Source organism: Stutzerimonas nosocomialis, from assembly GCF_005876855.1.
GTDB lineage: Bacteria > Pseudomonadota > Gammaproteobacteria > Pseudomonadales > Pseudomonadaceae > Stutzerimonas > Stutzerimonas nosocomialis.
The window spans coordinates 1-87,099 of sequence record NZ_QLAE01000021.1; the positions used below are offsets into that span (position 1 = coordinate 1).

The 87,099-nt window shown below is 66.1% G+C and carries 72 protein-coding genes and 2 pseudogenes; 43 read left to right on the forward strand and 31 right to left on the reverse strand.

Features of this window, described 5'->3' with window-relative positions; translation table 11 throughout:
- Window positions 1-76: 76 nt before the first annotated feature.
- The 7 genes and pseudogenes from DN824_RS13810 to DN824_RS13840 all read right to left on the reverse strand — a co-directional run bounded on the left by DN824_RS13810 (window position 77) and on the right by DN824_RS13840 (window position 4,893).
- Window positions 77-1,175, reverse strand: a pseudogene (locus tag DN824_RS13810) (DNA topoisomerase IB).
- Between the two features lie 52 nt (window positions 1,176-1,227).
- A complete protein-coding gene (locus DN824_RS13815; RefSeq protein ID WP_138408984.1) occupies window positions 1,228-1,419 on the reverse strand; it encodes a hypothetical protein in 192 nt (63 codons plus the stop codon).
- Window positions 1,420-1,534: 115 nt separating this feature from the next.
- Window positions 1,535-1,828, reverse strand: a complete 294-nt coding sequence (locus DN824_RS13820) for a hypothetical protein (protein WP_138408985.1) — start codon at window positions 1,826-1,828, stop codon at window positions 1,535-1,537.
- Window positions 1,829-1,842: 14 nt separating this feature from the next.
- A complete protein-coding gene (locus tag DN824_RS13825; RefSeq protein WP_138408986.1) occupies window positions 1,843-2,124 on the reverse strand; it encodes a hypothetical protein in 282 nt (93 codons plus the stop codon).
- 162 nt (window positions 2,125-2,286) lie between these two features.
- Entirely contained in the window at window positions 2,287-2,562 is a 276-nt protein-coding gene (locus DN824_RS13830) for an NUDIX hydrolase (protein WP_138408987.1), read from the reverse strand.
- 260 nt (window positions 2,563-2,822) lie between these two features.
- On the reverse strand, window positions 2,823-3,080 hold the full coding sequence (locus DN824_RS13835) for a DUF1652 domain-containing protein (RefSeq protein WP_414718334.1): 258 nt from the start codon (window positions 3,078-3,080) through the stop codon (window positions 2,823-2,825).
- A gap of 178 nt (window positions 3,081-3,258) precedes the next feature.
- Entirely contained in the window at window positions 3,259-4,893 is a 1,635-nt protein-coding gene (locus DN824_RS13840) for a methyl-accepting chemotaxis protein (RefSeq protein ID WP_138408989.1), read from the reverse strand.
- Between the two features lie 222 nt (window positions 4,894-5,115).
- On the opposite strand from DN824_RS13840, the gene DN824_RS13845 reads away from it, so the two are divergent.
- Together DN824_RS13845 and DN824_RS13850 are read left to right on the forward strand one after the other, a co-directional pair.
- Window positions 5,116-5,946 (forward strand): undecaprenyl-diphosphate phosphatase, encoded by an 831-nt coding sequence (locus DN824_RS13845; RefSeq protein WP_138408990.1) that lies wholly within the window; start codon window positions 5,116-5,118, stop codon window positions 5,944-5,946.
- 33 nt (window positions 5,947-5,979) lie between these two features.
- On the forward strand, window positions 5,980-6,486 hold the full coding sequence (locus tag DN824_RS13850; RefSeq protein WP_138408991.1) for a DUF1993 domain-containing protein: 507 nt from the start codon (window positions 5,980-5,982) through the stop codon (window positions 6,484-6,486).
- 53 nt (window positions 6,487-6,539) lie between these two features.
- On the opposite strand, the gene DN824_RS13855 is transcribed toward DN824_RS13850, so the two are convergent.
- On the reverse strand, window positions 6,540-8,129 hold the full coding sequence (locus tag DN824_RS13855) for an ABC-F family ATPase (RefSeq protein WP_138408992.1): 1,590 nt from the start codon (window positions 8,127-8,129) through the stop codon (window positions 6,540-6,542).
- 543 nt (window positions 8,130-8,672) lie between these two features.
- On the opposite strand from DN824_RS13855, the gene DN824_RS13860 reads away from it, so the two are divergent.
- The 8 genes from DN824_RS13860 to DN824_RS13895 all read left to right on the forward strand — a co-directional run bounded on the left by DN824_RS13860 (window position 8,673) and on the right by DN824_RS13895 (window position 17,234).
- Complete coding sequence (locus DN824_RS13860) at window positions 8,673-9,515, forward strand: STAS domain-containing protein (protein ID WP_138408993.1); 843 nt, start codon at window positions 8,673-8,675, stop codon at window positions 9,513-9,515.
- Window positions 9,516-9,552: 37 nt separating this feature from the next.
- The gene (locus DN824_RS13865) at window positions 9,553-9,948 is read left to right on the forward strand and encodes an STAS domain-containing protein (protein ID WP_414718335.1); all 396 of its coding nucleotides are present in this window, start codon (window positions 9,553-9,555) and stop codon (window positions 9,946-9,948) included.
- Window positions 9,908-10,306 (forward strand): ATP-binding protein, encoded by a 399-nt coding sequence (locus DN824_RS13870; protein ID WP_174236518.1) that lies wholly within the window; start codon window positions 9,908-9,910, stop codon window positions 10,304-10,306. The genes DN824_RS13865 and DN824_RS13870 overlap by 41 nt, the downstream gene beginning before the upstream one ends.
- The gene (locus tag DN824_RS13875) at window positions 10,303-11,280 is read left to right on the forward strand and encodes a SpoIIE family protein phosphatase (RefSeq protein ID WP_138408995.1); all 978 of its coding nucleotides are present in this window, start codon (window positions 10,303-10,305) and stop codon (window positions 11,278-11,280) included. Before DN824_RS13870 ends, DN824_RS13875 begins: the two co-directional genes overlap by 4 nt.
- A complete protein-coding gene (locus tag DN824_RS13880; protein ID WP_138408996.1) occupies window positions 11,273-13,036 on the forward strand; it encodes an ATP-binding protein in 1,764 nt (587 codons plus the stop codon). Before DN824_RS13875 ends, DN824_RS13880 begins: the two co-directional genes overlap by 8 nt.
- A complete protein-coding gene (locus DN824_RS13885) occupies window positions 13,026-14,144 on the forward strand; it encodes an ATP-binding response regulator (protein WP_138408997.1) in 1,119 nt (372 codons plus the stop codon). Before DN824_RS13880 ends, DN824_RS13885 begins: the two co-directional genes overlap by 11 nt.
- Window positions 14,145-14,317: 173 nt before the next feature.
- A complete protein-coding gene (locus DN824_RS13890) occupies window positions 14,318-16,456 on the forward strand; it encodes a TonB-dependent siderophore receptor (RefSeq protein WP_138408998.1) in 2,139 nt (712 codons plus the stop codon).
- 49 nt (window positions 16,457-16,505) lie between these two features.
- Window positions 16,506-17,234, forward strand: a complete 729-nt coding sequence (locus DN824_RS13895; protein ID WP_414718416.1) for a DUF4198 domain-containing protein — start codon at window positions 16,506-16,508, stop codon at window positions 17,232-17,234.
- Window positions 17,235-17,275: 41 nt separating this feature from the next.
- On the opposite strand, the gene DN824_RS13900 is transcribed toward DN824_RS13895, so the two are convergent.
- The 3 genes from DN824_RS13900 to DN824_RS13910 all read right to left on the reverse strand — a co-directional run bounded on the left by DN824_RS13900 (window position 17,276) and on the right by DN824_RS13910 (window position 19,965).
- The gene (locus tag DN824_RS13900; protein WP_138408999.1) at window positions 17,276-18,256 is read right to left on the reverse strand and encodes a TAXI family TRAP transporter solute-binding subunit; all 981 of its coding nucleotides are present in this window, start codon (window positions 18,254-18,256) and stop codon (window positions 17,276-17,278) included.
- A 92-nt stretch (window positions 18,257-18,348) separates the two neighbouring features.
- Window positions 18,349-18,702 (reverse strand): RidA family protein, encoded by a 354-nt coding sequence (locus tag DN824_RS13905; RefSeq protein WP_138409000.1) that lies wholly within the window; start codon window positions 18,700-18,702, stop codon window positions 18,349-18,351.
- A gap of 18 nt (window positions 18,703-18,720) precedes the next feature.
- Window positions 18,721-19,965 (reverse strand): D-amino acid dehydrogenase, encoded by a 1,245-nt coding sequence (locus tag DN824_RS13910; protein ID WP_138409001.1) that lies wholly within the window; start codon window positions 19,963-19,965, stop codon window positions 18,721-18,723.
- 121 nt (window positions 19,966-20,086) lie between these two features.
- Here DN824_RS13910 and DN824_RS13915 point away from each other — a divergent pair, with 121 nt between their 5' ends.
- Together DN824_RS13915 and zapE are read left to right on the forward strand one after the other, a co-directional pair.
- Window positions 20,087-21,019, forward strand: coding sequence for a LysR family transcriptional regulator (locus DN824_RS13915; protein ID WP_138409002.1), 933 nt, complete (start codon window positions 20,087-20,089; stop codon window positions 21,017-21,019).
- Window positions 21,020-21,068: 49 nt separating this feature from the next.
- Window positions 21,069-21,320 (forward strand): annotated as a pseudogene (gene zapE, locus DN824_RS13920) (AFG1/ZapE family ATPase); the annotation flags it as partial.
- Between the two features lie 6 nt (window positions 21,321-21,326).
- Here the strand turns inward: zapE and DN824_RS13925 are convergent.
- The gene (locus DN824_RS13925) at window positions 21,327-21,605 is read right to left on the reverse strand and encodes a peptidylprolyl isomerase (protein ID WP_138409003.1); all 279 of its coding nucleotides are present in this window, start codon (window positions 21,603-21,605) and stop codon (window positions 21,327-21,329) included.
- A gap of 222 nt (window positions 21,606-21,827) precedes the next feature.
- Between DN824_RS13925 and DN824_RS13930 the strand changes: the two genes are divergently transcribed.
- The 4 genes from DN824_RS13930 to gntR all read left to right on the forward strand — a co-directional run bounded on the left by DN824_RS13930 (window position 21,828) and on the right by gntR (window position 26,427).
- A complete protein-coding gene (locus DN824_RS13930) occupies window positions 21,828-22,919 on the forward strand; it encodes a gluconokinase, GntK/IdnK-type (protein ID WP_138409052.1) in 1,092 nt (363 codons plus the stop codon).
- A gap of 34 nt (window positions 22,920-22,953) precedes the next feature.
- Window positions 22,954-24,231, forward strand: coding sequence for a TRAP transporter large permease (locus tag DN824_RS13935; protein ID WP_138409004.1), 1,278 nt, complete (start codon window positions 22,954-22,956; stop codon window positions 24,229-24,231).
- Between the two features lie 88 nt (window positions 24,232-24,319).
- Entirely contained in the window at window positions 24,320-25,336 is a 1,017-nt protein-coding gene (locus tag DN824_RS13940) for a TRAP transporter substrate-binding protein (protein WP_138409005.1), read from the forward strand.
- A gap of 71 nt (window positions 25,337-25,407) precedes the next feature.
- Window positions 25,408-26,427: an HTH-type transcriptional regulator GntR gene (gntR, locus tag DN824_RS13945; RefSeq protein WP_138409006.1), complete on the forward strand. Its 1,020-nt coding sequence runs from the start codon at window positions 25,408-25,410 to the stop codon at window positions 26,425-26,427.
- A gap of 14 nt (window positions 26,428-26,441) precedes the next feature.
- Here gntR and DN824_RS13950 read toward each other — a convergent pair whose 3' ends face one another.
- Complete coding sequence (locus DN824_RS13950) at window positions 26,442-27,359, reverse strand: LysR family transcriptional regulator (RefSeq protein ID WP_138409007.1); 918 nt, start codon at window positions 27,357-27,359, stop codon at window positions 26,442-26,444.
- A gap of 141 nt (window positions 27,360-27,500) precedes the next feature.
- Between DN824_RS13950 and DN824_RS13955 the strand changes: the two genes are divergently transcribed.
- Window positions 27,501-28,727 (forward strand): acyl-CoA dehydrogenase, encoded by a 1,227-nt coding sequence (locus tag DN824_RS13955; RefSeq protein WP_138409008.1) that lies wholly within the window; start codon window positions 27,501-27,503, stop codon window positions 28,725-28,727.
- A 74-nt stretch (window positions 28,728-28,801) separates the two neighbouring features.
- Here the strand turns inward: DN824_RS13955 and xylB are convergent, their stop codons facing one another.
- From xylB to xthA, 10 genes are all read right to left on the reverse strand, one after another.
- The gene (xylB, locus tag DN824_RS13960) at window positions 28,802-30,289 is read right to left on the reverse strand and encodes a xylulokinase (protein WP_138409009.1); all 1,488 of its coding nucleotides are present in this window, start codon (window positions 30,287-30,289) and stop codon (window positions 28,802-28,804) included.
- A gap of 14 nt (window positions 30,290-30,303) precedes the next feature.
- Window positions 30,304-31,779: a mannitol dehydrogenase family protein gene (locus DN824_RS13965; RefSeq protein WP_138409010.1), complete on the reverse strand. Its 1,476-nt coding sequence runs from the start codon at window positions 31,777-31,779 to the stop codon at window positions 30,304-30,306.
- 98 nt (window positions 31,780-31,877) lie between these two features.
- Window positions 31,878-32,981, reverse strand: a complete 1,104-nt coding sequence (locus DN824_RS13970) for an ABC transporter ATP-binding protein (protein ID WP_138409011.1) — start codon at window positions 32,979-32,981, stop codon at window positions 31,878-31,880.
- A 71-nt stretch (window positions 32,982-33,052) separates the two neighbouring features.
- Entirely contained in the window at window positions 33,053-33,886 is an 834-nt protein-coding gene (locus DN824_RS13975) for a carbohydrate ABC transporter permease (protein WP_138409012.1), read from the reverse strand.
- 10 nt (window positions 33,887-33,896) lie between these two features.
- On the reverse strand, window positions 33,897-34,832 hold the full coding sequence (locus DN824_RS13980; protein ID WP_138409013.1) for a carbohydrate ABC transporter permease: 936 nt from the start codon (window positions 34,830-34,832) through the stop codon (window positions 33,897-33,899).
- 86 nt (window positions 34,833-34,918) lie between these two features.
- Window positions 34,919-36,223 carry an ABC transporter substrate-binding protein gene (locus tag DN824_RS13985; RefSeq protein ID WP_138409014.1) on the reverse strand — a complete coding sequence of 435 codons (1,305 nt, stop codon included), beginning with the start codon at window positions 36,221-36,223 and terminating at the stop codon, window positions 34,919-34,921.
- A gap of 240 nt (window positions 36,224-36,463) precedes the next feature.
- The gene (locus DN824_RS13990) at window positions 36,464-37,369 is read right to left on the reverse strand and encodes an AraC family transcriptional regulator (RefSeq protein ID WP_138409015.1); all 906 of its coding nucleotides are present in this window, start codon (window positions 37,367-37,369) and stop codon (window positions 36,464-36,466) included.
- A 43-nt stretch (window positions 37,370-37,412) separates the two neighbouring features.
- Window positions 37,413-38,381 carry a carbohydrate kinase family protein gene (locus DN824_RS13995; protein ID WP_138409016.1) on the reverse strand — a complete coding sequence of 323 codons (969 nt, stop codon included), beginning with the start codon at window positions 38,379-38,381 and terminating at the stop codon, window positions 37,413-37,415.
- Window positions 38,382-38,646: 265 nt separating this feature from the next.
- Window positions 38,647-40,020 carry a phosphate ABC transporter substrate-binding/OmpA family protein gene (locus DN824_RS14000; RefSeq protein WP_138409017.1) on the reverse strand — a complete coding sequence of 458 codons (1,374 nt, stop codon included), beginning with the start codon at window positions 40,018-40,020 and terminating at the stop codon, window positions 38,647-38,649.
- A gap of 95 nt (window positions 40,021-40,115) precedes the next feature.
- Window positions 40,116-40,928, reverse strand: coding sequence for an exodeoxyribonuclease III (xthA, locus tag DN824_RS14005; protein WP_138409018.1), 813 nt, complete (start codon window positions 40,926-40,928; stop codon window positions 40,116-40,118).
- 157 nt (window positions 40,929-41,085) lie between these two features.
- Between xthA and DN824_RS14010 the strand changes: the two genes are divergently transcribed.
- The 6 genes from DN824_RS14010 (at window position 41,086) to DN824_RS14035 (ending at window position 50,866) form a co-directional block, all read left to right on the forward strand.
- Window positions 41,086-41,724 carry a GNAT family N-acetyltransferase gene (locus DN824_RS14010; protein ID WP_138409019.1) on the forward strand — a complete coding sequence of 213 codons (639 nt, stop codon included), beginning with the start codon at window positions 41,086-41,088 and terminating at the stop codon, window positions 41,722-41,724.
- Window positions 41,725-41,864: 140 nt separating this feature from the next.
- Entirely contained in the window at window positions 41,865-43,592 is a 1,728-nt protein-coding gene (locus DN824_RS14015; protein ID WP_138409020.1) for an autotransporter assembly complex protein TamA, read from the forward strand.
- Window positions 43,589-47,272 carry a translocation/assembly module TamB domain-containing protein gene (locus DN824_RS14020; RefSeq protein WP_138409021.1) on the forward strand — a complete coding sequence of 1,228 codons (3,684 nt, stop codon included), beginning with the start codon at window positions 43,589-43,591 and terminating at the stop codon, window positions 47,270-47,272. Before DN824_RS14015 ends, DN824_RS14020 begins: the two co-directional genes overlap by 4 nt.
- Before the next feature lie 192 nt (window positions 47,273-47,464).
- The gene (locus DN824_RS14025) at window positions 47,465-48,808 is read left to right on the forward strand and encodes an alanine/glycine:cation symporter family protein (protein ID WP_138409022.1); all 1,344 of its coding nucleotides are present in this window, start codon (window positions 47,465-47,467) and stop codon (window positions 48,806-48,808) included.
- A 75-nt stretch (window positions 48,809-48,883) separates the two neighbouring features.
- On the forward strand, window positions 48,884-49,384 hold the full coding sequence (gene tpx / locus DN824_RS14030) for a thiol peroxidase (protein WP_138409023.1): 501 nt from the start codon (window positions 48,884-48,886) through the stop codon (window positions 49,382-49,384).
- A gap of 312 nt (window positions 49,385-49,696) precedes the next feature.
- Window positions 49,697-50,866: an NAD(P)-dependent oxidoreductase gene (locus DN824_RS14035; RefSeq protein ID WP_138409024.1), complete on the forward strand. Its 1,170-nt coding sequence runs from the start codon at window positions 49,697-49,699 to the stop codon at window positions 50,864-50,866.
- A gap of 410 nt (window positions 50,867-51,276) precedes the next feature.
- Here the strand turns inward: DN824_RS14035 and DN824_RS14040 are convergent, their stop codons facing one another.
- On the reverse strand, window positions 51,277-52,743 hold the full coding sequence (locus DN824_RS14040; RefSeq protein ID WP_138409025.1) for a lipid II flippase MurJ: 1,467 nt from the start codon (window positions 52,741-52,743) through the stop codon (window positions 51,277-51,279).
- Window positions 52,744-53,006: 263 nt separating this feature from the next.
- Here DN824_RS14040 and DN824_RS14045 point away from each other — a divergent pair, with 263 nt between their 5' ends.
- Genes DN824_RS14045 through DN824_RS14060 form a run of 4 tightly spaced genes read left to right on the forward strand, consistent with a single transcriptional unit; the run spans window position 53,007 to window position 61,942 of the window.
- Window positions 53,007-54,248, forward strand: a complete 1,242-nt coding sequence (locus DN824_RS14045; RefSeq protein WP_138409026.1) for an MdtA/MuxA family multidrug efflux RND transporter periplasmic adaptor subunit — start codon at window positions 53,007-53,009, stop codon at window positions 54,246-54,248.
- Window positions 54,245-57,325 carry an MdtB/MuxB family multidrug efflux RND transporter permease subunit gene (locus DN824_RS14050; RefSeq protein ID WP_138409027.1) on the forward strand — a complete coding sequence of 1,027 codons (3,081 nt, stop codon included), beginning with the start codon at window positions 54,245-54,247 and terminating at the stop codon, window positions 57,323-57,325. The genes DN824_RS14045 and DN824_RS14050 overlap by 4 nt, the downstream gene beginning before the upstream one ends.
- A 31-nt stretch (window positions 57,326-57,356) precedes the next feature.
- Window positions 57,357-60,464 (forward strand): multidrug efflux RND transporter permease subunit, encoded by a 3,108-nt coding sequence (locus tag DN824_RS14055; RefSeq protein ID WP_138409028.1) that lies wholly within the window; start codon window positions 57,357-57,359, stop codon window positions 60,462-60,464.
- Between the two features lie 2 nt (window positions 60,465-60,466).
- Window positions 60,467-61,942: an efflux transporter outer membrane subunit gene (locus DN824_RS14060; RefSeq protein WP_174236520.1), complete on the forward strand. Its 1,476-nt coding sequence runs from the start codon at window positions 60,467-60,469 to the stop codon at window positions 61,940-61,942.
- 64 nt (window positions 61,943-62,006) lie between these two features.
- Here DN824_RS14060 and DN824_RS14065 read toward each other — a convergent pair whose 3' ends face one another.
- Complete coding sequence (locus tag DN824_RS14065) at window positions 62,007-63,005, reverse strand: TRAP transporter substrate-binding protein (RefSeq protein WP_138409053.1); 999 nt, start codon at window positions 63,003-63,005, stop codon at window positions 62,007-62,009.
- A 673-nt stretch (window positions 63,006-63,678) separates the two neighbouring features.
- Between DN824_RS14065 and nosR the strand changes: the two genes are divergently transcribed.
- From nosR to tatA, 7 genes are all read left to right on the forward strand, one after another.
- A complete protein-coding gene (gene nosR, locus DN824_RS14075) occupies window positions 63,679-65,913 on the forward strand; it encodes a transcriptional regulator NosR (RefSeq protein ID WP_138409031.1) in 2,235 nt (744 codons plus the stop codon).
- 34 nt (window positions 65,914-65,947) lie between these two features.
- Window positions 65,948-67,867 (forward strand): TAT-dependent nitrous-oxide reductase, encoded by a 1,920-nt coding sequence (nosZ, locus tag DN824_RS14080; protein ID WP_138409032.1) that lies wholly within the window; start codon window positions 65,948-65,950, stop codon window positions 67,865-67,867.
- A 67-nt stretch (window positions 67,868-67,934) separates the two neighbouring features.
- Entirely contained in the window at window positions 67,935-69,236 is a 1,302-nt protein-coding gene (locus DN824_RS14085) for a nitrous oxide reductase family maturation protein NosD (protein WP_138409033.1), read from the forward strand.
- Window positions 69,233-70,159 carry an ABC transporter ATP-binding protein gene (locus DN824_RS14090; protein ID WP_138409034.1) on the forward strand — a complete coding sequence of 309 codons (927 nt, stop codon included), beginning with the start codon at window positions 69,233-69,235 and terminating at the stop codon, window positions 70,157-70,159. The genes DN824_RS14085 and DN824_RS14090 overlap by 4 nt, the downstream gene beginning before the upstream one ends.
- Window positions 70,156-70,986, forward strand: a complete 831-nt coding sequence (locus tag DN824_RS14095) for an ABC transporter permease subunit (protein WP_138409035.1) — start codon at window positions 70,156-70,158, stop codon at window positions 70,984-70,986. Before DN824_RS14090 ends, DN824_RS14095 begins: the two co-directional genes overlap by 4 nt.
- A 12-nt stretch (window positions 70,987-70,998) precedes the next feature.
- Window positions 70,999-71,538 carry a nitrous oxide reductase accessory protein NosL gene (locus tag DN824_RS14100; RefSeq protein ID WP_414718417.1) on the forward strand — a complete coding sequence of 180 codons (540 nt, stop codon included), beginning with the start codon at window positions 70,999-71,001 and terminating at the stop codon, window positions 71,536-71,538.
- Window positions 71,539-71,581: 43 nt separating this feature from the next.
- Window positions 71,582-71,749: a twin-arginine translocase TatA/TatE family subunit gene (tatA, locus tag DN824_RS14105; RefSeq protein ID WP_138409036.1), complete on the forward strand. Its 168-nt coding sequence runs from the start codon at window positions 71,582-71,584 to the stop codon at window positions 71,747-71,749.
- 173 nt (window positions 71,750-71,922) lie between these two features.
- Here tatA and norR read toward each other — a convergent pair whose 3' ends face one another.
- On the reverse strand, window positions 71,923-73,449 hold the full coding sequence (gene norR / locus DN824_RS14110; protein WP_138409037.1) for a nitric oxide reductase transcriptional regulator NorR: 1,527 nt from the start codon (window positions 73,447-73,449) through the stop codon (window positions 71,923-71,925).
- A 344-nt stretch (window positions 73,450-73,793) separates the two neighbouring features.
- The gene (locus DN824_RS14115; protein WP_138409038.1) at window positions 73,794-74,111 is read right to left on the reverse strand and encodes a c-type cytochrome; all 318 of its coding nucleotides are present in this window, start codon (window positions 74,109-74,111) and stop codon (window positions 73,794-73,796) included.
- 299 nt (window positions 74,112-74,410) lie between these two features.
- On the opposite strand from DN824_RS14115, the gene DN824_RS14120 reads away from it, so the two are divergent.
- The 5 genes from DN824_RS14120 (at window position 74,411) to DN824_RS14140 (ending at window position 77,957) form a co-directional block, all read left to right on the forward strand.
- On the forward strand, window positions 74,411-75,217 hold the full coding sequence (locus tag DN824_RS14120) for a CbbQ/NirQ/NorQ/GpvN family protein (protein WP_241666705.1): 807 nt from the start codon (window positions 74,411-74,413) through the stop codon (window positions 75,215-75,217).
- Window positions 75,201-75,779, forward strand: a complete 579-nt coding sequence (locus DN824_RS14125) for a cytochrome c oxidase subunit 3 (protein WP_138409039.1) — start codon at window positions 75,201-75,203, stop codon at window positions 75,777-75,779. Before DN824_RS14120 ends, DN824_RS14125 begins: the two co-directional genes overlap by 17 nt.
- A gap of 3 nt (window positions 75,780-75,782) precedes the next feature.
- Entirely contained in the window at window positions 75,783-76,037 is a 255-nt protein-coding gene (locus DN824_RS14130) for a cytochrome C oxidase subunit IV family protein (RefSeq protein ID WP_138409040.1), read from the forward strand.
- Window positions 76,038-76,173: 136 nt separating this feature from the next.
- On the forward strand, window positions 76,174-76,728 hold the full coding sequence (gene moaB, locus DN824_RS14135) for a molybdenum cofactor biosynthesis protein B (RefSeq protein WP_138409041.1): 555 nt from the start codon (window positions 76,174-76,176) through the stop codon (window positions 76,726-76,728).
- The gene (locus tag DN824_RS14140; protein WP_138409042.1) at window positions 76,725-77,957 is read left to right on the forward strand and encodes a molybdopterin molybdotransferase MoeA; all 1,233 of its coding nucleotides are present in this window, start codon (window positions 76,725-76,727) and stop codon (window positions 77,955-77,957) included. The genes moaB and DN824_RS14140 overlap by 4 nt, the downstream gene beginning before the upstream one ends.
- Window positions 77,958-77,971: 14 nt before the next feature.
- Here the strand turns inward: DN824_RS14140 and DN824_RS14145 are convergent, their stop codons facing one another.
- The 4 genes from DN824_RS14145 to DN824_RS14160 all read right to left on the reverse strand — a co-directional run bounded on the left by DN824_RS14145 (window position 77,972) and on the right by DN824_RS14160 (window position 82,492).
- Window positions 77,972-78,658 (reverse strand): Crp/Fnr family transcriptional regulator, encoded by a 687-nt coding sequence (locus DN824_RS14145; protein ID WP_138409043.1) that lies wholly within the window; start codon window positions 78,656-78,658, stop codon window positions 77,972-77,974.
- Window positions 78,659-78,750: 92 nt separating this feature from the next.
- Entirely contained in the window at window positions 78,751-79,536 is a 786-nt protein-coding gene (locus tag DN824_RS14150) for a type IV pili methyl-accepting chemotaxis transducer N-terminal domain-containing protein (protein WP_138409044.1), read from the reverse strand.
- A gap of 441 nt (window positions 79,537-79,977) precedes the next feature.
- Entirely contained in the window at window positions 79,978-80,589 is a 612-nt protein-coding gene (gene narL / locus DN824_RS14155; RefSeq protein ID WP_241666707.1) for a two-component system response regulator NarL, read from the reverse strand.
- On the reverse strand, window positions 80,567-82,492 hold the full coding sequence (locus tag DN824_RS14160; protein WP_138409046.1) for a type IV pili methyl-accepting chemotaxis transducer N-terminal domain-containing protein: 1,926 nt from the start codon (window positions 82,490-82,492) through the stop codon (window positions 80,567-80,569). The genes narL and DN824_RS14160 overlap by 23 nt, the downstream gene beginning before the upstream one ends.
- Window positions 82,493-82,820: 328 nt before the next feature.
- Between DN824_RS14160 and DN824_RS14165 the strand changes: the two genes are divergently transcribed.
- From DN824_RS14165 to DN824_RS14180, 4 genes are all read left to right on the forward strand, one after another.
- Window positions 82,821-84,422 (forward strand): MFS transporter, encoded by a 1,602-nt coding sequence (locus DN824_RS14165; protein WP_138409047.1) that lies wholly within the window; start codon window positions 82,821-82,823, stop codon window positions 84,420-84,422.
- Window positions 84,423-84,437: 15 nt separating this feature from the next.
- Window positions 84,438-84,896 carry a universal stress protein gene (locus DN824_RS14170; RefSeq protein ID WP_138409048.1) on the forward strand — a complete coding sequence of 153 codons (459 nt, stop codon included), beginning with the start codon at window positions 84,438-84,440 and terminating at the stop codon, window positions 84,894-84,896.
- A 10-nt stretch (window positions 84,897-84,906) separates the two neighbouring features.
- Entirely contained in the window at window positions 84,907-86,394 is a 1,488-nt protein-coding gene (locus tag DN824_RS14175; RefSeq protein ID WP_138409049.1) for an MFS transporter, read from the forward strand.
- 100 nt (window positions 86,395-86,494) lie between these two features.
- Window positions 86,495-87,099 (forward strand): molybdopterin-dependent oxidoreductase (locus DN824_RS14180; RefSeq protein ID WP_158295388.1); only part of this gene is annotated, 605 nt, incomplete at its 3' end.

Below are 87,099 nucleotides of genomic sequence, written 5' to 3' on the forward strand. Positions count from 1 at the left end.
ACTTGTCCGCGATCTGTCCGGCGGGATTGTGTCAGGTCGGGGCGGGAAGTCGTGTCAGGGGAGAACGGAGCCCGCCTTATCCGGCCCTGGCGGCAAGGAAGTTCAGCAGGGCGACTTCTTCGCGGCTGAGCCATTTGCGCGGGCGGGGTTTGCGCAGGTTGGTCAGTTCGCCGTTGGTGAACGCCTGCAGGATGGCCGGGTGGATGTAGCACTGGCGGCATACGGTCGGCGTGTTGCCCAGTTGTTCGGCGACCTGCCTGACCGTCTCGACGAGCTGCTTCTTCGCCGCGGACTCCGGCTCCCAGGGCAGGCCGCACAGCTGGTCCAGCGCCAGGGCGCTGCCGGCCCAGGTGCGGTAATCCTTGGCGGTGAAATCGGCGCCGGTCATCTCGTGGAGGTAGCCGTTGACGTCGGTGGAGGTGATGGCGTGGCGTTGGCCATCCTCGTCCAGGTATTGGAAGAGATGCTGGCCGGGCAGCTCCAGGCAGCGGCGGACGATGCGGGCCAGGCGCTGGTTGCGCAGGGTCACCTTGTGCTCGACGCCACTCTTGCCGCGAAAGTGAAAGCGGATCGCACTGCCTTTGACGTCCACGTGCCGGGTGCGCAGCGTGGTCAGGCCGTAGGAGCGATTGTCGCGGGCATAGCGGCTGTTGCCGACACGGATCAGCGTCGACTCCAGCAGGGCGACGACCGCGGCCACGGCCTTTTTCCCGGGGCAGGCCGCGCAGCGCCAGGTGGGTTTCGATCTGCGCGCGCAAGCGGGGCAGGGCCTGGCCGAACTCCAGCATGCGTTCGTACTTGTCCGCATCGCGGATTTCCCGCCAGCGAGGGTGATAGCGGTACTGCTTGCGACCGCGAGCATCGCGTCCGGTGGCCTGGAGATGACCCTGCGGATCGGTGCAGATCCAGACGTCCCGGTAGGCGGGCGGTATTACCAGCTTGTTGATGCGATCGATTTCGTTCTGATCGCGGATGCGCTCACCCTGGGGGTCGAAATAGGCGAACTTCCCCCGCACGATCCGCCGGCGAATCCCGGGCTGGGTGTCATCCACATAGTGCAGGTCGGGCGGCAGGGTGGGGCATAGCAGCGTGCCGCGGTCGTCGCCCTCGTCGAGGGGGACCGGCCGTGTGCCTTCGGCCAGGGGCGGTGCCCCTGCGGTATCGTCGAGCGCCATCGAGGGTTCCTGAAGGGGGCCCGGCCAGGTCGCGGGCCGGGCCAGAGCCGGATTACTGGGCCTGGTCGCTGCGCATGGCTTCGCCTTCGCTTTCCTGCGTGTTGCGCATGAGCAGCTTGATGGCCGCGACGACCTCGTCGATCGCCTCGCGGAAGAGGCCGGGGTTGTTGTCGGTCTCGGCCTGGTCGGCATGCTTCTGGGCGGTTTCGAGGTGTTCGTAGATGGAGGAATAGTCACCGATCATCGTGATCTCCTGGTCTGTGGGGCAAAGGAACGGGCGTTGTGCCCGGGCGCGTACGCCCTGTTCAAGGGACCGCGCCGTGCCGCTGGCAGTTCGCGCCGTATATCCGCAAGCCGCTTCAGTTTCCGGCGACGCCAGGCTGGTAGGGCATCGACCAGGGCACGAGGTGGTGCCCGTCCTTGCTCAGTTCCAGGCGCGCCTTGTCCAGGATCGCCGCGAGCTGCGCGGCATCGGCGTACTGGCTTCGGGCGATGTGGGCGATCGACAGAACGGGCTCGCCGCAAGCGTCTTCGACGCGCAGCGAATAACTGGCGTCGTCGAGATCGCTTTGGGTGATGGCGCGAAGCGGCAGGAAGGCCATCTCGCTGATGCGGGTGGCTTCGTCCAGGCTCAGGTGCAGGGCGTGCTTCATGATCGCGTCCTCGCTCAGGCTGCCGGCCCGACCTTGTAGGTGAGCTCGATGGTGTCGCCGCTGCCGTTGCCGACGACCGATCCGGCTACCGGCTCGGCGGTGACCTCGCGGCCGGGATAGGCGGCCTTCAGGTGGCGCAGCCCGACGTCGCATATATGGTTGATCAGCCCGGTGAACTGCGCATCGGCAGGAATGATGAACGTGAGCACGACTTTCTGGCCGTCCGGCGATTGGGGCAGCTTGGCGAGCCCGCAGCTGTCCCACTGATCGTTTACGTAGGCTTCTGCACCTTTCATTGGTTTCTCCTGTTTGATGCGTTGCTGTTAGGACAGCCAAACAGGCCAATGGATCAGTCGGCCATGCGCCCGGACAGCCCCGTCTGGCAACAGGAAATGACGGACCCAGGGCGCATCAACGACAACGCCCGGCAATGGCCGGGCGTTTGTGGTTTGGGGCGATCAGGCCGTTTCAGGCATGTGCCAGGGCGCGAAACTGACGCCTTCCTCGCTGAGTTCGCGGCGGGCTTGCTCGAGGGTTTCGCCGAGCTTGACCGGGTCGGTATAAACGGTGCTGGGTAGTTTGCGACGGCCCAGAAGGCGGGACTGGGTGCGATCGATAACGGTAATGCTGACTTCGCCATTGCCCTCGGGCAGCGTCCAGGCGACGCACTGGAAAGGTTTGAACGCACGGTCGGCGATCAACAGTGCGTCATTGAAACGGAGTGGCGTGTTCATAGGGAGACTATCTCTCTGCGTGTACCGAAATGGATATGCCGCAGGCCCCATGGCCTTGGCTTATCTCACTGATGTAAGCAGAGGACTGAAAAGTCACACGACAAGTTCGGAAAGTGCAACTTGATTCGTGAATACCCTCGCGAATGTGAACTCGATTAACTTCGGCGAGTGCCCGAACGCCCCGCCGGGCGGGCTCCTGCGGCGGATTCGCGGAAACTTCCGGGAGGGTTTCGAGTTGCCCGCGCGACAATACGCCACGCTCAGGTTCGATTGAACACGCCGTTGCGGGTAACAAGTTCGAGGTCGGATTCGACCGCACGGATAATGCGCTCGACATCTTCTTCGGAGAGCTGTTTGGCACAGGGGATGCCAGTGACCGTCAGCAGGGTTTCGTCGGTTGCCGGATCGAAGACCCGGGCCAGCAGGGTGTGCGGGGTTTGCATCGTCGCGTCGAAGCCGAGGGGATGAAAGTGCTGCTTCATCACCTCTCGAGCACGAGTGAAGTTCATGTGAGTCAAAGGCGATCCCGAATCTCAAATACACCGGAGAACGGACCGCGGCTCCTCAGTCCAGATGGCGCGGCGACCGTTACCGGTGCCGCGGCCGCACTTTATCATCGAAATCGTTGGAGCACAGCCTGAAAGTCAACTTAATGGCGCTTTGACATGACGGCTTTCATGACGCACACGTGGTCGGTCAGATGCGGAACTGCCGCAGCAGGCCGTTCAATTGTTGCGCGACCTGCCCGAGCTGCTGCCCGCCATCGCTCGAACGCTCGGCGGCGTGCGTGCTTTGCTGCGCCAGCCCGGCGGCCTGGGTCACGTTCTGGTTGATGTCTTCCACCACGTGGGACTGTTGCAGGGTGGCGCTGGCGATCGAGGCGTTCAGCCCGGACAGATTGCGCAGCGCCTGGGTGATATGGCCCAGGCTCGCACCGGCCTGGCTGGCCTGCTCCACGGTGAGCTGCGAGGCCCGGTCGCTTTCGTTGATCACGCTGACGGCCTGGCCGGCGTTGCTCTGCAGCCGCTCGATCATGCCCTGGATCTCGGCGGTCGATTTCTGGGTACGCTGGGCCAGCAGCCGCACCTCGTCGGCGACCACCGCGAAGCCGCGGCCCTGTTCGCCGGCCCTGGCGGCCTCGATGGCGGCGTTCAGGGCGAGCAGGTTGGTCTGCTCGGCGATCGAGCGGATGACCTCGAGGACCGAGCCGATCTGGGTCGTTTCGCTGGCCAGCGACTCGATCACCTGCACCGACTTGCCGATGGTGGCGGACAGTTGTTCGATCTGCCGCAGGCTGGCATCGATGCTCTTCTGGCCCTGTTCGGCCTGCCTGCCGGCTTCCCCGACCTCCAGCGCGGCCTGCTCGGCGTTCTTGGCGACTTCCTGGACCGCGTAGCTCACCTGGTTGACGGCGGTGGCGACCAGCTCCATCTGCTGCGACTGGTGGACGCTGTGCTCGTGCGCCTCGCTCGACAGCCCGCCCAGGGCGCGCGAAGAGGCGTCCAGCGAGCCGGCGGTGTCGAACAGCTGCCCGACCACTCCGCGCAGTTTTTCGGTAAAGCGGTTGAAGTCGCGGCTCAGCGTGCTCAGCTCGTCGTTGCCGACCACGTCCAGCGTGCGGGTGAGGTCGGCCTCGCCGGAACCGATGTCGGCCATGGCCCGCATGGTCTGACGCAGGGGCAGGGTGATGCTGCGGATCAGCACGGCGACGAGCACGGACATGATGCCGGCCACCAGCAGGCCGATGATCGAGAAGCGCATCACGTAGCCCTGGAACTCGCGCTCCACGTCATCGACGTAGATACCCGAGCCGATGATCCAGCCCCAGGGCTGGAACAGCTGGACGTAGGAAATCTTGGGCAGGGGTTCGGTTTCGCCGGGCTTGGTCCACTGGTAGGCGACGATGCCCGCGCCCTTGCGCCTGGCGATGTCGACCATTTCGACGAACAGGGCTTTTCCGTCCGGGTCCTTGGTGGTGCTCAGGTCCTGGCCTTCGAGCTTGGTCAGCATCGGGTGCATGACCATGCGGGGCGTCATGTCGTTGATCCAGAAATAGTCCTGCCCGTGATAGCGCAGCGCACGTATCTGCTCCATCGCCGCGGACTGGGCGTCTGCTGTACCGAGGGTGCCTGCGGTTTCCAGGCGATGGTAGTGCTCGAGGATGCCGGCCGCCGTCTCGACCACGTTCTGCGTCATCTGCTGCTTGCCCAGGTAAAGGTCGTCGCGCACCTGCAGCAGGATCAGCAGGCCGAGGGCGAACAACATCAGGGTCGCCACCACTGGGATCAGCCAGAGGCGTTTGCTGATGGGGAAGTTGCGAAGAATGCTCATCGGGGGAGGGCTCCGGCTTTTGTAATTGTTCTGGATGCGATGGCGCGAGGAATGCGCACGTCTGGATAGCTTTTCGGCTGTGCCTGGCAAAAAATGAGAGCCGCTCGGCGGCCGGTCAGTGAATTTTCTTTCGCCTCGCCAGTCACAGATGCGCCAAGGCGTCTGGCACAACCCTTTCGCCACTCACTGCTTTGCGATGGATAGCGTCGCTCTGGGGATTAGATGGAACTGTGGACTGCCTTTCAGGCACTCATACTCGGCGTGGTCGAGGGCCTGACCGAATTTCTTCCCGTCTCGAGTACCGGCCACCAGATCATCGTCGCCGACCTGATCGGCTTCGGGGGTGAGCGGGCCGAAGCCTTCAACATCATCATCCAGCTGGGGGCGATCCTGGCCGTGGTCTGGGAGTACCGGCGCAAGATCGCCGATGTGGTCATCGGACTGCCGCACAAGCGCGAAGCGCAGCGCTTCACCGCCAACCTGCTGATCGCCTTCTTCCCGGCGGTCGTGCTGGGCGTGGCCTTCGCCGACCTGATCCACGAATACCTGTTCAACCCCATCACCGTCGCGACCGCCCTGGTGGTCGGCGGGGTGGTGATGCTCTGGGCCGAGCGGCGCCAGCACAGGATCCAGGCCGAAACGGTCGACGACATGCGCTGGACCCACGCCCTGAAGGTAGGCTGCGCCCAGTGCCTGGCGCTGATCCCGGGTACCTCCCGCTCGGCCTCGACCATCATCGGCGGCCTGTTGTTCGGCCTGTCGCGCAAGGCGGCGACCGAGTTTTCGTTCTTCCTGGCGATGCCGACCATGGTCGGTGCCGCGGTGTACTCGGGCTACAAGTACCGCGACCTGTTCCAGCCGGCGGATTTCCCGGTGTTCGCCATCGGTTTCGTCACCTCGTTCATCTTCGCGATGCTGGCGGTGCGTGCGCTGCTCAAGTTCATCGGCAATCACAGCTATGCGGCGTTCGCCTGGTATCGCATCGTCTTCGGGCTGATTATCCTCGCGACCTGGCAACTCCAGATCATCGACTGGAGCACCGCAACGCCCTGATCGGCGGTGCGGACCTTCGCATAGGAGAGAGGTATGACGTTGTCGATTTACCAGGCTTCCGTTCCGGTGTTCCAGCGAATGCTGGGCAATCTGGCCGACATCCTGGAGAAGGCCGAGCGCTGGACCCAGGAAGGCGCGATGAGCGCCAGCGACCTGCTCGATGCGCGCCTGGCGCCGGACATGCATCCGCTGGTGCGCCAGGTGCAGATCGCCACCGACTCGGTCAAGGGCTGCGTCGCCCGGCTCGCCGGCGTGGAGATCCCGAGCTTCCCCGATACCGAGTCGTCCCTGGCCGAGCTGCGCCAACGGCTGGACCGTACCCAGGCGTTCATCGCCAGCTTCGAGCCCTCGCAGCTCGATGGCAGCGGCGACAAGGCCATCGTGCTGAACTTCCCGGGCGTCGAGCTCAAGTACAGCGGGCGCGACTACCTGCTCAACTTCGTGCTGCCCAACTTCTATTTCCACGTCACCACGGCCTACGCCATCCTGCGCCACAAGGGACTGCAGATCGGCAAGATGGATTATCTCGGCCGGCCGTGATTGCGCAAAAAAAAACGCCCCGCAGATGCGGGGCGTTTTCGTTTCCGGGCCTGTCAGACGGCGACGCCGAGGCTGCGCAGGTAGTCGTCGTAGGTGCCGCTGAAATCGGTCACGCCCTCGGCCGACAGCTCGATGATGCGCGTGGCCAGCGACGAGACGAACTCGCGGTCGTGGCTGACGAAGATCAGCGTGCCGGGATAGTTTTCCAGCGCCAGGTTGAGCGCTTCGATCGACTCCATGTCCAGGTGGTTGGTCGGTTCGTCCATCACCAGCACGTTGGGCTTCTTCAGGATCAGCTTGCCGAACAGCATGCGGCCCTGTTCACCCCCGGAAATGACTTTCACCGACTTCTGGATCTCGTCGTTGGAGAACAGCATGCGCCCGAGGGTACCGCGCACCAGCTGCTCGCCGCCCTGGGTCCACTGGCCCATCCAGTCGAACAGGGTCACGTCGTCCTCGAAGTCCTCGGCATGGTCCTGGGCGAAGTAACCGACCTCGGCGCTTTCGGTCCACTTCACCTCACCCGACATCGCCGGCAGTTCGCCGACCAGGGTGCGCAGCAGGGTGGTCTTGCCGATACCGTTCGGGCCGATGATGGCGACGCGCTCGCCAGCCTCGATCTGCATCGACAGGTTCTTGAACAGCGGCACGCCCTCGAAGCCCTGGCTGACGCGCTCGAGCGTCACCGCCTGGCGGTGCAGCTTCTTGGTCTGCTCGAAGCGGATGAAGGGGCTCACGCGGCTGGACGGCTTGACCTCCTCGAGCTGGATCTTGTCGATCTGCCGGGCGCGGCTGGTGGCCTGCTTGGCCTTCGAGGCGTTGGCCGAGAAGCGGCTGACGAAGGTCTGCAGTTCGGCGATCTGGGCCTTCTTCTTGGCGTTGTCCGAGAGCAGGCGTTCGCGCGCCTGGGTCGCCGCGGTCATGTACTCGTCGTAGTTGCCGGGGAACAGCCGCAGCTCGCCGTAATCCAGGTCCGCCATGTGCGTGCACACGCTGTTGAGGAAGTGGCGGTCGTGGGAAATGATGATCATCGTGCTGTTGCGCGCGGTGAGCACCGTTTCCAGCCAGCGGATGGTGTTGATATCCAGGTGGTTGGTCGGTTCGTCCAGCAGCAGCACCTCGGGGTCCGCGAACAGCGCCTGGGCGAGCAGCACGCGCAGCTTCCAGCCCGGGGCCACGGCGCTCATCGGGCCGAAGTGCTGGTCCAGCGGAATGCCCAGACCGAGCAGCAGCTCGCCGGCGCGGGACTCGGCGGTGTAGCCGTCGTATTCGGCGAACTGCACTTCGAGCTCGGCCACGGCCATGCCATCGTCTTCGCTCATTTCCGGCAGTGCGTAGATGCGGTCGCGTTCGGCCTTGACCTTCCAGAGTTCGGCGTGGCCCATGATGACGGTGTCGATCACGCTGAATTCTTCGTAGGCGAACTGGTCCTGGCGCAGCTTGCCCAGGCGCACGTTGGGCTCGAGCATCACCTGGCCGGCGGACGGTTCCAGGTCACCGCCGAGGATCTTCATGAAGGTCGACTTGCCGCAGCCGTTGGCGCCGATCAGGCCGTAGCGGTTGCCGCCGCCGAATTTGACGGAGACGTTTTCGAACAGCGGCTTGGCGCCGAACTGCATGGTGATGTTGGCGGTGGAGATCAAGAGACTTACCTATCGATGACTTGGCGGTGACGGGCCTTGGCTGGACACCAGGCGGGTAGCGATGCCCGGGCCGTTCGAGCGCCTGGCGGCCGGGCGTTCGGGCAATCCAGCGGGCAAAGCAAGAACGACAGCCTGCGAACGAGCGTCGGGCTGTCGGCAATACATGCGGGGGGTTGGCGCCGGATATTCGCGCATTGTCGCACAGGTGCGGCGGCAGTTTATATGGAGCACCGGGTCCGATGGCGCGAGTAGCCGGCGAACGGGGCTGGAATCGGCGCCGAATCCTGGCCGCGGGCTTGGTCTGCCGCCCTGTGCAGCGCTTCAGTCGCGACCGGCGGCGGCCATCCATGGTGCATGGGGCTCGTCCACGGGCGAGCGTTCGTTGGTGACCGAACCTGTATCGCAGTCCGTGCTCTATGGGAGGTATGCAGCGGCTTTCGCCAGCCGGTAAGATGCGCGACCTGCTGTCCCGACAGCACTCCTTCTCTGCGCCGTCGCGCTGTCGCTTCACTCAAAACCCCGCTCCTTCGAGGACCATTGCTCATGTCGTCAACCGCCTTAGCTGAACTCCTGAAGCAACACGAAACGGACCTTCTCGACGCCTGGATTTCGGCTCAGCGCGCTGCGGGTATCCGCACCGACCTGATCGACGAAGCCTCGGTCGTGGCCAACTCCCGCGAACTGCTCAAGGCACTGACGCTGGGTGCCGCCGAGGGTGTCGAGGACTTCGGCGATGCTCACTGGAGCCCGCTGAAGAACCTGCTTGACCGCCTGTCCCGCTCCCAGAGCCGGCAGGGGTTCACCCCGACCGAGACCGCCACCTTCGTCATGTCGCTGAAGGAGCCGCTGTTCGCGCTGATCCAGCGCCTGGGTGGCGGCGAGCAGGTGAAGCTCATCTGGTCGGCCAGCCAACTGATCGACAAGATCGGCCTGTACAGCATGGACAGCTTCGTCGCCGGTCGCGAGGCAGTGATCCGCGAGCAGCAGGAAAGCATGCTGGAGCTGTCGACCCCGGTGGTCGAGCTCTGGAAGGGCGTGCTGGCCATTCCGCTGATCGGTTCGCTGGACAGCAACCGCACCCAGATCGTGATGGAAGCGCTGCTGCAGAAGATCGTCGAGACCGAGTCCGACATCGCCATCATCGACATCACCGGTGTGCCGACGGTGGACACCATGGTCGCCCAGCACCTGCTCAAGACCGTCACCGCCGCCAAGCTGATGGGCGCCAAGTGCATCATCAGCGGTATCCGGCCGCAGATCGCCGCGACCATCGTCCACCTGGGCGTGGAGCTGGGCGACGTGATGACCAAGTCGTCGCTGGCCGATGCGTTCCGCATGGCCCTCAAGGAGCTGGACGTTCGCCTCGTCGCCAGCTCGCCACGCTGAGGGCTGCGAGATGGCCGACCGGATTCCGATTCTCAAAATGGGTCAGTACCTGATGCTGACCATCCAGGTGGACATGCATGACCAGCTGGCGCTGGACCTGCAGGAAGACCTGACCAACCAGATCGTCAAGCACAAGGCCAAGGGCGTGCTGATCGACATCTCCTCGCTGGAGATCGTCGACTCGTTCATCGGCCGTATGCTTTCCCACATCGCCAACGTGTCGCGCATTCTCGATGCCAAGGTCATCGTGGTCGGCATGCAGCCGGCCGTCGCCATCACGCTGGTCGAACTGGGCCTTTCGCTGGAAGGCATTGCCACGGCGCTGAATGTCGAAAAGGGCATGCGCTGGCTGGAAAGGACCGTCGACCAAGACCTGAGCCTGGAGCACGAGCGTGGGGAAGACACAGACCTTTCCGCTGAAGCAGGAGACTGACATCGTCGTCATCCGTCAGCAGGTTCGAAAAGCGGCAGAAGAGGCACGCCTGGGGTTGGTGTCGCAGACCAAGATCGTCACCGCGGCGAGCGAGATCGCCCGTAACGCGCTGATCTATGGCGGCGGCGGGGAGTGCCAGCTCGAGCAGCTGGTGCGTGACGGCCGCGCGGCGGTGCACCTGGTCATTTCCGACAACGGGCCTGGCATCGACAACCTCGAAAAGGCGATGGTCGACGGCTACACCTCGGGCAACGGGCTTGGCCTGGGGCTCAGTGGTGCCAAGCGGCTGGTCGATGATTTCGCCATCCATAGCCGCGCCGGCGAGGGGACTCGGGTGGAATTGTGGAAGTGGCGATGAACGCGGCCTATCAGAGTCTGCAGCTGGCGGTATCCGACCCCGCCCACGTCGATGCGGCCCGCCGCGCCGCGGTGCGCGAGGCCGGTGCCGTCACGGCCGACGAAACGCTGCTGGGTCGCCTGACCGTGGTGGTCCAGGAGATGGCGCGCAACCTGGTCAACCATGCCGGCGGCGGCGACCTGCTGGTCAATGCGAGCCCGGCCGGCATCGCCCTGCTGGCGGTGGACAACGGCCCGGGCATGACCAACGTGGCGCAATGCCTGGCCGACAGCTACTCGACCACCGGGACCATGGGCGCGGGCCTCGGTGCGATCCGTCGCATGTCCGACACCTTCGACCTGTTCTCCCAGCCGGGCATGGGCACGGTGGTCTACGCGTTCATCGCGCTGGAGCGCGTCGCGACCAGCGGTTTCGCCAGTGGCGCGGTGTGCACGCCGCATCCGTCCGAGACGGTCTGCGGCGATGCCTGGGCGGTCAAGGGCAACCGGGTGATGGTCTGCGACGGCCTTGGCCATGGTCACAACGCCCATGCGGCGAGCGCGCTGGCGCGCCGCCTGTTTCTCGAACACGACCCGCAACTGGGCCTGGAACAACTGCTCGAGCGCACCCACCGGGCGCTGTCCTCGACGCGCGGCGGCGCGATCGCCTTCGCCGAGATCCAGCCGGACCTGGGCCAGGTGCGCTTCTGCGGCGCCGGCAACATCGCCGGCGTCCTGCTGGGCGACCGCTCGCGCAGCATGGTCTCGGCCAATGGAACCGCCGGATACCGTATCGGTCGGATTCAGAGCTTCAGCTATCCCTGGGATCGGGACACGCTGCTGGTGATGAGTTCCGACGGCATCAGCAGCAAGTGGGGCAGCGCCACCTATCCGGGGTTTCAGGGTCGCCATCCGGCGATCATCGCGGCGCTGATCCACCGTGATTACAAGCGGCTAAACGACGATGCGACGGTGGTGGTGGTGAGAAGTGAGTGAAACACGCCTGTTGACCACGGTGAGTATCCGCAGCGAAGTGGACGTGGTGTCCTGCCGCCAGTGCGCCAAGCAGATCGCCGACTGGCTGGGGCTGAGCAAGCTCGAGCAGATACGCATCGCCACGTCGATTTCCGAGCTGGCGCGCAACGTCTACCAGTACGCCCGGCAGGGCGGTTTCGCGTTCTACCTGCAGAGCAACGCGCGGGGCCAGCTCACCGCGCTGGTCATCGAGTCCCGGGACAAGGGCCCGGGCATTCCCCATCTGGATCGCATCCTCGACGGCAGCTACGAGTCGTCCACGGGAATGGGCGTGGGCCTGGCCGGCGCTCGCCGGCTGATGGACGACTTCGAGATCGAGACTTCGCCCCAGGGCACCCTGGTGCGCGTGGCAAAGCGCGTGCACCCACCCAGGCCTTACCCGAGCGAGCAGCAGACCCAGGCACTGCGCGATGCGCTGACCCGTGAGGGCACCGTCGACCCGTACCAGGAAATCCAGGTCCAGGGCGAAGAGCTGCTGCTGACCACGGCCGAGCTGCTGACCAAGCAGCAGGAGCTGGAAGCCACCAACCTCGAGCTGGAAACCACCAACAAGGGCGTGGTGGCGCTTTATTCGGAACTGGAAAAGACGGCGCAGGAACTGCAGCAGGCAGGCGAGTCCAAGAGCCGCTTCTTTTCCAACATGACCCACGAGTTCCGCACGCCGATCAACATCATCGAGAACATTTCCAAGCTGTTGCTCAATGGGGTCGACGGGCAGCTCAATCAGGAGCAGCTCAAGCAGGTTCGCTTCATCAGCGACGCCGCCACCGAACTCTCGGAGCTGGTCAACGAGCTGCTGGACCTGGCCGAGGCGCAGTCCGGGCGCATGGACATCAATCCGCAGCGTTTCAGCCTGGTCGACTTCATGCAGCAGCTGCGCCAGTTCAGCGGTGCGCTGTCCATGCGCTACCCGCGCATCACCTGGGGGGTGCAGGTGCCCAGCCAGGACGTCTGGCTCAACACCGACCGCAACCGGCTGTTCCAGATCATGCGCAACCTGATCGGCAACGCCTTCAAGTACACCCCTCAGGGCAGCGTGACCGTACGGGTGTACCAGCCCGATGCGGACAACCTGGAGTTCCTCGTCGAGGACACCGGCGTGGGCATCGCCGAGAATGACCAGCAGCGCGTATTCGAGGAGTTCTGCCGGATTCGCTCCCAGGGGCTGACCCATATCGAAGGCACCGGGCTGGGGCTCTCGCTGGCGCAGAAGATCGCCACGCTGCTCAAGGGGCAGATCAGCCTGACCAGCAAGCTGGGCGAGGGCAGCCGTTTCTACGTGCAGCTGCCCTGCGAGTACGACAAGCGGGAAACCGGCGGCAGCGAGTTCAGCCTGGTCGACACCACCATCCTGCTGATCGACGACAACGAAGCCGACCGCTACCTGGTGATCAAGACCCTGGCACCCTACGATCCGGTGATCATCGAGGCGGAGACCGCGCGTGCCAGCATCGACCGGTTGCACTCGGTACGTCCGGACATCATTCTGCTCGACCTGGATCTGCCCGATATCAGCGGCGAGGACATGCTCGAAAGCATGGACTGGAGCATGCACCAGCGGGTGATCATCAACACTGCCAAGCCGCTTGACGCCGACGATCGGGAGCGCCTGCTCACTATGTGCCACGCCATCCTCGACAAATCCCAGGTCGATTACCACGAGGCTTTGCTGCGCAGCGTTCAGCAGCTGTGCTGGAGCCAAGCCCATGAAGGCTAGCCGGCGGCGCATCCTGATCATCGACGACATGGACGCCAATCGCTACGTATTGAAGAAGATCCTCACCAGCGAGCCCTTCTACGAGGTGGTCGAGGCGGGCAGCGGCGCCGAGGGGCTGGAACAGATCAACGATGCCACCGACCTCGTGATCATCGACATCAATCTGCCGGACATGAGCGGCTTCGAGCTGATCCAGGCGATGAAGCGCAAGCTGGGGTCGGGCAAGATGCCGGCGGTGATCAACATCTCGGCCACCTTCATGACCGGCAAGGACAAGGCGATGGGCCTGAACCAGGGCGCCCAGGCCTACCTCACCCATCCGATCAATTCGGACGAGGTGCTGGCGACCATCGCGTCCTTGCTCAAGTCCAGCAACCGCTTCGAGCGCATCGAAAAGCAGCGCAACGTCGCGGTCGCCCGCAGCGAGAACCTGCGCACCGAGAAGGTCATGCTCGAGCGCTTCATGCGCTCGCTCAGCCACGACCTGCGCTCGCCCTTGTCGGCGGCGGTCATGGTCGCCGGGCTGATGCGCAAGAATCCGGCGCGGCGCACCGACGACATGATCAAGGTGCTCGAAGAGAACCTGCAGCGCATCGACCAGATGATCAGCAACGTGCTGGACATCTCCCACATGAGTCTCGGCGGAGGCCTGAGGCTCAACGGCGAGACCATGTCCCTGGCAAGGCTGCTCGACGATGCGGTGGAGAACCTGCGGTTTCAGGTGCGCAACCCGGTGCACCTGGACACACAGGCGGCGGACGATCTGACGGTGTTCTGGGACAAGCAGGGATTTTTGCGAATCCTCGACAACCTGGTGATCAATGCCGCCAAGCATGGCCAGCCGGACATGCCGATCGAGGTGAAGCAGCGGGTGGAAGAGGGCGGTGTGCTGCTCAGCGTGAGCAACCATGGCAGCCTGCCCGAGGACGTGCTGTCCAACCTCGCCACGCCGTATTTCATCTCCACCCGCAGCGAGACCAAGGGCTGGGGCCTGGGCCTGCCGATCGTCAAGGCGCTCAGCGAAAGCTTCGGTGGCCACACGCGGTTTCGCAACGAAGCCGGCCGGGTGATCGTCGACGTGCAGTTGCCGTTCAGCCTGCGGGCCTGACCGACACCGCTTGCACGGGCGATCCACTTCCGGTCGATGCACCTGCCCCTCATCCCGAACCCCGTCACTTAACGATACGCAACGAGCGCACGGAGCGCACGGAGCGCGCTTGACAGCCCGGGTGCGCATCCGAACAATGTTACGATATAACATCGTTGGAAACGGAAGCACTCATGCGTATCGGGACCTTTTCACCACAACTGCTGGGCACCAGCGCAGGATTTCTGCTGTCGCTGGTGGCCCAGGCGGTATCCGCCGAAACCCAGGGACAGGCGCAACCCTCCACGGTTCTGGACTCGGTCACCGTCACCGGCACTCGGGAAACCGCTGACGGACCGGTCACCGGCTATCGTGCGGCCCGTTCCGCGAGCGCGACCAGAACCGATACGCCCCTGGAGGAAATCCCCCAGTCGGTCTCCGTGGTGCCCGCCAGCGTGCTGCGGGACCTGGACGCTCCGCGTATCGAGCGCGCGCTGGACTTCGCCGGCGGCGTGGCCCGGCAGAACGATTTCGGCGGATTGACGATGTACGAATACAGCGTCCGCGGGCTGACCACCTCCGAGTTCTATCGCGACGGCTTCAGCGCCAACCGGGGCTACATGAACCCGCAGGACGCGTCCAACGTCGAGCGCGTCGAAGTGCTCAAGGGGCCGGCGTCGAGCCTCTATGGTCGTGGCGACCCGGGCGGCACCGTCAACATCGTCACCAAGAGCCCGCAGCGCGATTCGTTCGCCCAGCTGGATCTGAGCGCCGGGCGCTGGGACAGGTACCGCAGCAGCCTGGACGTCAACACGCCGCTGGATGACGAAGGGCGGATGCTCTACCGGATGAACCTGGCCGTGGAAGACAACCACAGCTTCCGCGACCACCGCTCAGGCGAGCGGCAGTTCTTCGCTCCGGCGTTCAGCTGGGAATTGAGCCCGGACACCCGCGTTCTGGTGCAGGCCGAGGTGGTGCGCAACAAGCAGGTCTTCGACCGCGGCGTCGTGGCGCCGAACGGCAAGCTGGGCCGCGTGTCGCGTTCGGCGTACTTCGGCGAGTCCTCCGACGGCGCCATCAGCAACAACAACGAAACCCTGCAGGCCGAACTCGAGCACGACCTGAACGACACCTGGACCCTGCGTCTGGCCAGCCACTACAAGCAGGGCCGGATGAACGGCTACGCCACCGAGGCCGGGGCCATGGATACGGATGGGCGCACCCTGTTGCGCAACCTGCGCTACCGCGACTACGAGTGGCAGGACGCGATCACCCAGCTCGAACTGCGCGGCCTGGTGCACACCGGGGCGATCGAACATCAGCTGCTGATCGGTACCGAATACGAGCGCTACGCCAACAGCGAGCTGATCCTGCGTTCGAACAACACCAGCGCCATCGACATTCATCGACCGGTCTACGGCCAGCCGCGTCCGGCGTTCGCCGCCAGTCGGACCAACGACCGCAACGAGCTGGTCTACAACCGCGCACTGAATCTGCAGGACCAGATGCGCCTGACCGACAAGCTGTTCGGGATTGTCGGCCTGCGGTATGACCACTACGAGCAGCGCATGGACAACGAGGCGGCGTCACCGCGCACGCGCGATACGCAGACCCACGAGAAGGTGACCCCGCGCATCGGCGCGCTCTATCAGCTGACGCCCGAAGTCGGTGTGTTCGCCAACGCGTCGCGCTCGTTCAAGCCCAACGGCGGAGTGGGCGCCAATGAAACAACCTTCGACCCGGAAGAAGGCGTGGGCTACGAGGCAGGCGTGAAGCTCGATCTACTTGATAGCCGCCTGGGCATGACCATCGCCGCGTTCCACCTCACCAAGGAGAACGTGCTGACTGCCGATCCGGCCGACAGCACCTATCAGATCGCTGCCGGCGAAGTGCGCAGCAAAGGCATCGACCTGCAGTTGAGCGGTCAGCTGACCGATCAGCTACGGGTAATCGGCGCCTATGCCTACGTTGATGCCGAGGTCACCCGCGACAACACCCTTGCCAGCGGCAGCCGCCTGCTCAACGTGCCGCGCAACAGCGGCAGCCTGATGACCGTGTACGAGTTCTTCGACCATCGCCTCCAGGGCCTGGAGGTGGGCGGGGCCGTGAATTACGTGGGAGACCGCCTGGGCGAGGCCGGCACGGATTTCGAGCTGCCGTCCTACACCACGGTCGACCTGCTGGCGCGCTACCGCGCCACGCCCAGCGTGACGCTCGGGGTCAACCTCAACAACGCCTTCGATCGCACCTATTACGAGCGCTCGTACAGCCACCTCTGGGTCATGCCTGGCGAACCGCGCAACCTCAGTTTCAGCGTGTCGCTGAGCCTGTGAACTCAACCTCCCGGGCGCTTGCCGCCCGGCATCTGCAGGGAACCTGAAAATGAAAGGCAACAAGGCAATCGGCTGGACGCTGGCACTGTTCATGGGGCTGGGCGCCGCATCGGCGGGCGCGCACGGCCTGTGGACCGAGGAGCGCCGTGGCAACATCGAGGTCATCTACGGCCACGGCGCCGAGGACGATGCATTCGATGCGAAGAAGGTTTCGGGCGCCTGGGCCAGCGATGCCCGTGGCGCGATGATTCCGGTCACCATCGAACGCCTGGAGGACCATGCGCGGCTCAAGCCGCTGTCCCGCCCGGCGGTGCTCTCGGTCGCCCTCGACAATGGCTACTGGACCCAGGCCCCGGACAAGCAGTGGCTGAACGTGGGCGAGCGCCAGGTCCCCGGTGCGCTGGGTTCGGGGCGCTACTACAAGTACAGCCTGGCGATTCTGCAGGAAGGCGCGAAACTGCCCGCTCTGGACAAGCTGAACCTGGCCATCGTGCCGCAACAGGACCCGCTGTCGGTGGAGGTCGGCCAGGCGCTGGACGTCCAGGTGCTGGTGGACGGCAAGCCTGCCGCCGGCATCGAGCTGATCGGCGACTACGTCAACGATCCCGACCGCGTGGTGGCCACCACCGATGCCCAGGGCAAGGCGCAGGTGCCGGTGCGTAACCACGGCCTGAACGTGATCGCCGCCTCGACCACGGTCGACAGCGACGACCCCGACGCCCGCGTGCGCGGGATGTTCGCCTCGCTGACCTTCGTCAGCGAAAGCCACCAGCACTGAGGGGCGGTGGGCTGCCGACGCGCATCGGCGACCCGCTGGGCTCACAGCCAGCCCTTTTCCTTGTAGAACCGCTCGGCGCCTTCGTGCAGCGGGGCGGTCAGGCCGACGCGGATCATGTCCTCGGCGTTCAGATCGGCGAAGGCCGGATGCAGGCGTTTGAACCGGTCGAGGTTGTCGAACACGGCCTTGACCAGCTCGTAGACGACCTCCGGGTCGGTCCTGCTGGTGGTCGCCAGCACCGCCTTGCCGCCGATCGACGGGACGGCCGAGGCAACGCCCGGATAGAGCCCGGCCGGGATCTCGGCCGCGGTGTAGTAATCGGCTCCGGCGAGCAACCGATCGATCTCCGGGCCTGTCACCGGGATGATGCTGGCCTTCACGTTGGTCAGGGCTTCCTGGATGGCGCCGCTGGGATGGCCGACCACGTAGGTGATGGCGTCGAGGTTGTTGTCGCCCAGCGCCGAGGCCATCTCCGCCGGCTTGAGCTCGGCGGCCAGGGCGAAATCGGTGTTGCTCCAGCCCTTGGCCCTCATCACTTCCTCGAAGGTATCGCGGCTCCCCGAGCCCGGCACGCCGACGTTCACCCGCTTGCCCTTGAGCCCGTCGAGGTCGCTGATGCCGCTGTCGTTGCGGACGACCACGGTGAGGATTTCGCTCTGCAGGGAGAACACCGCGCGCAACTCCTCGACCGCGCCGCCCTTGTCGAAAGGCGCCAATCCCTGCTGCGCCTTGTGCTGGTGGTCGGACTGGATGAAGCCGAAGTCGTACTCGCCGTTCTGCATCGACACGATGTTGGTCACGCTGCCGGCCGTGGACGGCGCATTGCACTTGATCGGCGGTGTGCGCTCGGCGCGGTTGAGAAAACGGCAGACCGACTGTCCGGCGGTGTAGTAAACGCCGGTCTGGCCGCCGGTGCCGATGGTGACGAAACGTTCCTGCGCCAGGGCGCCGGTGCCTGTCAGGGCGCCGCTGACGGCGGCCAGGGTGACGCCGAGCAGGCCGATACGGATCTGATGCTTCATCGTGGTTCCCTCGTGTGATGGGTCGGAGCAGCGTTCGCCACCGTGTCTCGTCCGTGACGATCCCGGCGGTGTAGGGCGGTGATTGCCCGGGATCAGGCCCGCGCAGCGATCACCATGATTTCCACCAGCACCTGCGGCGATGCCAGGCGCGCCTGCACGGTCGCCCGGGCCGGCGCGCAGCCCTCGGGCAGCCATGCGCTCCAGGCCTGGTTCATCGCGGCGAAGTCGGCATCGATGTCCTTGAGCCAGATTTGCGCGCTGAGCAGGCGGCTGCGGTTCGAACCCGCGGCCTCCAGCAGCCGATCGATCTTGGCCAGTACCTCGCGGGTCTGTCCGGCGGCATCCAGGCTGCGGTCGTCGGGCACCTGGCCGGCGAGCAATACCAGGTCGGCGTAGGTGACCGCGGCTGACAGGCGCGGGTTGCTCTCGATGCGTTGCAGGGTCATGGATGGCCTCGTCGTTTGTCAGGAAGCAAGGGTCAGGCCGTCCAGGGAGACGGCCGGCAGGTATCCGCCGATCAGGCTGCTGAGCAGGTCGGCGCTGCCGCAGGCGAGGGTGAAGCCCAGGCTGCCGTGGCCGACGTTGAGCCAGAGGTTGTCGATGCCGCTGCGTCCGAGCAGCGGCGTGCCTTCGGGCGTGGCCGGGCGCAGGCCGGCCCATTGCCGGGCGTTGCGATAGTCGCCCGCACCCGGGAAGGTTTCGCTGGCCAGGCGCTGCAAGGTGCCGATTCGTCCCGGGTCGAGGTCGCCGTCCCAGCCGCCGATGTCCACCATCGCGGCGACCCGCAGCTGATCGCCGAGGCGCGCGTAGACCACCTTGTTGTCGTAGTCGGTCACGTTGGTCTGCGGCACGTTCGCTTCGCTGGCCAGCGGCAGGGTCAGGCTGTAGCCCTTGAGCGGATAGATCGGCAGGTCGATGCCCAACGGGCGCAGCAGCGCGACGCTGCCGGTGCCGGCGGCGATCACCAGATGGTCGACGTCGAGCTCGCCCTCGTCGAGCTCGACCGCCCGCACCCGGTTGCGCTCGGTGCGCACGGCCGTCACCTGGCGCCCGGCATGCAGGCGGAACGCAGGCAGGGCGCAGAGCCGTTGCAGCAGGCGTTGGCAGAACAGGTGACAGTCGGCCACCTCATCGCCCGGGGAATAGATGCCGCCCTGCAGCGATGCGGCGAGCGGTGCCAGCGCGGGCTCCACCTCGACGCAGCCGTTCGCATCCAGCAGCCGCTGCCCGGCCGCGCCATCGAGACCGGCCGATGCCTTGCGCAGGGAGGTTCGGTCTCGATGGATCACCAGCTTGCCATTGGCACGCCAGTCGAAGCCCTCGAGCCGGTCCTGTTCACGCCAGGTGCGCAGGATCTGCTGGCTGTGCAACGCCAGGCGCAGCAGGTGCGCCGCGTTGCGGCGGTTGACCGAACGCCGGCAGGCGAGCAGGAAACGCAGGCACCAGCGCCACTGGTGCAGGCTGGCGCGTAGCCTGAAACGCAGCGGCCCGTCCTCCGCGCGCAGCATCCAGCCGAGGGCCTGGAGCGGCACGCCGGCATCGGCCAGCGGCGACACGTAGCGGTAGCTGAGTTGGCCGCCATTGGCAAAGCTGGTTTCCAGCGCGACCTCGTCGCGCCGCTCGATCAGCTCGACCTGATGCCCCTGGCGCACCAGTGAATAGGCCGTGGTCAAGCCGATCACGCCCCCGCCGATGACTGCTACCCGCATGCGCCGCTCCTCGTGTCCGTTCCGATGAGCCTAGGCCGTCGGCCAGCGAAGCGGCCAATGAAAGGATGGAGGCCGCCCATAACCCAGGGTTATGCTCGGCCGACCGAAGGAGGGCAGTGGCATGCGTCTGCGTCATATCGAGCTGTTCCAGGCGATTCTGCAAACCGGCAGCCTTACGGCGGCGGCCGAGCTGCTGCACATCTCCCAGCCGGCGGCGAGCAAGATCCTCAAGCACGCCGAGCAGCAGCTGGGCTTCGCGCTGTTCGACCGGGTGCGCGGCAAGCTCCAGCCCACCGCCGAGGCGCGTGTCCTGCAGCAGCAGACCGAACGCCTGGCGATCGACCTGCAGAACCTGCGGCGGCTGGCGGACAACCTCGGTCGCGGCGAAGAGTGCACCCTGCGCCTGATCTGCACCCCGGCGCTGGCCCAGGCGCTGCTGCCCCGGGCAATGCGCGCCTGGCGCGAGCGTTATCCTCACACGCCGTGCCAGCTCGCCACCCAGCACACCGCGGAAATCGTCGAGGCGCTGCTTCTGCGCGAGGCCGACCTGGGGTTGACGCTGCAGGCGGTGGAGCATCCCGGGCTGAGCACCCGGCTGCTGACCGAGGGCCGGATGCGGGTGATCGCGCCGCCCGGCTGGTGGCCGGAGCGCGAGTTGTCGACGCCGCTCAGGCTGCAGGCCCTGGCGGGCGTGCCACTGATCGGCCTGGATACCCGGGACGCGCTGGGCGGCCTGCTGCGCGGGCATCTGGAGGAGCTAGACCCGCCGCCGCGCATCCATACCTGGGTGCAGACCTACCAGCTGGCTCGCCAGTTGGTGGCGTCGGGGCAGGGGGTGGCGCTGGTCGACCCGCTCACCGCGTTGTCGGGCGATGGCGGTGGCGTCCAGGCGCGCCTGCTCGAGCCGGCCATCGCCGTACCGGTCTATGCGCTGACCCGCGCCCACGAACAGCCGGTGCCGGCGCAGAAGGCGCTGCTCGAGCAGATCGTCGCCCAGGCGCAGTCCCTGCTGGCCGTCGAGCGGCCCGCTGACATCGCGCTGTTGCGCCCGTAGACGATGATCCACGACTCGCCGCTCGGGCGTTACCGGCAGGCCCTCGACGAGGGCGACTTCGGATGCGGTCGTGCAGGTGGCGACCGGCGACCGGGAGTTGCCGCGGCTCGCCCCGCGGGATGACGGCGTCCGGCGCTTCATCGCCCTGGTCGACGAGTGCTACGACCGCCGTGTGCCGCTCTACCTCGAGGCCGAGGTGCCGCTCGAGGCGCTTTATGCGGACGGCTATCTGTCGTTCGCCTTTCGCCGCACCGCGAGCCGCCTGCGCGAGATGCAGCTGCAGCGCTTCGGCGTTCGCTGAAGGCCGTCACTCGCGGTAGAAGACCTGCACCAGGTGATAGCCGAACTGGCTCTTCACCGGCCCGTGAATCTCGCGCAGCGGCTTCTTGAAGATCACCTGGTCGATGCTGCGCACCATCTGGCCGGGGCGGACCTCGCCGAGGTCGCCGCCTTTCTTTCCGGACGGGCAGGTGGAGTGTTTGCGCGCCAGGACGTCGAAGGCCTCGCCGTTGGCCAGGCGCTTCTTCAGCTGCGCGGCTTCGGCTTCGGTCTTGACCAGAATGTGGCGGGCCATGGCTTTGGGCATTGCGGTACTCCTCGAACGCGGACCCGATTGTAGACGGGGCCAGGTGGGTTTCGCAGCTCCGGCGCCGGCGAGGGGATGAAAAGGTGGTTTGTCATTTGCGTTTGGTAGCGCTACCATCGAGACAAACAAACACAAAATGCAACACTCGATGTTGCCGGAGAGTCGTCAGTGGATTCCTCCTTTCAACCCTCGCGTTCCGCGTTCTGCAGAACACTGGTGGTAATGGGCGTCAGCGGATCGGGCAAGACCGAGACCAGCCACGCCATCGCCCAGGCCCTGGGTTATCGTCACATCGAAGCCGATCATTTCCATCCCGAAGACAACGTCCAGCGCATGCGCGCCGGCACGCCGCTGTCCGACGCCGACCGCATCGAGTGGCTGCAGCGGCTGACGGTCGAGATGCGACGCGCGGTCGATGACGGCGTCGGCTTCGTGCTCGCCTGCTCGGCCCTCAAGCGTCGCTACCGCGACCTGCTCCGTGACGCGGTGCCATCGCTGTGCTTCGCCCATCTGGAGGTCGACTACGACACGGCGGTCGAGCGGGTTGGCGGGCGGGCCGGTCATTTCATGCCCATTTCCCTGGTCGACAGCCAGTTCGCCACCCTCGAATCGCCCGCCGGAGAACAGGGCGTGCTGGTGGTGGATGCCTGCCAGCCACGCGAGCGGGTGGTGGCCGAGGTGCTCGCCTGGGTCGGGCAGACACCGGGGGCGGGCATCGAGGAGCGGGTGGATCTTTCCGCGCGCCCGGTTGGTAGCGCTAACACCTCGCCCCGCCATGCGCCTCCCTTGACCCGCGAGCCGATCTACACCGGGATGCTGGCCCAGGGTTTCGATCGCCTTACCGATTGGCTGATGGCGGCGCTGATGGCCTTCATGGTCATCGTGGTGTTCAGCAGCGTGGTGCTCCGCTATGCCTTCGGCACGGGCTGGACCGGCGCCGAGGAGCTGTCCCGGCTGGCGTTCGTCTGGCTGGTGTTCGTCGGCGTCGCGTCGAGCATGCGCCGAGGCGAGCTGATGAGCTTCGGCATGCTGCGCGATCGCTTCCCGCATGCCCTGCAACGTGTGGTCGACAGCCTCAGCTGGGTGCTGGTCGCCGCCGCCAGCCTGCTGGCGGCCATGGGTGGATGGAACCAGATGCAGTTCGGCTGGACCATCAACAGCCCGGTGGTGGGGTACCCGCTGGCCCTGGCCACGCTGCCGATTCTGGCGAGCATGGTGGCGCTGGCGATCCTGGCGCTGGTGCAGCTGGTCAACGTCTGGCGGCGTGCCGCCGCACCGCCGCCACCGGCCGCCGCCAACGTCACCGCCGACTGATAACAAGACGGGCACTGCCCACCGAGGTTCGAACATGACCGTCGTGGTTTTTCTCTCTTCGCTGCTCGGCTTCATGGCCTTCGGCATGCCGATCGCCTTCGCGCTGATCCTCACCGGCGCGGTGCTGATGTGGTACCTCGATTTCTGGGACGTGCAACTGCTCGCCCAGAACCTGCAGGCCGGCGCCGACAGCTTCCCGCTGCTGGCCGTGCCTTTCTTCATCCTGGCCGGCGAGCTGATGAACGCCGGCGGGATTTCACGCCGCATCATCGCCATGGCGCAGGCCTATTTCGGCCACAAGCGCGGTGGCCTGGGCTACGTCGCCATCGCCGCCTCGGTGCTCCTGGCGAGCATGTCCGGCTCGGCCCTGGCCGACACCGCCGCGCTGGCGACGTTGCTGCTGCCGATGATGCGCGAGCGAGGCTACCCGCTGAGCTCGTCTTCGGGGCTGGTGTCGGCGGGCGGCATCATCGCGCCGATCATTCCGCCGTCGATGCCCTTCGTCATCTATGGCGTGGTGACCAATACCTCGATCAGCCAGCTGTTCCTCGCCGGGATGGTGCCGGGGCTGATCATGGGCATGGGGCTGGTGGTGGCCTGGACCATCATCGCCCGCAAGATCGACGAGCCGAAGCAGGAAAAGGCCAGCGCGGCGGTGCGCCGCAAGGTGCTGGTGGACGGCGCGGCGGCGCTGATGCTTCCGGTGATCATCGTCGGCGGGCTGCGCGGCGGGCTGTTCACCCCGACCGAAGCGGCGGTGGTGGCGGCGGTCTATGCGCTGGCCGTGTCCACGCTGCTGTATCGCGAGCTTAACTGGGCGGGGCTGGTGGAGGTGCTGACCCGCGCCAGCCGGACCACCGCCTCGGTGATGTTCCTCTGCGCCGCGGCTACCGTGTCGGCCTACATGATCACCCTGGCGCAGCTGCCCGACGAGATTGCCGTGATGCTCGGCCCGCTGGCCGAGAATCCCAAGCTGCTGATGGTCGCCATCATGCTGCTGATGATCGCCGTCGGCATGGTGCTCGACCTGACCCCGACCATCCTGATCCTGGGCCCGGTGCTCGCGCCGATCGCCATCAAGGCGGGCATCGACCCGGTCTATTTCGGCGTGATGTTCGTGCTGATCGGCTCGATCGGCCTGATCACGCCGCCGGTGGGCACGGTGCTCAACGTGGTGGGCGGCATTGGCCGGCTGCGCATGGAGACGCTGGTGCGCGGGGTGGTCCCGTTCTTCCTGATCTACATGGTCATCGTCGTGCTGCTGATCGCCGCGCCGTCGATCATCACCGCGCCGCTGGCCTGGCTTCGCTGAGCACCACCTGCCTGGCCCGCGATTCGACGGGCCAGGCCCTCGCCACGGCGAGGAATGATTCTTCCCACAACAACAAAAGGTACGTGTCATGAAAAGCTTGCTCATCGCCGCCCTGGCGGCCGCCACCTTCGGTGGCTCCCTCGTTGCCGTCAGCGCCCAGGCGGCTGACGACATCCGCCCACGGATGATCCGCTTCGGCTACGGCCTCAATGAAGACAGCAACCAGGGACGCGCGGCCAAGCTGCTCGCCGAGGAGGTCGCCAAGGCCTCGGGCGGCAAGCTGAAGATGCGCACCTTCGCCTCGGCCAGCCTCGGTTCGGACGACCAGATGCAGAACGCGCTGATCGGCGGCGCCCAGGAAATGATGGTGGGTTCGACCGCGACGCTGGTGGGCATCGCCAAGGAAATGGCCGTGTGGGACACGCCGTTCCTGTTCATCAACGAGAAGCAGGCCGACCATGTGCTCGACGGCCCGGTAGGGCGGCAGGTGATGGACGCGCTGGAAGCCAAGGGCATGGTCGGGCTGGTGTATTGGGAGAACGGCTTTCGCAACCTGACCAACAACGTCCGCCCGATCGAGAAGATGGAAGATTTCAACGGCGTGAAGCTGCGGGTGATGCCCAACCCGGTGTTCATCGACACCTTCCGCCAGATGGGCGCCAACGCCGTGCCGCTGCCGTTCTCCGAGCTGTTCACCGCGCTGGAGACCAAGGCGGTCGATGGCCAGGAAAATCCCTACAACACCATCCTGTCGTCCAAGTTCTACGAGGTGCAGAAGTACCTGAGCGTGACCAACCACGTCTACAGCCCCTGGATCGTGACCGCGTCCAAGCGCTGGTGGGACGGCCTGTCCAAGACCGAGCAGGAGATCATCATGCAGGCGGCCGTGAAGGCCCGCGATGCCGAGCGTGAGGACACCCGCGCCGAAGCCCGCGAGGCGCTGGCAGCGATCAGGGAGCACGGCATGCAGATCAACGAGGTCACCCCCGAAGAGGTGGCGCGGATGCGCGAGAAAGCCAAGCCGGCGATCCAGACGGTGATCGACACGGTGGGGCAGCCATTGTTCGATCAGGTCCAGGCCGAAATCGCAAAGGCACCGCAGTAAGGCTGTCGGGCGCCTCTTCGGAGGCGCCTGCCAAACGGTAGAATCGCGCCTCCCCAGTTTCCGGATCCGTCATGAGTTCTCGTCGCCGCCGCTCGCCGGAGCGAGCCACCCTGTCCGATGTCGCCAAGAGCGCCGGCTGTTCGCTGATGTCCGCATCGCGGGCGCTGTCGCAACCCGAACGGGTATCCGATGCCCTGCGCGAGCGGGTCATGGAGGCGGTGCGGGCGCTGGGCTACGTGCCGCACCCCGCGGCCCGCAGCCTGGCCAGCGCCCGTTCCAACCTGGTCGCGGTGATCATCCCGTCGCTGTCCAACGCGGTCTTCGTCGACACCGTGGAGGCGATCCAGCGGGTGCTGATGCCTGCCGGCTACGAGCTGATGATCGGGGTGAGCCATTACCGTCCCGAAGAAGACGAGCGGCTGCTGCGGGCCTATCTGGCGCATCAGCCGGCCGGGCTGCTGGTGACCGGTTTCGAGCGCAGCGACGCGGCGCGCGAGGTGCTCGGCAGCTACGACAGTCCCATCGTGACCCTGATGGAGCTCAGCGACGCCGAGGAAGACTATTGCGTCGGGTTCTCGCAGTTCGACGCCGGCGCGCAGATGACGCGCCACCTGCTGCAGCGCGGTTACCGGCACATCGCCTTCGCCGCCGCCCAGCTGGACCCGCGAACCCTGCAGCGCGCCGAAGGTTATCGCCAGGCGATGCGCGAGGCCGGGCGCCACGAACCGGCGCTGGAGCTGCTGACCCCCGCGGTGTCGTCCATTGGCCTGGGCGCCGAGCTGCTCGACCAGTTGCTGGCCCGCCATCCCGAAATCGATGCGGTGTTCTTCAACAACGACGACCTGGCGCTCGGCGCGCTGTTTCGCGCGCGTCAGCTGGCGCTCGAAGTGCCGCAGCGCCTGGCCATCGCCGGTTTCAACGATCTGCCGGCGGCGGCCTGGATGCATCCGGCGCTGACCACCGTACGCACCACGCGCGGGCGGATAGGGGAGCTGGCCGGGCAGATGCTGCTCAGCCTGATGCGCGGCGAGCAGCCGCCGCAGCGGCGCATCGACGTGGGTTTCGAGGTGGTGATGCGTGACAGCGCCTGAGGCGCTGCGCCCGCTCACTCGGCCCGGCTTGCCTGGGCGGTGACCTGCTGGGCGATCTCGATCATCTGTTCGCGCATCCAGCGGTTGGCCGGGTCCTGGTCCGTGCTCTCGTGCCAGTAGATGTGGGTTTCCAGCGTCGGGATGTCCACCGGCAGCGGCGCCTGATGCAGGTCGTGGCGGCGGGCGAAGCGCTCCGGCACGGTCACCGCCATGTCGGTCTGCTGGATGACCTGGGTCGCCATCATGTAGTGCTGCGAGCGCAGGGCGATCTTGCGCTGCTGGCCCATCTTGCCCAGCGCCAGGTCGACCATGCCCAGGCCGCTGCGGCGGCTGGAGATGTGGATGTGCGACAGCGACAGATACTCCTCCAGGCTCAGGCGTTCCTTGGCCAGCGGATGCCCGCGGCGCATGGCGCAGACGTAGCGGTCCTCCAGCAGCTTGACGTGGCGGACCTGCGGATCGGTATTGAGGGGCGCGTCCATGGCGAAATCCAGCCGCCCGGCGGCCAGTTCCTTGGTGGTCTCGCGGCGCTTGGCCAGCATGCTTTCGATCTTCACGTTCGGCGCAAGCCGGCGCAGCCGCTGGAACAGGGGCGGCAGGACCACCGCCTCGGTGAGGTCGGTCATGCTGATGCGGAAGGTCTTGTTGGCCTGCAGCGGGTTGAAGGTGCGGCTTTCCTGGACCGACACCCGCAGCAGCTGCAGTGCGTTGCGCACCGGGCCGATGATGTTCTGGGCCATGGGTGTGGGCACCATGCCTTGCGCGGTGCGCACGAACAGCGGGTCGTTGAAGGTCTCGCGCAGGCGGGCCAGGGCGTTGGAAACCGCGGGCTGGGTGATGCCGACGATCTGCCCGGCACGGGTCAGATTCGCCTCGGTATAGATGGCATCGAACACGATGAACAGATTGAGATCGACCTTGTTCAGATTCATTTCCGTATGTGCTCCGCTTCTATTTGTTTTCGCGATCATATATCGGTGATGAATGTTAATACACACCGAAAATAGCTTAGATAAATCAAAGTCCCTCAACTAGCATTCCTGCCACAACACCCACCCGCAGAAGGTATCCCCATGGATTTCGCCTACTCCCCCAAGGTTCAAGAGCTGCGAGAGCGCGTCCAGGCGTTCATGGATGCGCATGTCTATCCGGCCGAAAAGATCTTCTACCAGCAGGTCGCCGAAGGCGATCGCTGGCAGCCCACCGCGATAGTCGAAGAACTCAAGGCGAAGGCGAAGGCCGAGGGACTGTGGAACCTCTTCCTGCCCGATTCCGAACTCGGATTCGGGCTCACCAACCTCGAATACGCGCCGCTGGCCGAAATCATGGGCAGCTCGGGGCTGGGCTCCGAAGCCTTCAACTGCTCGGCGCCGGACACCGGCAACATGGAAGTCCTGGTGCGCTACGGCAGCGAGGCGCAGAAGAAACAGTGGCTCGAGCCCCTGCTGCGCGGCGAGATCCGTTCGGCCTTCGGCATGACCGAGCCGGCGGTGGCGTCCTCCGACGCGACCAACATGCAGGCCCGTGCCGTGCGCGAGGGCGACGAGTGGGTGATCAACGGCCGCAAGTGGTGGACCTCCGGTGCCTGCGACCCGCGCTGCAAGGTGATGATCTTCATGGGCCTGACCAATCCGGATGCGCCGCGCCACCAGCAGCACTCGATGATCCTGGTGCCGATGGATGCGCCCGGCCTGAAGGTACTCCGCCCGCTACCGGTGTTCGGTTACGACGATGCGCCCCATGGCCACGCCGAAGTGCTGCTGGAGAACGTGCGGGTGCCGTACGAGAACGTGCTGCTGGGCGAGGGCCGCGGGTTCGAGATCGCCCAGGGTCGCCTGGGACCGGGCCGTATCCACCACTGCATGCGTTCGGTGGGGGTCGCCGAGCGCGCCCTGAAGCTGATGTGCGAGCGCTCGGTCAGCCGCACCGCTTTCGGCAAGCCGCTGGCGCGCCTGGGCGCCAACCTCGACCACATCGCCGAGTCGCGGATCGAGATCAACATGGCGCGCATGCTGACGCTCAATGCGGCCTACATGATGGATACGGTGGGCAACAAGATCGCGGCCAGCGAGATCGCCCAGATCAAGGTCGTGGCGCCGAACGTCGCGCTGAAGGTGATCGACCGCGCCATCCAGATCCACGGCGGTGCCGGTGTGTCCGAGGACTTCCCGCTGGCCCACTGGTATGCGGCGCAGCGCACCCTGCGTCTGGCCGACGGCCCGGACGAAGTGCACCGCGCCTCGATCGCCAAGCTGGAGCTCGGCAAGTACGTGCCACGCGAGCTGTTGCGCAGTCACTGATCGAGCGACAGCACATAAAAAGGCCCGCGTAAGAGGGCCTTTTGCATCACGCCAGGCCGGGCGGCGGCGAGGCCTCAGCCGTGCAACGCTTCGATATGGCGCCGATAGCGACGATAGGCCTCGTCGTAGAGCGGCACGTTGTCCTGGATCGGCTGCACCGCGCTGCTCGCGTCCAGCCGCACGCAGCGCTCGCAGATGTCGGCGAGGCTGGCCGTCGGGTCGTCCTGACGGGCCAGGCACCAGGCCGCCTGTATCGCGCCTCCCAGGGCGGCCGCTTCGCTGTGCTCGGTGCAGATCACCGGCATCGCCATGCTGTCGGCCACCAGCTGGCGCCAGAGCGGGCTTTTCGCGCCGCCGCCGATCAGGCGGATGCTGTCGCTGTCGATCCCGTTGTCGTGCAGCAGGTCCAGGCCGAAGCGCAGGCCGAAGGTGGTGCCTTCGAGCACGGCGCGGCAGAGGTTGGCGCGGGTCAGGTTGTCGGCGGTCAGGCCGAGCAGGGTGCCGGTGGCGTTCGGCAGCGGCGGTACCCGCTCGCCGTTGAGAAAGGGCAGCATGCTGATGCCTTCGGCACCGATCGGCGCCTGGGCGGCCAGCGTGCCGAAGCCCTCCAGATCCAGTTGCAGCAGCTCGCGCACCACGGCGTTGGCGTTGGTCAGGTTCATGGTGCAGATCAGCGACAGCCAGCCGCCCGAGGACGAGCAGAACGCGGCCACTTCCGGGTGGCGGCTCACCGCTGGCCGGTCGGTGTAGGCGTAGAGCGTGCCCGAGGTGCCGAGGCTCATGGTGATCATGCCCGGCGCGATGTTGCCGGTGCCGATCGCCCCCATCATGTTGTCGCCACCACCGCTGGAGACCAGCGCCCGCGGGTTCAGCCCCAGCCGTTCGGCGATCCCGGGGCGCAGCGTGCCGACCGGTGCGTGCGGTTCTATCAGCTCGGGCAAGGCCCGCTCGAGGCGTCCGCTGGGGTCGATCTGGCGCAGCAGCGGCAGGTCCCATTGGCGGGTGCGCACGTCGAAGTAGCCGCTGCCGGAGGCGTCACCGTATTCGGTGCAGCAGCGCCCGGTGAGCCAGTAGTTGAGGTAGTCGTGGGGCAGCAGGATGTGAGCGATGCGCTCGAACAGCGCGGCGTGATGGCGCTGCGTCCAGAGCAGCTTGGACAGCGTGTAGCCCGGCGCGATGGCGACCCCGAGCCGCTGCAGGGCGCCTTGCTGCCCGCCCAGCAATGCCAGCAGCTCATCGTTCTCGGGCGTCGATTCGGTATCGCACCAGAGCTTGGCCGGACGCAGCACCTCGCCGGCGGCATCCAGCGCGACGAGCCCGTGCTGCTGACCGGAAATGCCGATGCCGAGCACATCCCGACCCGGGCGACCGGCCTGGGCGAGCGCCATGCGGGTGGCTCGCTCGAAGGCATCGGTCCATTGCGTGACCTCCTGCTCGCGGCGCCCGTTGGGCCCGCTGATCAACTGGTGCGCAGCCGAGCCTTCGCCCAGCACCTGCCCGGTTTCGGCATCGAGCAGGATCGCCTTGGTGCCCTGGGTGCCGCAGTCGATGCCGAGGTACATGAGCGACCTCCTGTTCAGTAGGTGAGCAACAGCTCGAGGGTGCCCTTGACGCCCAGGCTGCGCAAGCGTTGCAGGCCGCGCTCGAAGGCTTCGACGAAGGCGGCGGAGCGGATCAGGTGCGGGCCGAAGATCTCTTCGCGGCCGAGCAGGCGCTGGGCGAGGCCTTCGTCCTGGTCGACCAGTGCCTGGCAGAAATCCGCACGCGGGTCGGGAATCCGGTAGCGGTTGCCCAGCTCGTCCACGCCCCGCAGATAGAGCGCCCAGGCGGCCACGACCAGGGCCGCGCGATCGAGCTGGGCGTGGTCGGCGATCAGGCGGTTGATGGTCGGGATGGTGAACTTGGGAAACTTCGACGAACCGTCCGAGCAGACGCGCTCGAGCTGGTCGGCAATCGCCTGGTTGGAGAAGCGCTTGATGAGGGTGTTCTTGTACGCGGTCAGGTCGATGCCCGGAACCGCGGCCAGTTGCGGCGTCACGTCCAGGTCCATGTAGGCGCGGATGTAGCCGACGAACAGCGGATCGGCCATGGTCTCGTGGACGAAACGGTAGCCGCGCAGCCAGCCGAGGTAGGTCAGGGCCAGGTGGCTGCCGTTGAGCAGCTTGATCTTCATCTCCTCATAAGGCGTGACGTCGTCGGTGAACTGCACGCCGACCTTTTCCCAGGCCGGGCGGCCGTTGACGAACTTGTCTTCCAGAACCCATTGCAGGAAGGGTTCGCAGACCACCGGCCAGGCGTCGTCGATGCCGTGTTCGTCATGCAGGTCGAGGCGATGCTGGGTGCTGGTCATCGGTGTGATGCGGTCGACCATGGCGTTGGGGAAGCTCACGTGCTCGGCGATCCAGTCGGCCAGCTGCGGATCGAGCAGGGTGGCGAAGGCGATCAGCGCCTTGCGCGTGACCTCGCCGTTGTGCGGCAGGTTATCGCAGGACATCAGGGTGAAGGGCGCGACGCCGGCGCGCCGGCGCGCGGCGAGGGCGGCGCAGATCAGGCCGAACACGCTGATCGGCTCGTCGCGGTTCATCAGGTCGTGCTGGATCAGGGGCAGCCCGGCGTTGAACTCGCCGGTGCTGTCGTCCATGCAGTAGCCGCCTTCGGTGATGGTCAGGGAGACGATGCGAATGGCCGGGTCGGCCAGCCGGGCGATCACGGCGGCGGAACCGTCCTCGACCAGCAGCATGTCGCGGATCGCCCCCATCACCTGCACCTTGGTGTCCGGATGGTCGTCGAGTTCGACCAGGGTGTAGAGGTAGTCCTGGCCGGCCAGCGCGTCGCGCATGGCGCGCTCTTCAGGGCGCGTGCCGATGCCGCAGATGCCCCAGTCCAGGCCCTCGCCCTCGTTCATCAGCGCTTCGGTGTAGACCGCCTGGTGGGCCCGGTGGAAGCCGCCCACGCCGATGTGGGCGATGCCGGCGGTCACGCTGTCCAGGCGATAGGTCGGCTGGCGCACGTGGGCGCCCAGGTTCGGCAGGTTGTTCTGGTTCAACTTCATGATCGGTCTCGCTGGCATGAGGGGGCGTTGCAGCGCCGCTGCCCAGGCGCGGCCGGGCAACGGGTCCACGAAATGGCGGCCGCCGCGGCGGCCCGGACTCAGGCGGCCTGCTCGAGCGGCAGGCCGATCGCCTGGCCCCGTTCGTCGAACAGGTGGCAGTGAGTGGCTTCGAGGGTCAGGTTCAGCTGCTCGCCGTAGCGCGGGGTGAAATCGCCGCGGATGCGCATCGTCAGCGCCTCGCCCGAGCGGGTGACCACGTGGCAATAGGTGTCGCTGCCCAGGCGCTCGCTGACGTCGGTCTTGACCTGCAGCTGGCACTGGCCTTCGCTGCCACGGTTCAGGTGTTCGGGGCGGATGCCGAGGGTGACCGGGGCACCGACGCTGAGCGCACCGCCATCGACCGGCAGGAACAGGCGGCACTGGGCATCGAGCTCGACCTCGCAACCGGTTGCCTCGATACGGCTGACCCGGCCCTTGAGAAAGCCCATCTTCGGCGTGCCGAGAAAGCCGGCCACGAACAGGTTGGCCGGGTGGTGGTAGAGCTCCATCGGCGAGCCGACCTGCTCGATGCGCCCGCCATTGAGCACGACCACCTTGTCGGCGAGGGTCATGGCTTCGACCTGGTCATGGGTCACGTAGATCATGGTCGCCTGCAGTTCCTTGTGCAGGCGCGCCAGCTCCAGGCGCATCTGCACGCGCAGGGCGGCGTCGAGGTTCGACAGGGGCTCGTCGAAGAGGAAGATCTTCGGGTTGCGCACGATGGCGCGGCCGATGGCGACGCGCTGGCGCTGGCCGCCGGAGAGCTGGCGTGGCTTGCGTTCGAGCAGCGGTTCGAGTTCGAGAATCCGCGCCGCCTCTTCGATCTTGCGCGACACCTGCTGCTTGTCGGCGCCGGCGAGATCCAGGGCGAACGACATGTTCTTGCGCACCGTCATGTGCGGGTAGAGCGCGTAGGTCTGGAACACCATCGCCAGGTCCCGCTTGGCCGGGCTCAGGTCGGTGATGTCGCGGCCGTCGAGCTCGATGCGGCCGCTGCTGACTTCCTCCAGGCCCGCGATCAGCCGCAGCAGGGTCGACTTGCCGCAGCCCGAAGGCCCGACGAAGACCACGAACTCGCGGTCGCGGATGTCCAGGTCGATGCCCTTGATGATCTCGTGGCCATCGAAGCCCTTCTTGAGGTTGTGAATCCTGAGGTCTGCCATGGGAGTTCCTCTTCAGAGAGCGTCGTGACGCGCGGCGCCTGCCGCGAGCGATGGAGTGATCGGGCGGCCGCTCATTTCACGGCACCGAAGGAAAGGCCGCGCACCAGCTGCTTCTGGCTGATCCAGCCGAAGACGAGAATGGGGGCGCAGGCGAGGGTGGAAACGGCCGAGAGCTTGGCCCAGAACAATCCCTCGGGGCTGGAGTAGGAGGCGATCAGCGCCGTCAGCGGCGCCGCGTTGGCCGAGGTCAGGTTGAGCGACCAGAAGGCCTCGTTCCAGCACAGGATCAGCGACAGCAGGACGGTCGAGGCCAGGCCGCCCTTGCTGATCGGCAGCAGCACGCGGGTCATTTCCTGGAAGATGCTGGCGCCGTCCATCCGCGCCGCTTCGAGGATGTCGCGGGGGATGTCCTTGAAGTAGGTGTAGATCATCCAGACCATGATCGGCAGGTTGATCAGCGTGTAGATCACGATCAGCACGCTGCGGCTGTCGAGCAGGCCGAACTGCTTGGCCAGCAGGTAGATCGGCACCAGTACGCCCACCGGCGGCAGCATCTTGGTCGAGAGCATCCAGAGCAGGGTGCCCTTGGTGCGCTTGGTCTCGAAGAAGGCCATGGAGTAGGCCGCGGGAATGGCGATCAGCATGCCCAGCGCGGTGGCGCCGAAGGAGATGGTCACCGAGTTCCAGGCGTACTTGAAGTAACCGCTGCGGTCCTGGATGTGCAGGTAGTTTTCCAGCGTCGGGGTGAAGATGAACTGCGGCGGCGTGGCGAAGGCGTCGATCTCGGTCTTCAGGCTCGTCAGCAGCATCCAGAAGATCGGGAAGAACAGCAGCAGCGCCACCGTCCAGGCCGCGATGCCGACCAGCGTGGTGTTCAGTCGGCGGCTTTGTTTGAGCGTCAGCATGAGTCCGGCCTCAGTATTTTTCGGTGAGGTTCTTGCCGAGCATCCGCACCAGGATGATCGCCGCGATGTTGGCGATGACCACCGCGATCAGGCCGCCGGCCGATGCCATGCCGACGTCGAACTGCAGCAGCGCCTGGTTGTAGATCAGGTAGGCGAGGTTGGTGGAGGCGTAGCCCGGCCCCCCGCTGGTGGTGGTGAAGATCTCGGCGAACACCGAGAGCAGGAAGATCGTCTCGATCATCACCACCACCGCGATCGGCCGCGCCAGGTGGGGCAGCGTCAGGTGCCAGAAGATGGCGATGGGCCCGGCGCCGTCGAGGCGGGCGGCTTCCTTCTGCTCCTGGTCGAGCGACTGCATGGCGGTCATCAGGATCAGGATGGCGAAGGGCAGCCACTGCCAGGAGACGATGATCACGATCGACAGCAGCGGGTGCTGGGCCAGCCAGTCCACCGGCTGCGCGCCGAAGAAGCGCCAGACCGCGGCGAGGATGCCCGAGACCGGGTGGTAGATCAGGTTCTTCCAGACCAGCGCGCTCACCGTCGGCATGATGAAGAACGGCGAGATCAGCAGCACCCGGGTGATGCCCCGCCCGGGGAAATCGGCCGCTTCGAGCAGGGCCGAGATCAGCACGCCGAGCACGACGCTGATCAGCAGCACGCTGCCGACCAGGATCAGGGTGTTGAGCATGCCGGGCATGAAGCCGGCGTCGGTCAGGAAGTACTCGAAGTTCTCCAGGCCGACGAAATCGTTGTCGCCGGGATAGAGCAGGTTGTAGCGGATGACGGAGAAGTACACCGTCATCCCCAGGGGCACGATCATCCACAGCAGCAGCAACGCCACCGACGGGCTGACCAGAAACCAGCCGGGCTTGAGGCGACGCCGGGACGAGGGCCGGTCCTGGTGGGCGTCGGCCCGCTCGGTATCGAGAGTCGTGGTGCTAGTCATCAGGCTGTGCTCCGGGGACAGCGGCGCGCAGCGGACCGGATCGAGGCGATCCGGCCATGCGCATGTCCATCAGCGAGTGGGGTGGCTTATTTCGGGTAGCCGGCGCGTTTCATTTCCCGCGTCGTCGACTGCTGCACGGCGTTGAGCATCTGCTCGACGGGCATCTGCCCGGTCAGCGCCGCGGCGAACATCTTGCCGACCTGCGTACCGATGGCCTGGAACTCGGGAATGGTGACCAGCTGGATGCCGACGTAGGGCACCGGCTTGGCCGACGGGTCGGCCGGATCGGCCTGCTTGAGCGATTCCAGCGTCACGCGGGCGAAGGGCGCGGCCGTCATGTACTCGTCGTTGTAGGTCGATTCACGGGTGCCTGGCGGCACGTTGGCCACGCCATCGGTCTCGGCGACCAGTTCGGCGTATTCCCTGGAAGTCGCCCAGGCGGTGAAGGTCTTGGCCGAGTCCTTGCTCTTGGAGCTGGTGGGGATCGCCAGCGCCCAGGAATACAGCCACGCCGAGCCCTTCTCGGTGGTCTCGTGGGGCGCGAAGGTGAAGCCGACCTGGTCGGCGACGCGGCTCTGGGAGGCATCGGTGACGAACGAGCCGGCCACGGTGGCGTCGACCCACATGGCGCACTTGCCGCTGTTGAACAGCGCGAGATTCTCGTTGAAGCCGTTGCTCGACGCGCCGGGCGGGCCGTAGTTGCGCAGGGTGTCGACGTAGAAGTTCGCCGCCCGGGTCCATTCCTCGCCGGTGAATTCGGGCTGCCATTTCTCGTCGAACCAGCGCGCGCCGAAGGCATTCGCGACCGTGGTCACCAGCGCCATGTTCTCGCCCCAGCCGGCCTTGCCGCGCAGGCAGATGCCGTACTGGTCCTTGCCGGGCTGGTGGAGCTTCTGGGCGAACTCGGCCATCTGCGTCCAGGTCGGGCGCTCGGGCATCTGCAGGCCCGCGGCCTCGAACAGGTCGGTTCGGTAGTAGGTCATCGAGCTTTCGGCATAGAACGGCAGCGCGTACAGGGTGCCGTCCACCGACAGACCCTCGCGCACGGAGGGGAAGACGTCGTCGAGATCGTAGCCCTCGGGCAGGTCCGTCATGGCTTCGAGCCAACCCTTGGCGCCCCACAGCGAGGCTTCGTACATGCCGATGGTCAGCACGTCGAACTGGCCGCCCTGGGTGGCGATATCGGTGGTCAGGCGCTGGCGCAGCACGTTTTCCTCGAGCACCACCCAGTTGAGGTTGATGTCGGGATGATGCTGTTCGAAGGTCTTGGAGAGGCGCTGCATGCGGATCATGTCAGCGTTGTTGACGGTGGCGATGGTCAGGGTTTCTGCCGACGCTGCGCTGGCCAGGACCAGGCAGGCGGTGCCAACAAGAGTTTTGCCGATATGCATGTCGGACTCCTCTTCCACGCCGACGTGGGCGTCGGAAGTTTTTATTGTTGTTGTGGATGCCGCGCGATGAACGCGGCCCTCTCGCAGGCCATTACAACGCTGCCGACGCACGGCAACAAAGCCGTGAATACACATCAATTGGTACTTTTTTGCACTCGTCAGCAAATTGGCTCTCCCGCCTGAGCCCGGCCTGTGTCGGTGGGCGAAGCGGGCGTACGGTTTTTTGGCGGGATTTGCGTATCAGACGGCGAGGTTCTGCTCGGTCATGCGCACCATCGCCAGGCGCCGGTAGCGTGAGGGCGTCATCCCCTTGAGCTGCTGGAAGCGGCGATTGAAGTTCGAGAGGTTGTTGAAGCCCGACTCGAAGCAGACGTCGGTGACCGGCTTGTCGCTTTCCACCAGCAACTCGCAGGACTTGCTGATGCGCAGGCTGTTGACGAACTCGACGAAGCAGCGCCCGGTCGCGCGCTTGAAAAAGCGCGAGAAGTAGGTGGGCTTCATGCCCAGGTGGGCGGCGACCTCTTCGAGCGGCAGGTCGCGCATGTAGTGCTCGAAGATGTAGTTCACCGCGAGGTTGGTGCGGTCGGCATGGTGTTCGTCGCCCAGCTGCGCCGAGGTGGCGCCGGAGAGCAACTGGTAGTCGTCACAGCGGGCCAGCAGCTCGAGCATGATCAGGAAATAGCCCAGGCGGGTGACGCCCTCGCTGTCGGCGACCTGCTGCATCAGCTCGCGTGCCTGGCGGATGGTGCGCGGGCAGCGGAACTCGATGCCGTAGCGCGCGCGCTCGAACATCGGGGCGAGCTGCCGCAGTTCCGAGAAGACGCCGTTGCCGGCCTCGAACAGCTCGTCGGTGAAGTTCACCAGCATGTCGCGCGTGTGCACGACCTCGCCATCCTCGACCTGGCTGATCCAGTTGTGGGGCAGGTGCGGGCCGGTGAGGAACAGGCTGTCGGGCCCGAAGTTGCCGACGTAGTCGCCGATGAACACCTTGCCGGAGCTGGCCACGATCAGGTGCAGCTCGTATTCCTTGTGGTTGTGCCAGCGCACCAGCGGGCAGGGGAAGCCATGCTCCCGGTAGATCAGGGAGTTGCCGTTGTGGTCGTCCATCAGCTCGTAGGACGGATCGGTCGTTCTTGTGCTTTTCATGGCGCCGCTGTCATGAGCCCAATCCGCAGAGGGTATAGCGCTTTTACCCCTGATTTCCAGGCGGCTGCTCCAGGACGGCAAGTTCGCGGCGGTAGGGCAGGTCGGGACCGGTGCGCGAGCAGGTGATCGCCGCGGCTTCCATGGCGAAGGCGAGCATCTGCACGAGCGTTTCGCGATCGAGCCCGGCGAGCGCGTCGGGACGGTCGAGCCGGCGTTCGTGCAGGAAGGCCAGCATGGCCGCCTGGAAGGTGTCGCCGGCGCCCACGGTGTCGCGTAACTGCACCGGACGCGCCGGGCCGTGCAGCATGCCGACGCCACGGCTGAAGGCCTGGGCGCCATCGGCGCCGCGGGTGAGTACGACCAGCTGGCAATGGTCGGTGAGCCAGCTGCGGGCGACGTCCTCCGGGTTGCGGTCGGGGTAGAGCACCTCGAGATCCTCGAGGCTGACCTTGATCAGATGGGCCTGCCTGGCCAGGTGCTCGATGCGCTCCCGCCAGATCGCCAGGCTCGGTTCCACGTTCAGTCGCACGTTGGGGTCCAGGGAAATCAGCCGCTGGCCACATTCGCGCGCCACCAGTGACGAAATCGTATCGGCGACCGGTTGCACGACCAGCGAAAAGGAACCGATATGAATACCCCGGATTCGTTCGTCCAGCGCCGGCAGGTGCTCTTCGCGCAGCAGGCGGTCGGCGCAGCCTTCGCCGCGGAAGCTGTATTGCGGCGAACCGTCGGACCCGACCGCGACCATCGCCAGCGTGGTGGGCGCGTCGAACTCGATCAGGTAGCGCGCGTCGACCTGCTCCTGCGTCAGGACCTGGCGCAGCTGTCGACCCAGCGGATCGTTGGAAAGGCCGGCGAGGAAGGCGACGGGAACGCCAAGGCGGCTCAGGCCGATCGCGACGTTGAACGGCGAACCGCCGGCGACGGCTTCGAGAGTCAGACGATTGCAGCGCTCCGGCGCGGCTGCGCCGGCAAAGACGTCGAACAGGGCTTCGCCACAGACCAGGTACATGCAGGTGCTTCCATCCGCGATAGGTGCGGGGAGCTTAGTCCGGGCATCGCCCGGACAACAGTACGAAACGGCTGTGGCAGTGATACGTTCTTGTCATGAGCACAGGGCTAAAGACTTCGAATTGAAGTCAGGAATCGCCTCTAACTCATTGAAAATAAAGGAAAGCACGCTTTATCTAGAGTTTTTCTAGAAATTCCATTATATCATTGAAAAACAAGGAATATTCCTGATTTTGCGGGGCGTTATGAAATGCCCCGCAGACGCCTCAGTACACCCAGATCTCGACACGGCGGTTGCGAATCCGGCCATTCGCGTCATCATTCGAAGCTACTGGAAGTTCGTCTCCCAAACCACTGATTTCTTTGAATATTACGCCGCCTTTTACCAGCTCACGGCGAACCGCCATGGCCCGCAGTCGAGAGATCAGCGCGGCGCGTGACGGGTCCAGGTTGCTGTCGCCGAAGCCCACCAGGACCGCGCGCTGGCGGAGCAGGTCGTTCTCACGCAGGTACGCGATGACCCGATCGATGTCGCGCTGGGCCTTGTTGTCGAGGCGAGCGCTGCCATCGTCGAAGCGGAAGTTGACCGTCAGCCGCTTGGCTTCGCGGGCCAGCTGCCGATAGGCCGCCGGCATGCTCTGGGAGGGTGTCTGGGTCACGGCCTGGATGTTCTGGGCGATATAGCCGGCCTTCACCACGACCGCCTGGCCGGCATCGCTGTGGGCGAAGTCGATGAAGCGGCGCACCCAGTCAGAATGGCTGGAGGGATTTGCATAGAAGAACAGGCGGCGCGACAGCGGATAGTCTTCGGTGGCGACCGTCGTCGTTTCCGGGAACATCGGCAGCGAATTGCCATCGGTGATCGCCAGCGCCTTGGCCCGACCGACCGACGCCAGCCCGACGAAGCCAACGGCCCCGGGGTCGCCCACCACGGCGGCGGAGAGTTCGTCGTTGGATTCGTAACGCAGCGCGCTGCTGTGCAGCGACGTCGAGTGGCTGGCCAGGACCAGCTCCTTGAAGGTGTCGTAGGTACCCGACATGTCATCGCGTGCGTGCAGCCTCACGGAGAGGTCGGCCCCGCCGATCTCCGCCCAGTTCTTCACCTGGCCGGCGAACAGTCGCGCCAGCTGCTCCGAGGAGATGCTCTGCATCGGGTTGGACGGGTGCACGATGATCGCCAGGCCGTCGATGGCGACGACCTGCTCGGCCTGCATGCTCTTGAGATCACCGAGGGAGGCCAGCGAAGCCAGTTCGCTGTCCTTGATCGGCCGCGAGGAGGCCGCCAGATCGGTGGTGCCATTCTTCAATCCGACGAAACCGGTGCCCGAACCGTGTGCCGCGACGGTGGCGATTACCGGCTGGCCCTGCGCGTCCCTGGCGCTGACCTGCTGCTCGTTCTCGACCCCGGTGGGGCGGATGGCGACGTCGGTGAAGCCTTCGGCCTTGAACAGCTCCGCCACGAGCATCGGGGCCAGCTTGGCACCGACGGTGTTGGAGCCCTGGATGCGCAGTACCGGCTGCGCAGCGGTCTGCTGTGCAAGCGCCTGACCCGCCAGCGGCAACAGCCCCAGCAGCCCCAGCGACAGGCTGCGCAATGCCTTGCCCCAACCCTGACGACCCTTATCCCTGCTGATGTCCATGCTGAGCTCCCTACCCAAGAAGGCGGGGAGAATAAGTCAGAATGATGACCGATTGATGACGGGGTGCGGCCTGCCGGAAGGGCGTCACATTTCAGTCAGGCCAGCTCGACCCAGACCGGACAATGGTCGGAGGGTTTGTCCATGGCGCGGATCTCGTAATCGACGCCGGTGTGCTTCAGGCGCGGGCGCAGACCGCTGGAGGTCATGATCAGGTCGATCCGCAGGCCGCGACGGGGCGAATCCTCGAAACCGCGGCTGCGGTAGTCGAACCAGCTGAAGCGGTCGTTCACCTCGGCATTGAGCGTGCGGAAGCTGTCCTCCAGCCCCCAGGCCTTGAGCTTGCACAGCCATTCGCGCTCTTCGGGCAGGAAGCTGCACTTGCCCGTGCGCAGCCAGCGTTTGGCGTTCGCCTCGCCGATGCCGATGTCGCAATCCTCCGGCGAGATGTTGAAGTCGCCCATCACGGCGATGGCCTGGTCGGGGGTGAAGCGCTCTTCGATGAAGGCCTGCAGGTCGGCGTAGAACTTGGTCTTGGCCGGGAACTTGACGGGGTGGCTGCGGCTTTCGCCCTGGGGGAAATAGCCGTTCATCACGGTGACCGGCATGCCGTTGGCATCGGCGAAGCGGCCCCAGATGAAGCGTTTCTGCGATTCCTCGCCGTCGTTGGGCAGGCCCTTGTGGATTTCCAGCGGCGCCTGGCGCGAGAGCAGGGCGACGCCGTAGTGACCCTTCTGGCCGTGGTAATGGACGTGGTAGCCCAGCGCCTCGACCTCCGCCTGGGGGAACTGCTCGTCGGAGACCTTGGTTTCCTGAAGGCCGATGACGTCGGGCTGGTGCTTGTCGATCAAGGCGGCGAGCTGATGGGGGCGAGCGCGCAGGCCGTTGATGTTGAACGAAACGAGTTTCATGGGCTGTCCGGTTCGCAAAAGCGCAGATTCTAGAGGCTCGGGAAGCTGCCGGCGAGCCCGGCGGGCCGCCCCGGGCTTCGGCTGACGTCGGTCCGGACGCGTGGCGAGCCCTTTGCGGCGGTGCTACCGTCCCTGTAACCCTCATGCGAGAACTGCCATGCCGACCACTGCCGAAATTCGCATGCTCGATAGCGGTTATGCCCGGGAAACCTGCTCGCTGCTGTATCACGCCTATCGGCACGAGCCGACCTTTTCCTACCTGTTCGAGGCCGACCGTCCGGGCTACGACCACCGGGTACGGGCCACGGCGCGCGAGCTGGTGCGTCAGCATTTCTTCCAAGAGCAGCCGGCCCTGGGGCTGCTGGTGGAGGATCGCCTGGTGGCCGCCGCGCTGATCGCGCCGCCGCAGCGCAGGCTCGATGTCACCGAAAGCTGGGCCTGGCGCATGCGCATGCTGCTGTCGGCCGGGTTTCGTTGCACCCGCCGCTACCTGGATTACCACGCCGCGGTGCTGTCCTGCCTGCCGCCGGGCGCTTTCCACGTGCTGCCACTGATGGGCGTGCACCCCAATTACCAGGGGCACGGCTATGGCGAGCAGTTGCTCGAGGCGCTGCATGACTGGTGCGCCGAGGACCCGAATTCAGAAGGCCTGGTGATCGACACCGGCAACAGCCGATACCGAGGCTTCTACGAACGCCAGGGGTACCAGGAGATCGGCGAGGTGGCCATCGGGCCGGTGGTCGAGCAGCTGTTCTTCCATCCTTCGCCCGGACACCAGCAGGCGGCGAGCGGCTGAGCGCGCCGAGAATTTTCGCCCAGCGCGGCAGTCTCAAGCTGCCGGATACTTTCAAGATGTACATCATGTCCTCTACACGGCAGCCGCTTTTGAGCCTTCCTCGCGCCTCGGCGGCAAGCGCCGTGCTAGCATCCGCGGCCATGTGGTCATCGAACAAAAACCGTCTGGCAGCCCTCGGCGCGTTGTCTCTTTTTGCCGGCAACCTCATCGCCGCCGAACTCGAGGTCCGGGTGCAGCCAGGCAGCCGCGCGGTACGCGAGAACATCGAGAATTACATCGGCGGCCTGGGCGAGCGCGACGAACGCGAGCTGCTGCGCTACAGCCGCATCGCCCAGCAGCAGGCCGAGAAGGCGCTTCAGGCGCTGGGTTACTACCGCAGCGAAATCACCAGCGAAGTGGTGGGTGGCGAGAATCCCCGGCTGATCCTGACGGTCAAGCGTGGCGAGCCGGTGCGCCTTCGCCACGTGACGCTCCGGCTCGAAGGTCCTGCTTCGGAATTCCGCTCGTTCACCGTGCCGCGCCGCGTGCTGGTCGCCGGGGAAGTGCTCAACCACGGGCGCTACGAGGAGGTGAAGCAGCAGTTCCTCAACCAGGCTTCCCGCTACGGTTACTTCGACGGACGCTTCTCCGCGCAACGGCTTGCCGTCGATCCGGCCGAGAATGTCGCGGACGTGGAGCTGGTGTTCGTCAGCGGGCCGCGTTACCGGCTCGGCGACGTGCGTTTCGAAGGCGATGCGCCGTTCGATGACGACCTGCTCGCGCGCATGGTGACCTTCGAGCCCGACACCCCCTACGATTCCGAGCTGATCGCGGAACTGAGCCGCGCGCTGCAGTCGAGCGGCTATTTCGAAGGCGTGCGGGTCGATGCCAACCCGGCCAACAGCGAGGCGCAGCGCATTCCGGTCGCGGTCCAGCTGACCACGCGCCGGCCGCGAACCCTCGGTGTCGGGCTTGGCTATTCCACCGACGTCGGACCGCGCGTGCGGCTGAACTGGACGCGCCACTGGGTCAACCCGCAAGGCCACAGCTACGGGGCTGAGACCGAACTCTCCGCGCCCCGGCAGAATGTCGGCCTCTGGTACGACATTCCGGGCGACCCGCCGCTGACCGACAAGCTGCGCCTGGCCGGCGGCTATCAATATGAAGAGATTTCCGGCACCGACACCCTGAGCCGCCTGCTGACGGTCGGCCCGGAGTGGCACAGCCAGCGGCCCAGCGGCTGGCAGCGGGTGCTCTCGGTCAAGTGGCAGCGCGAGGAATACCGCCTGGGCGACGACTCCGGGCTGAGCACCCTGTTGATGCCGGGCGTCTCCTATAGCTACCTGCGCAGCGACAGCCGGGTCGACCCGAGCCGGGGCTACCGGCTGCAGTTCGAGCTGGCCGGGGCCAAGGAAGGGCTGCTGTCGGACGCCGACCTGATCCACGGCAACGCGATGTTGCGCGGCCTGACCACCCTCGGCGGGCGGCACCGCTTCCTCGGCCGCGTGCAGTTCGGCGGCAACCTCACCGACGAATACAAGGCCGTCCCGCCCTCGCTGCGCTACTTCGCCGGCGGCGACCAGAGCGTGCGCGGTTACGACTACCAGACCCTGTCGCCGACCAACAGCGACGGCGATCGCATCGGCGGGCGCTACATGTTCGCCGTCAGCGCCGAATACCAGTATTCGGTGGCCGAACGCTGGCGTATCGCGACCTTCGTCGACCAGGGCAACGCATTCAATTCGCTCGATTTCCCCACCCTGAAAAGCGCCGTGGGCGTCGGCGTGCGCTGGGTTTCGCCGGTCGGGCCGATCCGCGTCGATCTCGCGCATCCGCTCGATAGCGAGGGTGGCGTGAGGCTGCATTTCTCCATGGGCCCCGAACTGTGAGGCGCATCGTCAAAGGCCTTGGCTGGACGCTGCTGGCACTCGTTCTGCTGCTGGTGCTCGCCGTGGGGACGATCCTCGGAACCGCCGCCGGCAGCCGCTGGGCGCTGTCGCAGGTCCCGGGCCTGGCGCTGGAAGGCTTCGACGGGCGGCTGGGGGGCAGCTGGCAGGCGCAGCGGCTGGTCTGGACCCAGGACGGCAACCGCGTCGAGATCAGCCAGCCGGCGCTGGCCTGGCGCCCCGGATGCCTGTTGAAACGCACGCTCTGCGTGGATGAGCTGCGGGCGGCGGCGGTCGACCTGCAGTTTCCGCCCGGCGACGAGCCGCCGACGGACGAGCCCCTGACGCTGCCCGATATCGATCTGCCGCTGGCCCTGCACATCGAGCGCATCGACGTCGGGCCGCTGCGCCTGAACGGCGTCGAGCAGCTGCAGTCGTTGCAGCTGCGGGCGGACTGGAATGGCGGCGGGCTCGACATCCATGCGCTGCAGGTGCGTCGCGAGGACCTTTCGCTGGAGGCCACCGGGCGCCTCGAACCCACGGGACAGTGGCCGCTGCGGTTGCAGGGCGATGCTGCCGTGAGATCGCCCGACGAGCAACCCTGGGCGCTGAAGCTGGCGGTCGACGGCGAAGTGCGCGAGCGGGTGCGCCTCGACGTGGAAAGCCAGGGTTATCTCGATGGCCGCCTGCAGGGCGAGGTCCAGCCCCTGGACGATCGCCTGCCGGCCACCGTGCGCCTCACCGCCACCGGCTTCAAGGCGAGCCCCGAGTTGCCCGAAACCTTGCGCGTCGACGACCTGGAGCTGACTGCCGACGGCAATCTCCAGGACGGCTACCGCCTGCTGGCCACCAGCCGCCTGCCGGGCGAGGGCGGCGACGTGCGCGTCGCGCTGGAGGGGCTGGTGAACCTCGCCGGTGCGCGGCTCGACAGCCTCGAGCTGGACGCCGGGGGCAACCGCTGGGTCCGCCTCAACGGCAACCTGGACTGGGAAGAGGCGATCACCGCCGATGCCCGTCTGGCCTGGCGAGAGTTTCCCTGGCGCCGGCTGTATCCGGACATCGACGAGCCGCCGGTGGCCCTGCGCGAGCTGACTGCCGAGGCGCATTACGACGACGGCAACTACTTGGGCAATTTCGCCGCGGCGCTGACGGGCCCTGCGGGCGATTTCAGCCTGGCCAGCCCGTTCAGCGGCGACCTGGGCGCCATCCACCTGCCGCAGCTGGAACTGAAGGCGGGACAGGGCCGGGCGGCGGGCAGCGTGAGCGTCGGTTTCGCCGAACACATCGAGTGGAAGGCCGACCTGGCCCTCGAACAGATCGACCCCGCCTATTGGGTCGCCGAGCTGCCGGGCCGCCTGGGCGGTTCGCTGGCCAGCCGGGGGTCGCTGCGCGACGACGCGCTGCAGGCCGATGCCGCGCTCGACGTCAACGGACGCCTGCGCGGCCAGCCGACGCGCCTGCAGCTCAAGGCCAGCGGGGAAGGGGAGACCTGGACGCTGGCGGGCCTGGATCTGCGCATGGGCGACAACCGCATCCAGGGCGACGGGCGACTCGCCGGCGAGGCCCTGAGCGGCAAGCTGGCGCTGGACCTGCCACGCCTGGCGCAACTCTGGCCGGGACTGGAAGGGCGCATCACGGGCCGCGCGAGCGCCGGCGGAACCTTGCAGCAACCCCAGGGGCAGGTGAGCCTGGACGGGCAGGGCGTCCAGTTCGAAGGCAACAGCCTGAGCCAGTTGCGCCTGACGGCGAACCTCGCCGAGGGCGAACGCGGCAGCCTGGAACTCGTCGCCAGCGGCATCGAGGCGGGCGAGACCGATCTCGGGGACTTGAGGGTGGCCGCCAACGGCACCCGCCCGCAGCACCAGGGCAACCTCGAGCTGACCGGGCCGACCGCCAACCTGTCGATGGCGCTGGATGGCGGTCTGCGCGGTGACGACTGGCGAGGGCGCCTGCTGCGTGCGCGGCTGGACGCCTCCGGCCAGGACTGGCGATTGCAGGAGTCGGCGACGCTGGAGCGCCTGGCCAACGGCCGGATCAACCTGGGAAGCCATTGCTGGGCGTCCGGCCCGGCGACGCTGTGCGCCGAGGACCAGCGGCTGATGCCCGATCCGCGAATCCGTTACCGCTTGCGCAACTTCCAGATCGCCAGCCTCGCCGAGTACTTCCCGGCGGAGCTTGCCTGGGAGGGCGTGGTGAGCGCCGACATCGCGCTCGACCTGCCCAGCGCCGGGCCGAGCGGCAACATCCGCGTGGATGCCGGGCCGGGCACCTTTCGCATGCGCGAAGAGGATCGCTGGCACGACTTCCCCTACAGCACCCTCACGCTCAACAGCGACCTGAGCCCCCAGCGCGTCGACGGCCGCCTGAGCTTCGACGGGGGCGAGCTGGGGGAGCTGGAGGTGAGGCTCGGCCTGGACCCGCGCACCGACGCCAAGCCGCTGGACGGTGAGTTCCGCCTGCGCGGGCTCAACCTTGCGGTGGGACGCCCGTTCATCGCCCAGGTCGAACGCATGGAAGGCCAGCTCAACGGCAGTGGCGTGATCGGCGGGACCCTGCTCGATCCTCGGATTAACGGCCAGCTGCTGCTCAGCGGCGGGGAAATCTCGGGCAGCGAGCTGCCCATGAGCTTCGAAGGCCTGCAGGTGCGCCTGCAGATCGAGGGCCAGCAGGCGACCCTCGATGGCGACTGGCGCAGCGGCCAGCAGGGCAGCGGTCGACTGGGTGGTTCGGTGTCCTGGATGGACGAACTGGACGTGGACCTGAGGATCGCCGGCACGCGCCTGCCGGTGGTCGTCGAGCCGTTCGCCGAACTCGAAGTGGAGCCCGACCTGCGGATTCGGATGGACGAGCGTCGGCTCGCCATCAGCGGCCAGGTCAACGTGCCGCGTGGCGACATCACCGTGCGCGAGCTGCCGCCGACGACGGTCAGGGTATCGGAGGACGCGGTGATCGTCGGCGAAGAAGCCGAGGCGGCCGACATGCCGATGGAGCTGGCCATGGACATCAACGTCGAGGTCGGCCAGGACCAGCTGCGTTTCAGCGGTTTCGGCCTGACCGCCGAGCTGGTCGGCTACCTGCACATCGGCGACAACATGGACGCGCGCGGCGAACTCAACCTGCGCAACGGGCGCTACAGCGCCTACGGCCAGCGCCTGATCATCCGCCGCGCGCAGCTGCTGTTCACCGGGCCGGTGTCCCAGCCGTTCCTCAACATCGAGGCGATTCGCCGGATCGATGCCGACAACGTCATCGCCGGGCTGCGCATCACCGGCAGCGCCGAGCAGCCGCGTACCGAGGTCTTCTCCGAGCCGGCGATGAGTCAGGAACAGGCCTTGTCTTACCTTGTCCTGGGGCGCGCCCTCGGCGCCGACACCGGGGACAGCAACCTGCTTGCCCAGGCGGCCCTGGGCCTGGGCCTCGCGGGCAGTTCGTCGCTCACCGGCGGCGTGGCCCAGCGCCTCGGCATCCAGGACTTCCAGCTCGATACCGAGGGCAGCGGTGCGGCTACCAGTGTGGTCGCCAGCGGTCGGTTGACCGAGCGCCTGTCGCTGCGCTACGGGGTGGGCGTGTTCGAGCCGGCCAACACCTTCGCGCTGCGCTACGAGCTGACGCGCCGGCTGTTTCTCGAGGCGGCCAGCGGGCTGGCCAGTTCGCTGGATATCTTCTACCGGCGCGATTTCTGAAACTGCCGGACGTATCGCCCGCCCGGGCCGGGAAAAGTGGTGGTAGCATCGCGCGGCAATCTTCCGTAGAGGCGTTACAGCACCTCTAGCGCGGCACTGCTGCGCAGGCGACGGCAGGATCCCCGGCCGTTCGCAACGGCATATCCACTGGGCGCGCACAACGTGCTTTCAAAAATAAGAAGGAGCCTTGAAATGGAATCCCTGGAAAACCTGGTCAACAGCGTCAACGGACTCGTCTGGGGGCCACCGATGCTGGTCCTGATCCTGGGCACCGGTCTGGTGCTGATGGTGATGCTCAAGTTCATGCCGCTGACCCGCATCGGCACCGGTTTCGCACTCATGTGGCGCGGGCGCGCCAAGGGCGACGCCACCACCGGTGAAATCAGCCCGTTCCAGGCGCTGATGACCTGCCTGGCAGCCACCGTGGGTACTGGCAACATCGCCGGCGTGGCCACTGCGATCTTCCTCGGCGGCCCCGGCGCGCTGTTCTGGATGTGGTGCACCGCGCTGGTCGGCATGGCCACCAAGTACTGCGAAGTGGTGCTGGCGGTTCACTACCGGGAGAAGGACGACCGCGGCGAGCACGTCGGCGGCCCGATGTACGCGATCAAGAACGGGCTCGGCAAGAAGTGGCTGTGGCTCGGTAGCGCCTTCGCCATCTTCGGCGGTTTCGCAGGCTTCGGCATCGGTAACATGGTGCAGGTCAACAGCATGGCCCATGCCCTGGAAACCACCTTCTCGGTGCCGCTCTGGGCGACCGGCCTGGTGACCATGATCGTGGTCGGCCTGGTGATCCTCGGCGGTATCCGGCGCATCGGCAAGGTGGCCGCCTCCCTGGTGCCGTTCATGTGCGTGGCCTATCTGATCGCGGCGGCGGTGGTGCTGGTGGTCAACGCCTCGGCCATTCCGGATGCCTTCGCGCTGATCTTCACCCACGCCTTCAGCCCGGCTGCGGCGACCGGCGGCTTTGCCGGTGCGGCGGTGATCGCGGCGATCCGTTTCGGTGTCGCCCGCGGCATCTTCTCCAACGAAGCGGGTCTGGGCACGGCCGGTATCGCGCAGGCCGCCGGCACCACCAGCAGCCCTGTGCGTTCGGGCATGATCGGCATGCTCGGGACGTTCATCGACACCCTGATCGTCTGCACCATGACCGGTCTCGCGATCATCTGCTCGGGCGTCTGGACCAGCGGGCAGAGCGGGGCGGCGCTGTCGGCCGCGGCGTTCGAGTCGGCGATGCCCGGCATGGGCGGGGCGATTCTGACCATCGCACTGGTGGTGTTCGCTTTCACCACCATCCTCGGCTGGAGCTATTTCGGCGAGAAGTGCTGGGAATACCTGGTCGGCACCAAGTCGATCCTGCCGTTCCGCATCATCTGGGTGCTGGCGGTGCCCTTCGGCGCCGTGGCGCAGCTGGACTTCGCCTGGCTGCTGGCCGATACGCTCAACGGCCTGATGGCCATCCCCAACCTGTTGTCGCTGCTGTTGCTGAGCCCGGTGGTGGTGAAGCTGACTCGGGACTATTTCGCCCGCACCTGAGGCGGCGCCGTTGCATTCAATGGTCGCGCGGCTCGCCGCGCGACCCTTTCAAAGGTACTCAATGAGGAGTCGGACATGACTGAAATTACCCACCGTGGCAACCCGATCCAGGTCGTCGGCGATTTCCCCCAGCCGGGCCAGAAGGCCAAGGCGTTCCGCCTGGTCGGCGCCGGCCTGGCCGACGTCGAGCTGTCGTCCTTCGCCGGCAAGCGCAAGGTGCTGAACATCTTCCCGAGCATCGATACGCCGACCTGCGCCACCTCGGTGCGCAAGTTCAACGCCCAGGCGAGCTCGCTGGACAACACCGTCGTGCTCTGCATCTCGGCCGACCTGCCGTTCGCCCAGGCGCGCTTCTGTGGCGCCGAAGGCCTGGAGAACGTGGTGAACCTGTCGACCATGCGCGGTCGCGAGTTCATGACCGACTACGGGGTGGCCATCGCCAGCGGTCCGCTGGTCGGCGCGGCGGCACGTGCCGTGGTCGTGCTCGACGAGCAGGACAACGTGCTGCATAGCGAGCTGGTACCCGAGATCGGCAGCGAGCCGAACTACGACGCGGCGATCGCCGCGCTCAAGTAAGCCGCAGGCGGCGCGTCGCGACGCGCCGCTCGTTCGGCACATTCCCTCCCGATATCCATTTGTCGCGCCGTTGGTCGGTGCAACGCGATGCCCCTCCGTTCAGAACTACGCTCAACAAGGCAGCTGGAAGCCGTAATTGAGCGCTGCCTGTCACATCTGAGTGACATTTAATGGCGAAGGGCCAGAAATTTCGAAGAAACCGCAAAATCTTTTTCGAAGTCGGTGGTCCTATTTTTTGATGCCCATTTGAACGGATTCGCTTCTATGTCTACTTCCTCGCAAGTCAAAAGGGTCGGCGTATCTGGTACGGGGATGATCGCTCACTGCTTCGTCCGCCTGGTCAAACAGCACTACAAAGACCTTCAAATCACCCGAGTCCTCACGCGCCGTCAACTCACAACCCTTTCCGACTTTCCGCTCGATGGCGTACTCACCAATTCAATCGATGAACTGATCGACAATTCCGACATCATCGTCGAGTGCAGCGGAGACGTCTTCCACGGTACCGATGTCATCGAGCGCGCCTTCCAGGCGGGGCTGCCGGTGGTCACGGTCAATGCCGAATTGCAGGTGACCACCGGCTCCTACCTGGCCGGCAAGGGGTTGCTCACCGAGGCCGAGGGCGATCAGCCCGGCTCGCTCGCGGCGTTGCACGAAGACGCGGTACAGATGGGCTTCAAACCGCTCGTCTACGGCAACATGAAGGGGTACCTGAACCTCGACCCGACGCCCGAGGACATGGCGTACTGGTCGCGTCGGCAGGGCATCAGCATCGATCAGACCACGTCCTTCACCGACGGCACCAAGGTGCAGATCGAGCAGGTCGTCGTCGGTAACGGCTTCGGCGCGACGATCACCCGCCAGGGTCTCGAAGGGCTGGCCTCGACCAACCTCAACGACAGCGCCAGCGTGCTGGGCATGATGGCCGAGCGGTTGGATCAGCCGATCGTCGATTACGTGATTCCCAGCGGCTATCCCGCCGGCGGCGTGTTCCTGGTGTGCCGTCACGACGAGGACCAAGCCCCGGCTATCGAGTACTTCAAGCTCGGCCAGGGCCCGTACTACGTACTGGTCCGCCCGTATCACCTGTGCTCGCTGGAGGTGGGCAAGACCGTTCGCCGCGTGCTGGCCGGCGGTGGCGTGCTGCTGAACAACTCCACCGCACCGACCTTGAGTGTCGGCGCCGTCGCCAAGCGTGCGATGAAGCCCGGCGAACTGATCGAGCGCGGCATCGGTGGTTTCCAGTTCCGCGGTGAGGCGGTGAAGATCGCCAACAACCCGAACCACGTGCCGATCGGCCTGTTGCGCAAGACGGCGCTGATCCGCCCGGTCGAGCCGGGACAGATGATCACCTTCGACGACGTGGACATCCTGCCGAGCCGTGCGCTGGACATCGTCCTGCAAGAGCGTCAGCAACTGCTCAACCCGACCGAAGTGCAGACCTGGCCGAACGTCGGCAACCTGAAGCTCGCGCTGGGCTGACATCAGCCAGACCCAAAAACCGCTGCGGCCGCAGCGGTTTTTTTATGCCCGCGATTCTGGGGCGGTCGTGGCGCGGTGGCCACCCGGCGCGGCTGAACGTCCCGACAGGTCTGTGCGGCAAGCACGTTCCGTTCGGGCATAACCGCAAAAATAGAAGCCGCCGGTAAAGGCAGTTTTCGGTGGGTATGACCGCGCGGGTTTCACCCGTCCTACAACCCGGGGCGGGCGCAGCTGAACGACCTCGACGGTGTAGACGACGGAGCGTTTAAGGGCAGCGTTTTGCAGGCGGGACGCGCAGCGTCGGGTGATCTTCGAAGAAGGGTGAAGCGTCTGCCGGGCGGGCAGCGCACGCGAGTCGAAGGGGCGGGAAAGCTGGCGGTGGAGACCCGCCAGCAGAGATTGACCTGGGATCAGGCGCGCTTCGGCGACCAGTAGCTGAGCCTGAACAGATCGCGTTCGCCCAGTACGACGACACCCACCACGAAGCTCACCAGGACCAGGCAGATATAGCCGACCAGCTCGTAGAAACCGACCGGCTGGGGCAGGTAGCGCAGGGCCGTGACGATCGCCACGGCGGTGGCGATCCAGCGTGCCAGTACCGAAAGGCCAAGTCCGGCCGGCGATGAGCGGTAGACGAAGAAACCCATCAGCACCGCCTGCAGTACTGCGCCGATCGAGAAGGCCATGGCCAGGCCGTCCGGGCCGAGTGGGCGATAGAGCAGGGCATCGAGGCCGATGGTGGTGCCGGAGCTGATCAGCGTCAGCCCGAGGAACAGCCGTGAGCGGTGCTGGGCGAGCAGGGCGCGTCCCCAGAGCAGCGCCAATCCCATGGCCGGCAGGCCGAAGCCGTAGGCCACCACCAGCGAAGCGGTGGCCTCGGTCTGCGCGACGCCGAATTCGCCTCGCTCGAGCAGCACCTGCACGACGGTTTCCGGGAAGGAGCAGAGCACCACCGAGGCCGGAACCAGGAACAGAAGGGTCGCCAGCAGCCCCTTGCGGATCGCCGCGGCATAGGCGTCATGGTCCTCGTTGTTCCAGCTTTCGGCGAACTGCGGGAACAGCACCGCCAGCACCGACAGCGCATAGAGCGTCAGCGGGATGGTGACGATGCGAAACGCGAAGGACAGCATCGAGATGCTGCCTTCGTCGAGGAAGGAGGCGAACATCCGCTCGGCGAGGATGCAGGCCTGCTGCGCACCGGCGGCCAGCAGGATGGGCGCGAACGCCAGGCCGAAATCCGTGCTGCGCCCCTTGCCCTCGATCTTCGCCGGCCCGTTGAGGTAACCGATTCGCCGATGCTGGACCAGGATCAGCGCCAGCTGTGGCAGCAGCATGCCGATGAAGATCACCATGCCGGTGGGTTCGAACAGCAGGATGCCGATGATCGCGCCGGCATTGAGCAGCACCGGCCGGACCACCGGCAGCACGAAGATGCGGTCGAGGTTGAGCAGGGCGCCCTGGCAATAGAGCGCGGCCTGGACCGCGATCAGCAGGGTGCCGACGCAGAACACCAGGCGTCCGGCTTCGATCTGCTCGGGTGTCCAGCCGGGCGCGAGAAACTTCATCAGCCAGTAGCTGCCGAGGATCGCGATCACGCTGGTCAGTACGCCCATGATCAGCACGCGCCAGTAGAGCCAGCGGCTGACGTTGATGAACAGTTCCTCGGACTGGCTGCGCAGCTTCTGCAGGTACGGAATCATGGTGTCGCGCAGGGCGAGACCGAGGAAGTTCTCGAAGAACACCGGAAGGATCAGGGCGACGAAAATGAGGTCGGCCTCCCAGCTCAACCCGAACGTCTTGGCGATGAACAGATCACGCAGAAAAGCCAGCAGAAAACTGGCGACGGTCAGCGCCAGTATGATGATCGATGCGTTCATTCCTTGATCCCTTTTGACGGCACGATAGCGCGAGTGCAGGCGCCTATGCCAAGCTGCTCCTGCTGGGCGGCGGGTGCGCAGAAGCCTGGCCCTCGTCGCCGAACGCTAGATAGACTTTGCCGCTTCTGCTTGGTTCCAGCCTTTTACCGCTAAGCCAAAGGCCGCCGACGATGCGCGCCGTTACGTAAAAATGCCGTAAAGCCCCTTTGCTCCGGGGCTGTCACTGCTTATGGTTCACGCTCCTTTCAAAGCGATCCGAGTTCATGTCCGAGGCACATCCTTCTTCTTCGCGGTCAGGCCGTCGCTGGCTGGTCGTTCTGCTCGTCGTTGCAGCCGTCGCGCTGCTGGTCTGGTGGTTCTGGCCCAAGGCTCCCGAAACCACGCCCCAACGGGCGGCAGGTGCCCGTCCGGCCTTCGGTGCCGCCGGGCCGACGCCGGTGCGCGTGGCGCGGGTCGAATCAGGCGAATTCCAGGTGTTCTACAAGGCATTGGGCTCTGTCACGCCGCTCAATACCGTGAACGTGCGCAGCCGCGTCGCCGGGGAACTGAAGGAGGTTCGCTTCGAGGAAGGCCAGCGGGTCAAGGCCGGCGACGTGCTCGCCATCATCGATCCGCGCAGCTATGAAGTCGCCCTGCAGCAGGCCGAAGGCACCCTGCGGCAGAACCGGGCGCTGCTCCAGAATGCCCGGGTCGACCTGGACCGCTATCGCGGCCTCTACGCCGAGGACAGCATCGCCAAGCAGACCCTCGATACCCAGCAGGCGCTCTACAACCAGTACGAAGGCACCCTGGCGGCCAACCAGGCGGCCGTCAACGAAGCGAAGCTGAACCTGGAATTCACGCGGATTCGCGCGCCGATCGACGGCCGCCTCGGGCTGCGTCAGCTGGACCAGGGCAACCTGGTCGCCGCCAACGACGCCACCCCCCTGGTGGTCATCACCCAGACCCAGCCGACGGCCATCACCTTCACCCTGCCCGAAGGCAACCTCACGCCCGTGCTGTCTCGTTTTCGCGACGGCAACCCGCTGGCCGTCGAGGCCTGGGACCGTGGCGAGACGACCCAGCTCGGCAGCGGCGTGCTGCACAGCGTCGACAACCAGATCGACGCGACCACCGGCACCCTGCGGCTGAAGGCGCAGTTCGACAACGAGCAGGAGCTGCTCATCCCCAACCAGTTCGTCAACGTGCGCCTGCACGTGCAAACCCTCGAGAACGTCGTGCTGGCGCCTTCGGCTGCGTTGCAGTTCGGCAATCGCGGCACCTTCGTCTATGTCGTCGGCGAGGAAGACAAGGTGGAGCTGCGCCTGATCAAGACCGGCCCCAGCGACGGCGAGACCACGGTGATCACCGAGGGCCTGCAGCCCGGCGAGCGCATCGTCATGGAAGGCACCGACCGCCTGCGCGACGGCAACCGCGTCGAGGTGGTCGGCAGTCGGCGGATGGCCGAGGGCGCCGCCGAACGCCCGGTACTGGGCGGTGAGGAAGCGGAGCGCCGCGAGCAATGAACATCTCGCGGTTGTTCATCCTGCGGCCGGTCGCGACCACTCTCAGCATGATCGCGATCCTGCTGGCCGGCCTGATCGCCTACCGGCTGCTGCCGGTCGCGGCCCTGCCGCAGGTGGACTACCCGACCATCCGGGTGATGACGCTCTATCCGGGCGCCAGTCCCGAGGTGATGACCAGTGCGGTGACGGCGCCGCTGGAACGTCAGTTCGGGCAGATGCCCGGGCTGCAGCAGATGTCCTCGACCAGCTCCGGTGGCGCCTCGGTCATCACCCTGCGCTTTTCCCTGGACGTTCCGCTCGACGTCGCCGAGCAGGAAGTCCAGGCCGCGATCAACGCCGGCTCCAACCTGCTGCCCAACGACCTTCCGGCCCCGCCGGTGTACAACAAGGTCAACCCGGCCGACACGCCGGTGCTGACCCTCGCGATCACCTCCGAGAGCCTGTCGCTGCCGGCCCTTCACGATCTGGTCGATACGCGCATGGCCCAGCGCCTGGCGCAGATCAACGGCGTCGGCATGGTCACCCTGGCCGGTGGTCAGCGCCCGGCGGTGCGCATCCGCGCCAACCCCGAGGCGCTTGCCGCGTACGGCCTGTCGATGGCCGACGTGCGATCGCTGATCACCAGTGCCAACGTCAACCAGCCCAAGGGCAACTTCGACGGCCCGACCCGGGTGTCGATGCTCGACGCCAACGATCAGCTGCGCTCGCCCGAGGAGTACGGCGAACTCATCCTGGCCTATCAGGACGGTGCCACGCTGCGCCTGAAGGACGTCGCCACCATCGTCGATGGCGCCGAGAACGAGCGTCTCGCGGCCTGGGCCAACGAAAGCCGTGCGGTGCTGGTGAACATCCAGCGCCAGCCCGGCGCCAACGTCATCGACGTGGTCGAGCGAATCCAGGCGCTGCTGCCCGAAGTGGCCAAGAGCATGCCGGCCGGCCTCGACGTCGTCGTGCTCACCGACCGCACCCAGACCATCCGCGCCTCGGTGCGCGACGTGCAGCACGAGCTGCTGCTGGCCACCGCGCTGGTGGTGATGGTGACGTTCGTGTTCCTCAAGCGCCTGTCGGCGACCATCATTCCGTCCATCGCGGTGCCCCTGTCGCTGGTCGGCACGTTCGCGGTGATGTACCTGTGCGGGTTCTCGCTGAACAACCTCACCCTGATGGCTCTGACCATCGCCACGGGTTTCGTGGTGGACGACGCCATCGTCATGCTGGAGAACATCGCCCGGCACCTGGAGGAGGGCGAGACACCGCTGCAGGCGGCGCTCAAGGGCGCGCGGCAGATCAGCTTCACGCTGATCTCGCTGACCTTCTCGCTGATCGCCGTGCTGATTCCGCTGCTGTTCATGCAGGACGTGGTCGGGCGGCTGTTCCGCGAGTTCGCCATCACCCTGGCGGTGGCGATCCTGATTTCGCTGGTGGTGTCGCTCACGCTGACGCCGATGATGTGCGCCAAGCTGCTCAAGCGCGAAAGCGACGAGCACAGCAAGCCCGACTGGGTCGAACGGCTGATCGGTGGCTATTCGCGATGGCTCACCTGGGTGCTGCGGCATCAGACCCTGACCCTGCTGGTCGCCGTCGCGACCCTGGGCCTCACGGTGCTCCTCTATCTGATCGTGCCCAAGGGCTTCTTCCCGGTGCAGGACACCGGTGTGATCCAGGGCATCAGCGAGGCACCGCAGTCGATTTCATTCCGCGCCATGAGCGAGCGTCAGCAGGAGCTGGCCAGGATCATCCTCGCCGACCCGGCGGTGACCAGCCTGTCTTCTTATATAGGTGTCGACGGCGACAACGTGACGCTCAACAGCGGCCGGATGCTGATCAACCTGCTGCCCCACGGCGAGCGCACCGAGACGGCCAGCCAGGTGATCGAACGCCTGCGCCCGCAATTGGCCGAGCTGCCGGGTATCCAGCTCTATCTGCAGCCGGTCCAGGACCTCTCCATCGAGGATCGCATCAGCCGCACGCAGTTCCAGTTCAGCCTCGAGTCGCCCGATTCGGCGCTGCTCGAGGAGTGGACGCCGCGCCTGGTCGAGGCGCTGCGCGAGCGTCCGGAGCTGACCGACGTGGCCAGCGACCTGCAGAGCAGCGGCTTGCAGGTCTACCTGGACATCGACCGCGACGCGGCGGCGCGACTGGGCATCAGCATCTCGGCGATCACCGATGCGCTCTATGACGCCTATGGCCAGCGGCAGATCTCGACCATCTTCACCCAGGCCAGCCAGTACCGCGTGGTGCTGGAGGCCGAGGCGGGCGGCCAGCTCGGCGCGCGGGCGCTGGAGCAGCTGTTCGTCGACAGCGAGGGCGGCACGCCGGTACGCCTGTCGAGCCTGGCGCGGATCGAGCAGCGCTCCGCGCCCTTGCTGATCAATCACATCGGCCAGTTTCCGGCGGTCACGCTGTCGTTCAACCTGGCGCCGAGGGTTTCGCTGGGGCATGCGGTCGAGATCATCGAACAGGTCGAGCAGGAAATCGGCATGCCCGGCGGTATCCAGACGCGCTTCCAGGGCGCGGCAGAGGCCTTCCGTGCGTCGCTGTCGAGCACGCTGCTGCTGATCCTGGCGGCGGTGGTGACGATGTACATCGTGCTGGGGGTGCTCTACGAGAGCTACATCCATCCGATCACCATCCTCTCGACGCTGCCCTCGGCCGCGGTCGGCGCATTGCTGGCGCTGCTGATCAGCGGCAACGACCTGGGCCTGATCGCGATCATCGGGATCATCCTGCTGATCGGCATCGTCAAGAAGAACGCGATCATGATGATCGACTTCGCCCTCGAGGCCGAACGTCACCAGGGCATGACGCCCGAGCAGGCGATCTACCGTGCCGCGCTGTTGCGCTTCAGGCCGATCCTGATGACGACGCTGGCGGCGCTGTTCGGCGCGATCCCGCTGATGCTCGCCTCCGGCTCGGGCGCCGAGTTGCGTCAGCCGCTGGGTCTGGTGCTGGTGGGCGGGCTGCTGGTGAGCCAGGTGCTGACGCTGTTCACCACGCCGGTGATCTACCTGTTCTTCGATCGCCTCGGGCAGCGCTTGCGGCGCAACGAGGACGGCAACCTGGAGGTGCAGGCATGACGTGCGGATGCCAGGCGGCAAGCGGCAAGCCATGAACCTTTCCGCTCCTTTCATCGCACGCCCGGTGGCGACCATGCTGCTGAGCCTGGCGATCCTGTTGCTGGGCGGCGTCAGCTTCGGCCTGCTGCCGGTCTCGCCACTGCCGAACATGGATTTCCCGGTGATCACGGTGCAGGCCAGCCTGCCCGGCGCCAGCCCGGAAATCATGGCGTCCAGCGTGGCAACGCCTCTCGAACGCGCCCTGGGCACGATCGCGGGCGTCGACCAAATGAGCAGCCGCAGCAGCCAGGGCTCGACGCGCATCACCATCCAGTTCGACCTGGGGCGCGACATCAACGGCGCGGCGCGGGACGTGCAGGCGGCCATCAATGCGTCGCGCAACCTGTTGCCCAGCGGCATGCGCAGCATGCCCACCTACCGCAAGATCAACCCGTCCCAGGCGCCGATCATGGTGCTGTCGCTGACCTCCGAGGTGCTCGACAAGGGGCAGCTCTACGACATCGCCTCGACCATCATGGCGCAGAAGCTTTCCCAGGTGGTCGGGGTCGGCGAGGTTCAGGTCGGTGGCAGTTCGTTGCCGGCGGTGCGCGTCGAATTGCAGCCGCAGCAGCTGGAGCAGTACGGCGTGTCCCTGGACGAGGTGCGCCGCACCATCGCCGAGGCGAACGTGCGGCGGCCCAAGGGCATGGTCGAGGACGACACGCAGCACTGGCAGATCCGTGCCAGCGACCAGCTGCGCAAGGCCGCCGACTACGTGCCGCTGATCATCCGCTATCAGGATGGCGCGAGCCTGCGGCTGGGCGACGTGGCCAAGGTGCAGGACGCGGTCGAGGACCGTTACAACGCCGGCTTCTTCAATAACGAACAGGCCGTGCTGCTGGTGATCAACCGCCAGGCCGGCGCCAACATCATCGAGACCATCGAGGGGATTCGCGCCGAACTCCCGGCCCTGCAGGCGATCCTGCCCGGCAGCGTCAACCTGGACGTCGCGATGGACCGCACACCGGTGATCCGCGCCACCCTGCACGAGGCCGAGCGCACCCTGCTGATCGCCATCGCGCTGGTCATCCTGCTGGTGTTCCTGTTCCTCGGGCGCCTGCGCAGCGCACTGATTCCCGCGCTGGCCGTGCCGGTCTCGCTGGTCGGCACCTTCGCCGTGATGTACCTGTTCGGCTTTTCCCTCAACGTGCTCTCGCTGATGGCGCTGATCCTGGCGGCCGGGCTGGTGGTGGACGATGCCATCGTGGTGCTGGAGAACATCGCCCGGCACATCGACGAGGGCATGCCACCCTTGAAGGCGGCCTATGTCGGCACCCGCGAGGTCGGGTTCACGTTGCTGTCGATGAACCTGTCGCTGGTCGTGGTGTTCGTCTCGATCCTGTTCATGGGCGGCATCGTCGAGCGGCTGTTCCGCGAATTTTCCATCACGCTCGCCGCGGCCATCCTGGTTTCGCTGCTGGTCTCGCTGACCCTGACGCCGATGCTCTGCGCGCGCTGGCTCAAACCGCACCGGCAGGAAGAAGAGGGGCGCCTGCACCGCTGGAGCCATCAGGCGCACCAGTGGCTGCTGGGCTACTACGACCGCTCGCTGAGCTGGGCGCTGCGTCACCGCCTGATCACCCTGATCAGCCTGCTTGCGACCATCGTGCTGAACGTCGTGCTCTACGTCATGGTGCCCAAGACCTTCCTGCCGCAGCAGGACACCGGCCAGATCACCGGCTTCATTCGCGGTGACGACGGCATGTCGTTCCAGGTGATGCAGCCCAAGATGGAGATCTTCCGCAAGGCGGTGCTGGCCGATCCCGCTGTCGAAAGCGTGGCCGGCTTCGTCGGGGGGCAGGGCGGCATCAACAACGCCTTCATGATCGTGCGCCTCAAGCCCCTGTCCGAGCGCGGCATTTCGGCGCAGAAGGTGATCGAGCGCATCCGCGCGCAACAGCCGACGGTGCCGGGGGCGCGGATGTTCCTGATGGCCGACCAGGACCTGCAGTTCGGTGGCGGTGGGCGTCAGCGCAGCTCCGAGTATTCCTACACGCTGCTCAGCGGCGACCTGGAGCAGCTGCGCACCTGGCTGCCGCAGGTCAACCAGGCGCTGCGCGAGCTGCCGGAGCTGACCAGCATCGACGCCAACGAAGGGCGGGGCGCCCAGCAGATCAGCCTGAAGGTCGATCGGGATGCCGCGCGGCGCCTGGGCGTGGACATGGCGACCGTCACCACGCTGCTCAACAACGCCTTCAGCCAGCGGCAGATCTCCACCATCTACGAGAGCCTCAACCAGTACCGGGTGGTGATGGAGATCGACCCCAGATACGCCCAGTACCCCGAGGTACTCGAACAGGTCCATGTCATCACCAGCGACGGCCGACGGGTGCCGCTGTCGGCCTTCGCCCGCTACGAGCGCAGCCTGGAGAACGACCGGGTCAGCCACGACGGGCAGTTCGCCGCGGAGAACATCGACTTCGACCTGGCGCCCGGTGTCAGCCTGGATCAGGCCACCGTCGCGATCGAGCGCGCCGTCGCGGCCATCGGCCTTCCGTCGGAGGTGCAGGGCCGCCTCGGCGGCACGGGCAGCGCGTTCCAGTCGACCCAGGACAGCCAGCCGCTGATGATCCTCGGCGCGCTGCTGCTGGTGTACATCGTGCTCGGCATTCTCTACGAGAGCTACATCCATCCGTTGACGATCCTGTCCACCCTGCCTTCGGCCGGCGTCGGCGCGCTGCTGGCGATCCTCCTGACCGGCCAGCAGTTCAGCCTGATCTCGCTGCTCGGCCTGTTCCTGCTGATCGGCGTGGTGAAGAAGAACGCCATCCTGATGGTGGACCTGGCCCTGCAGTTCGAGCGCTACGACAAGCTGGCGCCGGAGGAATCCATTCGCCGGGCTTGCCTGTTGCGTTTCCGGCCCATCCTGATGACCACCCTGGCGGCGATTCTCGGTGCGCTGCCGTTGCTGCTCGGCGGCGCCGAGGGCTCGGAGATGCGCCAGCCCCTGGGCCTGTCGATCATCGGCGGGCTGTTGCTGAGCCAGGTGCTGACGCTTTACACCACGCCGGTGGTCTATCTGTATTTCGACCGCCTGCGTCATCGGTTCAATCGCTGGCGTGGTATCCGTACCGACGCCGCTCTGGATAACCCGTTATGAGCATGACCCGTTCCAACCCGGATCGTCCTATCCCGGCGATGCGTCCCCTTGCCGTCGCCGTGCTGGCGCTGTCCCTTGGTGGCTGCACCCTGGGCCCCGACTACCAGCGCCCGACGTTGCCCGCGCCGGCTGAATTCAAGCAAGCCTCGGGCTGGAAGGCCGCAGCGCCCGCCGACGCCTTGCAGCGCGGCGCCTGGTGGCAGCTGTATGGCGATCCCGAGCTCGACGCGCTGGTCGAGCGCCTGAACGTCTCCAACCAGAGTCTGGCCGCGGCCGAAGCGCAGTACCGCCAGGCCCGCGCACTGGTGCGCGGTGCCCGTTCGCAGCTGTTCCCGCTGGTCGGCGCGAGTGGCGGTGTCACCCGCTCCAGCCAGGGAAGCGGGAGCAGCAGCTCGCAGTTCGACCAGGGCAGCAGCCGTCGCGACAACTACGAGGCGGGAGTGAGCGCCTCCTGGGAACTGGATATCTGGGGCCGCCTGCGGCGCAACCTGGAGGCCAACCGGGCCAATGCCGAGGCCAGCGCCGCCGACCTTGCGGCGGTCAAGCTGAGCCTGCAGGCCGAGCTGGTGCAGACCTACCTGCAGCTGCGGGTGCTCGATGAACAGCAGCGCCTGCTCGACCAGACCGTGGCGTCCTTCGAACGCTCGCTGCGCCTGACCCAGAACCAGTACAACGCCGGCATCGTTCCGCGTTCGGACGTCGCCCAGGCGATGACTCAACTCAAGAGCACCCAGGCCCAGGCGATCGACCTGAAGTGGCAGCGTGCGCAGCTCGAGCACGCGATCGCCGTGCTGGTCGGCGTTGCGCCGTCCGAACTCGGCATCGCCGTGAGCGACCGCATCCCGTCGTTGCCGCACGTCCCGCTTGCCTTGCCGAGCGAGCTGCTCGAACGGCGGCCGGACATCGCTTCGGCGGAGCGCCAGGTGATCGCCGCCAACGCGCAGATCGGTGTTACCCAGGCAGCCTGGTATCCGGACCTGACCCTGTCGGCCAGCGGCGGCTATCGCAACAGCAGCTTCAGCGATCTGTTCAGCGTGCCCAACCGTTTCTGGTCGCTGGGCCCGCAACTGGCGGTCACCTTGCTCGACTTCGGCAGTCGCCGCGCCGAGCTGGAACGCGCCGAGGCGGCGTACGACCAGACGGTCGCCAACTACCGGGAAACGGTGCTGCAGGGCTTCCGCGAGGTCGAGGACTACCTCGTCCAGCTGCGCGTGCTGGAGGAAGAGGCGGTGGTACAGCGTGAGGCACTGGAGGCGGCCCAGGAGTCGCTGCGGCTGATCGAAAACCAGTACCGTGCCGGTACGGTGGACTTCATCAGCGTCGCCACGGTGCAATCCAACGCGTTGAGCAACGAGCGCACCAACCTCAGCCTGCTGGGCAGCCGCCTCACTGCCAGCGTGCAACTGATCGCCGCGCTCGGCGGCGGCTGGCAGAGCAGCGCACTGCAATCCGACGCGCCGGGCGCGAGCACCGAATAGCCATCCACCAGGCATGAAAAAACCAGGCCGGAGCCTGGTTTTTTTATGCCTTGCTGCGCGGCGCTTAGTGGCCTTGCTGCTTGCGGTTGACCGTTTCGGCGGCCTTGACGATGTCCGCGCCGATCTCGGCTTCGAACTGCTTCCATACCGGACGCATCGCGTTACGCCAGGCTTCGCGCTCTTCGGCGGTGAGGGTGATGATTTCCGAGGTGCCGGACTGGCGAACGCGGTCGCGCTCGGCCTTGTTCAGGGCCTCGGCCTGCTGGTTCACGCTATAGGTGACTTCATCCACGATCCCTTCGAGTACGACGCGGATCGAATGCGGCAGGCTGAACCAGAACGCCGAGTTGCTCACCAGCATGTAGTCCAGCACGCCGTGGTTGGACTCGGTGATGTAGGGCTGAAGGGTATGCAGCTTCTTGCTGTAGATGTTCGACCAGGGGTTCTCGGCGCCCTTGACGGTGCCGCTCTGCAGCGCACCGTAGACTTCCGAGAAGGGCAGCATGCGGCTGGTAGCGCCGATCTGGGCGAACTGGGCTTCGATCACGCTCGACTGCTGGATGCGGAAGGTCAGGCCGGCGGCATCGTTCGGGCGGCGCAGCGGACGGGTCGCGGACAGCTGCTTCAGGCCGTTGTGCCAGAAGGCCAGGCCGATGATGCCGCTGGACTCCATCGAGCGCAGCAGTTGCTTGCCCTTGGCGCGCTTCTGGAAGCGATCGACCGAGTCCTGATCGTCGAACAGGAACGGCAGGTCGAATACCTGCAGCTGCTTGGTGTATTTCTGGAAATTGGCGAGCGAAGGTGCGAGCAGCTGCACCTCGTTCCTGCGCAGCGCCTCGAGTTCGTCGGCATCGCGCAGCAGCGTGGAGTTGGGGTAGACCTCGACAACGACCTGACCGGGAAGCCGCTCTTCCACCAGGCGTTTGAACAGCGCCGCGCCGCTACCCTTGGGGGTATCTTCGGTGACGACGTGGGAGAACTTGATGACGATGGGGTCGGCGGCCTGGGCGGTGACGCTGGCCAGCGCCAGAACGACGCTGGCGAGAGTGATGATCGGCTTGATCATGAAGGACTCGGTCTTATGTTGTGCGGTTGTTGGCGTGCGTGCGTACCGGTCTTTGCCGATTGCGCACGCGGCGAGGCGATCAGCCAAGGCTTATGCCAAAGATGCCGCGCCATAAAAAGCCTGCGCCAACAGAGAGCTGAAGTGGGTCACATTTTTGTTGTGAATAATCGCATGCTCGCCGCTTAGGGCAGGGTGTGCTTCGACTGGCTACTGGTTGGTTGGTCGGCCATGCGGTCCTCCGTCGTGCGTTGGTCGAGGGCGCCGGTGATGCGACCGCCGGGAATCTCCGTTCGAGAGCGCCGGCGAGCTAGTGCGCTCGGAGCTTGGCAACTGCTGGGCCAGCTCGCCATACACTCGCTGGCACCTAATCACCATGCTTCGCGCGGAGAGGATGACGCCGGCGCGTTACCGGATCATTCATAGGGCGATCCTTGCTCAGATGGTCGGCATCGCGCTGTTGGCGAAGGGCATGTTCTACCGCCATTGGTAGGTCCTTCCACCTCACGGTCATCGTGGCCGATCCGTAGGTGACCGCAGAGCTATCAAGCGGCTCCGCAGCGTTGGCCAGTCATGGAACGACGTCCTTCGGACAAGCTTGATATTCATCAAGGAGAGACGCCCGCAGCGCTGACTACCATCGCGTCACATTCAGCTGTGAAGCAGACACGTCATGCAGCCACGTCCTCATCTCGCCATCGGTGCCGAGCACGCGTGGCCGCGTGGCTTCACCCTGTTGTTAACCCTGATGCTGTATGCCTTCCCTTCGCAGGCCTGGGAGTACGACGCCGAGCGACAGCGCATCGAGCGGTTCTTCCCCGATGCCGAGAGCATTTCCGAGCCCGAAGGCGCGTACCAGGTTCGTTCGCTGCGCAAGGGCAACGACATCCTCGGCTACGCCTTCCAGAGCATTCACGTCACCGACATCCCGGCGTACTCCGGCAAGTCGATCAACCTGCAGGTGCTACTCGACCCTCGGGGCGTGATCCGCGACGCCTATGTGCTCGAGCATCACGAACCGATCCTGCTGATCGGCATTCCCGAGCAGAAGCTGCACAACTTCATCGCTAAGTACCAGGGCATCAAGGTGGACCAGCGCGTGGCGGTTGGTCGCTCCAGTGACAGTAACGTCATGACCATCGATGCCATAACCGGTGCCACCGTCACCGTCATGGTGGTCAATGAGATCGTCATGCGCGCCGCCCATGAGGTGGCAATGTCATTGGGGTTGATCGAAGGCATCAGGAACGCCCGCCCGAAAATCGCCCTGGTGCGTGAAGGCGTCTACCAACCGGCTAGCTGGACAGAGCTGACCGGCAACGGCGGCATCCGCCGGCTGCACCTGACGCGCGGCCAGGTAGACGAGGCGTTCGAGGGCACCGAGGCCGAGGGCGTCGACGCGGCGTCCGAGGAGCAGGCCGACGACACCTTCATCGACCTCTATGTGGCCCACCTGAACGCACCGACCATCGGCCGCAACCTGCTCGGCGACAACGGCTATCGCTTCCTGATGCATGCGCTGAAGGAGGGCGAGCATGCCATCGCGGTCATGGCCAAGGGCATGTATTCCTACAAGGGCTCGGGATACGTGCGCGGCGGCATCTTCGATCGGATACAGTTGCGCCAGTTCGGCAGCGTCATCAGCTTTCGCGACATGGACCATGATCGCCTGAGCGACCTGTTCGCCGAAGGTGCGCCCGAATTCGGCGAGATGTCGGTCTTCACGATCCGCGAGCCGGTCGGATTCGACCCCGGCACACCCTGGAGCCTGGAATTGCTGGTACGTCGCCAGACGGGCCCGGTCGATGGCACCTTCACCAGCTTCGAGCTGCCGTACCAGATTCCCGAAGCTTACGTCGAGCGCCCGCAGTCAACCGCCGATGAGTTGGCCGCGGCCGCAGAAGCCAGCCGGCCGATGTGGGTCAACATCTGGTACCGCAAGAGCTTCCAGGTCGGAGTGATTCTCGCCGCCCTGGGCCTGCTGACGGTGATCCTGTTCCTGCAGGACAGCTTCACCCGCAAACCGCAGTTCCTGCACTGGCTGCGCCGCGGCTATCTGGTGTTCACCGTGGCGTTCATCGGCTGGTATGCGCTGGGGCAGCTGTCGGTGGTCAACGTGCTGACGTTCGTCCATGCGCTGTTCCAGGAATTCCGCTGGGAGCTGTTCCTCTCCGATCCGGTGATCTTCATCCTCTGGACCTTCACCGCGGCCAGCATCCTGCTCTGGGGGCGCGGCGTGTTCTGTGGCTGGCTGTGTCCCTTCGGCGCGCTGCAGGAGCTGATCAACGAAGCCGCGCGCAAGCTGAAGATCCGGCAGTACGAGCTGCCCTTCGCCGTGCACGAGCGGCTCTGGGCGATCAAGTACATCGTCCTGCTGGTGCTGTTCGGGCTCTCGCTTGAATCCATGTCGATGGCCGAGCGGGGGGCGGAAGTGGAGCCGTTCAAGACCGCCATCACCCTCAGGTTCGATCGCCAATGGTGGTTCGTCGCCTACGCCCTGGCTCTGCTCGTGGTGAACGTCTTCACCCGCAAGGTGTACTGCCGGTACGTCTGCCCGCTGGGCGCGGCGCTGGCCATCCCCAGCAAGTTCCGCCTGTTCGACTGGCTAAAGCGCCGAAAGGAGTGCGGCAACCCCTGCCAGCTGTGCGCCAGGGAGTGCGAGATCCAGGCGATCCATCCCGACGGACGCATCAACGCCAACGAGTGCCACTACTGCCTCGATTGCCAGATGACCTACCACAACGAACACAAATGCCCACCCCTGGTGCTGAAGAACAAGCGCAAGGGCGGAAAGGGCAAGCAGAAGGCATCCGCCGACCCACAGCTCATCGAGGTCATGCAGGTGCAACCCCGGGAGCCGATCACCACCTCGACCGCTGGGTCGACGGTGGGCCATACCGCGCCCTGATCGGCGGGCCGCTGTTTCACTAAGGAGTGGAACCATGAAAGACAAGCAACCCAAGCCCAACGCCGAGCCTCTCGAACACAGCAGTTTGAGCCGGCGCAATTTCCTCGGCGCCAGTGCCGTGACCGGCGCCGCGCTGGTCGGTGCGACAGCGCTCGGCGGTTCGCTGATGACCCGCGAATCCTGGGCGGCGGCGGTGAAGGAATCGCGGCAGAAGATCCACGTCGTGCCGGGCGAACTGGACGAGTACTACGGCTTCTGGAGCGGTGGCCACCAGGGTGAGGTTAGGGTGCTGGGCATCCCCTCGATGCGCGAACTGATGCGCATCCCCGTGTTCAACGTCGACTCCGCCACCGGCTGGGGCCTGACCAACGAAAGCCGCCACATCATGGGCGACAGCGCCAGGTACCTGAACGGTGACTGCCACCACCCGCACATCTCCATGACCGACGGCAAGTACGACGGCAAGTACCTGTTCATCAACGACAAGGCCAACAGCCGCGTGGCGCGCATCCGCCTCGACATCATGAAGTGCGACAAGATGCTCACGATCCCCAATGTGCAGGCCATCCATGGCCTGCGGCTACAGAAGGTGCCGCACACCAGGTATGTGTTCGCCAACGCCGAGTTCATCATCCCGCACCCGAACGACGGGGCGAATTTCGACCTGCAGAGCGACAGTGCCTACACGCTGTTCAACGTCATCGACGCTGAGAAAATGGAAATGGCCTTCCAGGTCATCGTGGACGGCAACCTCGACAACACCGATGCCGACTATACCGGGAGGTTCGCTGCCGCCACCTGCTACAACTCGGAGAAGGCCTTCGACCTCGGCGGCATGATGCGCAACGAGCGTGACTGGGTCGTGGTGTTCGACATCCCCGCCATCGAGGCGGCCGTCAAGGCGGGCAAGTTCACCACTCTCGGCGACTCCACGGTGCCGGTGGTCGACGGTCGCAAGAAGGGCGACAAGGACAGCGCATTCACCCGCTACATCCCGGTGCCGAAGAACCCGCACGGCTGCAACACCTCGTCCGATGGCAAGTACTTCATCGCCAACGGCAAGCTGTCGCCAACCGTGTCGATGATTGAGATCGCCAAGCTGCCGGACCTCTTCGCCGATAAGCTCAAGGACCCGCGCGACACCATCGCCGCGGAAGTGGAGCTGGGCCTCGGCCCGCTGCATACCACCTTCGATGGGCGCGGCAATGCCTATACCACGCTGTTCATCGACAGCCAGGTGGTCAAGTGGAACATGGCCGACGCGGTGCGTGCCTACAACGGCGAGAAGGTCAACTACATCCGCCAGAAGCTCGACGTGCAGTACCAACCGGGGCACCTGCATGCCTCCCTCACCGAGACCAGCGAGGCCGACGGCAAGTGGCTGGTGGCGCTGTGCAAATTCTCCAAGGACCGTTTTCTGCAGGTCGGCCCGTTGCACCCGGAGAACGACCAGCTGATCGACATCTCCGGCGAGGAGATGAAGTTGGTGCACGACGGCCCGACCTTCGCCGAGCCGCACGACTGCATCCTGGCGCGCCGTGACCAGATCCGGACCAAAAAGATCTGGGACCGCGACGACCCGTTCTTCGCGCCAACGGTGGAAATGGCGAAGAAGGACGGAATCACCCTGGAGGCCGACAACAAGGTCATCCGCGACGGCAACAGGGTGCGCGTCTACATGACCTCGTCGGCTCCGACCTATGGCGTCCAGGAGTTCACCGTCAGGCAGGGCGACGAGGTCACCGTGGTGGTCACCAACATCGACGAGATCGAAGACGTGTCCCACGGCTTCGTCATGACCAACCACGGCGTGAGCATGGAGATCAGCCCGCAGCAGACCTCCTCGATCACCTTCGTCGCCGACAAGCCAGGAATGCACTGGTACTACTGCAGCTGGTTCTGCCATGCGCTGCACATGGAAATGGTCGGCCGCATGCTGGTCGAGCCGGCGTAAGCGCCGGGGATGCGGCCGTACCCGGTCGCATCCCTCCATGGCCTTGTAGCCGAAGAGGAAACCCGCAGTGCCCAATGCTCAGGCAATCCGCAAGCTCCTACAGCCGGCAGCGCTGCTGCTGGCCTTGTTCGGCGGGGTCGCCTGCGCGGCCTCGCAACCGCTGGACCGATTGCCGCTAGCGGAAGAGGGCGACGGGAGCTGGCAACTGCCGCCCGGCGAGTACGTCGGCCAGTTCGTCATCGACCGGCCGCTGCAGTTGCGCTGCGCACCCGGGGCGATCCTCGACGGAGGCGGGCAGGGCAGCGTTCTGTCGATCCAGGCCCCCGGCGTGAGCGTCGAGGGATGCCTGCTGCGCAACGGGGGACGTGATCTCACCCGGCTCGACGCTGCCGTTTTCCTCGCGCCGCAGGCCCGTGGCGCGGTGATCCGCGGCAATCGCCTGCGTGTGGCGGGCTCCGGCATCTGGGTTGACCGCACGGCCGACGTGGTCATCGAGGGCAACGACATCGAAGGCGATCCGGACCTACGCTCGCAGGATCGGGGCAATGCGATCCATCTGTACGCGGTCAGGGGCGCGCGGGTGATCGGTAACCACGCGCGCCACGCCCGCGACGGCATCTACATCGACACCTCCAACGGCAACCACCTCGAAGGCAACCTGCTCGAGGATCTGCGCTACGGCGTGCACTACATGTTCTCCAACGACAACGCGGTGATCGGCAACACAACCCGCCGTACCCGCACCGGATACGCGCTGATGCAGAGCCGCAAGCTGACGGTGATCGGTAACCGTTCCGAGCAGGACGAGAACTACGGCATCCTGATGAACTACATCACCTATTCCACGCTGCGCGACAACCGCGTCAGCGACGTGCGCAGCGGCTCCACCGGCGACGCCATGATTGCCGGCGCCGAGGGCAAGGCGCTGTTTATCTACAACTCGCTGTTCAACCTCATCGAGGGCAACCGCCTCGAGCACAGCGCGCTGGGCATCCACCTGACCGCCGGCTCGGAGGACAACCGTATCGCCGGCAACGCTTTCGTCGGCAACCGGCAGCAGGTCAAGTACGTCGCCAATCGCACGCAGGAGTGGTCGCACGACGGGCGCGGCAACTACTGGAGCGACTACCTGGGCTGGGACCGCAACGACGACGGCCTGGGCGACATCCCCTACGAACCGAACGACAACGTCGATCGCCTGCTCTGGCTCTACCCGCAGGTCCGCCTGCTGATGAACAGCCCCGGCATCGAAATGCTGCGTTGGGTTCAGCGCGCCTTCCCAGTGATCGCGGCGCCGGGCGTGCGGGACGGCCATCCACTGATGCGGCCGCCTGCCCAATCACCGATCAGCGAGGAGTCCCGGCCATGAACGCCGTCGAAATCCAGGGCGTGACCCAAGGCTACGGCCCGCACACCGTGTTGCACGATCTGAACCTGACGCTCCCCGAGGGCGAGGTGCTCGGCCTGTTCGGCCACAACGGCGCCGGCAAGACCACCAGCATGAAACTCATCCTCGGACTGCTCGCCCCCAACGCGGGGCGGGTGCGGGTGCTGGGCCGGGCGCCGGCCGATCCGGCGGTGCGCCGCCAGCTCGGCTACCTGCCGGAGAGCGTCACCTTCTACCCGCAGCTCAGCGGCCGCGAGACCCTGCGCCACTTCGCTCGCCTCAAGGGCGCGGCGTCCGGGCAGGTCGACGAACTGCTCGAGCAGGTGGGCCTCGGCCATGCCGCCGAGCGCCGGGTCAGGACCTACTCCAAGGGCATGCGCCAGCGCCTGGGGCTGGCCCAGGCGATCCTCGGCGAGCCGCGGCTGCTGCTGCTCGACGAGCCCACGGTGGGTCTCGATCCGATCGCCACCGGCGAGCTGTACCAGCTGATCGACCACCTGCGCCGGCAGGGGACCGGCGTGATCCTCTGCTCGCACGTGCTGCCGGACGTGGAGGCGCACATCGATCGCGCGGCCATCCTCGCCAGGGGCCGCCTGCAGGCGGTCGGCAGCCTGGGCGAACTGCGCGCCGAGGCCGGCCTGCCGGTGCGCATCCGCGTCAGCGGCATCGCCGAGCGTCAGCGCTGGCTACAGCGCTGGGGTACCGCGGGGCATCCGGCGCGCGCGCTCGGCGAGCATGGCGTCGAGGTCCTGGCGGTCAATGGCTCCAAGCTCCCATTACTGCGCCAGTTGCTCGGTGAGGAGACCCCGGACGACATCGAGATCCACCAACCCTCGCTGGAGGACCTGTACCGCCATTACATGGAGCGTGTCGGCGACCTGTGCGACGGGGAGGAAGGAGCATGAACGCGGTCTGGTACATCGCCCGCAAGGAGCTGGCCGACGGCCTGCGCAACCGCTGGTTGTTTGCCATCAGCCTGCTGTTCGCCGTGCTCGCGGTGGGCATCGCCTGGCTCGGCGCCGCCGCCTCCGGTCAGGTCGGGTTTACCTCGATCTCAGCGACCGTGGCCAGCCTGGCGAGTCTGGCGACCTTCCTCATGCCGCTGATCGCGTTGCTGCTGGCCTACGATTCGATCGTCGGCGAGGACGAGGGCGGCACGCTGATGCTGCTGCTCACCTATCCGTTGGGCCGCGGGCAGATCCTGCTCGGCAAGTTCATCGGGCACGGGTTGATCCTCGTCCTGGCGGTGCTGATCGGCTTCGGCGCCGCGGTGCTGGCGATCGCCGTTGGTGTGGAGGGCGTCGATCTGCCCGACCTCTTCCGCACCTTCGGCCGCTTCATGCTCAGCTCGGCGCTGCTCGGCTGGGTGTTCCTGGCCATGGCCTACGTGCTCAGCGGCACGGCCCGAGAGAAGTCCACCGCTGCCGGCCTGGCGCTCGGGCTGTGGTTCCTCTTCGTGCTGGTGTTCGACCTGGCGCTGCTGGCGGTGCTGGTGGTCGGCGAGGGCCGGCTGAGCCCGGACCTGGTGCCCTGGCTGCTTCTGCTAAACCCGGCCGACCTGTATCGCCTGATCAATCTGGCCGCCCTGGACGGCGGCAGTGACACCGCCGGCGTGATGGTCCTGGCGAGCGATCTGCCATTACCGATGGGCGTGCTCTGGCTGTGCCTGGTGGCCTGGATCGCCGGACCGCTGCTGCTGGCCCACTTCATTTTCAAGCGCCGCCCGGCGTGAGCGAGGCCCACCATGATGTTATCCACCGTTTCTCCCACCCGCGCGCTGCTGCTGGCGCTCTGTCTTGGCCTAGCCGCCTGCAATGAACCGGAGCAGCAAGGCTCCACCCTCGGCCCGGTGGCCTTTCATCCGAGCGATGAATGCCATGTGTGCGGCATGGCCATCCAGGAGTTCCCCGGCCCGAAGGGCGAGGCCGTCGGCCGCGAAGGTGTGCGCAAGTTCTGCTCCACGGCCGAACTGCTGGGGTGGTGGCTGCAGCCCGAGAACCACAAGGCCGCCACCGTGCTGTACGTCCACGACATGGGGCGCAGCGCCTGGCATGCCCCGGACGACGCCCACCTGATCGATGCCCGTCAGGCCTGGTATGTGGTCGGGCCGAAGTTACAGGGGGCGATGGGCGCGGTGCTGGCATCCTTCGCCGATGAGCAGGCCGCGCGACAGCTGGCGGCAGAGCACGGCGGAAGAGTGCTGCGTTTCGCCCAGATCGACCAGCAGGTGCTGCAAGAGGCCGCCAGAGACATCGCCGGGCATGGTGCGCACGGGGCGCATTGATCCGGCTTCGCCATTCCCGGCACGGGCCAAACGAGGAGAGATCATGGGTATCGGTATCTGGCAGCTGCTTATCCTGTTGCTGATCGTGGTCATGCTGTTCGGCACCAGGCGCCTGCGCAGCCTGGGCTCGGACCTGGGCGGGGCGATCAGCGGTTTCCGCCGCGCGTTGAACGAGGCGGAGCCCGAGCGCGAAGGCTCCGAGCGCAGGTGAGGCGACCGGGAGCGATCGATCAAAGTTGCGGTCAAGCGCCGATCAGCGTGGCGGGCGGTAAGGTAAACAGTCGTGTGGTTTCACCCAGGGCGCGGCCGTGTGTCAGGCGCCCGTCTCCTTCCGGACGGTCTGTGGTCACCGCTCTGTCGAGATCCGGCCCGAGCGCGTGCGGGCTACTTCAGTCGTAGCCGGCGGGCCAGTTTGTGCAGGTTGCTCGAATCGACGCCGAGCAGGCGGGCGGCCTGCGCCCAGCTTTCGCCGCTGGCCTTCAGTGCGCGGACGATCGCCTGGCGTTGGCTGGCCTCGACCACCGTCCGCAGCGGCAACACCGCGTCGTTCCCGGCAGCCGGCGGTTCGGCGACGACAGTGGGCGTCGGCGACCGGCTCGGAGTCAGGTCCAGCACGTCGGGCTCGAGGGTCAGGATGTCGGCACGCGAGGCCCCGCGACTGAGCAGGCGCAGGGCGGCGCGGCTGATCACGTGTTCCAGTTCACGCACGTTGCCGGGCCAGTCGTAGGCGAGCAGGGCGCGCTCGCTGGCTGGCGACAGGCGCACGCCGCGCAGGCCGAGGCGTGCGCGGTTGAGCTCGAGAAAGTAGCCAGCGAGGATCAACACGTCGTTGCCGCGTTCGCGCAGCGGCGGAATCGGTACCGGGTAGACGGAAAGGCGGTGGTACAGGTCGGCGCGGAAATGGCCGTCTCGCACGCTCTCGCTGAGGTTGCGGTTGGTCGCGGCGATGATCCGTACGTCGACCTGACGTGGCCTGTCCGCCCCGAGCCGCTGGATTTCGCCGTTCTGCAGGGTGCGCAGCAGCTTGGCCTGGATAGGGAGCGGTAGCTCGCCGACCTCGTCGAGCACCAGGGTCCCGCCGTTGGCTGCATCGAAGCGGCCGGGACGGTCGGTGGTCGCGCCGGAGAAGGCGCCCTTGACGTGCCCGAACAGCTCGCTTTCCGCCAGCGACTCCGGCAGTGCGGCGCAGTTGACCAGCACCAGCGGCTTGTCGCGCCGCCGCGAATGTCGATGCAGCCAGCGCGCGAACATCTCCTTGCCGACCCCGGTTTCCCCCAGCAGCAGCACTGGCAGGTCGGAGTCGGCGACGACGCCCAGCTCGTGCAGCAGCCTGGCGATCACTTCGCTCTGGCCGAGAATCTCGCCCGAAGCCGGGGCCCGTTCGTCGTCCGGCGAGTCGTTGCGCGACAGCCGCAGACCGCGGTTCTCCTGCTCCAGCCGGGTGACCCGGATGGCGGCCTCGATCAGCAGCGTGTAGCGCTGCAGCGCGAGGCGCGAATCCTCATCAAAAGTGCCGGCCTGCAGCGCGTCCAGGGTCAGGGCGCCCCATGGTTTGCCTTCGACGTAGAGGCTGATGCCCATGCAATCGTGCACCGGCAGCGGCTCGCCGGCATGTTCGCCGAGCAGGCCGTCGTAGGGATCGGGCAGGCGACTGTCCGGCTCGAACCAGGTCGGCTCGCGGCGCGACAGGATGGCCGCGAAGCGCGGGTGCTGGGCTACCACGAAACGGCGTCCCAGCGCTTCCTGCACCAGGCCGGTCGCCGCCAGCGGACGCAGCGTATCGCCGTCCAGGCGCAGCAGCACGACGGAACCGCAGCCGAAATGCTGCTGCAGCGTGCCGACCAGCCGCTGCAGCCGAACCGCATTGGGAAGCTCGGTGACGAGGTCGGCGAGAAGCGCTTGTTGCATCATGGTCTTTCGTACCTGGGTTTCGATCACCTTAGCAGGGTGCCAGTGCGGGCGTCTGCGACCGATAGGCACTGGCGCCAGGGCGCACCGCCGACAGCTCGGCCCGGTCGCGGACCACCTGCTGCCCGGTAACCAGGTTCCGGTTACGGTGCTCTGTGTGCCCGGTATGACGCGGCTTGCGAGGCGCCGGTAGTTACCTCCTCGCTACGCGGCGTTCGCTCATCCGTAGGGTCGGTTGCACCCTCGGGCGGATGCCCGGCAGGGACCGGCACGCGTCTTGGGCGGGGGACATACGAGACAAAAAAGGCGCACCAGGGGTGCGCCAGGAGAGAGGTGTCAGCGGCGGTTCATTGGTGGGTGAGCACCCACTCGGCCAGGGTACGGGCTTCCTCATCGCTAACCGGGTTTGGCGGCATCGGGATCGGGCCCCATTGCCCCTGGACGCCGTTCTTGATGGTGTCGCTCAGGTGGGTGACCGCCTCGCCGTCGCCGGCGTACTTGGCAGCGACCTGCTTGTAGGACGGGCCGACCAGTTTGGTGTCGATCGAATGGCAGGCTGCACAGCCCTTGGTCTTGAACAGTACCTCGCCGCTGGCCGCCAGGGCGGACTGCTGCAGTAGGGCGGCGGCGCCCAGGGTCAGCAGCGGAATCAGGACTTTCTTCATGCGGTTTCCTCAAGGCTACGAAGGGCGGACGTGTCCCGGAAACCGGTGACACGCCGAACGGCTGTGTCGAGCGCCTGGGGCTATTCGCTGTCATGCCAAGCGCCGGGCTGCCGGTCTGATCCGAATGCTACCGAGGCGTTTCGACATCGCGCTTGACCGCGATCAAGAGCTGCCGGCGCCGCGCTTGAGGCGCCTCGGGCAGCCTCGGTAGCTTGTTCCAAGGTCGCCCGGCACCGCCAGCGGCGACTCGGTCCGTCGGGTCAACCACGGCGAGTCCACTGCAAGCTTGAGGTGATTCCTTGAACGCACCTGTTGAAACTCCGGCCCCACCGGGCCCTCTTTTCTACCAGCCACAGGGCAATGAGCTGGCGATCTTCGAACAGGCCTGGCGGCATGGCATGCCGGTGCTCATCAAGGGCCCGACCGGCTGCGGCAAGACCCGCTTCGTGCAACACATGGCGCAGCGCCTTGAATTGCCGCTGTACACCGTCGCCTGTCATGACGACCTGTCCGCCGCCGACCTGGTCGGCCGCCACCTGATCGGCTCCGAGGGTACCTGGTGGCAGGATGGGCCGTTGACCAGGGCGGTGCGCGAAGGCGGCATCTGCTACCTCGACGAGGTGGTCGAGGCCCGCCAGGACACCGCGGTGGTGCTGCACCCGCTGGCCGACGACCGCCGCGAACTGTTCATCGAGCGCACTGGCGAAGCACTGCGTGCGCCGCCGGGATTCATGCTGGTGGTGTCCTACAACCCGGGCTACCAGAACCTGCTCAAGGGCATGAAGCCCAGTACACGCCAGCGCTTTGTCGCACTCCGCTTCGACTACCCCGCACTGGAGGAGGAGGTGCGCATCGTCGCAGCCGAGGCCGGTGTCGACCGCTCGCTGGCCGAGCAGGTGGTGAAGCTGGGGCAAGCGCTGCGTCGACTCGAACAGCACGACCTCGAGGAGGTGGCCTCGACCCGCTTGCTGATCTTCGCTGCGCGCATGATCGGTGCCGGGATGGCGCCGCGCGAAGCCTGCCTGGTCTGTCTCGCCGAGCCGCTGAGCGACGACGCGCAGACGGTCGCCGCGCTGATGGGCGTGGTCGATGTCCATTTCGGCTGAGCCCGTCGCCCACCGGCTGCCCGGCGACCTGGCGATGTGGTTCTTCATCTTCGCCGAGCTGGCGGTATTCGGCGTGCTGATTCTCGCGTTCGCCGTGACCCAGTGGTTGCAGCCGGCACTGTTCAGGGGCGGGCGCCAGGCGCTGGACGGATCCACCGGCCTGGCGCTGACCGCCAGCCTGCTGACCTCCGGCTGGCTGGCGGCAATGGCCGTGGAGCAGGTACGCGCCTGTCGTCCTCAGCCCGCGGCCGGGCTGCTGTTGGCTGCGTTTGCCTGCGCGGGGGTCTACGTCTGGCTGAAGCTAGCCGAATACGCGCATCTGGCCGGCGCCGGGCTGGGACTCGAATACGACACTTTCTTCACCCTGTACTGGATTCTCACCGGTTTCCATTTCCTGCACGTGCTACTGGGTATCGTCATCCTCGGCTGGATGGCGCTGCGCTGCCGGCAGGGGGCGTACCTCCCGGACACCCGCGCCGGCCTGGAATCGGGAGTGCTGTACTGGCACATGGTCGATCTGGTCTGGGTGCTGCTGTTTCCGCTGGTCTACCTGCTCGGCTAGGAGATGCGCATGGGACGTCTTTCCGTGTTCTGGATTGCGCTGATCGGGTTGTCGCTGATCACCGTCAATCTTGCCGAGGTGGCCGCCGCGGTCCCGGCACTCGGCGGCCTGATACTGCTGGTGGCGCTAGGCAAGGCCTGGTTAATCACCGAGGGCTTCATGGAATTGCGCCACGCCCCCCGGCTCTGGCGCGGCCTGATGCTGGCCTGGCCACTGCTGGTCGGGCTTGGTGTATTCGCCTCGCTGCTTGCCCGCTGACGTCCGCATGCGCGGATGCCCTTGGTTTTCGTGCGATCGCGCTCGTCGCCAACAGGCCGGCATACCTCCACGGAGGGATGGGTACGAGCGCCAGGCCGGTGCAGGCTAAGTTCAACGCCTACCGGAGGTTCAACCCATGTCGCATCTCGCCAGTACCGATTTCCAGCCGCTTCGCATCGCGGTGTTGACCGTCAGTGATACCCGCAGCCCGGATACCGACACGTCGGGGGATACGCTGGTCGACGGCCTGCAGGCCGCCGGTCACCTGTTGGCCGAGCGCGCCATCGTGCGCGACGACATCTGGCAGATCCGCGCGCGGCTCTCGGCCTGGATCGCCTCGCTGGACGTGCAGGTGGTCATCGTCACCGGTGGCACCGGCTTCACCGCGCGGGACAACACCCCGCAGGCGGTGGCGCCGCTGCTGGACAAGACGGTGGAGGGCTTCGGCGAGCTGTTCCGCCAGGTTTCGCTGGAGGATATCGGCACTTCCACGGTGCAGTCGCGCTCGTTGGCCGGCATCAGCAACGGCACGCTGGTGTGCTGCCTGCCCGGCTCGCCGAACGCCTGCCGCACCGGCTGGCAGCGAATCCTGCGTGAGCAGCTGGACAGTCGCACGCGACCCTGCAACTTCGTCCCGCATCTCAAACGTCTGCCCGAGCAGGCGCAAGCCATCTGTGGGGGACGGTCATGAGCGGCTGTGGCTGTGCCGGCGCAGGCCTGAAGCCGGTCGAGGAGGCCATCGAACAGTTGCTGCGCCAGGCACCAGCCGCTCCGGCGGTCGAGGACGTCCGCCTGCAGGATGCGCTCGGGCGTGTACTGGCCCGCCCGGTCGTGGCGCCTTTCGACATGCCGGCCTGGGACAATAGCGCCATGGACGGGTATGCCCTGCGCGCCGGCGACCTGTCGGCCGAGGGGGGCTGCTTGCCGCTGGCGGGCAGGATTGCCGCCGGCGATGCGGCCGAGACGATCCTGCCGCCCGGCCATGCGGTGCGCATCTTCACCGGGGCACCGCTGCCGCCAGGGGCCGACACCGTGGTGCCACAAGAGCAATGCGAGGCTACGGAGGCGGCGGTTCGCCTGCCGTCCGTGCGGGTGGGCGAGCATGTGCGGCGACGTGGCGAGGAACTGCTCGCCGGCACCACGGTGCTGGCGGCCGGGCAACGCCTGCAGCCACAGGCGCTCGGCCTGCTGGCCAGCTTCGGCATCGACCGGGTGCCGGTCTACCGTCGATTGCGCGTCGGCCTGTTGAGCAGTGGCGACGAGTTGCGCGAGCCCGGCCAGCCGCTGGCGCCGGGGCAGATCTACAACGCCAACCGCTACACCCTGCGCGGCGTGCTGGAGTCCCTGGGACTGGAGGTCCACGACTACGACATCCTTGCCGACGAGCTGGCCGCCAGCCGCGACGCCCTGAGCCTGGCGGCCTCCGAGTGGGACCTGCTGGTGACCTCGGGCGGGGTGTCGGTCGGCGAGGAAGACCATCTCAAGCAGGCGATCCGCGAACTGGGGCACCTGCACCTGTGGCGACTGGCGATCCAGCCGGGCAAGCCGCTGGCGTTTGGCGAGGTGGGCGGCAAGCCCTGGATCGGGCTGCCCGGCAACCCGGTGGCCGCCTTCGTCACCGCGCTGGTGGTCGCCCGTCCGTTCCTGCTGCGCGCCCAGGGTTGCCAGGCGGTGCGCCCGGCGCCGCTGCGCCTGCCCGCCGGTTTCGCCTGGCCCCGACCGAATGCCCGCCGCCAGTACCTGCGTGCCAGCCTGCAGAACCTGGGAGGGCAGTGGTGGGTGGTGCCGCATGCGCGGCAGGGCTCGGCGATGCTGGCTTCGGCCTGCCAGGCCGAGGGGTTCGCGGTGATCGAGCGCGACAGCACCCTGGCCGAGGGCGATCTGGTGGATTACCTCCCGTTCAGCGCACTGCTGGGGTAGTTGCGGCAGTCACGTCAAGCGGCTTCGAGGTAGGCCGAAAGGCTATTTCGGTCGAGGATCTCGATGCGCCGCTTGCGTACCGCGATCAGGCCCGCATCGGTGAGCCGGTGCAGGATGCGGGAAAAGGTTTCCGGCTGGATGCCCAGTTGCAAGGCAATCAGCCGCTTGGGCATGTCCAGGTCGATGACGCCGTTGTGGGTGCTTCCCAACTGCTGGAACAGGTAACGCACTACGCGCTGGCTGACATTGGACGAGGTCAGGTAGTCGATCTGATGCAACCGCTGGTTCAGGCGTGCGCTCAGGCTACCGAGCAGGCTCAGGCAGAGCTGCGGCTGTTCGTGCAGCAGGCGGCGGTAATGCTCGTGTTGCACGCGAAGCACCAGGCTTTCCTTGATGGCGGTGGCGTTGAGCGGGTGCTGCGGTACGTTGTCGAACAGCAGCGCCTCGGCGAAGGCCTCGCCGGGGCGGATGACCTCGATGACCTTTTCCTGACCGTCGGCGGTGACCCGGTGCAGCTTGATCTGGCCGCTGACCAGCAGGTGCAGGTGCTGCACCGCATCGCCCTGGCGGAACAGCGTAGCGCCCGCCGTCATTCGCCGGGCAGAGGCATGGGGGGCGATGCCCTGCAGCGCTTTTTCCGGCAGGCCGCGGAACAGGTAATGACAGCGCAGCGTGTGGAGCAGCATGGAATCGGCCAGCATGAGTGTTCGTCCCTTTTGACGGATGCTAGGCCGCGCCACGCTGCTATCCCATTTCCCTTAAGCCATACCTCTTCCGGAGGGGTGGTCCGGCCTCAGCGGGTACCGCCGGCCAGGCGTTCGTACTCGCGGGTCAGTTCTTCCATCTTTTTCAGCAGCGATTCGCAGGTGGTGACGATGACGGTCGGCACGAAACGCGAGTCGTCCGCGAGGCTGAAGCCAGCCTGGGCGAAGCGCCATTGGCTGATGGCCTGGTCGAGCTGCTGCTTGATCCGTTCATTGTTCTGTGGCGCGGCCTGCAGCTCCTGCAGGCCACGGTCGAATTCCTCCACGGCGGCTTCGAAATCGCCGCGCAGCGCGTTGTCCGGCAGTTTCCAGGCCATTGCCAGGTAGAGCATGGCGATGCGCTGGCTGAGCATGCGCTGCCGGCCGCTGCGGTTGACCAGCCGCGCGGCTTGGTTGCCGCTTTCCCGCTCGATTTCCTGCACCAGTGCTTCGCTCTGGACGAGGAAGCGGTCCGCAAGGCGCAGCACCTCGGCCGACTGCTGCCGGTCCGGGCGGGTCAGCGCCAGTTGCCGGTATTGCACCCAGGTCTGCCCGGCTTCGTCCAACGCCTTGCGGATGCTCGTGCCGAACGTGTAGTCGTTCAGGGCCTGGGTGTTTTCCTCGACGATGGCAATGCTGGCGTCCAGCTGACCGGCAGCCAGGTCAGGACGGGTTTCGGTGGCGATCATCAGATAGCTCTTGGCGATGCGCTGGCTGAGCATGCGCTGCATGCCGGCGCGGTTGACCGCTTCGGCATCGCCGATGGCGGCATGCCCGGGCAGATGGGTGAGCAGCAAGCCCATCGACAGCAAGAGCTGCGGAAGGTATCGGAGCATGGTGAGGGTCCTTGATCGTGGGGCGGCATGGCCGGTCACCGTTACGGGCGGTTCGGCCTGATCTGTCAGTCGCTGTGCGGAAAGGAATCGGCGCGATCCCGGAGTCGGGGCTTCAACGCCGGTGGCGTGCGGAACGCGCGTCGGTCGCTGTGGCATGGCCGTCAGGCTGACGGTGGTGCCGCATGCGACGCCTGCAGAGTGCGGGGTGGGGGACAGGCGAAAAGGCAGTCATCGGGGGCTCCTCGTGGGTGTCGGAGCGAACGATAGGCCGCCTGCCATCGTTTCCCTTGACGGCCGTCAAGGTGGCCAAAAAGCCCCCGGATTTCGTTTCAAAAGCCGCAATGCTCGCGCTTTTACGCGCCTGGGCAGCGCTCGCGGGGCCGTTTCTCGTCGCGAGCGACAAGCCGGCGAGGAGGGCGCCGGCCTGTCGTTGGGAAGAGGTCAGGCCCGTGTCGGTTGGTTTTCCAGGATCCAGACGGCGGCTTCGACCCGCGAGCGCAGCCCCAGCTTGTGCAGCAGGTTCTTGACGTGGACCTTGACGGTACCCTCGGTGATGCCCAGCTTGCGCGCGATCATCTTGTTGCTCTGGCCCTTGGCGATCAGGCGCAGCACCTCTTTTTCGCGCTTGGTCAGGCTGGCGAACTGCACCTGGCCGGACGGCTTGGGACGCACGCGTATGGCTTCGGCGAGCACCTGGGTCAGCTCGGGATCGAGTGCCATCTTGCCGGTGGCGGCCGCGCGAATCTGCTCGACCAGCTGGTCGGCGTCCATGTCCTTGAGCAGATAACCGTCTGCGCCGTTGCGCAGGGCCTCGAGTACGTGGCTCTGTTCGTCCGAGACGGTGAACATGACGATGAAGGCGTCGACTTCGGCGTCGCGCAAACGCCGGGCGGTCTCCAGGCCGTCCATGCCGGGCATGTTCAGGTCCAGCAGGATCAGGTCGGGCTCCAGTTCGGCGGCCAGCCTGATGGCGTCCTCGCCGTTGCCGGCTTCGCCCACCGTTTCCAGGTCGTCTTCCAGATCCAGCAGGTCACGCAGACCGCGACGCATCATCGGGTGATCGTCCACCAGCAAGATGCGGGTGCTGGTCATCGTTCCTTCGTTCATGCGGGACAGGCTCCAGTGGCAGGTGAATGTGACGATAGGCGGGCGGGAAACGCAGGTGCACCCGGGTGCCGCCGCCGGTGCGCGGGCCGATGGCGATGCTGCCATCCAGGCTGCTGGCGCGTTCGCGCAGGATGATCAGCCCGTAGTGGCCGTCGCGGCTTTCCTGGTGGCTGATGCCGATGCCGTCGTCTTCGATGCTGACGTCGATGGCGCCATTCGGGTCCTGGGTCAGCGTCAGCCAGCAGCAGCTGGCCTGGGCATGCCTGACCACGTTGCTCAGCGCCTCGCGGACGATCTGCAGGCAATGCACCTCTTCGTTGGGCGTCAACGGGCAGTGGTCGAGCTGGAAGTCGAGTTCGATCTGCAGGCCGGAGTTGGCGCTGAACTCGTCGAGGGTGGCCTGCACGGCTGGCTTGAGTCCCGGCTCGTCGACCTTGATGCGGAAGGTCGTCAGCAGCTCGCGCAACTGGCGATAGGCCGAGTTCAGGCCGCGGTCGATCTGCCGGACGCTGTCATCGAGCTGTGCCTTGCCGCTGTCCTTGTGCATCAGGCGCTTGAGCCGCGCCAGTTGCAGTTTCTGCGCCGACAGCGCCTGGGCCAGGGAGTCGTGCAGCTCGCGGGCGATCACCGCGCGCTCTTCCATCAGCGCCAGGCGCGCCTGCTTCTGGCCAAGACGTGCCAGGCTCAGGGAGGCGGCGAAGAGGTCCGCCAGGGTCGTCAGCAGCAGGGTCTGCCAGGGCTCCAGCGGCGTGCCCGGCACCAGCGCGACCCTCAGCAGGCCAAGCTCGTCCTGTCCGGAGCGCAGCTCGAAGCTGATCAGCTTTTCCCCGCCCGGCAGCGTGCCGGAGCGGTTCACCGGGCACTGATCGCAGTCGGGCAGCCGGCAGTAGTCCGGGGGTTGTCGATCCCGCGAGGTCATCGCCGTGTGGCTACCGGCGTCGCTGTCGTGCTTCAGGCACAGCGAAATCTGTCCGGTGCCGAGCGCCTGCTGCACCTTGGGCAACAGCGAGCCCATCATCTGCGACGGGTCTTCCGGCTGGCTGTAGAGCATCTGCGCGCTGTTGAACAGCAATTGCAGGCTGGCGTTGCTGCGCGTCAGGGCAGCGGTCTTCTCGTCCACCTTCTGTTCCATCTGCGCATACAGGCTGGCCAGCTCCTGGCTCATCTGGTTGAGCGTGCGCGCCAGCAGGCTCAGCTCGGTATCGCCGGGAATCCGCACCTGGCCGCTGAAGTCGCCCTGGCCGATGTCCCGCGCCATCCGGGTCAGGCTGCGCAGCGGCGTCGCCAGGTTGTTGTGCAGGCCGTAGACCAGCACGAAGGCAATCGCCACGATGAGGAACAGGGTTCCGACCTGCAGGGCGCGAATCACGCCCAGCGTGCCCTCCGAGGACTCCTGGAGCGTGCGCACGAGAACGTCCAGTTCATTGACGAAGGTGTGCGCCTCCCGACGGTACTCGTCCAGTTGCGCTGTCGGGCCGTCGAGCAGGGGGCGCATGCGCTGCTGCCAGTGCTGCACGACGTTGGCATGCAGTGCCGGCAGCGCGCTGTTGCGGTGGCGGTGCAGGGCCGAGCGCAGCGAAGGCGAATGCAGGGTGCTTTCCAGCGCGCCGATGTACTCCTCCAGGGCAGGCGGCGAGCCCTGCTCGGCGGCGAAGGCCAGGCGGTAGGTCTGCATCCGCAGGCTGCCGGCGTGGTTGATCGCCTCGGCGTCGCCCTCCAGGGCATCGGCCAGATACAGGCTGCCGAGCAGACTCATGAGCGAGAACCCGATGATCACCACGAACGCCACGAGCGTGTTGAACACGATCGAGTGGCGGGTGGAGAGCTGCTCGCTTTCGGAAGGGGGCATGGTGCGCTCGCGGTGATGGCATGGCCCTCATTCTGCGCTCGTCCAAGGGCGCTTGGCCATGCTGCAGGGCATACCTCCAACGCTTTCAGGCGGCCGGAGATGCGTGGCAAAAGGTGTTAGAGGTGAGCACAACCAATTGATTTCTATGGTTTTTCCAGGGCGACACGGGAGTAGCTCGAAAGAGGTAGATGCGCCCGGGCGAACCAGTTGTCGCGCCTGGCGTGTTGATTTGAATCAACGGTGAATCGATCCCCGGCCCTTAGCGTGCCAGCCATTCGTGATCCCGCGGCATCAGCCGGCGGGGTCCCTGGCGCCAAGAGGATCGATCATGAGCAATATCGAAAAGTGGGACGTGGAGGACCAGGTTTTCTGGGACACCACCGGCAAGCGGATCGCCAATCGCAACCTCTGGATCTCTATCCCGAGCCTGCTGATGGGCTTCGCCATCTGGCTGATGTGGGGCATCGTCACGGTGCAGATGCTCAACCTGGGCTTCCCCTTCGAGCCCGCCGAGCTGTTCACTCTGACGGCCATCTCCGGTCTGACCGGCGCCACCCTGCGTATCCCGGCGTCGTTCATGATCCGCATCGCCGGCGGACGCAACACCATCTTCCTCACCACCGCGCTGCTGATGGTCCCGGCGGCCGGCGCCGGCATCGCCTTGCAGAACCCGGAGACGCCGCTCTGGGTGTTCCAGCTGCTGGCCTTCCTCTCCGGCATCGGCGGCGGCAACTTCGCCTGCTCGATGAGCAACATCAGCGGCTTCTTTCCCAAGAGCCAGCAGGGGCTCGCCCTGGGCCTGAACGCGGGCCTGGGCAACTTCGGCGTCACCACCATGCAGATCCTGATCCCGCTGGTGATGACCGCCGGCGTGTTCGGCTTCATCGCCGGCGACCCGATGACCCTGGTCAAGGACAGCGGCACGTTGATCGGCCGCATTCCGGCCGGCACCGACACCTGGATTCAGAACGGTGGCTGGGTCTGGCTGCTGTTCCTGATCCCGCTGGCCTTCGCCGGCTGGTTCGGCATGAACAACCTGCTGGTGATCTCCCCGACGCCCGGCTACCCGCTGAACGCCTTCGGCAAGATTCTCGGCCTCTACGCCGTGGCCTTCATCGCCGCCGCGATCGGCCTGTACCTCTACCTGCCGGCACCGAGCGGCCTCGGCGTACTGAACATGTGGGGCGTGATGCTGCTCACCATCGGCCTGACCCTCGGCATGCTGCGCCTGCTGCCGGGCAGCGTGCAGCCGAACATCAAGCGCCAGTTCACCATCTTCGGTGACAAGCACACCTGGTCGATGAGCATCCTCTACATCCTGACGTTCGGCTCGTTCATCGGCTTTTCCATGGCGCTGCCGCTGTCGATCACCGTGATCTTCGGCTTCATGAACGAAGTGGCCGCCGACGGCACCGTCACCCGGATCGCCAATCCCAATGCGCCGAGCGCCCTGACCTACGCCTGGATCGGCCCCTTCATCGGCGCGCTGATCCGCCCGCTGGGCGGCTGGATCTCCGACAAGGTCGGCGGCTCGATCGTCACCCAGGTCGTCTCGGTGGTGATGGTAGTGGCCTCGGTCGCGGCCGGCTACGTGATGCAGCAGGCCTACGGTTCGGCCCAGCCGGAGCAGTACTTCTTCGTCTTCCTGCTGCTGTTCCTGGTGCTGTTCGCCGCCAGCGGCATCGGCAACGGCTCCACCTTCCGCACCATAGGCGTGATCTACGACCGCGAGAAGGCCGGCCCGGTACTCGGCTGGACCTCCGCGGTCGCCGCCTACGGCTCCTTCGTCGCGCCCATCGTGATCGGCGAGCAGGTCAAGGCCGGCACCCCCGAGGTGGCCATGTATGGCTTCGCGGTGTTCTGCGCGCTGTGCCTGGTCCTCAACTGGTGGTTCTACCTGCGCCCCGGCGCCTACGTGAAGAACCCCTGAGCCCGGAGCGCCGCCATGAAAATCATGATTGCCTACGACCACTCCCGTAACGCCAGGAAAGCCCTGGACGCCACCCTCGCCATGTTCGGCCCGCTCCAGCCGCTGATCATGCTGATCGGGGTGGTGGAGGAGACCCGCGATACCAGCGATTCGGCGGTCGAGCTCCACGAGCGCGAACGTCGCGAATTCCAGGCCTTCCTGCAGGAAGCGGCGGCCAAGGTCAGCGTCTTCGGCCTGGACGTCGACGTCATCCTCGCCGAGGGCGACGCCCGCAAGATGATCCTCAAGGCCGCCGAACACAAGAAGCCGGACCTGCTGGTCATCGCGCGGCATTCCGAGGAACCGGACGGCGGCTTCATCTCCCGCTCGCTGAATCTGTTGGTCGACGAGCTCGACTACATGACCTTCGGCAGCGTCAGTGCCTTCCTGGCCCGCCGGGCGCCGTGCCCGGTCCTGATTCAAGCCTGCCCCTGAGGAGCTCATCATGAGAGTTTCGACGCTGTTCGAATGGAAGCGCCCCGAGATACGGGCCCTGCACCTGACCTGGATCGCCTTCTACATCTGTTTCTTCGTCTGGTTCGGCATGGCGCCGCTGGCCTCGAGCATGCTGAAAAGCGTGAACTGGCTGACGCCCGAGGACCTCAAGCTGTTCGCCATCGCCAACGTGGCGCTGACCATTCCGGCGCGCATCCTGGTCGGCATGGCGCTGGACCACTGGGGCCCGCGCCGGGTGTTCTCGGTGCTGCTGGTGGTGATGGCCGTACCGGCGCTGTTCTTCGCCTTCGGTGACAGCCGTACCCAGCTGCTGGTGTCGCGCCTGATCCTCAGCTCCATCGGCGCCAGCTTCGTGGTCGGCATCCACATGACCGCCATGTGGTTCAAGCCCAAGGACATCGGCTTCGCCGAAGGCTTCTACGCCGGCTGGGGCAACTTCGGTTCCGCCGCCGCCGCCATGAGCCTGCCGGCCATCGCCATCCACGCCTTCGGCGGCCCGGAAGGCTGGCGCTGGGCGATCGCCAGCTCGGCGATCATCATGGCCGTCTACGGCGTGTACTACTGGTTCGCGCTCACCGACGGCCCGGCCGGCACCGTGCACCGCAAGCCGCACAAGGCCAGCGCGCTGGAGGTCAGCACCTGGGCCGACATGGTCAAGCTGATTCTCTGGACCATCCCCATGGTCGGCGTGCTGGCCATCCTGGTCTGGCGGGTCGAGGACATGGGGTACCTGGGCGCCACCGGCGCGGCGATCTGCTATGCGGTGATCGCCCTGGTGGTGATCTTCCAGGTGGTGCAGATCCTGCGGGTCAACGTGCCGATCCTGAAGAAGGGCGTGCCGGAAGACGACAGATACCCCTTCAACACCGTGGCCGCACTGAACTCCACCTACTTCGCCAACTTCGGCGCGGAGCTGGCGGTGGTCTCGATGCTGCCGATGTTCTTCGAGCAGACCTGGGGCCTGACGCCCACCACCGCCGGCCTCATCGCCGCGTCGTTCGCCTTCGTGAACCTGGTGGCGCGGCCCATGGGCGGGCTGGTCTCCGACCGCTTCGGCAACCGCCGCTTCGTGATGCTCGCCTACATGCTGGGCATCGCCGTCGGCTTCCTGCTGATGGGCCTGATGAACTCGAAGTGGCCGCTGATCGTGGCCGTGGCGATCACCGTGCTCTGCTCGGTATTCGTCCAGGGCGCCGAGGGCGCGACCTTCGGGATCATCCCGTCGATCAAGCGCCGCGTCACCGGGCAGATCTCCGGCATGGCCGGGGCCTACGGCAACGTCGGCGCCGTCTGCTACCTGACCCTGTTCACCTTCGTGACCCCCTCGCAGTTCTTCATGGTGATCGCCGCCGGTGCGTTCCTCAGCTTCGGGCTCTGCCTGCTCTGGTTGAAGGAGCCCGAGGGCGCGTTCTCCGACGAGTACTACGTGTCCAGCGTCGACCGGGAGCTGGAGGCCCGCCACAAGCTCGCATCCTGAAATTCACCGAATGCGCCAGCCACTCCGGCTGGCGCCAGCCGAGATCGATAAGCCGACCGGGCGGGCCAGTGGTTCGCAACCGGTGTGAGGAGAAAAAACGATGAGCCACTTGCTCGATCAATTGCGCTTCTTCAACAGGAAGCAGGGCGAGTTCGCCGACGGTCATGGCGAAACCCGCATCGAATCCCGCGACTGGGAGAACGTCTACCGCTCGCGCTGGCAGTACGACAAGATCGTGCGCTCCACCCATGGCGTGAACTGCACCGGGTCGTGCTCCTGGAAGATCTACGTGAAGAACGGCCTGATCACCTGGGAGACCCAGCAGACCGACTACCCGCGTACCCGCAACGACCTGCCCAACCATGAGCCCCGCGGCTGCCCGCGAGGGGCCAGCTACAGCTGGTACATCTACAGCGCCAACCGCCTGAAGTACCCCAAGGTGCGCAAGCCGCTGCTGAAACTGTGGCGCGAAGCGCGGCGCAACATGACGCCGGTGGACGCCTGGGCCAGCATCGTCGAGGACAAGGCCCGCGCCGAGTCCTACAAGAGCAAGCGCGGCATGGGCGGCTTCATCCGCTCCAGCTGGGACGAAGTCAACGAGATCATCGCCGCGGCCAACGTCTACACCGTCAAGCGCTACGGCCCGGACCGCGTCATCGGCTTCTCGCCGATCCCGGCCATGTCGATGGTTTCCTACGCCGCCGG

Bases quoted from the DNA above. Each gene is read 5' to 3' on its own strand.
- DN824_RS13815 (WP_138408984.1), bottom strand. From the start codon at position 1,419: ATGATCGGTGACTATTCCTCCATCTACGAACACCTCGAAACCGCCCAG.
- DN824_RS13820 (WP_138408985.1), bottom strand. From the start codon at position 1,828: ATGAAGCACGCCCTGCACCTGAGCCTGGACGAAGCCACCCGCATCAGC.
- DN824_RS13825 (WP_138408986.1), bottom strand. From the start codon at position 2,124: ATGAAAGGTGCAGAAGCCTACGTAAACGATCAGTGGGACAGCTGCGGG.
- DN824_RS13830 (WP_138408987.1), bottom strand. From the start codon at position 2,562: ATGAACACGCCACTCCGTTTCAATGACGCACTGTTGATCGCCGACCGT.
- DN824_RS13840 (WP_138408989.1), bottom strand. From the start codon at position 4,893: ATGAGCATTCTTCGCAACTTCCCCATCAGCAAACGCCTCTGGCTGATC.
- DN824_RS13845 (WP_138408990.1), top strand. From the start codon at position 5,116: ATGGAACTGTGGACTGCCTTTCAGGCACTCATACTCGGCGTGGTCGAG.
- DN824_RS13850 (WP_138408991.1), top strand. From the start codon at position 5,980: ATGACGTTGTCGATTTACCAGGCTTCCGTTCCGGTGTTCCAGCGAATG.
- DN824_RS13860 (WP_138408993.1), top strand. From the start codon at position 8,673: ATGTCGTCAACCGCCTTAGCTGAACTCCTGAAGCAACACGAAACGGAC.
- DN824_RS13865 (WP_414718335.1), top strand. From the start codon at position 9,553: ATGGGTCAGTACCTGATGCTGACCATCCAGGTGGACATGCATGACCAG.
- DN824_RS13875 (WP_138408995.1), top strand. From the start codon at position 10,303: ATGAACGCGGCCTATCAGAGTCTGCAGCTGGCGGTATCCGACCCCGCC.
- DN824_RS13885 (WP_138408997.1), top strand. From the start codon at position 13,026: ATGAAGGCTAGCCGGCGGCGCATCCTGATCATCGACGACATGGACGCC.
- DN824_RS13890 (WP_138408998.1), top strand. From the start codon at position 14,318: ATGCGTATCGGGACCTTTTCACCACAACTGCTGGGCACCAGCGCAGGA.
- DN824_RS13895 (WP_414718416.1), top strand. From the start codon at position 16,506: ATGAAAGGCAACAAGGCAATCGGCTGGACGCTGGCACTGTTCATGGGG.
- DN824_RS13900 (WP_138408999.1), bottom strand. From the start codon at position 18,256: ATGAAGCATCAGATCCGTATCGGCCTGCTCGGCGTCACCCTGGCCGCC.
- DN824_RS13905 (WP_138409000.1), bottom strand. From the start codon at position 18,702: ATGACCCTGCAACGCATCGAGAGCAACCCGCGCCTGTCAGCCGCGGTC.
- DN824_RS13910 (WP_138409001.1), bottom strand. From the start codon at position 19,965: ATGCGGGTAGCAGTCATCGGCGGGGGCGTGATCGGCTTGACCACGGCC.
- DN824_RS13915 (WP_138409002.1), top strand. From the start codon at position 20,087: ATGCGTCTGCGTCATATCGAGCTGTTCCAGGCGATTCTGCAAACCGGC.
- DN824_RS13925 (WP_138409003.1), bottom strand. From the start codon at position 21,605: ATGCCCAAAGCCATGGCCCGCCACATTCTGGTCAAGACCGAAGCCGAA.
- DN824_RS13930 (WP_138409052.1), top strand. From the start codon at position 21,828: ATGGGCGTCAGCGGATCGGGCAAGACCGAGACCAGCCACGCCATCGCC.
- DN824_RS13935 (WP_138409004.1), top strand. From the start codon at position 22,954: ATGACCGTCGTGGTTTTTCTCTCTTCGCTGCTCGGCTTCATGGCCTTC.
- DN824_RS13940 (WP_138409005.1), top strand. From the start codon at position 24,320: ATGAAAAGCTTGCTCATCGCCGCCCTGGCGGCCGCCACCTTCGGTGGC.
- gntR (WP_138409006.1), top strand. From the start codon at position 25,408: ATGAGTTCTCGTCGCCGCCGCTCGCCGGAGCGAGCCACCCTGTCCGAT.
- DN824_RS13950 (WP_138409007.1), bottom strand. From the start codon at position 27,359: ATGAATCTGAACAAGGTCGATCTCAATCTGTTCATCGTGTTCGATGCC.
- DN824_RS13955 (WP_138409008.1), top strand. From the start codon at position 27,501: ATGGATTTCGCCTACTCCCCCAAGGTTCAAGAGCTGCGAGAGCGCGTC.
- xylB (WP_138409009.1), bottom strand. From the start codon at position 30,289: ATGTACCTCGGCATCGACTGCGGCACCCAGGGCACCAAGGCGATCCTG.
- DN824_RS13965 (WP_138409010.1), bottom strand. From the start codon at position 31,779: ATGAAGTTGAACCAGAACAACCTGCCGAACCTGGGCGCCCACGTGCGC.
- DN824_RS13970 (WP_138409011.1), bottom strand. From the start codon at position 32,981: ATGGCAGACCTCAGGATTCACAACCTCAAGAAGGGCTTCGATGGCCAC.
- DN824_RS13975 (WP_138409012.1), bottom strand. From the start codon at position 33,886: ATGCTGACGCTCAAACAAAGCCGCCGACTGAACACCACGCTGGTCGGC.
- DN824_RS13980 (WP_138409013.1), bottom strand. From the start codon at position 34,832: ATGACTAGCACCACGACTCTCGATACCGAGCGGGCCGACGCCCACCAG.
- DN824_RS13985 (WP_138409014.1), bottom strand. From the start codon at position 36,223: ATGCATATCGGCAAAACTCTTGTTGGCACCGCCTGCCTGGTCCTGGCC.
- DN824_RS13990 (WP_138409015.1), bottom strand. From the start codon at position 37,369: ATGAAAAGCACAAGAACGACCGATCCGTCCTACGAGCTGATGGACGAC.
- DN824_RS13995 (WP_138409016.1), bottom strand. From the start codon at position 38,381: ATGTACCTGGTCTGTGGCGAAGCCCTGTTCGACGTCTTTGCCGGCGCA.
- DN824_RS14000 (WP_138409017.1), bottom strand. From the start codon at position 40,020: ATGGACATCAGCAGGGATAAGGGTCGTCAGGGTTGGGGCAAGGCATTG.
- xthA (WP_138409018.1), bottom strand. From the start codon at position 40,928: ATGAAACTCGTTTCGTTCAACATCAACGGCCTGCGCGCTCGCCCCCAT.
- DN824_RS14010 (WP_138409019.1), top strand. From the start codon at position 41,086: ATGCCGACCACTGCCGAAATTCGCATGCTCGATAGCGGTTATGCCCGG.
- DN824_RS14015 (WP_138409020.1), top strand. From the start codon at position 41,865: ATGTGGTCATCGAACAAAAACCGTCTGGCAGCCCTCGGCGCGTTGTCT.
- DN824_RS14025 (WP_138409022.1), top strand. From the start codon at position 47,465: ATGGAATCCCTGGAAAACCTGGTCAACAGCGTCAACGGACTCGTCTGG.
- tpx (WP_138409023.1), top strand. From the start codon at position 48,884: ATGACTGAAATTACCCACCGTGGCAACCCGATCCAGGTCGTCGGCGAT.
- DN824_RS14035 (WP_138409024.1), top strand. From the start codon at position 49,697: ATGATCGCTCACTGCTTCGTCCGCCTGGTCAAACAGCACTACAAAGAC.
- DN824_RS14040 (WP_138409025.1), bottom strand. From the start codon at position 52,743: ATGAACGCATCGATCATCATACTGGCGCTGACCGTCGCCAGTTTTCTG.
- DN824_RS14045 (WP_138409026.1), top strand. From the start codon at position 53,007: ATGTCCGAGGCACATCCTTCTTCTTCGCGGTCAGGCCGTCGCTGGCTG.
- DN824_RS14050 (WP_138409027.1), top strand. From the start codon at position 54,245: ATGAACATCTCGCGGTTGTTCATCCTGCGGCCGGTCGCGACCACTCTC.
- DN824_RS14055 (WP_138409028.1), top strand. From the start codon at position 57,357: ATGAACCTTTCCGCTCCTTTCATCGCACGCCCGGTGGCGACCATGCTG.
- DN824_RS14060 (WP_174236520.1), top strand. From the start codon at position 60,467: ATGACCCGTTCCAACCCGGATCGTCCTATCCCGGCGATGCGTCCCCTT.
- nosR (WP_138409031.1), top strand. From the start codon at position 63,679: ATGCAGCCACGTCCTCATCTCGCCATCGGTGCCGAGCACGCGTGGCCG.
- nosZ (WP_138409032.1), top strand. From the start codon at position 65,948: ATGAAAGACAAGCAACCCAAGCCCAACGCCGAGCCTCTCGAACACAGC.
- DN824_RS14090 (WP_138409034.1), top strand. From the start codon at position 69,233: ATGAACGCCGTCGAAATCCAGGGCGTGACCCAAGGCTACGGCCCGCAC.
- DN824_RS14095 (WP_138409035.1), top strand. From the start codon at position 70,156: ATGAACGCGGTCTGGTACATCGCCCGCAAGGAGCTGGCCGACGGCCTG.
- DN824_RS14100 (WP_414718417.1), top strand. From the start codon at position 70,999: ATGATGTTATCCACCGTTTCTCCCACCCGCGCGCTGCTGCTGGCGCTC.
- tatA (WP_138409036.1), top strand. From the start codon at position 71,582: ATGGGTATCGGTATCTGGCAGCTGCTTATCCTGTTGCTGATCGTGGTC.
- norR (WP_138409037.1), bottom strand. From the start codon at position 73,449: ATGATGCAACAAGCGCTTCTCGCCGACCTCGTCACCGAGCTTCCCAAT.
- DN824_RS14115 (WP_138409038.1), bottom strand. From the start codon at position 74,111: ATGAAGAAAGTCCTGATTCCGCTGCTGACCCTGGGCGCCGCCGCCCTA.
- DN824_RS14125 (WP_138409039.1), top strand. From the start codon at position 75,201: ATGTCCATTTCGGCTGAGCCCGTCGCCCACCGGCTGCCCGGCGACCTG.
- DN824_RS14130 (WP_138409040.1), top strand. From the start codon at position 75,783: ATGCGCATGGGACGTCTTTCCGTGTTCTGGATTGCGCTGATCGGGTTG.
- moaB (WP_138409041.1), top strand. From the start codon at position 76,174: ATGTCGCATCTCGCCAGTACCGATTTCCAGCCGCTTCGCATCGCGGTG.
- DN824_RS14140 (WP_138409042.1), top strand. From the start codon at position 76,725: ATGAGCGGCTGTGGCTGTGCCGGCGCAGGCCTGAAGCCGGTCGAGGAG.
- DN824_RS14145 (WP_138409043.1), bottom strand. From the start codon at position 78,658: ATGCTGGCCGATTCCATGCTGCTCCACACGCTGCGCTGTCATTACCTG.
- DN824_RS14150 (WP_138409044.1), bottom strand. From the start codon at position 79,536: ATGCTCCGATACCTTCCGCAGCTCTTGCTGTCGATGGGCTTGCTGCTC.
- narL (WP_241666707.1), bottom strand. From the start codon at position 80,589: ATGATGCGTCGCGGTCTGCGTGACCTGCTGGATCTGGAAGACGACCTG.
- DN824_RS14160 (WP_138409046.1), bottom strand. From the start codon at position 82,492: ATGCCCCCTTCCGAAAGCGAGCAGCTCTCCACCCGCCACTCGATCGTG.
- DN824_RS14165 (WP_138409047.1), top strand. From the start codon at position 82,821: ATGAGCAATATCGAAAAGTGGGACGTGGAGGACCAGGTTTTCTGGGAC.
- DN824_RS14170 (WP_138409048.1), top strand. From the start codon at position 84,438: ATGAAAATCATGATTGCCTACGACCACTCCCGTAACGCCAGGAAAGCC.
- DN824_RS14175 (WP_138409049.1), top strand. From the start codon at position 84,907: ATGAGAGTTTCGACGCTGTTCGAATGGAAGCGCCCCGAGATACGGGCC.